The organism is Aerococcus viridans, from assembly GCF_001543285.1.
Taxonomy (GTDB): domain Bacteria; phylum Bacillota; class Bacilli; order Lactobacillales; family Aerococcaceae; genus Aerococcus; species Aerococcus viridans.
In genome coordinates, this window is the sequence record NZ_CP014164.1 from 980,415 (window position 1) to 1,095,757 (window position 115,343).

Annotated in this window: 111 protein-coding genes, 1 tRNA gene, 3 other RNA genes, 2 pseudogenes and 1 riboswitch (2 of these 118 cut by a window edge); of the genes and pseudogenes, 96 read left to right on the forward strand and 21 right to left on the reverse strand. The window is 38.8% G+C overall.

The features are described 5' to 3' along the window. Both AWM76_RS04710 and AWM76_RS04715 read left to right on the forward strand, forming a co-directional pair. Positions 1–576 carry the 3' portion of a cell wall hydrolase gene (locus tag AWM76_RS04710; RefSeq protein WP_060779347.1) on the forward strand. The gene continues 270 nt to the left of window position 1, outside the view, so the window shows 576 of its 846 coding nt (coding positions 271–846); its start codon lies beyond the left edge, outside the window; its stop codon occupies positions 574–576. Between the two features lie 270 nt (positions 577–846). Continuing rightward, positions 847–1,302: a transposase gene (locus tag AWM76_RS04715; protein WP_060779348.1), complete on the forward strand. Its 456-nt coding sequence runs from the start codon at positions 847–849 to the stop codon at positions 1,300–1,302. A gap of 185 nt (positions 1,303–1,487) precedes the next feature. Here the strand turns inward: AWM76_RS04715 and AWM76_RS04720 are convergent, their stop codons facing one another. Next, on the reverse strand, positions 1,488–2,807 hold the full coding sequence (locus AWM76_RS04720) for an IS1380 family transposase (protein ID WP_003140845.1): 1,320 nt from the start codon (positions 2,805–2,807) through the stop codon (positions 1,488–1,490). Positions 2,808–2,948: 141 nt separating this feature from the next. Here AWM76_RS04720 and AWM76_RS04725 point away from each other — a divergent pair, with 141 nt between their 5' ends. Both AWM76_RS04725 and istB read left to right on the forward strand, forming a co-directional pair. Beyond that, positions 2,949–3,767, forward strand: coding sequence for a Mu transposase domain-containing protein (locus AWM76_RS04725; RefSeq protein WP_082702792.1), 819 nt, complete (start codon positions 2,949–2,951; stop codon positions 3,765–3,767). Beyond that, positions 3,757–4,494: an IS21-like element helper ATPase IstB gene (istB, locus tag AWM76_RS04730; protein ID WP_003141336.1), complete on the forward strand. Its 738-nt coding sequence runs from the start codon at positions 3,757–3,759 to the stop codon at positions 4,492–4,494. The genes AWM76_RS04725 and istB overlap by 11 nt, the downstream gene beginning before the upstream one ends. A 103-nt stretch (positions 4,495–4,597) precedes the next feature. On the opposite strand, the pseudogene AWM76_RS04735 reads toward istB, so the two are convergent. Further along, positions 4,598–4,958, reverse strand: a pseudogene (locus AWM76_RS04735) (DUF1304 domain-containing protein). 202 nt (positions 4,959–5,160) lie between these two features. Then, positions 5,161–5,232 (reverse strand) — tRNA-Arg (locus tag AWM76_RS04740). Between the two features lie 294 nt (positions 5,233–5,526). On the opposite strand from AWM76_RS04740, the gene clpP reads away from it, so the two are divergent. The 9 genes from clpP to AWM76_RS04785 all read left to right on the forward strand — a co-directional run bounded on the left by clpP (position 5,527) and on the right by AWM76_RS04785 (position 17,367). Next, positions 5,527–6,123, forward strand: a complete 597-nt coding sequence (gene clpP, locus AWM76_RS04745; RefSeq protein ID WP_003140760.1) for an ATP-dependent Clp endopeptidase proteolytic subunit ClpP — start codon at positions 5,527–5,529, stop codon at positions 6,121–6,123. 314 nt (positions 6,124–6,437) lie between these two features. Beyond that, positions 6,438–7,475 (forward strand): sugar-binding transcriptional regulator, encoded by a 1,038-nt coding sequence (locus tag AWM76_RS04750; RefSeq protein ID WP_003140759.1) that lies wholly within the window; start codon positions 6,438–6,440, stop codon positions 7,473–7,475. A gap of 37 nt (positions 7,476–7,512) precedes the next feature. Next, positions 7,513–8,526: a type I glyceraldehyde-3-phosphate dehydrogenase gene (gap, locus tag AWM76_RS04755; RefSeq protein WP_039934499.1), complete on the forward strand. Its 1,014-nt coding sequence runs from the start codon at positions 7,513–7,515 to the stop codon at positions 8,524–8,526. A 101-nt stretch (positions 8,527–8,627) separates the two neighbouring features. Next, positions 8,628–9,821, forward strand: coding sequence for a phosphoglycerate kinase (locus tag AWM76_RS04760; RefSeq protein ID WP_003143083.1), 1,194 nt, complete (start codon positions 8,628–8,630; stop codon positions 9,819–9,821). Between the two features lie 49 nt (positions 9,822–9,870). Further along, on the forward strand, positions 9,871–10,623 hold the full coding sequence (tpiA, locus tag AWM76_RS04765; protein WP_003143084.1) for a triose-phosphate isomerase: 753 nt from the start codon (positions 9,871–9,873) through the stop codon (positions 10,621–10,623). 3 nt (positions 10,624–10,626) lie between these two features. Continuing rightward, positions 10,627–12,159, forward strand: coding sequence for a 2,3-bisphosphoglycerate-independent phosphoglycerate mutase (gpmI, locus tag AWM76_RS04770; RefSeq protein ID WP_003143085.1), 1,533 nt, complete (start codon positions 10,627–10,629; stop codon positions 12,157–12,159). A gap of 93 nt (positions 12,160–12,252) precedes the next feature. Next, positions 12,253–13,554: a phosphopyruvate hydratase gene (eno, locus tag AWM76_RS04775; RefSeq protein WP_003143086.1), complete on the forward strand. Its 1,302-nt coding sequence runs from the start codon at positions 12,253–12,255 to the stop codon at positions 13,552–13,554. Positions 13,555–13,840: 286 nt separating this feature from the next. Continuing rightward, positions 13,841–15,481 carry a peptide ABC transporter substrate-binding protein gene (locus AWM76_RS04780; protein ID WP_003143087.1) on the forward strand — a complete coding sequence of 547 codons (1,641 nt, stop codon included), beginning with the start codon at positions 13,841–13,843 and terminating at the stop codon, positions 15,479–15,481. Between the two features lie 197 nt (positions 15,482–15,678). Further along, positions 15,679–17,367 (forward strand): peptide ABC transporter substrate-binding protein, encoded by a 1,689-nt coding sequence (locus AWM76_RS04785; protein ID WP_039935893.1) that lies wholly within the window; start codon positions 15,679–15,681, stop codon positions 17,365–17,367. Positions 17,368–17,781: 414 nt separating this feature from the next. Here AWM76_RS04785 and AWM76_RS04790 read toward each other — a convergent pair whose 3' ends face one another. Further along, entirely contained in the window at positions 17,782–18,156 is a 375-nt protein-coding gene (locus AWM76_RS04790; protein ID WP_003143091.1) for a DUF3899 domain-containing protein, read from the reverse strand. Positions 18,157–18,217: 61 nt separating this feature from the next. On the opposite strand from AWM76_RS04790, the gene opp3b reads away from it, so the two are divergent. From opp3b to ssrA (AWM76_RS04855), 13 genes are all read left to right on the forward strand, one after another. Next, a complete protein-coding gene (gene opp3b, locus AWM76_RS04795; RefSeq protein ID WP_003143093.1) occupies positions 18,218–19,162 on the forward strand; it encodes an oligopeptide ABC transporter permease in 945 nt (314 codons plus the stop codon). A 1-nt stretch (position 19,163) separates the two neighbouring features. Next, positions 19,164–20,204 carry an oligopeptide ABC transporter permease gene (gene opp3C, locus AWM76_RS04800; RefSeq protein WP_039935894.1) on the forward strand — a complete coding sequence of 347 codons (1,041 nt, stop codon included), beginning with the start codon at positions 19,164–19,166 and terminating at the stop codon, positions 20,202–20,204. A gap of 14 nt (positions 20,205–20,218) precedes the next feature. Then, positions 20,219–21,400: an ABC transporter ATP-binding protein gene (locus AWM76_RS04805; RefSeq protein ID WP_003143095.1), complete on the forward strand. Its 1,182-nt coding sequence runs from the start codon at positions 20,219–20,221 to the stop codon at positions 21,398–21,400. Beyond that, positions 21,393–22,334, forward strand: a complete 942-nt coding sequence (locus AWM76_RS04810) for an ABC transporter ATP-binding protein (protein ID WP_106427315.1) — start codon at positions 21,393–21,395, stop codon at positions 22,332–22,334. Before AWM76_RS04805 ends, AWM76_RS04810 begins: the two co-directional genes overlap by 8 nt. Before the next feature lie 105 nt (positions 22,335–22,439). Further along, the gene (gene secG, locus AWM76_RS04815; RefSeq protein ID WP_003143098.1) at positions 22,440–22,673 is read left to right on the forward strand and encodes a preprotein translocase subunit SecG; all 234 of its coding nucleotides are present in this window, start codon (positions 22,440–22,442) and stop codon (positions 22,671–22,673) included. A gap of 158 nt (positions 22,674–22,831) precedes the next feature. Next, positions 22,832–23,590 carry an alpha/beta hydrolase gene (locus tag AWM76_RS04820; RefSeq protein WP_003143100.1) on the forward strand — a complete coding sequence of 253 codons (759 nt, stop codon included), beginning with the start codon at positions 22,832–22,834 and terminating at the stop codon, positions 23,588–23,590. A gap of 4 nt (positions 23,591–23,594) precedes the next feature. Beyond that, a complete protein-coding gene (gene rnr, locus AWM76_RS04825; protein WP_003143101.1) occupies positions 23,595–26,111 on the forward strand; it encodes a ribonuclease R in 2,517 nt (838 codons plus the stop codon). Positions 26,112–26,139: 28 nt separating this feature from the next. Further along, on the forward strand, positions 26,140–26,613 hold the full coding sequence (gene smpB / locus AWM76_RS04830; protein ID WP_003143103.1) for an SsrA-binding protein SmpB: 474 nt from the start codon (positions 26,140–26,142) through the stop codon (positions 26,611–26,613). A gap of 242 nt (positions 26,614–26,855) precedes the next feature. Beyond that, positions 26,856–28,826 (forward strand): fructose-bisphosphatase class III, encoded by a 1,971-nt coding sequence (locus tag AWM76_RS04835; protein ID WP_003143105.1) that lies wholly within the window; start codon positions 26,856–26,858, stop codon positions 28,824–28,826. 19 nt (positions 28,827–28,845) lie between these two features. Next, entirely contained in the window at positions 28,846–29,574 is a 729-nt protein-coding gene (locus tag AWM76_RS04840; protein WP_003143106.1) for a histidine phosphatase family protein, read from the forward strand. Positions 29,575–29,650: 76 nt separating this feature from the next. After that, on the forward strand, positions 29,651–30,421 hold the full coding sequence (locus AWM76_RS04845; protein WP_003143107.1) for an NRDE family protein: 771 nt from the start codon (positions 29,651–29,653) through the stop codon (positions 30,419–30,421). A gap of 84 nt (positions 30,422–30,505) precedes the next feature. Beyond that, complete coding sequence (locus AWM76_RS04850; protein ID WP_235585526.1) at positions 30,506–31,270, forward strand: RNA-guided endonuclease InsQ/TnpB family protein; 765 nt, start codon at positions 30,506–30,508, stop codon at positions 31,268–31,270. A gap of 333 nt (positions 31,271–31,603) precedes the next feature. Continuing rightward, positions 31,604–31,968, forward strand: a transfer-messenger RNA (tmRNA) gene (ssrA, locus tag AWM76_RS04855). A 410-nt stretch (positions 31,969–32,378) separates the two neighbouring features. On the opposite strand, the gene AWM76_RS04860 is transcribed toward ssrA (AWM76_RS04855), so the two are convergent. Next, complete coding sequence (locus AWM76_RS04860; RefSeq protein WP_060779349.1) at positions 32,379–33,551, reverse strand: IS256 family transposase; 1,173 nt, start codon at positions 33,549–33,551, stop codon at positions 32,379–32,381. A gap of 211 nt (positions 33,552–33,762) precedes the next feature. Here AWM76_RS04860 and pxpB point away from each other — a divergent pair, with 211 nt between their 5' ends. From pxpB to AWM76_RS04910, 10 genes are all read left to right on the forward strand, one after another. Further along, positions 33,763–34,497, forward strand: coding sequence for a 5-oxoprolinase subunit PxpB (gene pxpB / locus AWM76_RS04865; protein ID WP_003143909.1), 735 nt, complete (start codon positions 33,763–33,765; stop codon positions 34,495–34,497). Then, on the forward strand, positions 34,498–35,490 hold the full coding sequence (locus AWM76_RS04870) for a 5-oxoprolinase subunit C family protein (protein WP_003143908.1): 993 nt from the start codon (positions 34,498–34,500) through the stop codon (positions 35,488–35,490). 4 nt (positions 35,491–35,494) lie between these two features. After that, positions 35,495–35,929 carry an acetyl-CoA carboxylase biotin carboxyl carrier protein gene (locus AWM76_RS04875; protein WP_003143907.1) on the forward strand — a complete coding sequence of 145 codons (435 nt, stop codon included), beginning with the start codon at positions 35,495–35,497 and terminating at the stop codon, positions 35,927–35,929. Continuing rightward, positions 35,929–37,287 carry an acetyl-CoA carboxylase biotin carboxylase subunit gene (locus AWM76_RS04880; RefSeq protein WP_039936090.1) on the forward strand — a complete coding sequence of 453 codons (1,359 nt, stop codon included), beginning with the start codon at positions 35,929–35,931 and terminating at the stop codon, positions 37,285–37,287. The genes AWM76_RS04875 and AWM76_RS04880 overlap by 1 nt, the downstream gene beginning before the upstream one ends. Beyond that, positions 37,287–38,045, forward strand: coding sequence for a 5-oxoprolinase subunit PxpA (locus AWM76_RS04885; protein WP_003143905.1), 759 nt, complete (start codon positions 37,287–37,289; stop codon positions 38,043–38,045). The genes AWM76_RS04880 and AWM76_RS04885 overlap by 1 nt, the downstream gene beginning before the upstream one ends. Positions 38,046–38,067: 22 nt before the next feature. After that, positions 38,068–39,300: an NRAMP family divalent metal transporter gene (locus tag AWM76_RS04890; protein WP_003143904.1), complete on the forward strand. Its 1,233-nt coding sequence runs from the start codon at positions 38,068–38,070 to the stop codon at positions 39,298–39,300. 26 nt (positions 39,301–39,326) lie between these two features. After that, a complete protein-coding gene (locus AWM76_RS04895; RefSeq protein ID WP_003143903.1) occupies positions 39,327–40,097 on the forward strand; it encodes an IclR family transcriptional regulator in 771 nt (256 codons plus the stop codon). Between the two features lie 143 nt (positions 40,098–40,240). After that, positions 40,241–41,272 (forward strand): M42 family metallopeptidase, encoded by a 1,032-nt coding sequence (locus AWM76_RS04900; RefSeq protein WP_003143902.1) that lies wholly within the window; start codon positions 40,241–40,243, stop codon positions 41,270–41,272. A 172-nt stretch (positions 41,273–41,444) separates the two neighbouring features. Continuing rightward, positions 41,445–42,059: a 2-dehydropantoate 2-reductase N-terminal domain-containing protein gene (locus AWM76_RS04905; protein ID WP_003143900.1), complete on the forward strand. Its 615-nt coding sequence runs from the start codon at positions 41,445–41,447 to the stop codon at positions 42,057–42,059. 61 nt (positions 42,060–42,120) lie between these two features. Continuing rightward, positions 42,121–42,333, forward strand: coding sequence for a helix-turn-helix domain-containing protein (locus AWM76_RS04910; protein ID WP_060779350.1), 213 nt, complete (start codon positions 42,121–42,123; stop codon positions 42,331–42,333). Positions 42,334–42,433: 100 nt separating this feature from the next. On the opposite strand, the gene AWM76_RS10380 is transcribed toward AWM76_RS04910, so the two are convergent. Then, positions 42,434–43,647 (reverse strand): IS3 family transposase gene (locus tag AWM76_RS10380; RefSeq protein WP_235585498.1). Its coding sequence is split into 2 segments (ribosomal slippage): positions 42,434–43,362 and positions 43,362–43,647, totalling 1,215 coding nucleotides; the frame shifts between segments, so codons are not numbered across the junction. A gap of 357 nt (positions 43,648–44,004) precedes the next feature. Here AWM76_RS10380 and AWM76_RS11215 point away from each other — a divergent pair. From AWM76_RS11215 to AWM76_RS04950, 6 genes are all read left to right on the forward strand, one after another. Continuing rightward, positions 44,005–44,538, forward strand: coding sequence for a CPBP family intramembrane glutamic endopeptidase (locus AWM76_RS11215; protein ID WP_420869280.1), 534 nt, complete (start codon positions 44,005–44,007; stop codon positions 44,536–44,538). A gap of 194 nt (positions 44,539–44,732) precedes the next feature. After that, positions 44,733–44,957: a DUF6448 family protein gene (locus AWM76_RS11220; RefSeq protein WP_420869281.1), complete on the forward strand. Its 225-nt coding sequence runs from the start codon at positions 44,733–44,735 to the stop codon at positions 44,955–44,957. 208 nt (positions 44,958–45,165) lie between these two features. Continuing rightward, positions 45,166–45,269: riboswitch (TPP riboswitch) on the forward strand. A 42-nt stretch (positions 45,270–45,311) separates the two neighbouring features. Further along, a complete protein-coding gene (locus tag AWM76_RS04935; RefSeq protein ID WP_003143652.1) occupies positions 45,312–45,944 on the forward strand; it encodes a YkoF family thiamine/hydroxymethylpyrimidine-binding protein in 633 nt (210 codons plus the stop codon). Further along, positions 45,941–46,528, forward strand: a complete 588-nt coding sequence (locus AWM76_RS04940; protein ID WP_003143653.1) for an ECF transporter S component — start codon at positions 45,941–45,943, stop codon at positions 46,526–46,528. The genes AWM76_RS04935 and AWM76_RS04940 overlap by 4 nt, the downstream gene beginning before the upstream one ends. Then, positions 46,512–48,008 carry an ABC transporter ATP-binding protein gene (locus tag AWM76_RS04945; RefSeq protein ID WP_003143654.1) on the forward strand — a complete coding sequence of 499 codons (1,497 nt, stop codon included), beginning with the start codon at positions 46,512–46,514 and terminating at the stop codon, positions 48,006–48,008. Before AWM76_RS04940 ends, AWM76_RS04945 begins: the two co-directional genes overlap by 17 nt. Further along, positions 48,001–48,723, forward strand: coding sequence for an energy-coupling factor transporter transmembrane component T family protein (locus AWM76_RS04950; protein WP_003143655.1), 723 nt, complete (start codon positions 48,001–48,003; stop codon positions 48,721–48,723). The genes AWM76_RS04945 and AWM76_RS04950 overlap by 8 nt, the downstream gene beginning before the upstream one ends. Before the next feature lie 215 nt (positions 48,724–48,938). Here the strand turns inward: AWM76_RS04950 and AWM76_RS04955 are convergent, their stop codons facing one another. Beyond that, the gene (locus AWM76_RS04955) at positions 48,939–49,619 is read right to left on the reverse strand and encodes an IS6-like element IS1216 family transposase (RefSeq protein ID WP_001015311.1); all 681 of its coding nucleotides are present in this window, start codon (positions 49,617–49,619) and stop codon (positions 48,939–48,941) included. A 290-nt stretch (positions 49,620–49,909) separates the two neighbouring features. After that, positions 49,910–50,274: a transfer-messenger RNA gene (gene ssrA, locus AWM76_RS04960) on the reverse strand. Positions 50,275–50,446: 172 nt separating this feature from the next. On the opposite strand from ssrA (AWM76_RS04960), the gene AWM76_RS04965 reads away from it, so the two are divergent. The 3 genes from AWM76_RS04965 (at position 50,447) to AWM76_RS04975 (ending at position 52,328) form a co-directional block, all read left to right on the forward strand. Continuing rightward, complete coding sequence (locus tag AWM76_RS04965; RefSeq protein WP_003143875.1) at positions 50,447–50,665, forward strand: CsbD family protein; 219 nt, start codon at positions 50,447–50,449, stop codon at positions 50,663–50,665. A gap of 483 nt (positions 50,666–51,148) precedes the next feature. After that, positions 51,149–52,096 carry a nucleoside hydrolase gene (locus AWM76_RS04970; protein WP_003143876.1) on the forward strand — a complete coding sequence of 316 codons (948 nt, stop codon included), beginning with the start codon at positions 51,149–51,151 and terminating at the stop codon, positions 52,094–52,096. 10 nt (positions 52,097–52,106) lie between these two features. After that, the gene (locus tag AWM76_RS04975) at positions 52,107–52,328 is read left to right on the forward strand and encodes a DNA alkylation repair protein (protein ID WP_060779351.1); all 222 of its coding nucleotides are present in this window, start codon (positions 52,107–52,109) and stop codon (positions 52,326–52,328) included. Positions 52,329–52,479: 151 nt separating this feature from the next. On the opposite strand, the gene AWM76_RS10390 is transcribed toward AWM76_RS04975, so the two are convergent. Then, positions 52,480–53,924, reverse strand: a protein-coding gene (locus AWM76_RS10390) for an IS3 family transposase (protein ID WP_420869278.1) whose coding sequence is annotated in 2 segments (ribosomal slippage) — positions 52,480–53,379 and positions 53,382–53,924 — 1,443 coding nt in all. Because the reading frame shifts where the segments join, the coding sequence is not laid out codon by codon here. Positions 53,925–53,982: 58 nt separating this feature from the next. Here AWM76_RS10390 and AWM76_RS10395 point away from each other — a divergent pair. Both AWM76_RS10395 and AWM76_RS04995 read left to right on the forward strand, forming a co-directional pair. After that, positions 53,983–54,492 (forward strand): DNA alkylation repair protein, encoded by a 510-nt coding sequence (locus AWM76_RS10395; RefSeq protein WP_081453834.1) that lies wholly within the window; start codon positions 53,983–53,985, stop codon positions 54,490–54,492. Between the two features lie 97 nt (positions 54,493–54,589). Next, positions 54,590–54,934 carry a hypothetical protein gene (locus tag AWM76_RS04995; protein ID WP_003142778.1) on the forward strand — a complete coding sequence of 115 codons (345 nt, stop codon included), beginning with the start codon at positions 54,590–54,592 and terminating at the stop codon, positions 54,932–54,934. Between the two features lie 356 nt (positions 54,935–55,290). Here the strand turns inward: AWM76_RS04995 and AWM76_RS05000 are convergent, their stop codons facing one another. Then, positions 55,291–56,616 (reverse strand): ISL3 family transposase, encoded by a 1,326-nt coding sequence (locus AWM76_RS05000; RefSeq protein ID WP_060779308.1) that lies wholly within the window; start codon positions 56,614–56,616, stop codon positions 55,291–55,293. Between the two features lie 827 nt (positions 56,617–57,443). Between AWM76_RS05000 and AWM76_RS05005 the strand changes: the two genes are divergently transcribed. The 12 genes from AWM76_RS05005 to AWM76_RS05060 all read left to right on the forward strand — a co-directional run bounded on the left by AWM76_RS05005 (position 57,444) and on the right by AWM76_RS05060 (position 67,527). Further along, on the forward strand, positions 57,444–57,668 hold the full coding sequence (locus AWM76_RS05005; RefSeq protein WP_003142776.1) for an acyl carrier protein: 225 nt from the start codon (positions 57,444–57,446) through the stop codon (positions 57,666–57,668). A gap of 45 nt (positions 57,669–57,713) precedes the next feature. After that, on the forward strand, positions 57,714–58,670 hold the full coding sequence (gene fabK, locus AWM76_RS05010; protein WP_003142774.1) for an enoyl-[acyl-carrier-protein] reductase FabK: 957 nt from the start codon (positions 57,714–57,716) through the stop codon (positions 58,668–58,670). Positions 58,671–58,749: 79 nt separating this feature from the next. Further along, complete coding sequence (gene fabD, locus AWM76_RS05015) at positions 58,750–59,682, forward strand: ACP S-malonyltransferase (protein WP_003142772.1); 933 nt, start codon at positions 58,750–58,752, stop codon at positions 59,680–59,682. 3 nt (positions 59,683–59,685) lie between these two features. After that, positions 59,686–60,432, forward strand: a complete 747-nt coding sequence (gene fabG, locus AWM76_RS05020; RefSeq protein WP_003142770.1) for a 3-oxoacyl-[acyl-carrier-protein] reductase — start codon at positions 59,686–59,688, stop codon at positions 60,430–60,432. A gap of 12 nt (positions 60,433–60,444) precedes the next feature. After that, positions 60,445–61,686 carry a beta-ketoacyl-ACP synthase II gene (gene fabF / locus AWM76_RS05025; RefSeq protein WP_003142769.1) on the forward strand — a complete coding sequence of 414 codons (1,242 nt, stop codon included), beginning with the start codon at positions 60,445–60,447 and terminating at the stop codon, positions 61,684–61,686. A gap of 3 nt (positions 61,687–61,689) precedes the next feature. After that, on the forward strand, positions 61,690–62,202 hold the full coding sequence (gene accB / locus AWM76_RS05030; RefSeq protein WP_003142768.1) for an acetyl-CoA carboxylase biotin carboxyl carrier protein: 513 nt from the start codon (positions 61,690–61,692) through the stop codon (positions 62,200–62,202). A gap of 23 nt (positions 62,203–62,225) precedes the next feature. Further along, positions 62,226–62,699, forward strand: a complete 474-nt coding sequence (fabZ, locus tag AWM76_RS05035; RefSeq protein ID WP_003142766.1) for a 3-hydroxyacyl-ACP dehydratase FabZ — start codon at positions 62,226–62,228, stop codon at positions 62,697–62,699. Positions 62,700–62,751: 52 nt separating this feature from the next. Beyond that, positions 62,752–64,122 (forward strand): acetyl-CoA carboxylase biotin carboxylase subunit, encoded by a 1,371-nt coding sequence (gene accC, locus AWM76_RS05040; protein ID WP_003142764.1) that lies wholly within the window; start codon positions 62,752–62,754, stop codon positions 64,120–64,122. 27 nt (positions 64,123–64,149) lie between these two features. Continuing rightward, entirely contained in the window at positions 64,150–65,049 is a 900-nt protein-coding gene (accD, locus tag AWM76_RS05045) for an acetyl-CoA carboxylase, carboxyltransferase subunit beta (RefSeq protein WP_003142763.1), read from the forward strand. Between the two features lies 1 nt (position 65,050). Then, positions 65,051–65,881 carry a carboxyltransferase subunit alpha gene (accA, locus tag AWM76_RS05050; RefSeq protein WP_050774114.1) on the forward strand — a complete coding sequence of 277 codons (831 nt, stop codon included), beginning with the start codon at positions 65,051–65,053 and terminating at the stop codon, positions 65,879–65,881. Positions 65,882–66,064: 183 nt separating this feature from the next. Continuing rightward, the gene (locus AWM76_RS05055) at positions 66,065–67,075 is read left to right on the forward strand and encodes a hypothetical protein (protein ID WP_003142760.1); all 1,011 of its coding nucleotides are present in this window, start codon (positions 66,065–66,067) and stop codon (positions 67,073–67,075) included. A 32-nt stretch (positions 67,076–67,107) separates the two neighbouring features. Then, positions 67,108–67,527, forward strand: a complete 420-nt coding sequence (locus AWM76_RS05060) for a ribonuclease HI family protein (RefSeq protein WP_003142757.1) — start codon at positions 67,108–67,110, stop codon at positions 67,525–67,527. A gap of 125 nt (positions 67,528–67,652) precedes the next feature. On the opposite strand, the gene AWM76_RS05065 is transcribed toward AWM76_RS05060, so the two are convergent. From AWM76_RS05065 to gpsB, 3 genes are all read right to left on the reverse strand, one after another. Then, complete coding sequence (locus tag AWM76_RS05065) at positions 67,653–68,807, reverse strand: THUMP domain-containing class I SAM-dependent RNA methyltransferase (protein ID WP_003142756.1); 1,155 nt, start codon at positions 68,805–68,807, stop codon at positions 67,653–67,655. Between the two features lie 115 nt (positions 68,808–68,922). Beyond that, positions 68,923–69,284: RNase P RNA component class B (gene rnpB, locus AWM76_RS05070), an RNA gene on the reverse strand. A gap of 37 nt (positions 69,285–69,321) precedes the next feature. Then, positions 69,322–69,723 (reverse strand): cell division regulator GpsB, encoded by a 402-nt coding sequence (gpsB, locus tag AWM76_RS05075; RefSeq protein ID WP_003142755.1) that lies wholly within the window; start codon positions 69,721–69,723, stop codon positions 69,322–69,324. A 211-nt stretch (positions 69,724–69,934) separates the two neighbouring features. Between gpsB and AWM76_RS05080 the strand changes: the two genes are divergently transcribed. The 5 genes from AWM76_RS05080 to dtd all read left to right on the forward strand — a co-directional run bounded on the left by AWM76_RS05080 (position 69,935) and on the right by dtd (position 74,995). Next, positions 69,935–70,426 (forward strand): hypothetical protein, encoded by a 492-nt coding sequence (locus AWM76_RS05080; protein WP_003142753.1) that lies wholly within the window; start codon positions 69,935–69,937, stop codon positions 70,424–70,426. Next, a complete protein-coding gene (gene prmA, locus AWM76_RS05085) occupies positions 70,413–71,372 on the forward strand; it encodes a 50S ribosomal protein L11 methyltransferase (protein ID WP_003142751.1) in 960 nt (319 codons plus the stop codon). The genes AWM76_RS05080 and prmA overlap by 14 nt, the downstream gene beginning before the upstream one ends. 1 nt (position 71,373) lies before the next feature. Further along, positions 71,374–72,138 (forward strand): 16S rRNA (uracil(1498)-N(3))-methyltransferase, encoded by a 765-nt coding sequence (locus tag AWM76_RS05090; protein ID WP_003142749.1) that lies wholly within the window; start codon positions 71,374–71,376, stop codon positions 72,136–72,138. Between the two features lie 109 nt (positions 72,139–72,247). After that, positions 72,248–74,503, forward strand: a complete 2,256-nt coding sequence (locus tag AWM76_RS05095) for a RelA/SpoT family protein (protein ID WP_003142747.1) — start codon at positions 72,248–72,250, stop codon at positions 74,501–74,503. A gap of 42 nt (positions 74,504–74,545) precedes the next feature. Beyond that, positions 74,546–74,995 (forward strand): D-aminoacyl-tRNA deacylase, encoded by a 450-nt coding sequence (gene dtd / locus AWM76_RS05100; RefSeq protein ID WP_003142745.1) that lies wholly within the window; start codon positions 74,546–74,548, stop codon positions 74,993–74,995. Positions 74,996–75,096: 101 nt separating this feature from the next. Here dtd and AWM76_RS05105 read toward each other — a convergent pair whose 3' ends face one another. Next, positions 75,097–76,452: an N-acetylmuramoyl-L-alanine amidase family protein gene (locus AWM76_RS05105; RefSeq protein ID WP_003142744.1), complete on the reverse strand. Its 1,356-nt coding sequence runs from the start codon at positions 76,450–76,452 to the stop codon at positions 75,097–75,099. A gap of 416 nt (positions 76,453–76,868) precedes the next feature. On the opposite strand from AWM76_RS05105, the gene hisS reads away from it, so the two are divergent. From hisS to AWM76_RS05145, 8 genes are all read left to right on the forward strand, one after another. Next, the gene (gene hisS, locus AWM76_RS05110) at positions 76,869–78,164 is read left to right on the forward strand and encodes a histidine--tRNA ligase (RefSeq protein WP_039935729.1); all 1,296 of its coding nucleotides are present in this window, start codon (positions 76,869–76,871) and stop codon (positions 78,162–78,164) included. A 55-nt stretch (positions 78,165–78,219) separates the two neighbouring features. After that, the gene (gene aspS, locus AWM76_RS05115) at positions 78,220–79,992 is read left to right on the forward strand and encodes an aspartate--tRNA ligase (protein ID WP_167541430.1); all 1,773 of its coding nucleotides are present in this window, start codon (positions 78,220–78,222) and stop codon (positions 79,990–79,992) included. A 147-nt stretch (positions 79,993–80,139) separates the two neighbouring features. Beyond that, on the forward strand, positions 80,140–81,165 hold the full coding sequence (gene sppA / locus AWM76_RS05120; RefSeq protein ID WP_039935725.1) for a signal peptide peptidase SppA: 1,026 nt from the start codon (positions 80,140–80,142) through the stop codon (positions 81,163–81,165). A gap of 1 nt (position 81,166) precedes the next feature. After that, complete coding sequence (locus AWM76_RS05125) at positions 81,167–81,820, forward strand: RDD family protein (RefSeq protein ID WP_039935723.1); 654 nt, start codon at positions 81,167–81,169, stop codon at positions 81,818–81,820. Between the two features lie 279 nt (positions 81,821–82,099). Next, positions 82,100–82,606: a bifunctional pyr operon transcriptional regulator/uracil phosphoribosyltransferase PyrR gene (pyrR, locus tag AWM76_RS05130; protein WP_003142739.1), complete on the forward strand. Its 507-nt coding sequence runs from the start codon at positions 82,100–82,102 to the stop codon at positions 82,604–82,606. 148 nt (positions 82,607–82,754) lie between these two features. Then, positions 82,755–83,666 (forward strand): aspartate carbamoyltransferase catalytic subunit, encoded by a 912-nt coding sequence (locus AWM76_RS05135; RefSeq protein ID WP_003142738.1) that lies wholly within the window; start codon positions 82,755–82,757, stop codon positions 83,664–83,666. Next, positions 83,641–84,918 carry a dihydroorotase gene (locus tag AWM76_RS05140; protein WP_039935718.1) on the forward strand — a complete coding sequence of 426 codons (1,278 nt, stop codon included), beginning with the start codon at positions 83,641–83,643 and terminating at the stop codon, positions 84,916–84,918. Before AWM76_RS05135 ends, AWM76_RS05140 begins: the two co-directional genes overlap by 26 nt. 30 nt (positions 84,919–84,948) lie before the next feature. Further along, on the forward strand, positions 84,949–85,872 hold the full coding sequence (locus tag AWM76_RS05145) for a dihydroorotate dehydrogenase (RefSeq protein ID WP_003142736.1): 924 nt from the start codon (positions 84,949–84,951) through the stop codon (positions 85,870–85,872). A 320-nt stretch (positions 85,873–86,192) separates the two neighbouring features. Here AWM76_RS05145 and AWM76_RS05150 read toward each other — a convergent pair whose 3' ends face one another. Further along, complete coding sequence (locus AWM76_RS05150; protein WP_003142735.1) at positions 86,193–87,023, reverse strand: pyruvate, water dikinase regulatory protein; 831 nt, start codon at positions 87,021–87,023, stop codon at positions 86,193–86,195. A 169-nt stretch (positions 87,024–87,192) separates the two neighbouring features. Here AWM76_RS05150 and AWM76_RS05155 point away from each other — a divergent pair, with 169 nt between their 5' ends. The 6 genes from AWM76_RS05155 to AWM76_RS05180 all read left to right on the forward strand — a co-directional run bounded on the left by AWM76_RS05155 (position 87,193) and on the right by AWM76_RS05180 (position 91,586). Then, positions 87,193–88,170, forward strand: a complete 978-nt coding sequence (locus tag AWM76_RS05155) for a VOC family protein (RefSeq protein ID WP_003142734.1) — start codon at positions 87,193–87,195, stop codon at positions 88,168–88,170. A 40-nt stretch (positions 88,171–88,210) separates the two neighbouring features. After that, positions 88,211–88,630 carry a Fur family transcriptional regulator gene (locus AWM76_RS05160; RefSeq protein WP_003142733.1) on the forward strand — a complete coding sequence of 140 codons (420 nt, stop codon included), beginning with the start codon at positions 88,211–88,213 and terminating at the stop codon, positions 88,628–88,630. 270 nt (positions 88,631–88,900) lie between these two features. Next, the gene (gene rpsU / locus AWM76_RS05165; RefSeq protein ID WP_003142732.1) at positions 88,901–89,074 is read left to right on the forward strand and encodes a 30S ribosomal protein S21; all 174 of its coding nucleotides are present in this window, start codon (positions 88,901–88,903) and stop codon (positions 89,072–89,074) included. 30 nt (positions 89,075–89,104) lie between these two features. Continuing rightward, complete coding sequence (locus AWM76_RS05170) at positions 89,105–89,548, forward strand: GatB/YqeY domain-containing protein (RefSeq protein ID WP_003142730.1); 444 nt, start codon at positions 89,105–89,107, stop codon at positions 89,546–89,548. 464 nt (positions 89,549–90,012) lie between these two features. Next, positions 90,013–90,801, forward strand: coding sequence for an SDR family NAD(P)-dependent oxidoreductase (locus tag AWM76_RS05175; RefSeq protein ID WP_039935712.1), 789 nt, complete (start codon positions 90,013–90,015; stop codon positions 90,799–90,801). 20 nt (positions 90,802–90,821) lie between these two features. Further along, positions 90,822–91,586 (forward strand): 2-keto-4-pentenoate hydratase, encoded by a 765-nt coding sequence (locus tag AWM76_RS05180; RefSeq protein ID WP_003142727.1) that lies wholly within the window; start codon positions 90,822–90,824, stop codon positions 91,584–91,586. An 84-nt stretch (positions 91,587–91,670) separates the two neighbouring features. On the opposite strand, the gene AWM76_RS05185 is transcribed toward AWM76_RS05180, so the two are convergent. Next, on the reverse strand, positions 91,671–92,621 hold the full coding sequence (locus AWM76_RS05185) for a phosphoglycerate dehydrogenase (RefSeq protein WP_003142725.1): 951 nt from the start codon (positions 92,619–92,621) through the stop codon (positions 91,671–91,673). Between the two features lie 175 nt (positions 92,622–92,796). Here AWM76_RS05185 and AWM76_RS05190 point away from each other — a divergent pair, with 175 nt between their 5' ends. From AWM76_RS05190 to AWM76_RS05245, 12 genes are all read left to right on the forward strand, one after another. Further along, positions 92,797–93,765, forward strand: coding sequence for a PhoH family protein (locus AWM76_RS05190; protein WP_003142723.1), 969 nt, complete (start codon positions 92,797–92,799; stop codon positions 93,763–93,765). Between the two features lie 91 nt (positions 93,766–93,856). Continuing rightward, positions 93,857–94,276, forward strand: coding sequence for an rRNA maturation RNase YbeY (gene ybeY / locus AWM76_RS05195; RefSeq protein ID WP_050774115.1), 420 nt, complete (start codon positions 93,857–93,859; stop codon positions 94,274–94,276). Then, positions 94,257–94,676, forward strand: coding sequence for a diacylglycerol kinase family protein (locus AWM76_RS05200; protein WP_235585530.1), 420 nt, complete (start codon positions 94,257–94,259; stop codon positions 94,674–94,676). The genes ybeY and AWM76_RS05200 overlap by 20 nt, the downstream gene beginning before the upstream one ends. A 17-nt stretch (positions 94,677–94,693) precedes the next feature. Next, the gene (era, locus tag AWM76_RS05205) at positions 94,694–95,692 is read left to right on the forward strand and encodes a GTPase Era (RefSeq protein ID WP_003142718.1); all 999 of its coding nucleotides are present in this window, start codon (positions 94,694–94,696) and stop codon (positions 95,690–95,692) included. Positions 95,693–95,767: 75 nt separating this feature from the next. Then, positions 95,768–96,568, forward strand: coding sequence for a DNA repair protein RecO (recO, locus tag AWM76_RS05210; RefSeq protein WP_003142716.1), 801 nt, complete (start codon positions 95,768–95,770; stop codon positions 96,566–96,568). A gap of 260 nt (positions 96,569–96,828) precedes the next feature. Further along, positions 96,829–97,755 (forward strand): glycine--tRNA ligase subunit alpha, encoded by a 927-nt coding sequence (gene glyQ / locus AWM76_RS05215; protein WP_003142714.1) that lies wholly within the window; start codon positions 96,829–96,831, stop codon positions 97,753–97,755. Further along, a complete protein-coding gene (gene glyS / locus AWM76_RS05220; protein ID WP_003142712.1) occupies positions 97,755–99,833 on the forward strand; it encodes a glycine--tRNA ligase subunit beta in 2,079 nt (692 codons plus the stop codon). Before glyQ ends, glyS begins: the two co-directional genes overlap by 1 nt. Before the next feature lie 36 nt (positions 99,834–99,869). Beyond that, positions 99,870–101,195, forward strand: a complete 1,326-nt coding sequence (gene obgE / locus AWM76_RS05225; protein WP_003142711.1) for a GTPase ObgE — start codon at positions 99,870–99,872, stop codon at positions 101,193–101,195. Between the two features lie 256 nt (positions 101,196–101,451). After that, positions 101,452–102,372: a ribonuclease Z gene (gene rnz, locus AWM76_RS05230; protein WP_003142710.1), complete on the forward strand. Its 921-nt coding sequence runs from the start codon at positions 101,452–101,454 to the stop codon at positions 102,370–102,372. A 27-nt stretch (positions 102,373–102,399) separates the two neighbouring features. After that, positions 102,400–103,197, forward strand: coding sequence for an SDR family NAD(P)-dependent oxidoreductase (locus AWM76_RS05235; RefSeq protein ID WP_060779353.1), 798 nt, complete (start codon positions 102,400–102,402; stop codon positions 103,195–103,197). A 32-nt stretch (positions 103,198–103,229) separates the two neighbouring features. Then, positions 103,230–105,575, forward strand: a complete 2,346-nt coding sequence (gene recJ / locus AWM76_RS05240) for a single-stranded-DNA-specific exonuclease RecJ (RefSeq protein ID WP_039935702.1) — start codon at positions 103,230–103,232, stop codon at positions 105,573–105,575. Next, on the forward strand, positions 105,575–106,087 hold the full coding sequence (locus AWM76_RS05245) for an adenine phosphoribosyltransferase (RefSeq protein WP_003142704.1): 513 nt from the start codon (positions 105,575–105,577) through the stop codon (positions 106,085–106,087). Before recJ ends, AWM76_RS05245 begins: the two co-directional genes overlap by 1 nt. Positions 106,088–106,204: 117 nt before the next feature. On the opposite strand, the gene AWM76_RS10955 is transcribed toward AWM76_RS05245, so the two are convergent. The 3 genes and pseudogenes from AWM76_RS10955 to lexA form a co-directional block, all read right to left on the reverse strand. Continuing rightward, positions 106,205–106,381 carry a PhzF family phenazine biosynthesis protein gene (locus AWM76_RS10955; protein WP_235585531.1) on the reverse strand — a complete coding sequence of 59 codons (177 nt, stop codon included), beginning with the start codon at positions 106,379–106,381 and terminating at the stop codon, positions 106,205–106,207. A gap of 52 nt (positions 106,382–106,433) precedes the next feature. After that, positions 106,434–106,565 (reverse strand): annotated as a pseudogene (locus AWM76_RS11150) (PhzF family phenazine biosynthesis protein); the annotation flags it as partial. A gap of 169 nt (positions 106,566–106,734) precedes the next feature. Continuing rightward, positions 106,735–107,346 carry a transcriptional repressor LexA gene (gene lexA / locus AWM76_RS05250; protein WP_003142700.1) on the reverse strand — a complete coding sequence of 204 codons (612 nt, stop codon included), beginning with the start codon at positions 107,344–107,346 and terminating at the stop codon, positions 106,735–106,737. Between the two features lie 199 nt (positions 107,347–107,545). Here lexA and AWM76_RS05255 point away from each other — a divergent pair, with 199 nt between their 5' ends. Then, entirely contained in the window at positions 107,546–108,469 is a 924-nt protein-coding gene (locus tag AWM76_RS05255) for a diacylglycerol/lipid kinase family protein (protein ID WP_003142699.1), read from the forward strand. A gap of 121 nt (positions 108,470–108,590) precedes the next feature. Here AWM76_RS05255 and AWM76_RS05260 read toward each other — a convergent pair whose 3' ends face one another. Next, positions 108,591–110,255, reverse strand: coding sequence for an NFACT RNA binding domain-containing protein (locus tag AWM76_RS05260; RefSeq protein ID WP_003142696.1), 1,665 nt, complete (start codon positions 110,253–110,255; stop codon positions 108,591–108,593). A gap of 429 nt (positions 110,256–110,684) precedes the next feature. Between AWM76_RS05260 and trpX the strand changes: the two genes are divergently transcribed. The 3 genes from trpX to AWM76_RS05275 are packed head-to-tail and all read left to right on the forward strand — an operon-like array spanning position 110,685 to position 113,455. Next, positions 110,685–111,752, forward strand: a complete 1,068-nt coding sequence (trpX, locus tag AWM76_RS05265) for a tryptophan ABC transporter substrate-binding protein (RefSeq protein WP_003142694.1) — start codon at positions 110,685–110,687, stop codon at positions 111,750–111,752. Between the two features lie 12 nt (positions 111,753–111,764). Next, positions 111,765–112,655, forward strand: coding sequence for an ABC transporter permease (locus tag AWM76_RS05270; RefSeq protein WP_003142693.1), 891 nt, complete (start codon positions 111,765–111,767; stop codon positions 112,653–112,655). Beyond that, entirely contained in the window at positions 112,655–113,455 is an 801-nt protein-coding gene (locus AWM76_RS05275; protein WP_003142691.1) for an ABC transporter ATP-binding protein, read from the forward strand. The genes AWM76_RS05270 and AWM76_RS05275 overlap by 1 nt, the downstream gene beginning before the upstream one ends. Before the next feature lie 112 nt (positions 113,456–113,567). Here AWM76_RS05275 and nrdH read toward each other — a convergent pair whose 3' ends face one another. After that, positions 113,568–113,789, reverse strand: coding sequence for a glutaredoxin-like protein NrdH (gene nrdH / locus AWM76_RS05280; RefSeq protein WP_003142690.1), 222 nt, complete (start codon positions 113,787–113,789; stop codon positions 113,568–113,570). 369 nt (positions 113,790–114,158) lie between these two features. Between nrdH and AWM76_RS05285 the strand changes: the two genes are divergently transcribed. Continuing rightward, the gene (locus AWM76_RS05285) at positions 114,159–114,629 is read left to right on the forward strand and encodes a periplasmic substrate-binding domain-containing protein (protein ID WP_003142689.1); all 471 of its coding nucleotides are present in this window, start codon (positions 114,159–114,161) and stop codon (positions 114,627–114,629) included. Positions 114,630–114,793: 164 nt separating this feature from the next. Next, positions 114,794–115,343, forward strand: the beginning of a protein-coding gene (gene gdhA / locus AWM76_RS05290; RefSeq protein ID WP_003142687.1) for an NADP-specific glutamate dehydrogenase. The gene runs 794 nt beyond the window's last position; only the first 550 of its 1,344 coding nucleotides appear in the window; its start codon is at positions 114,794–114,796; its stop codon lies beyond the right edge, outside the window.

Consider the following 115,343-nt stretch of genomic DNA (forward strand, 5'->3'; position numbering starts at 1 on the left):
CCATCTAATTCTATTTCATTCACTAAAAATGCTGAAGGTGAAGTAAATGAAGTTGTAGTAGAAGATGCTAACAAGAAAAAAGACACTTACAAAGTAGCAGAAGAAACAGTTGAAAAAACAGCAACTGAAGAGGTAGCAGAAGAAACAACTGTTGAACCTGTAGCGTATGAAGCTGAAGAAGCAACAGCAACAGTAGAAGCGACTTCATATGGAACAGAAGCAGAAACGACAAATGAAGTAACATCTTCAACTTCTTCAAACTCAGCAGCAGAAGAAATCCCTTACCAAGTATTACAAGTAGTAGAAACTGAAGCTGGTCCAAGCTACTCTGAAAAAGCAGCAGTATTCTCTGTAATCCTTAACCGTGCAAACTCTGGTAACTGGGGTGGTACTACATTGTCAGCAGTAGTTAACGCATCTGGTCAATTTGAAGTTGTTTCAAATGGTATGGCAGCTAGCGCTACAGTATCAGAACAAACTTACCAAGCTGTTAACGATGTATTAACTAACGGCGTAACGACAAAAGCTGAATCATTCCGTGCCTCAGGTGACGGCGTGACAAACGTATTCTTCTAATTTAAATAAAATACAATAAACAAAAAAATCGGGAGCTTTCCCGATTTTTTTGTTTATTATTTTTTATAAGATCGATAATAGAATAGCTACCTAAATATTTGTTCACAAATGACGCAAAAAAATAGAGAGTTAAACTAATGTTCAAATAATTATTCTACCAGATGTAAAGAACAGTTATAAAATGTAGGAAAATGACAATGTAAAATTGTTGGTTTTCCTACATTTTTTATATACTCTTCTTATCCCCTATAGAATTGGAGTGGAATAGGAATGAGAAGAGATATCAGAGAAGGAGTGAAAAAACATATGATTGATGGTATAAAGCCCAATTATACTGCGTTAGCGGAACAATACGGATGTGACTATCGTACGGTTAAAGCAGCGTATGAAGAAGCGTTACAAGGTAATAAACCTAAAACAAGGAGGACATATCCGAGTAAATTAGATTCATTCAAACAAATCATAGATATTAAGTTAGAAGATCAATGTACCGCTAAAAGTATCTTCAAATTCATACAAAAGAAAGGGTTCGATGGGAGTTACAGTCTTGTTAGAGACTATTGCCGTGGAGTGAAAAAAGAACGGATACAGAAAGCAACGGTACGCGTCGAATATACGCCTGGTCTTTCAGCACAAATCGATTGGAAAGAAGAAATGCGACTGATAAGCAGTCAGGGAGAAGTCTTCCGCTTTAATATTTTCCTTTATATCCTGAATAATTCATAGCTCTAAATTTAAGCTATTTTTTTGAACAAAGTGCCTATATTTAAATTAGGCAGATACATTCTTCCAAAATAATGTGTTTTCGAACAGGATATATACGGAAGAAGGCTGTAATAAAAATTATTTGTCTATTTAAGGGCAGACTGACCCCTTGGAAAAATAGGTTAAAAATTTTTACGATAACTAGCCTAAATCCATTGCCTAGATCGCCGTAGGCGTTCAAAAACCTTATAAAATTCAGTTTGATACACATGATAACTCGACAGTTTGAGATAGACTTGTCTACCTGTTTTAACGAGTTTTCCGGCAACTTTAAGCAATGTCAATCGTATAGAATGAATCGTCATCCCCCGATTGACTTGTTCAAATCCAATGGTCTTTAAAAAATTGACGAGGTTGTAAGCCAGGACACTGATCATCATTCTGACATGATTTTCCAGGAAACGCGGACTATCTGTTTTGTCAAAATAAAAGCCTGATTTCGCTTCTTTGATGAAATTTTCCATTGTTCCACGCTTGCCGTAAAGAGAGAATATGACTTCAGGCGAGACATTATCGGATAGATTCGTCACAATGAATGCGTGGTGAAAAAGAAGCTCTCCTGCTTCACGGATTGATCGAATACAAACGCGACGGGGTTTTGACCAGGATTGTGCTTGATAAGGGAGTGAAAAATACTGTATTTCTCGGTCTTCCCATTTTTTATTATCCCCATAAAGAACAGAGTGTTCAGCTAACTGACTTAACCTCCGATTGCTCTTTAATCGGATAACGTACTGGCTTTCAGTTGCTTCACAAGATTCATACACCTCTGGTGTGGCGAAGCCGCTGTCACCCCGAACCAATATCTCGGTATGAGGTAACGTGCTCTTGTAGTGGTGTAACAGCGGGTCGATAAAGGCTTTTACCCCTTTAGACGTGTACTGATTGCCTGAACGCAGTTCAGCTTTTAGGAAATCTCCGGTCAATCCGTCAAATGCAACTAATGGGTGATAGCCGTAGGTTTGATAATGGGCATTATAATCTGTTTGTTCTTGGCGTCCAAAGGTATCCGAATGTGTGGAATCGACATCAATGATTAACTCGGTGTCATTGCGAATCAAACGCGCTTTATCAATCAGCGACTGATTTAATGCTTGGAGTTGATCCATGTTCTCCTCGGTGAAACGATCTAAAAACCGAGAGATTGACGATTGTGAGGCCAACTCTTTTTTACCGAGTACAGCTTGAAAGACTGGATCCTGTCTTAATAGATTAGCTGATGAGTCTGCCGAGTACCCAGCAATTAACTGCATAATGAGTTGTTCTAATATCGCTAAGTTATCATGTGTGAAGTAAACACGTTTGTCTTTAATATGGAGCCACTGTTTAGCTACGTGTGAAAAGTCGAAGGTATTCATCACCTCTTTAACTAAGACCAAACCCGAATCACTCGATAAGCGACCACCTGTATGTGAAATAGTCAAATTTGAATTGAATTTTACCTGGTTTTTGTGTAAGCTAGTCATGAGAAGAACTCCTTTCTTTTGGTTGGTTTCGACACCTTTACCATATCAGAATGGGGTTCTTTTTGCATCACTTAACAGGTGAAAATGAAAAAGTAAATGAAGACTGCCGTTAGGCAGTTTCAGACGGTTTGAAGTCAAAGTATGAATTATTCAGGTTATATATTGCCCTACTCAAAGAAGAAATTTATTACGCTTACCTTTGATCGTAAACAAGATACATTGTTTGAGTGCATGAATGATGCCTTTTATAACACCGGTGGTGTTCCAGAAGAAATATGGTTCGATAATATGAAAACTGTCGTCGACCGGTCACGAACTCAATTCTCTCAGGTTCATTTAAACGATCGCTTCTATTCTTTTAGTAAAGATGCAGGGTTCAGAACAATGGTCTGTCGTCCTTTTCGCCCCCAAACAAAAGGCAGCGTAGAAGCTCTCGCCAGAACAATGGACCGGTTACGGGTTTACAATCATGAATTTTATGATTCGACAGACCTCATTCGAATCGTTGACGAACTTTGTGATGAATTAAATTCGGAAGTGTCTCAAGCAACGGACGAGATTCCTGATATACTTTGGAAAATTAATGAAAAAGAGCACCTCCATAAGCTAAAAGATGACTTGTTAAATCCTTATTTTGAAGACTCTATTCGCCGTAAAGTCACAAAGGAAGCAATGGTCATTTTCCGCAAATGTAGGTACTCTGTAGACCCTCGTTATATCGGAAAAGAAGTTGACTTGGATCTTTCCGAAAACGAAGAGTACGTGCACATTTATTATAACGGAGAACAGATTCGTTCGCACCCACTTACCACAAAAAGATTGAACTATAACCAAGAAGATTTGGTTCAGATACTTAAATCAGATGTCATGAGCCACAAAGAAGAAGATGACATCCAAGAACATATTAAACGAAGTTTAAAGCAATATGATTTACTGGAGGTGCCTTCGAATGAGCAGTAACTATCAAAAGCTATTAAATAATCTAGAGGCCTTGAATTTAAAACATATGAGAGAATATGTGCCAAACTATATTGAAATTGCCAATCGAGATGAGCTTTCTGTAACAGAAGCTCTTCTAGAATTAACTAATCAAGAATTAGACTTTCAAACGAATCAGACTGTGGAACGTGTCATCCAGCGCGCACACTTTCCCAAACGGACATCACTTGAAGAATTTGATTTCAACTTTCAACCAAGCGTTAACAAAAAAGAGATTCTAGACTTGAAACATATGGCTTTTATGGAGAAAAAAGAAAACTTAGTTTTCATTGGAAACCCTGGTGTAGGGAAAACACACCTTGTCATTGCATTAGGCATTGAAGCATGTCATCAAGGCTACCGTACGCTGTTTATCAGTTGTCATGAATTACTTTTACGTCTTCGTTCTGCCTTTGAAAAAGGGACCGTCGATCGTGTTCTGAAACGATATGCCAAATATGATCTTTTGATCATTGATGAAATAGGTTATTTACCAATTCAAAAAGTTGAAGCTAACCTCTTCTTTCAACTATTAACGATGCGTTACGAAAAAAAATCAACAATGATTACGACAAATATTATCTTATCTCGATGGGGGGAGCTATTTCAGAATTCTGAAATAGCCGCCGCCATTCTTGATCGTCTGGTTCACCATGTTAAAGTCTTCAAGATTACTGGAAAATCATATCGTATGAAAGGGAAAATATAAATGGACTTCTAAATTAGACTGTCAAAAACCTACATTTTTATTCTGTCATAAACCTACAATTTTATACTGTCCTTGACAACCAGACATTACGCTGTGCATTCAATTATAGAAAGGTCGATAATAAGCCCAAAATAGATAGTCCACCTTGTGTCAATATTATTTTTTTACTACTAGTGAAGCTACCATATGTGGCCACTAAGATAATGTAGACAAATATCATACGAACAATTTCAATAGAAGCGCTACTGAAAAATAATGCATAGAATAGACCTAGACCAATGAGACCATTATATATGCCCATATTTTTTAATAAGGTATTCAATGATTTTCTTTTCAACTCATCTCTTCCTATTTTGAATATTCTACTTGTTTGGGCAGATGAAGTAGAAATAGTTTGTAGATACATGATATAAAAAAATTCTAAGGCAACTAAAAAAAGTTAATACAGTTGTTGTAACTGACATGGTTAATTCCTCCACTTAACTGACGAAGTAATCTTCTTTTTCTCAATATAAAACATTTTTATGAACTTTCAAAGGATTTATATATGCAATGTGAAGTTGCAATAACATGAGCACTTGAAAAAAAATTAAAGCATTTTCTAGGGTAAGCGTAAAAAAAGCTGTCACTCATAAATAGCAACAACTTAATAATTTTTTATCTGAATACGCCCGGAGGGAATCGAACCCCCATTATAAGAACCGGAATCTTATGTGATATCCATTACACTACGGGCGCAAAATTTTGTATATATTGCAAAAAAAACAATAACAGCATTATTATAGCCTAGTTTTTAGTCAAATTCAAGCGTTTATAGGAATCTGCTAGTGTCAATTGTTATTAAGAAGTGATGGTGTATTAGGTATTAACAGGAGAAATTGTCATATTTTTAAGACGATGAAGGCCAGCTATTGGGCAAAATAAACCTACTATGCTAAAATAATAGGGCAAGTCAAAAAAGTTATATTTGTTGACCAATTTTGACCATAAAGGTATAATAGTCATATACAAGTTTAAAAGGAGGACAATTAAATGAACTTAGTACCAACAGTTATTGAACAATCTTCTCGCGGTGAACGTGCTTACGATATCTACTCTCGTTTATTAAAAGACCGTATTATTATGCTGAGCGGGGAATTTAATGATGATTTAGCTAACTCAATTATCGCCCAATTGTTATTCTTAGATGCTCAAGACCCAGACAAGGATATCTACCTATACATCAATTCACCAGGTGGCTCTATCACTTCTGGTATGGCCATCTACGATACAATGCAATTTGTACATGCAGATGTACAAACAATTGTAATGGGTATGGCAGCATCAATGGGCTCGTTTATTGCAGCCGCAGGTACTAAAGGTAAACGTTTTGCCTTACCAAATGCTGAAATCTTAATTCACCAACCATTAGGTGGCGCTCAAGGACAAGCTACTGAAATTGAAATCGCTGCTCGCCACATCTTGAAAACAAAAGAAAAAATGAACCGTCTATACTCTGAAATGACCGGCCAACCTGTAGAAGTGATTGAACGCGATACAGACCGTGATAACTGGTTAACAGCAGAAGAAGCGTTAGAATATGGTTTATTAGATCAAATTATGACTAAAAATGATGAATTAGAAAAATAATGAATGCATTTTAAATAAAAAGAAGTAGGGTAAAACCTACTTCTTTTTATTTAAAGGGTTCTGTATAGACCGTGGAATAAACTCTTAAATAAATATTCTTTGTAAGGCGTAATACTTTTCATAGCCGTATAGGAGAAAAGTGGCTCTAAAAGCTTGCAAGCGGATAAATTTATTGGTATGATTACTCATGTAAAGAGATAAGATTCGAAGGAATCAAATTTTTTTACCGAAGGGTGGTCAAAAAAAGACACACTGGACAATAAAAGTCCAACTGTTTTTACACTCAACGTTTTTGTACTAGGAAAGTGGGGACTATGGACGAATTATTTAAAAGTATTACTGAAGTAGTGCCTGAAGTTCAGAAGATCTATTTTGAGAGAATTAGCGTATTACAGCGAATTTTCAAAGATGGTCCGATTGGTCGGAAGGGACTAGCTGAAAAGTTAGCAATTACCGAACGACCGCTACGTACAATTACAGATGTTTTGAAACAACAAGGTCTCATTGATTCTTCCCCCACGGGTATGACTATTACGCCAAAAGGGGAACGAGCAATTGCTACAGGTCAAGACTTGTGGCGTGATACAAATAAAATTCACCTGCAAGAAAAACATTTGGCTGATGTGCTCAACATAGCAGATGCTCGAATTGTTTCAGGAGATATCGACCAGGATCAACATATTTTGTTTGAAATGGGTCTACAAGTTTCAAAATACTTAGACACGAATTTACCAGCGGGGAATCATACGATTGCTGTTACTGGTGGTTCAACTATGCTAGAGGTGAGTGAACATGTTCAATTAGCACCTTCTGCTGACAGACACTTTACTGTGGTCGCAGCCAGGGGTGGGATCGGAGATGCTTCAGCAACTCAAGCCAATACAATTAGCGATATTCTAGCGCAAAAGTTACACGGTCACAATATTTCCTTATATGCTCCCGAGAATTTATCTGAGGTGGCAAATATGGCTTTAATGAATGATCCCGTGATTCAATCAACTTTAAAGCGGTTAAAAGAGGCTAACATTTTGCTTTTTAGCGTTGGTAATGCTAAAATTATGGTAAGGCGTAGGGGACTTGATTTAGAAAGTTCATCTAAGATTAAGAGTAACCACGCTGTAGGGGAAGCGTTCGGGTGTTTCTTTGATAAAGAAGGAAACATAGTGCATCGAATCCCTAGAATCGGCCTTCAAATTGAAGATTTGGCAGATATAGATTTGCCGATTCTAATTGCTGGAGGCAGTGTAAAAGCAGAAGCAATACAGGCTTTTGCGAAACTCGCACCTAAACAGTTAGTCATTATAACTGATCAAGGTGCCTCAAATATGGTTTTAAATGGGGAATCCCATTAAAATAATTTTGTATTCCATTAAGGAGGAATTTTGTAGTATGGCAATTAAATTAGCAATTAACGGTTTTGGTCGTATCGGTCGTTTAACTTTACGTCGTATCTGGGAAGAAAATGAATCAAATGTAGAAATCGTGGCAATCAACGATTTAACAGACAACGAATTCTTAGCTTACCTATTAAAATATGATACAGCTCACGGTACTTTCAACCACGATATCGAAACTACTGAAAATGGTATTTCTATCGATGGTAAAGAAATCACTGTATACTCTGAACGTGACGCAAACGATTTACCTTGGGGTGACTTAGGTGTTGATATCGTTCTAGAATGTACTGGTTTCTACGCTACAAAAGAAAAATCTCAAGCACACATCAACGCTGGTGCTAAAAAAGTTATCATCTCAGCTCCTGCTGATGCTGAAACTAAAACAATTGTTTACGGTGTAAACGAAGATATCATCGAAGCTGAAGATAAAATTATCTCTGGTGCTTCATGTACTACTAACTGTTTAGCTCCTGTAGTTAACGTGTTAGAAAAAGAATTTGGTATCAAACATGGTTTAATGTCAACAATCCATGCTTACACTTCTACACAATCATTACAAGATGCACCTAACGGTAAAAAAGGTAACTTCCGTAACGGTCGTGCAGCTGCAGAAAACGCTATTCCATCATCTACTGGTGCAGCAAAAGCTGTAGGTCGCGTTATCCCTTCAGTTAACGGTAAAGTTGACGGTACTGCTATCCGTATTCCTATCGTTACTGGTTCAATGACTGAGTTCTACTCAACATTAAATACTAAAGTTACAGTTGAAGAAGTTAACGCTGCTATGGAAAAATACGCTAACCCTTCATTCTTATACAACACTGATGAAGTCGTATCTTCTGACATCGTTGGTGTTCCAGCTGGTTCAATTTTCGACGCAACTCAAACTAAAGTTATCGAATCTGAAGATGGCCAATTAGTTAAAACTGTTGCTTGGTACGACAACGAAGCTGGTTTCGTTTCTCAATTCGTACGTTTAATCGAATTCTTTGCTGCTAAACAATAATTAATTGTTTAAAAGTAAAATCAGTTGAATTTGGGCGGGAAGCTTCGCGCTTCCTGCCCTTTTTTATTGGTTAACAACTTAAGATAAGGAGTGCTATTTTAATGGCTAAGAAAACTGTAAAAGACATCGATTTAAAAGGTAAAGTTGTTTTAGAACGTGCTGACTTTAACGTTCCAATGGACAAAGACCTTAAAATTACTGATGACAACCGTATCGTTCAAGCATTACCAACTATCGAGTATATTCTTGAGCAAGGTGGTCGTTTAGTATTATTCTCTCACCTTGGTAAAGTGAAAACTGAAGAAGACAAAGCTTCTAAATCTTTACGCCCAGTTGCAGAACGTTTATCTGAAAAATTAGGTAAAGAAGTTACTTTCGTAGCGCAAACTCGTGGTCAAGAATTAGAAGATGCTATCGCTAACCTTAAAGATGGCGAAGTATTGATGTTCGAAAATACTCGTTTCGAAGATGTAGATGGTAAGAAAGAAAGCAAGAACGATCCTGAATTAGGTAAATACTGGGCTTCATTAGGCGACGTATTTGTTAATGACGCATTCGGTACTGCTCACCGTGAGCATGCTTCTAATGTTGGTATCTCAAAAAATATCGAAGCAGTTGCTGGTTTCTTAATGGAAAAAGAAATCCAATTCTTAGGTGACGCTGTTAACGAACCAAAACGTCCATTCGTTGCGATCTTAGGTGGTGCAAAAGTATCTGACAAGATTTCAGTTATCGAATCATTACTAAATAAGGCTGACAAAGTCTTAATCGGTGGTGGTATGGCATATACCTTCATGAAAGCTCAAGGTTACGAAGTTGGTGGCTCTTTACTTGAAGAAGACAAAATTCCATTGGCTAAAGACTTAATGGAACGCGCTGGCGACCGTTTAGTATTACCGGTAGACTTTGTTGTAGCTGACGCGTTTGACAACGACGCTAACACTGATGTTGTTGATGTCGACGGTATCCCAGCTGACTGGCAATCACTTGATGTAGGTCCTAAGACTGTTGAGTACTACGCAGAACAAGTTGCAGACGCAAAAACTGTTGTTTGGAATGGCCCAATGGGTGTATTCGAAATGCCAAGTTTCGCAAAAGGTACTAACGGTGTTGGTGAAGCAATCGCTAACTTAACTGATGCAACAACTATCATCGGTGGTGGTGATTCAGCTGCAGCTGCATACCAATTAGGTTTAGCTGATAAATTCACACACATTTCTACTGGTGGTGGGGCATCATTAGAATTCTTAGAAGGTAAAGAATTACCTGGTATCGCTGCAATCGCGAACAAATAATTTTCGTAAATAAATTGAGTAAAACTTTTCGTAAAGGAGTTTTTAATATATGCGTAAGACATTAATCGCTGGTAACTGGAAAATGAATAAAACAGCTGCTGAAGCTCATGAATTCGTTGCTGCACTTAAAGAAGGTTTCCCACAAACGGATGCTGAATCTTTAATCGCACCACCAGCAATCTACATTGAAAAATTAATCGAAGAAGTAGCAGGTACTGACATCCAAATCGGTGCACAAAATGTACATTTTGAAGATGAAGGTGCTTTCACAGGTGAAATTTCTCCGCTTGCTTTGGAAGCATTAGGCGTACCTTACGTTATCATCGGTCACTCAGAACGTCGTGAATTATTCGGCGAAACGGATGAAGATGTACGTAAAAAAGCAGCAAGTATCTTTAGTCACAACATGACACCAATCATTTGCTGTGGGGAAACTTTAGAAACTCGTGAAGCTGGCCAAGAAAAAGAGTGGGTTAGTGGACAAATCCGTGCTGCTCTTGAAGGTTTAACTGCTGATCAAGTTGCACAAGCCGTAATCGCTTATGAACCAATCTGGGCAATCGGTACTGGTAAAACTGCTTCTGCTGATGATGCACAAGACATGTCAGCGCACATCCGCGATTTATTATTTGAAATTGCTGGTAAAGAAGCAGCAGACCAAACACGTATTTTATACGGTGGTTCTGTAAAACCAGCTAACATAGCCGAATTGCTTGAAAAAGAGGACGTTGACGGTGCGCTCGTAGGAGGAGCTAGTCTTGATGTTACTTCTTACATCGCATTATTAAATGGAGGTAAATAACACATGTCTAAATCACCCGTAGCTATTATTATCTTAGATGGATTCGGTTGGAGAGAAGAATCATATGGTAATGCTGTAGCACAAGCAAACAAACCAAACTTTGACCGTTACTGGAATGAATTTCCACATGCTACAATGAAAGCTTCTGGGTTAGACGTTGGGTTACCTGATGGACAAATGGGTAACTCTGAAGTTGGCCATACAAATATTGGTGCTGGCCGTATTGTATACCAAAGCCTAACTCGAATCGATAAAGCTATTGAAGATGGTGAATTTGCTGAGAACGAAGCATTAAATGGTGCTTATACTCATGTAACTAACAACCATTCAGCTCTACACATCTTCGGATTATTATCTGATGGTGGGGTACACAGCCACTTACGTCATATCGAAGCATTGATTAAAGATGCTAAAGCTAAAGGTGTTGAAAAATTATACCTACATGCTTTCTTAGATGGACGTGACGTTGATCCACATGCAGCGCCAGGTTATATTGAATCACTTGAAAAAGTAATGGCCGAAGAAAACTTAGGTCAAATCGCTTCAATTTCTGGACGTTACTATGCAATGGACCGTGATAATCGTTGGGAACGTGTACAAAAAGCTTATGATGTTATCTTTAACGGTAAAGGTGAAACTGGCGAAGATGCAATTGAAGTTATAAATGCGAACTACGCTAAAGACGTTACTGATGAATTCGTTGAGCCAACGGTTATTGTTGATGCTGACGGCAAGCCAGTAGGCCAAGTAGCCGATAATGATGCTATTATTTTCGCTAACTTCCGTCCTGACCGTGCTATCCAACTTTCAGACGCTGTAACAGCAACTGAATGGGATAACTTCGATCGTGGAAATGTACCAACGAACGTGAAATTTGTATCAATGACCAAATACAAAGATACAATCCCAGCTGACATCGCTTTTAAACCAATCGCATTGAAAAATGTTCTTGGCCAAGTGTTATCAGATAACGGCTTAAACCAATTACGTATCGCTGAAACTGAAAAATACCCTCACGTTACATTCTTCATGAATGGTGGGGCAAATGACGAATTCGAAGGCGAAAAACGTATTCTGATTAACTCACCTAAAGTAGCGACTTACGACTTGAAACCTGAAATGTCTGCTTACGAAGTGACAGATGCATTAGTTGAGGAGATTGAAAATGACCGTCAAGATGCGATTATCCTAAACTTCGCTAACCCAGATATGGTAGGTCACTCTGGTATGTTAGAGCCTACTATCAAAGCAATTGAAGCTGTTGATGAATGCTTAGGTCGTGTTGTGGATGCCCTATTAGCTAAAGACGGTAAAGCCATCATCTTTGCTGACCACGGAAACGCGGATACAGAATTAAATGAAGATGGTTCACCAAATACAGCGCATACGACAGTACCAGTGCCGTTAATTGTCACTGAAAAAGGTATTGAATTACGCACTGATGGTCGTTTAGCCGATGTTGCGCCAACAATGTTAGATCTATTGAATGTTGACCAACCAGCTGAAATGACTGGTGAAACTTTAATTAAGCACTAAACAATGAATATCTGTACCTACCAATTGGTGGGTATGGTATAATATGAACGTAACAAATTTAAAAATTAATTTTGAATTTAAAGGAGAGAAATTATGTCTGCAATTACTGATATTTATGCACGCGAAGTCTTGGACTCACGTGGTAACCCAACTGTAGAAGCTGAAGTTTACACTGAAGCTGGAGGTTTTGGTCGAGGAATCGTTCCTTCTGGAGCTTCAACTGGTGAACACGAAGCCGTTGAATTACGTGACGGAGACAAAGATCGTTACTTAGGTAAAGGTGTTCAAAACGCTGTAAACAACGTGAACAACGCTATCGCTGATGCAATTATCGGACTTGACGTAACTGATCAAATCGGTATCGACGCTGCTATGATCGAATTAGATGGTACAGCAAATAAAGGTAACTTAGGTGCTAACGCTATTTTGGCTGTTTCAATCGCTGCTGCCCGTGCTGCTGCTGATGAATTAAACATCCCATTATACAACTACTTAGGTGGTTTCAACGCTAAAGTATTACCAACACCAATGATGAACATTGTAAACGGTGGTTCTCACTCAGATGCACCAATCGCTTTCCAAGAATTCATGATTATTCCAGCTGGTGCTTCTTCATTTAAAGAAGCTTTACGTTGGGGTGCTGAAACTTTCCACGCATTGAAAAAAATCTTATCTGACCGTGGTTTAGAAACTGCTGTTGGTGATGAAGGTGGATTCGCTCCTCGTTTTGATGGTACAGAAGATGCTGTTGAAACTATTATCCAAGCAATCGAAGCTGCTGGTTACAAACCAGGTGAAGACATGTTCTTAGGTTTCGACTGTGCTTCTTCAGAATTCTACGAAGACGGCGTTTACAACTACGCTAAATTCGAAGGTGAAGGCGGAGCTAAACGTAACGCTGAAGAACAAGTAGCATTCTTAGAAGAATTAGTTGCTAAATACCCAATCATTACTATCGAAGATGGTATGGATGAAAATGACTGGGACGGTTGGGCATTATTAACTGAAAAATTAGGTGAAAAAGTACAATTAGTTGGTGACGACTTATTCGTAACAAACACTGAAATTTTAGAACGCGGTATCACTAACCACGTTGGTAACTCAATCTTAATTAAAGTTAACCAAATCGGTACTTTAACTGAAACTTTCAACGCTATTGAAATGGCTAAACGTGCTAACTACACAGCTGTAGTATCTCACCGTTCAGGTGAAACAGAAGATTCAACAATCTCTGATATCGCTGTTGCAACTAACGCTGGTCAAATCAAAACCGGTTCATTATCACGTACTGACCGTATGGCGAAATACAACCAATTATTACGTATCGAAGATGAATTAGGCGATTTAGCTGAGTACCAAGGTCTAAACGCTTTCTACAACTTAGAAAACAAATAATTTCTCTTAAATTAGGGCAATATACTGCACCAATTTAAGTCGCAATGACACTTTTCGAATATTCAGACAGTTAACATCCTAGCGCAGGTACTTCGGTATCTGTGCTTTTTTGTCTTCGTCAACTTCAACTTAAGTGAAAACTGCGCATGTAATGTTGCATAAAATTTTAGAAATTCGGGCATGATTGTTTTTCTGATAAATATTATAGCTTGATACCATTGACATAATAAAATAATGAGATAAAATGATATTTATATTAAAAATATATTAGAAGTGGGGGATTTTTATGAAGATAAAGAAAAGTTTTTTGGTTACGCTAGCAACTGCGGCTTTATTAGGTGCTTGTGGTAGTAATGGGGGGAATACTGAAGCTGCAAATGGGGAAGCAAGTGCGGTAGTTAATTATGTGGCACCAACTGAAATTGCTACAATGGACTCAGTATTAGTAACAGATATGAATAGTGCTAACTATATTGGACATGTTCAAGAAGGTTTATATTGGGAAAATGATGTAAATGAAATCCAACCAGCCTTGGCTGAATCATTGCCAGAGGTTTCTGAAGATGGATTAACTTATACAATCAAAATGCGCGAAGACGCAACTTGGTCAAATGGTGATCAAATAACAGCTCACGATTTTGTATATGCAATTCAACGTTTAGCTAATCCAGATACGGCGGCACCATACTCATACTTACTAGCAGGATTTGAAAATGCTGAAGGTGTTTTGAATGGTGATCAAGCGGTTGAAGAATTAGGTGTTGAAGCTTTAGACGATTACACTATTGAAATTCGTTTAGAAACACCAATTCCATATATTGAAAACTTATTAGCTTTCACGCCACTATATCCACAAAACCAAGCTTTCGTTGAAGAAGCAGGGGATGCATACGGTACTGATTCAGAAAGTCTTGTTTTCTCTGGTCCATTTACTATGACTGACTGGGATGGTACAGGTTTAACTTGGTCGTTAGTGAAAAATGAAGACTACTATAATGCTGAAAATATTGCCATTGATGAAGTAGATGTTCAAGTTATCAAAGAAGTTTCGACAAACGTCAACTTATTTGAAGCAGGTGACGTTGATAACTCACTATTAACAGGAGAATTAGCTAAGCAATATCTAAATCATGAAAACGCTGTACAACAAGAGAAAGCAAGAAACTACTGGGTAGCCTTCAACTATAATAACGAAGTATTCCAAAATAAAAATCTTCGGGAAGCGATCGACTATGCAATCAACAACGAAGAGTTGGCAACTAATGTTATTGGTGATGGATCAAACCCTGTATCTACATTTGTACCTGAAAACTTTATCTTTAACCCAGAAACAGAAGAAGACTTTGTCTCTGAAGTTGCAATTGAAGATAAATACGATCCAGAAGAAGCAGCTAGACTTTGGGCATTAGCACAAGATGAATTGGGTGTTGAAACATTAACACTGAACTTATTAGGTGATGATGACGAGAAAAGTAAAACAACAGCTGAGTATATCCAAGGACAAATTGCAAATAACTTACCAGGTGTCACTTTAACATTGCAAAATGTACCTAAGAAAAACCGTCTAAGCCAAGAAGATGCGCGTGATTATGATTTAGTTATTACAGGTTGGGCAGCTGACTTTGCAGATGGTATCAACTTCTTTGAATTATTTGAAACCGATGGCCCATACAACCGTGGGGACTACTCAAACGAATCTTATGATGCAGAAATTACTGCTGCTAAAGGTGAAAATGCCAATGATCCAGTAGCACGTTGGGAAAACTTTGTTGCTGCCCAAGAGGTATTAACAGAAGATGCGGCATGGATCCCGTTATATCAAGAAGTAGAAACACAATTAAGAAATCCTAAATTAGAAGGTATCACTTTCAGATCGGTAGGCAACGAATTTGACTTACGTACTGCCACTTTAATTAGTGCAGAATAAAATACAATAATTGAACAAGTGACAAGACAACCGTAGATAAAATTTCAACGGTTGTCTTTGTTTATGAGGGGATTATGAATATTTCATGAAAATAATGAGAAAAAAAGATTGACAACGTATTCAAAATCTAGTAAATTGTTTCCATGTTGTAATAAATATCTAATTAAGCAATTTGCTTAAATATGGAGGATGTTCTTATGGAAAGAAAAAGTTTATTAAAATCACTTGCAGTGATAGGTTTATCAGGTCTAGTTTTAGCGGCCTGTGGTAATAGTAGTGACAATTCAGGCTCAAATGGTTCAGGCTCAAATGGTTCAGGCAATGGCGAACAAGTATTGAACTGGACGACATCTTCTGAATTACCAACAATGGATACGACAATGGTTACAGATACAGTTTCATTTGATATCATGAACAACGTTAATGAAGGTTTATACCGTCAAAACGCTGAAGGTAAATATGAAGCTGGTGTATTAGACGGCGAACCGGAAATTTCTGAAGACGGTTCTGTATACACATACAAAATTAAAGAAGATGCTACATGGTCAAATGGGGACCCTGTAACAGCTAATGACTTTGTATATGCATGGCAACGTTTAGTTGATCCTGATACAGCAGCGCCATACTCATACTTAGCGGACGGTATCATCCAAAATGCAACTGAAATCATCGCTGGCGAAATGGAACCTTCAGAGTTAGGTGCTGTTGCTGTAGATGAAAAAACATTAGAAGTAACATATGCGAAACCCGTGCCATATTTGGAAGGTTTACTATCAATGGCACCATTCTACCCGCTTAACCAAGCTTACGTGGAAGAACAAGGTGATAGCTATGCAACAAACTCAGATACAGTTTTATATAATGGACCATTTGCCTTATCTGGTTGGGATGGTACAAACTTGAACTGGTCATTAGTGAAAAATGATAGCTATTGGGATGCAGATAATGTTCAGTTAGATACAGTTAACTACCAAGTACTTAAAGAAACTTCAACTGCATTAAATCTATTTGATTCTGGTGAGATTGACTATACTACAGTATCTGGTGAATATGTAGCGGCTCGTGAAGGTGATCCAAACATGGATAATGCGCCTGAATCGGTAGTATTCTTTATCAAGATGAACCAAGAACGTAACGGTGAAGAAACACCATTAGCGAATACAAATATTCGTCGTGGTATCGCACAAGCGATTGATAAACAATCATTTGCAGACCAAGTGTTACAAAATGGCTCGCTACCTGCTGACTACTTAGTACCAGAAGGATTAGCAAGCAATCCGTCAACAGACGTTGACTTCCGTGAAGATTCAACTGAAGGTACAGGATTTGTTGACTATGATGTAGAAGCTGCTCAAGAAGCTTTCAATGCTGGTTTAGAGGAGTTAGGTACTGACTCAATTACACTTGAATTATTAGTAGATGATACAGAAAATGCGAAACGTTCAGCTGAATATATCCAAGGACAATTACAAACAAACTTACCAGGTTTACAAGTTCAAATTGTATCAGTTCCATTCAAGAACCGTATAGCAGCTAATAACAGTCAAGATTACGATTTACAAGTCTCAGGTTGGGGCGCTGACTATGCTGACCCAATTAACTTCTTAGAATTGTTCGTAACTGATGGAAATAATAACAATTCTGGCTACTCAAACGAAGAGTACGATGCGTTAATTCAAGCTGCATCAGATGAAACTGAAGACTTAGATAAACGTTGGAGCGATTTAGTCGCAGCTGAGTCTTTAATTTTAGAAGAAGCTGGTATCGCACCATTGTACCAACGTTACGGTGCTTACTTAGAGCAACCAACAGTTGAGGACGTTGTTCACCACCAAGTTGGTGCATCAACTTCATTCAAATGGGCTTCAAAAACAGCAGCAGAATAATTTCAGCTGACATTTGAAACTTATTGAAACAACCCGCTAAGCCTTGGCGGGTTGTTTTTATTATGATATGTGAGGAATGTTGACGCTAAATGATAATTGTGTTAGAATTTGTATTGTTTTTGGTGAATGTTTCTAAGAGATTGACTAGATTATAAATAATTCTAGACATGCCACCAAATTGATTTATTTGCGTTTTATGGCGGGCTAGGATTATGAACCCCGGTAGTACTAATTGGGTAATAAAAAGGCCTTAGCCGCAGATTAAGACCAAATTGAAGGTGGGTTGATAGGGATTTGCTTACTAGAAGTTAGGTAAGAAAAATAACATGATTAGGAATATAATGTTTCATGGTAATGATAACTAGTATAACATATCATAAAAGGGGCGGATAATTTGGTCCACCCCGGGTAATTCTATATAATGTAATAGGCGATTAGGAAGATTAAACTTATTGCTAATAAGCTGCCACCGATTTTTAGGAAGCCGATGTACCAGTTGCCAATTGATTGGGACAAATTTTGTACATTTCTTTCTGAGTCATCATCATTTTTTGAATTATTTTGTGAGAAAACACTTGGTTTCCACTTACGCCAACTGTACTGAAACAGGTCAAAAGTCCCGTCTTTAAAGATTAATCCGAATAAACCGAGGATTAAAAAGGGCGCTGATAAGTAAAAGTAGCTGTTGCTCAAGTAAAATAAAGTGATACCTTCTTGCAAAAAAATTGATATAATGAACGGTATCGTGGCAAAAAGCAAAAGGATGCTTTTCCAACGTTTATAAATCATTGATAGATCAAATCCTTTCAGATATGTCAATAATTTAACACAATATAGGAGGTGAAGCAATTTGAAATCGTATTACAAATATCTACTTCGAAGAGTATTTTATATGTTCTTAACAATATTTCTAATTGCAACAATTACATTTTTCTTAATGAAACTGCTTCCAGGTACACCTTTCCAAAATGAGGACCGGTTATCTGCGGAACAAATAATTATTATGAACGAACGTTATGGTTTGAATGATCCAGTGATCGTCCAATACGCACGTTACATGTTAGGTATTTTTACAGGTGATTTAGGTGTATCTTTCCAATTCTCAAATACACCAGTTACTGACTTATTAAGTAGCCGTATTGGACCGTCATTACAATTGGGTGGTCAAGCAATCTTGTTCGGTACATCATTTGGTATCATACTAGGTGTTATTTCAGCTATGTACAAGAATACTTGGATTGACTCTACTGCTACATTCGTGGCTATCTTGGGTCGTTCAATTCCTAACTTCGTTTTCGCGGTATTACTACAACTAGTATTTGCCGTACAATTAGGTTGGTTCCCAATCGCTTTATGGAACGGTTCATTTGCAGCAACAGTCTTACCGACATTAGCATTGGCCATTTCGCCATTAGCCGATTCGAGTCGTTTCATCCGTACCGAAATGGTCGACGTATTGAATTCAGACTATATTGAATTAGCGCGTGCGAAAGGTTTAAGCAAAACAGCCGTAGCTTTCAAACATGGTGTACGTAATGCCTTAATTCCATTATTAACATTGTTAGGGCCATTAACTGTTGCCTTGATGACAGGTTCAATGGTAGTAGAAAACATTTACGCAATTCCTGGTATTGGTGAGCAATTCGTTAAATCAATCCAAACAAATGACTATCCAACAATCATGGGTATCACAATTCTTTACTCATTCATGTTAGTGTCAATGTTATTAATTGTAGATGTGTTATACGGTATCGTAGACCCACGTATTCGTGTAAGTAATGAAGGAGGGGAATAAGATGGCTGAAAACAATCAATCATATAAATCAATTGCAGCTGACAAATTCCGCCCAGCTACGCAACATGACCACGTCGCTGAACGTGAGCAAATTGCTGGAGAATCATTGAACTTCCTTCAAGATTCTTGGCGTCGTTTAAAGAAAAATAAAGTAGCGATTGTATCCCTAGTGGTATTGATCATTATCGTCATTCTTGCTATCTTGGCGCCAGTGATTGCACCTGCAGATCCAAATGCGCAAAACGTAGCCTTTGCCAACCTACCACCAAAGATTCCTGGATTGGAAAACTTTGCTTGGTTTGATGGTAAATCAGAAGTAGCCGGAACAGCTATTGACCAATACGCTACCAATAATGTACCAGAGGGCGTTTACTACTACTTAGGTACTGACGCTTTAGGACGTGACTTATTATCACGTGTCTTATACGGTACACGTGTATCGCTATTTATCGGTATGATGGCTGCCTTATTCAACTTAGTAATCGGTGTACCTTACGGTATTATTTCGGGTTGGAATGGTGGTCGTATTGACAACATCATGATGCGTTTCTTAGAAATCCTATCAGGTGTACCGAACTTGGTTATCGTAATCCTAATGTTATTAGTATTACAACCAGGTATCATGTCAATCATCATTGCATTAGCAATTACAGAGTGGATTTCTATGGCTCGTGTAATTCGTGCGCAAACAATGAAAATTAAAAACCAAGAGTACATCTTGGCTGCCCGCTCTTTAGGTGAATCTGCATGGAAAATTTCCTTCCGTCACATCTTACCTAACCTGTCAGGTATCATTATTATCCAAACAGTATTCTCAATTCCGTCTGCGATTTTCTTCGAAGCGTTCTTGAGTTTCATCGGTTTAGGTATTCCAGCACCAAATGCTTCTCTAGGTACATTAATCAATGATGGGTACAAGACATTTAGATTCTTGCCTCATTTAATGTGGTACCCAGCGGGTGTAATCTGTATCGTCATGATTGCATTCAACATGTTAGCAAATGGTTTGCGAGATGCTCTAGATCCAAAAACGAATGATTAAGGAGTTGAGCAGAATTGAGTAATAAAACAGAAAACATTTTAGAAGTAAAAGACTTAGAAATTAATTTCAAAACGTATTCTGGTGATGTTCAAGCCATTCGTAAAGTGAACTTTGACTTGAAACATGGGGAAACGTTAGCAATCGTAGGTGAGTCTGGTTCAGGTAAATCTGTAACCGTTCGTACCGTAATGCGTTTATTAGCTAATAACGCTGATGTTAAAGGTGGTCAAATCCTTTTTAACGGCGAAGACTTATTGAAGAAATCTGAAAAAGAGATGCAAGGTATTCGTGGTAAAGATATCGCCATGATCTTCCAAGATCCGATGACTTCATTAAACCCTACAATGAAAATTGGTAAGCAAATTGCTGAACCGATTATCTTACACCAAAATAAATCTAAAAAAGAAGCCTATGCAAGAGCGGAAGAATTACTAGAATTAGTAGGTATTCCAAAAGCACACGAACGTATGGACCATTATCCACACCAATTCTCAGGTGGACAACGTCAACGTATCGTTATTGCGATTGCCTTGGCATGTAACCCGCGTGTCTTAATTGCGGATGAGCCAACAACGGCTTTAGACGTAACCATACAAGCACAAATTCTTGAATTAATGAAAGAATTACAAGATAAAATTGATACATCAATCATTTTCATCACACATGACTTGGGTGTTGTTGCAAACGTTGCTGACCGTGTGGCCGTTATGTACGCTGGTAAAATCGTTGAATACGGTGATGTGGACGAAATCTTCTTCAACCCACAACATCCTTATACATGGGGGCTAATCGGTTCAATGCCAACATTAGATACTGCAGGTAAATTGGTTTCAATCCCTGGTACACCACCAGACTTATTGGATCCGCCAAAAGGTGACGCCTTTGCCTTACGTTCTGAATACGCGATGGAAATTGATTACTTGGAACAACCACCGTTGTTCCAAGTATCGCCAACACATGCCGCTGCAACTTGGCTATTACACCCAGATGCACCAGCAGTAGAAGCGCCAGCTGAAATTCAACGTCGTCACAAAATCTACGAAAGCCTATCTAAAGGTATCGTGCAAGAAGGCTACAACGATGGTGCACCTCGAGCTGAGTTAGATGAGCATACTGAAGTGGTTACATCAGCTGATACTGAAGGTGTAATCGCTACAGGTGGAGTAGATATGGAAGGAGATGACGCAATTGGCTAATGAGCAGGAACCAATTTTAAAAGTTAGAAATTTAAAACAATACTTCAATGAAGGCTCAAAAGGTGAAGTACGCGCCATTGACGATATCTCTTTTGACATTTTCAAAGGTGAAACATTTGGTTTAGTTGGTGAGTCTGGTTCTGGTAAAACAACTACCGGACGTGCTGTTATGCGTTTATACCAACCAACTTCAGGTGAAATCATTTTTGAGGAGAAAGATATTGCTTCATTAAAAAACCGTCGTGATATGTTAGACTTCCGTAAAGACATACAAATGATTTTCCAAGATCCGTACGCATCTTTAAATCCTCGTATGAAGGTTGAAGATATTATTGCTGAAGGTCTAGAAATTCACGGTTTGGTGAAGACAAAAGCTGAACGTAAAGAGAAAGTCGCTGATTTATTAGAGCAAGTTGGGTTAAACCCACAACATGCTACCCGTTACCCACATGAGTTCTCAGGTGGACAACGTCAACGTATCGGGATTGCACGTGCACTTGCAGTGGCACCAAAAATGATTGTAGCGGATGAGCCGATTTCAGCCCTTGACGTATCGATTCAAGCCCAAGTAGTTAACTTACTTGAAGAATTACAAAAGGACTTTGGCTTAACATTCCTATTCATCGCCCATGACCTTTCAATGGTGAAATACATTTCTGACCGTATTGCCGTAATGTATATGGGTAAAATAGTAGAACTTGCTGATGCTGACGAATTGTATTACCACGGTCTACACCCTTATACGAAGAGTCTTTTATCTGCAATTCCTTTACCAGATCCAATTTACGAACGCAACCGCCAACGTATTACTTACAACCATGAACCTTTCAAAGGTGACGAATCAATGGTTGAAATCGCACCAAACCACTTTGTATACTGTTCACCAAATGAAGTTGAATTATATAAAGAAATGCGTGCAAACCAAGACGAATAATCAAATAGAAAAGGTGACTTCGGTCGCCTTTTTTATTTGCCCACAATTGTATGTTAACCATACTTATGGTAGAATAACTAGGACATTAAAACGGAGGGGTATCTTTTGTATAATATATTATTAACCATTCTAATTATTATCGCCTTTTTACTAATTCTAGTAGTTGTTGCACAACCTTCTAAAGGAAACAGTGCAAGTAACTTAACTGGTGGTGGCGATGCAATGTTTGGTAAAAAGAAAAAAGCACGCGGATTTGAAGCTGTTTTAAATCGATTTACAATCATCTTAGGTGTAGCCTTTATGGTGATTGCCTTACTATTAGCAAACTTATCTTCATAACATTTGGGCGGTTCTGCTAGGGGACCGCTATTTTTATGCCTTACGTTTGCTGATGACAATGCAATTAATTGATTTAAAAGTGAATAAAACTTACAATGGAATAGCGAAGTCATTATGTATAAATTATGATAATATAGTAAGATTGAGAGTGGATATGCATGCAAGCAAAATTACCAGAACCATTTTTCTTTGAGGGTGATGAAAGGGCAGTAATCCTTTTCCACGCCTTTACAGGTACTTCGAACGACGTGCGGATGTTAGGACGTCGGTTAAATCGCGAAGGTTACACTGTTTATGCACCTCATTTAACTGGACATGGCACTATGGACGTCTTCGATTTAATTAAGGATGGCAATCCAGTTGCATGGTTACAAGACGGTCAAGATGCCTACGATTTTATGCTTGAAAAAGGCTATAAGCAGATGGCAGTTTTTGGCTTGTCATTAGGTGGGACAGTGGCTATTTCCGTGATTTTAAATAATCCGGCAATTGGTGGGGGCGTATTTAATACACCTGTTGTCACAGATCAAGCTATTACTGATTCCAATGTACCAACATCATTTATGACCTATGCCCGAAAAGTCCAAAAATACGCTGGTAAGACCGAAGCAGAAATTAACCAGTCGGACGACAAAGTAGCCCAACAATTACATACAACCCTTACCGGTGTACATGCCATTAACCGTGATTTAAGCGCACGACTAGATGAATTGAAAGTGCCAATCTACATTGCAGCTTCTGGTCAAGATGAATTAGTTGACCCAACCGCTGGAGAGCAGTTTGCAGATGCCATTACCACTGCACCCGTTTATTTAAATACTTTTAATTCAGCAAGGCATGTAATCACAGTCGGTAAATACCACCACGAATTTGAAGACACAGTAATAGAATATTTAAACAACCTAAATTGGGAGTGAAATAGTGAGTAGAAAAATTAATTATATGAAAAAAGAAATCCTTGCCGAGTTGGCGAGTTCAGAAGAAAATTACACAGCACAAACTTTAAGCCAAGCCTTGTCTTATGACCAAGCAGATGATTTTGCCGATTTGGTGAAAACTCTCGCTAAATTAGAGCAAGCTGGTGACATTGCCATTACAAGCAACGGTACCTTAAGTATCAAACAAGACAAAGCCACATATACAGGGGTATTTACTCAGAATGCACGTGGATTTGGTTTCGTCAAAACTGATGAACTTGAAAAAGACATTTTCATCGGTAAAGGCAAAACCAATGGTGCCTTGCAAAGTGATGAAGTGCGGGTGAAAATCACTAGAGAAGCTCTTCCTGTCAATGACAAGTCAGCTGAAGGTGAAATTGCTGAAGTATTAGTCCGTCATACAACACGCCTTACAGGTGAGTTTACGCCCTTTAATGATAATGATAAAGCGTCAACAGGTTTTATCGGTAGCGTGAAACCGCAAAACCATGGTTTAGACAATTTAACCGCCTTAGTAAGACCAGATGGCTTACACCCAGTAGAGGGTGAAATTGTTGTTGTCGAAATAGTGGATTATCCAGATGACCAACACCCATTTGCAGTTGCAGGTAACGTCATACAACAAATCGGTCATAAAGATGAGCCGGGTGTAGATATCCTTGCCATTTTAAACATGTTTGAAATTCCGCATGAATTCCCTAATGAAGTTTTAGATCATGCCAATGAAGTGCCTGAAACCATCTCAAATGATGACTTAAAAGGACGTAAGGACCACCGTGACCTGTTGACTATTACAATTGATGGGGCAGATGCAAAAGACTTGGATGATGCCATCTCATTAAGTAAATTGCCAAATGGAAACTATCAATTAGGCGTCCATATTGCTGACGTGTCTTATTATGTGACAGAAGATTCAGCAATGGATAAAGAAGCCTATGAACGTGGGACGTCAGTTTATCTAACAGATCGCGTAGTCCCAATGTTACCGCAACGTTTATCTAATGGTATATGTTCATTACATCCAAATGTGGACCGTTTAACAATGACAGCTATCATGGAAATTGACCACAACGGCGGTATTGTTGATTATGATATTCATCCGTCAATTATCCACTCAGATTACCGAATGACTTATTCAGATGTAAATGCCATTATCACAGATAATGATTCAGAATTACGGGAAAAATACAGTGAAATCACTGACATGTTAGAAAATATGGCAACCTTACATGAGATTTTATACAATAAACGTGTTAGTCGTGGTGCCATTGACTTTGACTCTAGTGAAGCTAAAATTATAGTTGATGGTGAAGGTCATCCTACTGCGATTGAAGTACGTGAACGTGGCGTTGGGGAGCGGATGATTGAATCATTCATGTTATCAGCCAACGAGACTGTAGCTGGCCACTTTACAAGAAAAGTATTGCCATTTATCTACCGTGTCCATGAGCAACCGGATGAAGACAGAATGCAGCGTTTCTTAGAATTTGTGACGGCCTTTGGTATTGTGCCACAAGGGACAAAATCTTCTATCCGTCCAAAAGATATTCAAAATGTCTTGCGCGAGGTTGAAGGGGAGACTTTCCAACCGGTTGTATCCATGATGTTACTGCGTTCGATGAAACAAGCAAAATATGATATTGAACCAATCGGCCATTATGGTTTGGCGGCTGAAGATTACACCCACTTCACATCACCAATCCGTCGTTACCCAGACTTGATTGTTCACCGTTTAATTCACTTCTATGAAAGTCATGCACGTCCAAATGCAGACAAACAAGAGAAAATGAAGATGAAATTATCTGACATCGCAGAACATTCTTCTAAGATGGAACGTCGTAGTGTGGATGCTGAACGTGAAACAGATAGTTTGAAGAAAACAGAATTTATGTTGGATAAAATTGGCATGGAATTTGAAGGAATCATTTCGTCGGTTACTGGTTTTGGTTTATTCGTTGAATTACCAAATACAGTTGAAGGTTTAGTCCATATTTCTATGCTAAAAGACGATTACTACAACTTTGTAGATAGCCAGTTAGTGTTGATTGGGGAGAATACTGGAAAAACTTACCGTATTGGGGACAGAGTGACTGTTAAAGTGATGGATGTTAACACAGATACACGTGACATCGATTTTGTCATTGTGAAGAGCGAAGATAACGGTGAATCAACTAGTTTACAGCGTCAAGATAACCGTAAAGGTGGACGTGGCAATAATAAAGGCCGTAAAGGCAACAATAGAAGCCGTAGACGCCAACAAGATAAAGAATCAAATGGTGGCAACCGCCGAAATGACCAATCTGGTGCTAGCAAGTCTCATAAGGAGAATAAGAACAAGCACACAGGTAAACCTGGTCAGAAGGGTAAGAAGTCCGGTAGCAAGCCACAGAACGGCAAAGCTGGCGGTCAAGGACAAAATAATAAGCAAAATAGCAATAGTAAGAGTAAAAAATCAAATCAGAAACGGCGCTTTGTCATTCGTCAAAGTAAACGCAAATAAAAGATTTGAACAGTTAGAAGGTGACTAAATGGCAAAAGGTAAGAAAGTGCAGAAAAATGACGATAACGTCGTTGCACGTAATCGAAAAGCCAATCATGATTTTACGATTTTAGATACAATCGAGTGTGGCGTAGTCCTAACGGGGACTGAAATTAAATCTGTCCGCCAATCACGCTTGAATTTAAAAGATGGGTTCGCAAGAATCGAACGCGGAGAAGTCTGGATGTACAATGTCCATATTTCCGAATTTGAGCAGGGGAACATGTTTAACCATGACCCACTACGCCCACGTAAACTTTTATTGAAGAAGGCTGAAATTAGTAAGTTACTAAAAGAGACACAAAGGGAAGGTCATACCCTAGTACCACTAAAAGTTTATATTAAACGCGGTTACGCAAAAGTGCTATTAGGCGTAGCTGAGGGTAAGAAAAAATATGATAAGCGTCGTGCTTTAAAAGAGAAAGATATGAAACGAGAAGCGCAACGAGCATTGAAAATTTAATCAGGAAGCATACCTATGTGAAAAACTGCAAAGTTTATGGGTATGCTTTTTTGCTATTTTGTCATTAGTTAATGATAGCAAGTTAATAGATTATTTAATATAATTAAAAAAGCAAATTAATAAGGACTTAAATAGCCAATTTTTTGAAAAAATCTCATGAATTTGTTAGAAATAGTAATATTGCAATTTTTATCTTCTGCGAGACATGGTATGATGGTTGAAAGAAAGTGAGTGAAGTAGTGATGGACTACAATGAACGTTATTTATTATTATTATCTGAGCAATTTCCAGATATTGCCTCAGTAACAACAGAAATCATTAATCTAGAAGCGATTATGGAATTACCTAAAGCCACAGAGCATTTTATTAGTGACCTCCACGGCGAGTATGATGCTGTTTCGCATGTGTTACGTAATGGGTCGGGGAATATTAAAGAAAAGATTCGAGAGGTATTCCAAAACCGGTTATCGACGAATGAAATGAACCAGTTGGCAACCCTTGTCTACTATCCAGAAGAGAAGCTAGACCGAGTGTTAGCGGATATTACAGATGTAGAGGAAGAGCATGAATTCTATACGTTAACAATTTCTAGAATGGTGGAGTTGGGACAATTTGTTGTGTCTAAATACACCCGTTCAAAAGTGCGCAAGGCTATGCCAAAAGACATGTCTTACATTCTTGAGGAGTTGTTATTTAAGGATTCTGTCTTGACCAACAAGGGGTCTTACTACTGGAATATCATTCAAAATGTAATCGAATTAGGGGCAGCAAACCGTCTAATTGAAGCCTTGTCTGAATTGATGCAGGAACTTGTTGTCGATCATTTACACGTTTTAGGGGACATCTATGACCGTGGGCCGTCACCTGATAAAATCATTGACTTGTTGGCTGCGCAGAAATCCATCGATATCCAATGGGGGAACCATGACGCCATTTGGATGGGGGCTGCTTCAGGGTCACGCGTCTTGATTGCCAATGTATTAAGGATTTGTGCCCGTTATGACAACTTAGAAATCATCGAGGATGGCTACGGTATTTCACTGAGACCCTTGGTGGCATTCGCGGAGGCGACATACCCGGATGACTCTATCGCAGAATTCATGCCTAAGATTGACGAATCAGTAGACCATTTTCCAGAAGAAGTGAAACAAATTGCCAAGATGCAGCAGGCAATCACGATTATTCAATTTAAATTAGAAGCGCAAGTCATTAAACGCCACCCTGAATTCCAAACCGACAACCGCCTATTCCTTGATAAATTAGACTTGGAAAAAGGGACTGTACTCGTTGGAGAGAAGGAATATGACTTGAAGAATACGACGTTCCCTACGGTAGACCCTGCAGATCCGTTCAAACTAACTGAAGATGAAGAATATGTGATGGGGAAATTGCAAGCTGGTTTCTTAAACTCTGACCGTCTGCAAAAGCATATTGCCTACCTATATAGTAAGGGGTCATTGTATAAAGTCTACAATGAGAACCTGTTATATCACGGTTGTATTCCGATGAATGAAGATATGTCATTTAAGGCGGTTGAAATTCACGGCCGTTCATATGCAGGACGGGCATTGTTGGATCAATTTGAGAAGGCTATGCGTCAAGCTTTTGCGGCTCAAGGACCAAATGAAGACGAAAACCCTGATTTGGATTACATGTGGTATATCTGGCAAGGGGAAGGGTCGTCCTTATTTGGAAAGACCAAGATGACGACGTTTGAGCGTTACTATATTGAGGATGCTGAAACACATCATGAGCCAAAAAATATTTACTATACTTTACGTAATGACAAAGAGTGTGCTGAATTGATTTTAAGCGAGTTTGGTATTCGCCCAGATCGAGGGCATATTGTAAACGGTCATACACCGGTTAAAGAGCGTAAGGGTGAAGACCCAGTTAAAGCAGACGGTAAACTCTTAGTGATTGACGGCGGTTTTTCAAAAGCTTATCAACCAACCACAGGCCTAGCAGGTTATACCTTACTATATAATTCGTTTGGTATGTTATTAGTGAGCCACCAGCCATTCTCTAGTATTGAGGATGCAGTGGAACATGAAACAGATATCGTATCTACACGTCGAATTATCGATAAAGAGCTAGAACGATTACAAGTGCGCCAAACCGATGTAGGGGTTAAACTGGAAGACCAAGTCGCCCAGTTAAAAAAATTACTTCATGCCTATAGAAATGGTACAATAAGACCAAGAGTAGTGTAATTTGAGGAGGAATTTATTCATGTCAAAAGGTGTGACGATTTACTTCATGCGTCATGGAGAAACGTATCTAAATTATTATGGACGTATGCAAGGGTGGGCTGATGCGCCACTAACGCCACGCGGAGAAGAGGATGTACGTAGCAGTGGTCGTGGATTGGCCGACGTAGAATTTTCAGCAGTATATACGAGTGATTTACAACGTACGGTAAAAACAGCAGAACTTATTCTAGACGAAAATAAGGCAACTGCTAAAGATATTGAAATTGAGAAACGTCCAGAGTTTAGAGAAGTCTTCTTTGGTTCTTTTGAAGGATTAGACGCAAGAGGTTTATGGGACAAAGTAACAGAGATTGCTACTGGTAAAGATGGTTCCTATACTGGCGCAACTTCAGATGAAAGTGTGCGCTTAGAATTGAACGCCTTCAAAGAAATGGATCCATACCATGATGCGGAAAACTTTATGGAATTTTGGATGCGCGTGGAATTAGGTTTGATCGATGTGATCACTAAACACAGAGAAACTGATCAAACGATTCTAATTGTGAGTCACGGGATGACTATCCGTAATATGATCCACGAATTAATCCCACAATTTGAAATTGATTCAATGCTAGATAATGCGAGTGTGTCCGTGGTTAAATATCAAGATGGTTTATATCATTTAGAAGCTTTTAATCAAACAGACCACTTTGCCCGTAAAGAAATCAATGATCAAGAAACAGATTTGGATCATTCAGATATCTCATAAACAATAAAAAGCATGACAGAATAGGCGAGTGCGTCTACTTTGTCATGCTTTTCTTTTAAGGATTGAGAGGTTACCTATGTGTTTAATTACTTTTTCTATTCAAACGGATACTGAATACCCTTTCGTTCTGACCGCAAACCGCGATGAGGCTTATTCAAGAGCGAGTTTACCTATTCATGAATGGGAAGAACCTGCTAACATTATTGGCGGCCGTGACTTGAAACAAGGCGGGACTTGGTTGGCCTTTTCTAAGGCGGGTAAATTTGCTGCGCTAACTAATTATCCCTTTGCAGACCGCCAAGTAGCTGACCCGATTAGCCGGGGGTTCCTGATTATGGATTACCTGGATTCGGAAATTAGTGCTAGTGACTATGTATCTAATTTACGTTACCATAGAGAACAGTTTGAAGGGTATCATCTACTAGTTGGTCGAATTCATCCTAAAATAGAACTCAAAATGTACAATAATGTAGATGATAGCTTGACTAATTATGCAGCAGGTATTCATTCAATATCTAACACCTACGATGATTTGTCAGCCTACCGGAAAAGTCAGTCGGTGAAAGATTTAACGCATTTAATGCAAGGTGAAATTGATTTAAATAAAATGCTAAAAAACTTTCAAAATACCGAGTCGAATCCCCGTTTAACAGATTTTCCTAGCTTTTTGACTCTAGATCAGGCCAAAAAGGCATCAGGCATTTTTATCGAAGGCCAAGGAGACTTTGGGACAGTTTCTACAACCGCTATCGCCTTGGATAAATCAGGAAAATTGTCCATGAAGGAGGTTCGTTATACGAGAGAACTTGGCCAAGAAGAGACAGAAATAATATACAATTTTGCTTAAATAAAACAATATGGAGACATGATTACTATTTTGCCAAAATTCCTCAATAAAATATAATTAAAGAATCATATATGGGGAAATGATATGGAGTCGATAGTTATGAACATGGGCGTTTGTGTTGGAGTAGCAATCGGAGCTGCGTTGGGTATAGCCATAGGTCAAATAGGGCGTTGGGTATCTGTGGGAATTGCTGCTGGACTTGTGGTCTGGTCAAGCGCTGACGTTATGCGGAGAGAAAAGCAAAAGACGATAAGATCAAAAACAGATTTAGGTGTAAGTGATTTAGCTATTACATCTGATGGTCAAAAATATCAAAGTCAGCGACTACATTTGTCTTATAAGAAGCAATTACATTATTGGGAAAAGCGAATGGCCCGTAGACGTTTACAAGCCAAAAAGAACGGTGTGAATTTAGTGGATGCGAAAAACTACCAGCAAGCCAAACGCCAAGTGGCCCGTATTCATCAACGTATCAAAAATATCCGCAAGGATTACATGCATAAAATCACAACCGATATGGTTAAAAGTTATGACGTTATCGTTCTAGAGGATTTAAAGACGACTAATATGATGAAAAATCATCAATTAGCCCGTTCAATCGCTGGCCAATCCTGGCGGATGTTTAGAACAATCCTAGAGGCAAAGTGCGAAATGTACGATAAGACATTTGTAGCTATTAATCCGCACAAGACATCCCAGAAATGTTCTAATTGCGGGAATGATAGCGTTAAAAAAGTGTTAAATATACGTCATTGGACTTGTATGAAGTGTAATATGCATCACGATAGAGATATCAACGCAGCTAAAAATATATTAAATATTGGCCTGGAACAGGCCTTAGTTAAATAGCTTAGACCGCTGTTTTGCTTTGAAATAAGTGGAACAAGTCATGAGTGTTCCTAGAAACACGCCATTTTAATGGCGTTGTAGTTCATCGCCAGTAACTTTACCGACTGCTTCATTTACTGAACCCTTAATTTTATCGAAAGTACCGTTATTTTCATTTGACATGATATCATCCTATTTCTTTAAATTATATAAATGTTATAACATATAAGTGTTTACGCTCAAATGAGAGCACTTATTAATTATAAAATACTCAAAAGCATCTAACCAGATTATAGTGACTCATATTTTTTGACATTCTTGTATAATTCGTGATATTATAAAGAGTACATTCACGGGGGTGTTATTGGATTCGACAGGCATAGCCCGGTGTATGACTACTGCTCGGAGGTTACGGCTTCGCAACAACGTTACCAGTTTAAATATAACTGACAAACAAGAAACAAACACTTTAGCTTTCGCTGCCTAATAACAGCTAGCTAAGATTCGCCCGGCGTCACCTATGCGTTGGTTCCGAGTCCTATTATAGTAGGTTACGTTCTAAGCTTCCGTCTGGAGCAAGGAAAAGAGATTAATCAGACTAGCAATCTAAGTGGTTTGTTTATTCACCATTAGTGCGCAAATTCGAGAATAAACTATAGTGGTAAAAGTTATACAACCGGAGTGTTTGGACAGGGGTTCAAATCCCCTCACCTCCACTATAGCTTTACTAAGCATTGCTAAGAGCTTTCAAACGCCGGTTTGAAGGCTCTTTTGCTTTTTACACTTTGCCAGCAAATGCTATAAACCATTACCAACCATTACCATTTCCATTACTACTTCAAAAATGGTAATGGTTTTTAGTTCTGGATTTTTAACGGCAGCTTTTACTATCTTCGTAGTATTTTCAATAAGAAAGATGTTATCGTAATCTACTACTATTAGTTTATTGTCATCAATAGAAACAACCTCTATATATTGAAGTAGAAAGGCATAGACTTCAACTTCTGTTTGTGAATATAAAAAAAGTCAAAGGGATATCCCTGATATATCGTTAATTGAGTTTTCAGATTGATGAATGAATCAAGTCCATAATCCTGTGTAAAATACTATACAATGTTTTACCGGTCTCTCATTGATCAAACTTAATATATTTTCTTGTAGAACTGAGCCATTCGTCATGAAGGTCCATAAGGACAGCTCCAATTAATCGATTGGCAGACGTTCGGTTGGGAAAAATCCGAATAATCTTTTCTCTTCTGCGGACTTCCTGGTTCAGTCGTTCAAGAAGGTTGGTGCTTTTTAGCCGATTGTGACCATTTCCGATAACCGTGTATTGAAAGGCATCTTCGAAGCCATTATCCAATGTTTCGCAAGCTTTTGTATATTTAGACTGGTCGATATATTCACCGATTAAGGCATTCTTAGCTGTTCGAGCGAGTTCAATATCCGTAAACTTAAAGATTGCTTTTACTGCTTCTCTAAACGGTTTTGAATTCTTTTTTGGAATGGAACTGAAGATGTTTCTTAAAAAATGGACCTGGCATCTCTGCCAACTTGCGTTGGTAAATGACTTACGAATTGCAGACACTAGGCCTTTATGGGCATCAGAAATGATGAGTTCTGTCCCCTGTAGACCGCGTTCTTTTAAGTATTCAAAGAAGATGGACCATGTGTCATCACTTTCTTCATTTTGGATCATGAAGCCAATGATTTCACGATCACTACCTTCTGTTATCCCAATCGCAATATGGCAGCTTTTAGAAAGCACTCGATGGTCCTCACGGACTTTTATGTAGAGAACATCCGTCATCAGATAAGGATAACTCGTACCTGAGAGTGAACGGTTCTGCCATTCGTTGACCATCGGGTCTAACTGCTCAGTCAGGCTAGAAACAAAAGATTTCGATACCGATTTTCCACATAGCTCTTCAACAATCTTTGAAACTTTACGTGTCGAAACGCCTGAAACATACATCTCAAGCATTGAAGCGAGCAGTGCCTTTTCATTTCGCTGATAACGCTCAAACACCGTCGGTGAAAATTCACCATCACGTGTTCTAGGCACTTTTAACTCGAGTGTGCCCACACGAGTCGTAAAGTCTCGCTCATAATAGCCATTTCTTTGACTCTGACGACTTTCTGAACGTTCATAATCATCGGCTTGAATATATTCTGTTCGTTGATTTTCCATCAATTGGTTGAAAACAGTGGTCAAAATATTTTTAGAAACTTCATCTTTTACCGAATGTTCAATAATACTTTGAACCTCTTCGTTGTTCAGTGTAAAATGTACTTGGGTCATGTAACGTCCTCCTAGGTATGTTTTTGTGGTTAAAAACATTGTACCGTAAAAGGGCTGTTACATGGCCTTTTATCTTTTACACAATTATATGGACTTTATCAATAGGTGTTTTTTTAATCTGTTTCTAATTTTCCGATTGACATCCAAGTATATATAATTGTATATTTACATTATAGTTATTTAGATTACAATGTAGTTATCAAGAAAGGTAGTGGACTATTTGGAAATTAAACAATACACAGAAGACTCGTTAACATTACTATTTGGTGATGTGATAAGTCCCGATATTAATAAAAAAATAGTCAATTTAAGAAAATATATCGACAGCTTAAAAATTAATGGAATAACAGAAATGATTATTTCATATACAAGATTGGTGATTTATTTTGATCCTTTAACATTAAATCAAAACATACTGATCGAAATCATTGAGCAGATTAATTTAGAAATAATCGATAATGAAGAATTCCCATATCGAGTTGTTGAAATCCCCGTTTGTTACGGTGGAGATTTTGGGCCGGATCTTTGGCGTTTTGAAGAAAAAGATCTAACAGTTGATGATGTGATTAAAAGACACACTGATAATGAATACTTAGTTTATATGTTAGGTTTTATGCCAGGGTTTGTTTATTTGGGTGGCTTAGATCCAGAAATTGCGATGGATCGATTAGAAACACCACGTACGCATATTGCGGCAGGCTCTGTCGGAATTGCTGGACAACAAACGGGTGTTTACCCATATGATTCACCAGGTGGATGGAATCTAATTGGTCGTACACCGATTCAGCTTTATGATACACGTCGGGGTGAGGATACGATTTTATATAATGCTGGGGATCGTATTAAGTTTTATAGCATTTCAAATGAAGAATTTAATGAAATACAAAAACAAGTTGAAACAGGTACATATCAAGTTTCAGTCATATTGAAAGGTGTGAATGATTAAATGGCATTTTACATACAAGAAGCAGGTATTTTATCCACCTTTCAAGATTTGGGCCGTTATGGTCATCAGTCGACAGGTATTTCACCAGCAGGCGTTTTAGATTACAAAAGTGCAATACTAGCAAACCAGTTAGTTGGCAATAACATTAATGAAGCGGTTATCGAAATGAATTTTACAGGAATTTCTTTTGATGTGATGAAGGATACGGTTATAAGTGTTGTCGGTGCTGAAATGCGTATCGATATAAATGGGCGACAATATACTGGTGGAAAAGCCATAAAACTCGCTAAAGGAGATCAGGTAAAATTTGGAAAAACTTTAAATGGTATCCGTTCATATTTAGCAGTTGCTGGAGGATTTCATCTAAAAAAAGAATTAGGTAGTTATTCGACTCACTTACGTACAGCAATGGGGGGTCATCAAGGTAGACCGCTTCAAAAGGGTGATTTGATAGCTTATAACGGAAAGAGTAATCATACATTTCCTTACTATTCAAATGAAAAAGTAGGAGATACCAGAACGATACGAATTATTACAGGTCCTAATTATGATGACTTAACGATAGAAGCTAAAGAATCATTAACTAAAACCCCTTATAAGATAACGCGGAGTAGTGATCGAATGGGTATCCGTTTAGAAGGAATAGCTTTAAAAACAACTGATGGCGTTCATGACATCCTCTCAGAACCAACCCAGCTTGGGAATATCCAAGTACCTAAAAATGGTCAACCGATTATTTTATTGAATGATCGACAGACCACAGGTGGATACAAGCGGATGGCTACCGTCGCAAAAATAGACTTACCTAAATTAGTACAAATACCACCAGAAGAAGAAATCTATTTTGAGTTAATCGAATTAGATGATGCAGTTTCACTATACAAAGATGAAATGAATAAATTATTGAACAATGACTATTTAAAGATTGATTCAGAACATAGTGATTACCGAAGAATTACTGCTGAAAAAGTTAAGACAATTTTAATGAGGTGAAAATATGAAAATGGATAATATAAAAGAATTAATCCAATTGATGAAAGATAATCATCTAAAAAGCTTAAAAGTAAAAGATGGGGATTTAGAAATTGAATTAGAAGCTCATTCTAATTATTCAAATAAAGTGGTTGAATCGAGCAGTTCTCCAGAAACAAACTTAGAGAAAAGTGTGCCCAAAGATTCAAAACTAATTGAAATTCGTTCAACACAAATTGGAACTTTCTATACTCAGCCGGATGAAGATAGTACAGATACATTTGTTAAAGTAGGCGATAAAGTAACAAGCGGGGATCAAATTGGACTAATCGAAATTATGAAGTTATTTAATGAGGTTCGTGTAGACCATTCAGGAGTGATAGAGGAGATTTTAGTCACAAATGGTGAGCTGGTTGAGTACGATCAAGTATTGATGCTGCTTAGAACAGAGGAGGAGTAATTGTGCCAAAAGTTCTTGTCGCCAACCGAGGTGAAATTGCTGTCCGAATTATTAGAACGCTAAAAGAGAAAAATATGAAAAGTGTGGCCATTTATAGTGTAGACGATAAAGACAGTTTACATGTTGCTTTAGCGGATGAAGCTTACTGTATTGGTCCAGCAAGTAGTTCGGAAAGTTATTTAAATATCGAACGGATTTTGTCCGCAGCTAAAATAAGCCAAGCAGATGCCATTCATCCGGGTTATGGTTTCTTAGCTGAAAATGAAACGTTTGTTCAACGATGTGAAGAAGAAGGCTTTAAATTTATTGGACCAAGCGGCAAATTAATTGGACTTATGGGGAATAAAGCAAAAGCTCGTGATACTGTTGGGAAAAATGGTTTACCGATTATACCAGGTAGCGAAGGCCCAATTAGAGATGCAAATGAAGGGTTAATCATTGCCAAAGAAATCGGTTATCCAGTGGTGGTAAAAGCTGTTTCTGGAGGTGGCGGTAAAGGAATGCGCTTAATTGAATCTGAAAAAGAATTTAAGCGATTATTTCATGAAGCTCGAAAAGAGGCAATGAGTTCATTCAATGATAGTCGTGTTTATCTTGAGCGTTTTATTACTGATGCTCGCCATATTGAAGTACAGATTTTGGGAGATGGAAAAGGACAAGCCGTTCATTTATTTGAAAGGGATTGTTCCATTCAAAATCATAATCAGAAAATTATAGAAGAAGCACCTGCAGTTATATTAGACGATTCTACAAGGACTTATATCACAGAATTAACGGCTAAAGTAATGGCAAATTTACATTATGAGAGTGCTGGTACAGTTGAATATTTATATGTTGAAAAGGAAAAAGCTTTTTATTTCATGGAAATGAATACACGAATCCAAGTAGAACATACTATTTCTGAGATGATTACTGGCATTGATATTGTGGAACAACAATTAGAAGTAGCCTTTAACGGACGCTTAACGGTTAATCAATCCGACATCCATATGAATGGTGTAGCAATCGAAGTTCGAATAAATGCTGAAAATCCTAGAAATAACTTTATGCCTTCACCAGGTAAAGTAGAATTACTGCACTTAAGTCAAGGGCATCATGTGCGAATAGATACACATTTATATCATGGATTTACAATATCACCACATTACGATGCGATGATTGCGAAAATAATCACCTATGGCCATAATCGATCAGCCGCTATTTCAAAAATGAGACGTGTTCTTAGCGAAACAGTCATAGGACCAGTAGAAACAAATTTAGATTTTCAAGCATATATTATGGATCATCCTAAATATCAGGCGAATGATCTCAATATTCACTTTTTAAAAAATAATCACATTATTGAAGGAGGAGACTAATGTATAAAGTTGATTTAAATGCTGATTTAGGCGAAAGCTATGGGAATTATACTATTGGAGATGATTCAGCAATTATTCCATTAATTTCTTCTGCTAATGTAGCTTGTGGTTTTCATGCTGGCGATCCGTTAGTTATGATGGATACACTTTTAAAAATAAAAGAAAGTGGCTCAACAGGTCTAGGAGCACATCCCAGTTATCCAGATCGACAAGGGTTTGGACGTCGTTACATGGATATGTCGAAAGATGAAGTTCGAGCATTTCTATTATACCAATTAGCTGCAATAGACGGATTAGCAAAGACTGTTGGTTTAACGTTAAATCATGTTAAACCACATGGCGCACTTTACAACCAAACATTTAAAGATATTGAACTAGCTGAAACCATCGCCCAAACAGTGAAAGAATTTAATCCTAACTTAAAATTAGTAGGATTAGCGAATAACCACTTAGTCAAAGCAGGAGAAGCAATTGGTTTAAATATTGTACACGAAGTTTTTGCTGACAGAGCTTATGAATCTGACGGTACATTAGTTGATCGCCGTAAAGAAGGTGCCATGATAACCGATACTAAACATGCAGTTGAACGTGTTATTCGTATGGTAAAAGAAGGAAAGGTAACCAGTATTGACGGTAAAGATATTTCCATCCAAGCAGATAGTATCTGTGTACATGGAGATGGAGAAAAAGCCCTTATTTTTGTTCGTGAAATTATAAAAGGATTAAAGGAAGATAATATTATGATTAACACATTTTAAAACTTGATTTGGAGGAACAAAAATGAATAATGACAAAACACTTTTAGAAACTGAAGCTGATAATAGAAAATTGAAAAGTAATCTATTAACAAGTATCTTTTTAATGATTACATCCGCAATTGGACCTGGATACTTAACTCAAACGGCAAATTTTACAGAGCAACTAGGTGCTAATTTTGCTTTTGCTATTATGTTAGCTATTGTAATTGCATTTGCAGCTCAAGTTAACGTATGGCGTGTATTATCTGTAACTGGAATGTATGCACAAGATTTATCGAATAAAGTTTTACCTGGATTAGGATATGTTGTTAGTTTCTTTATTGTATTAGGTGGATTAGCATTTAATATTGGTAACGTAGGTGGATCAGGTTTAGGTTTAAATGCTATTTTCGGTATAGACTACACAATTGGTGCTGTTATAACAGGAATTATTGCTATACTTATTTTTATCTCAAAAAACGGACAATCTTTAGTTGATCAATTTATTAAAATCCTTGGTGTAGTAATGCTAATATTAGCGCTATATGTAGCGGTTGTTACAAAACCACCAGTAGGAGAAGCATTGCAAAGTATGATTAGACCTCAAAATATTGAAAGTCTGATTTTACCTATAATTACATTAGTTGGAGGTACAGTTGGTGGGTATATTTCATTCTCTGGTGGTCATAAATTAATTGATGCAGGAATTACGGGTGTTAAAAATGCAAAAATTGCTTCGAATTCTGCAACATTTGCTATTTTAGGTTCTGGTGTAATGCGTTTGTTACTATTCTTTGTGTTTTTAGGTGTTGTTTCATCAGGCGTTGGATTAGATCCTAGTAACCCAGCAGCGTCAGGATTTGAAATTGCCTTAGGTCGTCCAGGTGAAATTATTTTTGGGATCATTCTTTTTTCTGCAGGAATTTCTTCAGTAATTGGTGCGGCTTATACAAGTGCATCATTCTTGAAAACATTTCATCCGTTATTAGAAAAATATAATAACTTAGTTATTATAGGTTTTATAGTGTTTTCAACAATAGTATATGCCTTTATTGGACAACCCGTTATGTTATTAATTTTAGCCGGATCATTAAATGGCTTAATTTTACCTCTCACTTTAGGTACAATACTAATAGGAGCTAACCGAAAAAATATCGTAGGGGATGATTACAAACATCCTATATGGTTAACTGTGTTAGGTGTTATTGCAGCTGTTGCTACATTATACTTAGGAATTCAGTCATTAAGTGGTATAACAGCTCTGTGGCAAGGTTAATTTAGCAAGAGTAAAGAGGGATAAAAGTGTCTGGAAGTTATAAAATTATACAATCATTAGCAAGAGCATTTTTAATTATTGATTGTTTTACAGAAGAAGTAAAAGAATTGACATTAAATGAAATTAGTGAAAAAGTTGATTTAAATATTAATACGACACGTGGATTGGTTCAAACTATGCTGCACTATAATTATTTATCTTACGACTTACAAGATAAACATTATCGATTAGGGTCAAACTTTTTAGAAAAAGTTGAGATAGCACAGTATGATTATACGGAAAAAATTATTGAAATGATTCGTGGTGATTTACAGCGTATAGCAGATCAGTATTTTGTTTCTACTCGATTTCATAGTGTTGAAAATTTGAGTATTACCACTTTAATTGAACGTAAACCTAGTCGTTCGCGTTATATGCTCAGCATTCATAACCAAACAGATTTTCCACTAACGGCGTCCGCTTCTGGAAAGTTAATTCTAGCGCATTTATCCGAAACCCATTTAAATCAAGTTTTAAGTAAGGTACGATGGGAAAAATATGGACAAGGTACAATTACAGATCCCAATATTTTAAAAAAACAACTAAAGGATGTTACAAAAAATAATGTTTCAATTGAACGAGATGAGCTTGGAGATGGCTATGCTAGTATTGCTGTTCCAATTTTTAGGGACGAACAGTTGGTTTATACAATCTCCGTTGTTTCAACAACTCAGTTAATTAATGATTCATATGATGCATTAATTCAGGAGTTAAGAGACATTCAAGAAACCATTCATAAACTAGCTGAATTTCAATGATAACATTTATTTCATATCAGTTGTAACGCCAAACTAAAACATTCCTTTAATAGGAGTGTTTTTTTGAGTTCTCTTTTTGAAATCAGCGTAAAATATGCTATCTTTTATCAAGAAGGTATATTACAAAGAAAGATGTGAAGTCGATGTTTCAAAAAGAACAAACACTGAATTTTTTAGAAGAATTACTAATTATTAATAGCCCAACTGGCTATACAAAAGATGCAATTGATTTTTTAAGAGAATCAATTGAAGAGCTAGGATTCAAAACTACAACTACACCAAAAGGAAACTTAATGGTAAAAGTTGAAGGACAAGATTCAACTATCACACGTGGATTAAGTGCTCACGTAGATACACTAGGATTAATGGTTCGTTCGATTAATGCTGATGGGACACTTGCCTTAACAAAGTTAGGTGGACCATTAACTCCAACTCTTGATGGTGAATATTGTGAAATCATTACTCGAGATGGTCAATTATATACTGGAACTATTCTATCTAAATCACCATCTATTCATGTTTTTAAAGATGCGGCAACTAAAGATCGTGACATTGATAGTTTAATGGTTAAGATTGACGAACGTGTCGAAAGTAAAGAAGATGTTCAAAAACTTGGAATTCAAAATGGTGATATTATTGCATACGAACCAAAAGTTATGATTACAGAATCTGGTTTTATTAAATCACGCTTCTTAGATGATAAAGCGTCAGTATCGGTCTTGGTATCTATTTTAACTTGGATAAAAGAAAACAATGTGACACCAACGACTAACTTAACGTTCATTTTTAGTACATATGAAGAAGTAGGACATGGTGCAGCTTGGATTCCAGAAAACATTACAGAGCTTCTAGCTGTTGACATGGGATGTATCGGTGATGATTTAGATTGTGATGAATATGACGTTTCAATCTGTGTGAAAGATTCATCTGGACCTTATGATTATGATTTAACGACTAAATTAGCTAACTATGCTAAACAAAAAGAGCTAAATTATGCTTTAGATATTTATCCAATGTATGGTAGTGATGCTTCTGCAGCTTTAGGTGGGGGAGCAAATATTCGTGCTGCTTTAATTGGACCAGGTGTATCAAGTAGTCACGGTATGGAAAGAACACACGTGGATGCACTAGAAAATACATTTAAATTAATTCAAGGATATGTTTCATCGTTTTAATAGTCTACAAACCTGTTGTTTGTTTCGATAAGAATAATGGGTTTGTATCTTTTTAATATCATTGATTAATCATTTCGTTTTAATATGATACTCGTTTAACGTAGACTAACTGTAGCCAACTATTCGATTGAAAGATTGTTTGATAGAACAACTAACTCATGGGGGGATACAAATGAATATAACCGTTTTAGGAGCAGGAAATACTGGACTAGCAATGGCAGCTCATGCTGTTGAACAAGGTAACCAAGTTACTTTATGGAATCGATTTGAAGAAGAAATTATTGATTTACTTCAAACAAATACGATCCACACAACTGGAGAAGTAGAGGGATCTTTTCAACTAGATTTAGTTACAACAGATATGAAAGATGCTCTGAGAGATCCAGAACTCATCTTGATAACCACACCATCTTTTGTTCACCGTTATTTTGCTGAAGAATTGGCAAAATACCTAACCAATGACTCGCTCATTTTATTGTGTCCTGGAAGAACCTATGGCGCATTAGAATTTGTAGAAGTATTCAAGACATTTAATCGTGAAACAAAACCCACTGTAGCTGAAACTCAAACAGCTATTTATACCTGTCGCAAAACAAGTGACGATTCCGTAGAAATCTTATCCATAAAATCAAATGTACTTTTTTCTGCACTGGATCATTCCATTAACCAATCGATTTATAACCAATTACCATCATATATAAAAGCGCAACTCGCTCCTGCAGATACAATAATTGAAACTTCAATTGGAAGTGTCGGCATGATTATGCATTGTTGTGTTTTGCAATAGAGAAGTACATAGTTGGAGGTGCGGACATAATCTTGGACAACTATAAGTCAGGAGAATGTCCATGTACTCTTACGAAGAAAGAATGAAAGCTGTAAAACTTTACATCAAATACGAACACTCTTTGGCGTCAGTCATTCATGAATTAGGCTATCCTTCTTCAAAAGCTTTATACAAATGGTTTAAGGAATATGAAGAGAATGGTGATCTTTCTAAGACTTCAAAAAGAAAACGTTGGAATGTCAACACATTATTGAACAGAAAATATAAAGTGTAAAAGATAATTAAGTTCACGTTCTTTTTGCCTCTCTCAACCGAATGGCGGAAGCCTTTCGTTCAATCGATCGGCTAATTAATGTAACAGTCTGTGTCCACGACTACAAGGGCAAGACCACCCTTTCCGTCCTGGCCTCATACTGTTTTGACTCAGTGGCCGACCGATAGACGAATGACTTATCTCTTCCATTTTCAGACTGTTCTTCTTCCCAAGTTTTACGATAGTCTATGGGAGATTCGTAGTTTAGTGCGCCATGCGGACGGAAATTATTCCACCAATGGACGTAGTCCATAAGTTGGACCTGCAGTTCATAGAGTGTATCGAATCGATTGTCGTAGACAAATTCAAACTTAAACGATTTATATGTCGATTCCGCTACGGCATTGTCATACGGATTTCCTTTTCTACTTAACGAGCGTTCAATGTCAAAGGTATCCAATAATTCATCGATCGTATGGTTATCAAATTCTTTTCCTCGATCGGTATGAAAAGTGTTCACCATATGTAGATCGCCCTTAACTGTCGCCAGGGCCTGCATGACTAAGTCAGCGGTCTTATGCGGTCCAGCGGAATAACCAATGATTTCACGATTAAATAAATCAAGGATAAAACATACATAAAACCACTTAGTAGCTACTTTGACGTAAGTCAAATCCGTGACGATCACTTTCATCGGCTCTTCTTGTGAGAACTCACGGTTCAGGATGTTTTCGATTCTAGCTTGATTAACACCGGTTCTCTGGGGTTTGTAAGACGGCCGGTTATATTTTGAGACGAGATGGAATTTTTTCATTATACGACCGATACGACGGCGAGAGACAGTAAAACCTCTCTTTTCAAGTACAGGTTTCAATTTCCGCGTGCCGAACGCATTATTACTTCTTGCGAATTCTTCAATGATTGCTTGTTCGAGTTCTGATTCACTTTCTTTCTTTTTGGCTTCATAATAATAAGATCCTCTGTTAATTTTGAGGGCACGGCACATCGCTGATATAGAATACTTATGTTTGTTTGCTTTGATTACTTCGACCTTCGCCCGAATATCAGCGCCGCTTGCTTTAAAATATCATTTTCCATTTCCAATTGAGCATTTCGCTTCTTTAAAGCTCTCAGTTCTTTTTGTTCAGGGGTCAGATTGTCCTGAGCTTTGAAAGAACCCGAGTCAGTATTCTCGCGGACCCAGCGGTCGAAAGTGGAAGGGGTTAGTTCATATTCTGAAATGATTTCATTTCTTGGTTTTCCTGCTTTGTGTAGGTCTACGATTTGATGTTTAAATTCATCTGAGTAACTGCGTCTCTTTCTGCGCGTTGACATGATAGATTCCTCCAGTGTGTTTCTTTTAGTATACACACCTTATCTTTTCTGTCCAACTCAGTGTAACCTATCCAAATTAAAGGAGAGATTTGAAAAGGGCGGCAAGATGTTTGAGCAGAAAAAGGAAGGTTAGGTAGTCAGCCCTTGCGTCTTTGAATGGGTTAGATTTTAAAAATGGGTGGTAGGGTGCTGGATAATTTTTGAATAGGTTGGTCTTGAGTAAGGGGAGATAGAAAGTAAAACAAGGGGAAGGGTTAGGGGGTAGCGAGTGAATGTTTTTTTGCTGACATTGCATGGAACAGACGAGGCCTATAGTCAGATCTTCCAGCCGCTCTTGAAGTGGCAGCTTCCACTCAAGTGGTATGTTGCCAGCCTCTTTCTTGTGCTTTTGCTGGCATTTCCCTCTATCCGTCAAGACGGGGGCCTAGCCCAAGCATTGAGCTCTCGACCAATAGGAGGAGCTGGCTGCTTTCCTTTGCCACCTACGTCGTTGCGGCTATCCCGGTGGAGGAAGTAGCCAGGCGGGGGTTCGCGCTCCTGCACCTGCAGAAGCGCTATAGCGCCTTTGTCGCGAGCATGATCATCGGTGTCCTCTGGGCAGTCTGGCATGCTCCGCTCCTGTTTAATTTGGACAATGTCATGTCCACGTATCCGCTGCTGCCTTGGTTTGTCGACGCGATGATGGACTCAGTTATTTATGTTTGGCTCTACAATTCCATAAAGGGGAGCGTCTTTCTCTTGGTTCTTTACCATGCCTTGTCTAATACTTTGGGAGGTTTCGCGGGCTGGTCCACTGCTACTGCGAGCATCGTAATCGCCGCCCTCCTGCTCCTTATCTACAAACCGGCCACCATCTCGGCGAATAGCCGAAAGTATAGCCTTTCGGATTAGAAAAACTACTATAAAAGCAATAACTTGATATTCTTCAATTTTTTTCCTCCTTCTTTTCTTATGATAGAACCATCAATTGATGATTAAAAAAAGAAAGAGGAATTGAATATGAGAAAGAACATAATGATGACAACAGGAGCCGTCTTGGCAGCCACAGGGGCACTGTTCCTAAATCCCCTGACGGCCAGCGCCCACTGCGAAACGATGGACGGACCAGTGATTGGCGATGCGCAAAAGCGCTCGCGGAGGAAAACTCTAGCTACATCGCGAAATGGGTATTGCCTGAACGGGAAGAAGACATTGAGGGTATCTTTGCTCAGGTGATGGAAGTGAGAGATGATAGCCCTGAGGCTCAGAAATTAGCCGATCAGTATCTCTTCGAGAATCTGGTCCGTATCCATTCAGAAATTTTTATCTAGCAGCCACCGAGGGTTCCAACTGGCCGAAGGCAAGCTGGAAGAAATGTTGCATGCCATGGCTATTGGCTAAAGAATGTTCTGCAGTCAGGAAGTCCATTTACACAGAATTATTGACACTCCCCTCGTTTTTCAATTCTAAAATAATAAAAAATGTTTAGTTTGCTATCGATTTTCTTTTCTAGTATACTGAATTAACAAAATTAAATAGTTATTTAATCCGGAGAGCCTTTTAAAGGAGGCTGAGAGTGCTAGAAGCAGATTCGTGAACCTGATCAACTTTATTGTTGCGTAGGAAGATTGTAATTTTTACTATACTCTTTTTCTGGATTATTAACTGGAAAAGGAGTTTTTATTTTGTCAAAAAAAGAATATGTCTCGTATGGTAGTTGTGCAGTAGGCGTTCCTGGTTCAAAAGAAGGAATTGCCGGAATTAGATTCAACTTAGCACCAATGTCTGATGACTTTGTGGATATTATCCTATCTTCACTTGAAAATGTAGATACTTCAATGGTGTGGAGTGAAACTGATCCCACTTCAACGGTTTATCGTGGTAGAGAATCGGCTGTATTTGACAGCGTTCGAGCAGTATTTTCTCAAGCATATCATGATGATGTACATATGAGTATTCATATGACTATCTCGAAAGGTTGCCCAGGAGATCACGATGCAGACTACACGCTTGATTATGATGATAAGCGTATAAATAACCGCAACAGCCGCGAAATATCATTCCCCGTTGTTGGTAAGTTTTCGCTGTATCCAATGGGCTCTGATAACTATATGTCACTTATTGAAGAGGTTGTTAACAATGGGATTGACCGAGGTGTTTTTGCTGGAAGTGGACATTACACGACTTACTTACAAGGTGATGTACATGATGTCTTTGATTATTTAGAATATGTTGCAGAAAGGGCTGGCAAAGATGTTAGTCATTATATCATAGAAGCTTCTTTACTCTGTAACTTACCGGAAGGTGAATCATTATGAATAAAGAACCACTGAAATTAAGAGACTTTATTTTTATCGGATTAATCTCTGTCGCATTTGGAATTGTTTATTTAATTGCATTATATTTAGGAGCTGCTTTAACAACTGCCCTTACTCCAGTAGGTATTGGTATTTTAGGATATGAACCTTTTTATGGTATTTGGTTTATGGCACCTGTTGTTGCTCTTTATGTTCTTAGACGGCCAAGCGTTGGTATTATTACTGAAATATTTGCCGCTGTCATAGAAGTTGTTTTAGGAAATGTTTTTGGTCCAATTGTTATAGTAAGTGCCTTTATCCAAGGTTTAGGTGTTGAATTGCCTTATATGTTTACGAAGTATCGTCGCTATAACATGAGAAATTCAATGGTAGGTGCCGTTTTGGCTACAATTTTCAGTTTTATCTGGACTGCATTCAGAAACGATTATGCTTCACTTGAAATTTCTATTGTTATAGCTATCTTTGTTATTCGTTTAATAAGTTCACTTATTTTTACTGGATTTATTGCACATAAACTTTGTATTGCTTTAGACAACACTGGACTATTGAAATCTTATGGTGTCAGTCATGAAAAAGATAAATAATCACGGACTTGTTGTTGAACAATTAGAATTCTATCTAGAAAATAGCGTACAATTTTCAAATATGAGTTTTTCAATCAATCCTGGAGAAATTGTGCTCCTAGCGGGTGCAAGTGGATCAGGAAAAAGCACACTAGCAGGTGTTCTAACAGGATACTATCCTGAAAATGGCGGGACATTAAATTCCGGCACAATTTCTGTTTCGGGACAAGACATCTTATCTATGGACAATCAGGAATCTATGGAGTATATATCTGCATCATTTCAGAATGCCCGACTAGCATTTGCTATGGAAAATCTCTATCAAGAATTAATTTTTTGCTTAGAGAACAAAGGTTTTGATCCTTCATTAATGGATGAAATGGTTAAAGAACACGCAAAGAAAACAGGAGTTACCGAATTGCTTGAACGTTCTTTTGATGCCATGTCTGGCGGAGAATTACAGCGAGCAAACTTTTCATGTTTGGAAATCATTGATCCACTCGTCTATATATTAGATGAACCATTTTCTAACTTGGATGATCAAAAAGCAAACGAACTTCAAGAAACAATTTTAGAACTAAAAAAACAAAATAAAATCATTCTAGTCATCGATCACCGTCTTGATAGGTGGCAATTCGTTGACCGAATGATGGTATTAAGTCGAGTGGGGCAACTTCTAGACACAAATATCTCACTTGATCCACTTTCTACTAACGATCAATCCCTACTTGAACAAGAAGGGTTATTATTAGAACTAGAAAGACCTCTGCAACGAGCAGAAGTATCAAATAACTTGGAGCCTATTTTTCAAATCGAAAATATTACGATTAAACTAGGAGAATATAAAACAAAGTGGCTGAAAAAAATGTGGCATCCTTACCGCATTTTATTAAAAAACTGCAACATGAAGATTTACCCAGGAGAATTAATTGCATTACAAGGAAAAAGTGGATCCGGTAAATCAACTATTTTTCAGACGATTCTGGGGGAATATCCTTTTGACGGGACTATGCATATGAAAGATTTAAAGTTTGATTCTAAGAATAGGAAAGATTGGCTTTCTCAAATTGGAGTTGTTTTTCAAGATCCTTCTCTTCAATTTTTAACAACTTCATGTTTTGAAGAATTGAAGATTGGAGTGCAAGCTGTTTATCCTGAAAAGAATGAAGAAGAAACTACAAAATTAATCACTAATCTCTTGAAGCGACATAACTTAGAAGATCAAGCTTCTACTTCACCATGGCTTTTAAGTCAGGGTCAACAACGTCGATTAGCAGTACTTTGTATGTTAATTAAAGGACAGAGACTGCTACTAGTTGATGAACCAACCTACGGTCAAGATAAACAAAATGCACTCGAAATTATGAATAATTTAAATGAACTCAGGCAAAATGGAACATCCATCATCTTCACCAGTCACGATCAGGAATTAGTAAAGCACTATGCTGATCGTGGTTATTTACTAGAAAACCAAGAGTTAATTGAGGTGTCCTATGATTGATCGCATTAACCCATTTATAAAACTAGTAACTGTTTTAGTCACCAGTTTACTCTTAATGTTCTCACCAGACTGGCGCCTCAATACTTTTATAATTGTGATTGTTCTCTTACTTCTATTTACTAGTAAAAGAGTTAAATTGAGGAAAGCATTAAAAATCATTCTTCCAGCTCTTATCTTATCATGTGCTTTCTTCATTACTGGATGGCAGTTTAGTCATACTGGCGGTACTGACATTAGTCTATCTGCGCAATCAACACGTTTTGTTATGGAAGATGCTACATTTTTAAATGGGCTACAATTAGGGACACGTATCTTTTCTTTCGCAGTACTCGGTTTATTAACAGCATTGACTATCTATCCAAATGAGTTAATTGCTAGTATGGTTCAGCAAGGAAAGTTATCGAATAGTCTATCTTATGGTGTTTTGGCATCTGTTTATCTAATCCCTTCAATGAGGAAAAATTATTCACAAGCAAAACTAACTTATCAAGTTAGACAAATTAAATTGGGGAAATTTGATTATAGACCCATGATCGGACTCCTCATTCGGTCTATACGTTGGGCTGATGCATTGGCAATGGCAATGCATGCAAAAGGTTTTTCTGAAGAACGGACCCATTACATTCAAACTAAAGTGAAGTGGTATGATGTTGTTTTTCTCATTACGCTTCCCCTCATGACGTTAATCGGATTGGTATATCTCAGACTCCTCTAATTTAATTAAAAAATATTTTTACATTAGAAACGTATTTCGGTTGTACAATATTTGACGTTAGGGAATAAAAATGGTTCTATGTCAAACATACTAAGATTAGTAGTGTAATATACACGACGGTGGATTTACACTACTATTTTTTTATCGACGAATTTACAATTGGTTCTGTTGCAAAGTTTTAAATAAAGAATAAAATCCCTTACGGTATCTATGATTTAAGCTGGGATTCCCAATAATACCTTGATTTCAGTACAGACCGAAAACCCGAAGAGAGTGCCTTCTTTTCGGGTTTTCTTATATAATCCTCGAATGGCCTCCATGCCTTTAATCGTGGTAGAGGCAGTGCGTAAACTTCGATAGAATTTATTGCGTCTCTTTACTGGACGATGGTCTTGTTCAATCAAATTATTCAGGTATTTAATGGTACGATGTTCTGTCCCTTGATAAAAGCCGTATTCTTTTAGTTTCTTAAAGGCACTTGTAATAGAGGGGGCTTTATCTGTGACTACAACCTTCGGTTCATCAAACTGCTTCACTAACCGCTTAAGAAAAGCATAGGCTGCTTGTGTGTCCCGTTTTTTACGTAACCAAATATCCAAGGTTAAACCATCTGCATCGATGGCTCGATACAAATAATGCCATTTTCCTTTAATTTTGATGTACGTTTCATCCATTTTCCATGAATAAAAGGATTTTTTATTTTTCTTTTTCCAAATTTGATAGAGTAGTTTGCCATATTCTTGCACCCAACGATAAATCGTCGTATGAGAAACGTTAATGCCACGATCATATAAGATTTCTTGAACTTCACGATAGCTAAGGTTATAACGAAGATAGTAGCCCACGGCTACAATAATCACATCCTGCTGAAATTGCTTTCCTTTAAAATGATTCATCGTCATTCCTCCTGCTATCTTTTTCTATTATGCTACCTTATTTGATAGTAGATTTAAAACCTTGCAACAGAACCAAAATGAATAATGGAAAAGAGTATATAAAAAACCAGGCAATCTAATGATTACCTGGCAGATATTACTCATCAGTCCTATTTGACGAAGAGCCTATTAATAAATACTAAATAACGTATTCGCGATATTTGAAATTATTTACCAACACTATTTGTAAAAGAACCATTTTCCTAAGCGCTTTTTTTATACCTCAGCAGTATATTACCGCTCGAATAAAATTATGGAGGTGAGGGGATTTGAACCCCTGTCCAGACACTCCGATTATATAACTTTTACCACTATAGTTTATTCTCGAATTTGCGCACTAATGGTGAATAAACAAACCAATTAGATTGCTAGTCTGATTAATCTCTTTTCCTTGCTCCAGACGGAAGCTTAGAACGTAACCTACTATAATAGGACTCGGAACCAGCGCATAGGTGACGCCGGGCGAATCTTAGCTAGCTGTTATTAGGCAGCGAAAGCTAAAGTGTTTGTTTCTTGTTTGTCAGTTATATTTAAACTGGTAACGTTGTTGCGAAGACGTAACCTCCGAGCAGTAGTCATACATCGGGCCATGCCTGTCGAATCCAATAACACCCCCGTGAATGTTCCCCTAATAATATCACGATTTATACAAGAATGTCAAAAAATACGTGCTAGTTCAACCTGATTAGTGGTTTTTTGAATATTTTATTATTAATAAGTGCTTTGATTTGAGTGTAAACACTTATATGTTATAATGTTTATATATTTTAGAGAAAGAGGATGATATCATGTCAAACGAAAACAATGGTACTTTCGATAAAATTAAAGGGTCAGTGAATGAAGCAGTCGGTAAAGTTACTGGCGATACAGAGCAAGAAGGTAAAGGTAAAGCGCAACAAGCTCGCGGTGAAGTAGAAGAAAAAGTCAATGATGCGAAAAAATCTTTTGATGATGCCAAAGTTGATGTTAATGGTCGCATAGACGGTTTTACTAACAACGATAAATAGTAGATGAATAATAAATTTGAAAGATGTGGCTGAAAAGTTACATCTTTTTTCTATACTCATCTTTTCACCATTAAGCAAAATATATTACTAGAAAAATTGAGAATGGATACAAGTTGTAAATTACGGTTCGATACTAACTATATAGTAATCATTACATACAAGATAAATTGATTTCCTGGCGCTATACTTCTTCACAGTAGGATGGTAGTATACGGTATTATAAGAGGTTCTATTAGGTTTTTAGAATAAGTAATTGTCATTATACAGCATACACTTTAAAGAAAAAGTTAAGGAGCGAATGATGTCTAATCTGTGCGCTTATTTATATTAAATTTTCTTTGCTAGTGAATAAAAAATGGCCTATATATTTGAAATCGCTAAATTTGAAGCACCTATTTTGTATTGTTAAAATATGTTTTCTACCCTTCACCTGATAGGCTATAATTTGAGATAGAGAAGTGAAATATATTAGGAGGTTTACGGATGAGAAGAGTAATTATTGATTCAGATACTGCTGGGGACGATACAACGGCCATATTGATGGCTTTGAAGTATTTTAAGGTTGAAGGTGTGACAATTGTTGCTGGAAATGTAGCTTTTGACCAAGAGGTTGAGAATGCCTTGACCACTATTGAAACCTATAATCCTGGTTACAAGGTCCCTGTTTATAAGGGTTACCAAAGTCCAATGATTGCCCTACCTAACGCGAAACACGATACGGTTGAAGAAATTCAAGGTGGCAATGGTATGGGAGATGCTGTTTTTCCAAAACCTCAGCAAGAACCGGAAAATGACCATGCCGTAGACTTTATTATTGATACAATTAAAGCAAATCCTGGGGAAATTGAAATACTAGCTTTAGCGCCATTAACCAATATCGCGGTGGCTATTAAGAAGGCACCAGAGATTGCAGCGGATATCAAGCATATTTGGATTATGGGTGGGGTAAATAACCGCTTAGGGAATATGAATGTCTCGGCTGAATATAACTTCTATGTGGACCCTGAGGCGGCTAGAATCGTTTTAAATGCGTCAACAGCAAAAACCATGGTTACTTGGGATGCATCTTTAGACTTTGGCGTTATGTACGAGGAAGATATCGAAGAAATTCAAGCCTTGAACACTAAGGGGTCGAAATTCTTCTTAGATATCAATTCGTTTGTCCGCGAATTTGAATTGGCAAAACGAGGAATCGACGGGATTACTTGCACAGACTCATTATTGGTTGCAGTTGCTGCGGTACCAGAATTGATGCTTCAAGCGACTGAATATTACGTGGATGTTGAAACACAAGGTCAATTTGCCCGTGGCTACAACATTGTTGACTGGGAAGAAGAATTCAAGCGTGAACCGAATTGCCGAGTTGCAGAGCGGATTTCTAGCCAAGGATTTAAAGACCAATTGGTGAGCTTGTTAGCGGAAATTCAATAGGGAGAATTCGATGGTGAATTGGCAGTACTTAATTGAAGAAATGTATGATCATGCAAGCGATGATGCTGAACCGATGGCCAAGTACCAACGTAACCAGTTTCCATTTCTTGGTATCAAAAGCCAAATGCGCCGGGATATTTTTAAACCCTACCTAAAGGAAGCGAAAGCAGAAGCAAAGTTGCGCTTCATGGAAAATCCTAATCAAGCAATTATAGTGGACCCAAAAAGTTAGACTAAATTTTATGAGAGTTGACCGATTGGTCAGCTCTTTTTAATACATGCAATTTGGCTTAATTCCTGTTGTCGACAATACTTCTCATAAATTTCAATCTGTCAAGAGTAGTAGCGGAGCGACTCTTGATAGATTGAAACTTTATGTGAAACTATGAAAAGACAATGGAATTAGTATATTGGCTGCGATACTGGACGGGGCTTAGCCATCCTAGTTTCTCTTTAATTCGTTCTTTATTATAATAGTTAATATAGTTGGTAATTGATTCAGCCAATTCTTCAAAACTATGATAAGTTTGACCATAATACATTTCTTGTTTGAGTATACTAAAGAAATTTTCCATTGGTGAATTGTCATAACAATTCCCTTTTCTAGACATACTTTGGAAGATATCATTATCTTTTAAAGTTTTTGAATACCGTTTCATTTGATAAGCCCAGCCTTGGTCTGAATGAAAAGTTCTTCTGAATATGCAATCATTTGTACGTTCTATAGCTACCTTCAAAGCTTCCATCATACTTTCACCGTTAGGCCGTTTTGTTATTTGAAAACTGATGATTTCGCTATTGAATAAATCCATATAAGGATCTAAATAAAGTCTGCCTGTCTGAGTATTGCCTAACTGGTCCGTATAATAGTATTTGAATTCAGTTGTATCAGTCGTAATTTTTTGATGTGGAACTGATGTGTTAAAACGTCGTTTTAAACGATTTGATGCTACTTTCCCTACAGTTCCCTTATAAGACTTATACTTTCTGCTTTTGTGTGAGAAGGCAGTTACAAGAATGCCTAATTCACGCATTAAGCGTAATACTTTCTTCCGATTTATATGATAACCTAATTTTTTTAACTCGGGAGTCAGTCTTTTATACCCATAATCCTTATTTTTCTCTCTTAGTTCTAGTAAAGCATCTTTGTAAACTTTATCCTTGTCTGGTCGTTTAGATTGCTTCCTAATATAGTGATAAGTTGCCTTTGGAAAGCCAGTTACTCTCAAAATATCAACTAATTTGAATTTATTAATAGTATGGAGATTGTAGATTGCTTGAGCTATTTGTTTCTTTGTTGCTGTTTCTCTGCTTCCTGCAATCTCCCTAATTCCTTTAAAAATTCATTCTCGATTCTCAAATCACGATTTTCATTTTCAAGTTGTCTCAGACGCTCAACGTCTACATCTTCTCTAGTTATATTCTTTGGATCCTGAAATACTTTCTTATCAGCTTTCTTCCGTTTACCCATTTTCGGTGGCCTACCTCTCTGTTCTGATAAGCCATCGACACCTTTCTTGAGGATAGTAGTGCGCCAATTACAAATTAGACTAGGGTTATTCATCCCTAATGAATTGGCTACTTCTCGATAACTCATCTCTGTTGTTTCATATAATTTTACAGCACTAAGCTTAAAATCAACAGAGTAATGAGTTTGATTCTTACTACGTTTCAGTCCTTCGATTCCAAATTGTTGATAGCTATTAACCCATCTTCTTACAATAGAATCTTGTATATTATATTTCTTTGCTACCGCTAGGTAGCCACCATAGTTCCCCAGATAATGTTTTACAATTTCCAATTTAAATTCTAGTGAATATTTTGCCATAAAAATAAACCCCCAAAAGTTAGATTTTTGGTCTAACTTTTGGGGGCCTCTACAAATCATTGACTGGGCTTTTGTTGACGAATTTTGGTTATTTTCCGAAAGAGAATTTCAATATATAGTTTGTGATTATTTGAAAGAAATGAAGAAATATCTGCAGGTGGATGATTTACCTAGATTAAAAACATTGATTGTACAAAAATCGTGGTGGGATTCGGTGGATGCCTTGGTTAAAACAATCGGTTATTTAGTCCATAAAAATCCTGGTTTGAAGTCGGAAATGGTGGCGTGGAGCTTATCTGACAATATCTGGTTAAAGCGAACTTCAATGATCCATCAACTGGGGATGAAGGGGCAAACAGATACTATTTTATTGGCTGAAACTTGTGAAAATTGCTTGCATACAGATGAATTTTTTATTAATAAGGGAATGGGTTGGATCTTGCGTGATTATGCGAAAACCAACCAAACTTGGGTGGAAAATTTCTTAAAAAACCATGAGAGTGACTTATCTAACTTAACCTGGCGCGAGGCCACAAAATACTTTTACTTAGAAAAAAACCAGATATAATGCCGTTTTTCAACGGGTAAGCCTTTAAATTATTATTAAAATACAAAATATGGTACAATGGTGATTAGAAGGCGCATGGTTAACTAGGAGGCTATATATGAGTATTAAAGTCACAGATGAAATGCAAGAACTAGTTGGAACTGAATTACGTCGTGGTACAAGTAAGTCGAGAATTGCATCATTACTGGATTTACCCTACGATGAGGCAGTAGAAGTTATTAATACTGTAAAAGAGTCTGTACGACCAGATATAGGAGATGAAATACGCTTCACCTTCCGTGAACGCAACATGGTAGGGAGAATTGAAAAATTATTAACAAACTCAGCAGTTGTTAAAATTTATTGGGATTATTCTGATGAAGAGATGCGAGAAATTTGCGAATCAAAAACAATTGTCAATTTTAAAGACATCGATGAGTATGTTAAAGTGCCTTCTAGCTAATATATACACGTATGAATAGTAAGAAAGAGAGCCGGGATGAAAATCTCGGCTTTTTCTTTTGGCTCTTCGACATTTAATGTGGATAGCTTAATTTAAGCAAGAAACTTAAATTCATTTTATATGGATTTGAGTTTCTTTTTTATTTTATTTTAAATGAGATTTGATAAAAGAAGAACTATCTTTTTTGTCCTTTGAACTGCTGTGTACGTTCCTTAAGAGCCGTGACACCGGCGAGAGCCAAGGTCTCTCTGCCTTGATATCGAGCCAAGGTCTCGATATCATGCTTTTTCACGGCTAAGGACGTACACTTGCAGTTTTTTTCTTTGAACATAGCGAGCGGGATGTATCATGTTTATTTAATTAAGGGAAGCGGGCTTGCCCGGTTTTAAAATGAAACTAATCATCACCCTATTTCTGAAATTGAAAAAATTTCGATATCCATAGGATACACGTTTTATGACTTTGATACGATTATTTTTTCCTTCTAGACTAGCGTTTGATCTAGTCTTGTAATGGAAGGTGTTTGCGATAAACGCTATATTCTTCAATAATGTGTTCAGTGAGGTTTGCATATATTTACTGATATTTTGGTGACGTTCTGCAGTAATAGTCTCATGAAACATTTCGATATTATTTTCTTTAGAAGCCTCTAGTAAAGCTTGATATACCCAGTAATTTTCCGTTAAATCCTCATCTAAAGAAAGTAGATGATCAAGAATATCCATATCACAAACCATTTTCCCTTTAAATAAACGTTGTTTTCTATAATTTATAAAATCAACTTCGTTGAAATCCTTTAGGATAAGCTTCCAAAAACTTTTCAGCTTGCGATACTCTTTTTTATCTTCACCATTATTTCTATTTATATTGAAAGTATTCATTACTTGAACTCTCGTTTTGTTTAAAGAACGTGAAATCAATTGAATGATATGAAAACGATCAATAATTACTTTGGCGTTTGGAAACATTTCTCTAACCAAAGTCATATAAGGCGCATTCATATCAACAACAATGGTTTCAACAGCAGAGCGCTCTTTTAAACTAAATTGGCGGAAGTATTCTCTTAATTTGTATAGTTGTCGAGTGGGCAGTATACCAAGAACTTCATGAGTCTCCTCATTACTAAAAATAAAACTCATTTGATTGTCAGCTTGTTTTGTAGATTTGATCTCATCGAAGCACATGTGTTTCGCTAGTTTTGTGCGATTGCGACGAAAATAGTCATCCATAAAGCGATTAATAATTCGTCTACTAGTATTATCTGAGATACAGTGCCTACGAGCGAGATCCTTGTTTGAAATCGTATCTGCAGCCTCAACTAAAACAGATTGCTTCACTTGTTTAGCGATATGACAATTACGTGCAACCTCACTGGTATGAGCAATGAAGCGCTCATCGCATTCATGACACCAGAAGCGTTGCTTCTTAAGCTCTAGATAGGTTGGTGTATTGGATTGGCGTAACCACGTGATCCTGGACGTCATAAACCCATCTTTAACGATAGAATGGTCATTTACACAACCACATTTAGGGCAAGCCTTGGGCTTGTAGGTTAACGTGCCAGTAAAAACTTTTACATTTATTCCTTTAATATTACGCTCTTGAATCCAATTTTCTTCGTTAAATGTGATGTTAGTATCCTTAATGTTTAGTAAAAGTCTGATATTATCGTTCTGAGACATATGAATTTCCTTTCTAATTTTGGTTTAGACGCTTAAATTTTAGCATAGGAAATATTCATATGTCTTTTTGTGTTTTTATACAAAATAGGTTTGAATGATTTCTCATCCACACCAAAAGTCGGAGACCCTTTCTTTTTGACAACTGACCCTCACTAAAGTTATAAGTTTAAGTTGTTGTGATCATCATTACGGTGCAGCCGGTGATGTATTTTGTCTTTGAGGCACTAGCTAGTTTGTTTGTCATCTAAATAAGGCCAGTTGATTGCCTTGTAAGCAACCAGTAATATACTAAAGAATATTGAAATAACAGCAGAAATTATAAAGGCTCTAAGATAAACTTTTTCTTGTCTTAGGCCTTTTTTACGTATTTAGCACTTTATTAGAAAACTTTTTTAGTCTATTAATTGTCAATACCTTCTTTTTTTCCTGTCGTTTAAAGATGGCAATATTTTTAAAAGCTGATGATAAGAAGGACATCCTGTTTATTGTCAGGTTCAAGTATCCATTCTAATTCCATCAAATCACTAGATCAAATAGTCTGAATACAATTTTTGTTTTACAAAAAAACAAGTTTTTACGCACCTGCTATAAACTTAAAGGCATTAACGCTCATTTTATAGCGCTTACAAATAATTTGTTTTTTAAAAATGATAAAACTAGTTTTGGTAACTAGTTGACAAAGTTATATGCATAATCTAATATCTTGTTATTGACTTTATTACATGTCAAACAAAATTAATCTTTATCGTATTTATAAATCGATATCCTTTTTATAGGGATAGGCGACCTAATATATGATTACGCAAATTATGGAGGAATATAAAATAATGACAACTTTTGAAAAAATCCAAGAATTAATCACTGAACAATTAGACTTAGAGGCTGGCGAAGTGAAAGCAACTACAAATATTCGTGAAGATATTGACGCTGACTCTTTAGACTTATTCCAAATCATTAATGACATCGAAGACGAATTCGATATCGAAATTGAAGATGAAGAAAAAATTAACACTGTTCAAGATTTAGTTGACTACGTAGAAGCAAACAAATAATTTCTGCCTACAAACTAGTCGATTAAGAGAGGAAGTAATCCTTTAGTGAAAACAGATTTTTGGGAACGCATAGGTGTTGAATACCCAATTATCCAAGGTGCTATGGCTTGGGTTGCCGATGCGGATTTAGCATCAGCAGTTTCCAATGCTGGGGGACTTGGTGTAATTGGTACTGGACATGACCGTGTAGACGTAGTACAAGCCAAAGTTGAAAAGATGCAACAATTAACAGATAAACCATTCGCTGTAAATGTCATGTTGTTAAATGAACATGTCGAGGAAGTGGTGGATTACATCTGTCAATCTGGTGTGAAGTCAATTACAACTGGTGCTGGATCCCCAGGTAAATATATGGATAGATTCAACGCAGCTGGTATTTCAGTCATTCCAGTGGTCGCTTCTGTCGGACTTGCAAAACGGATGGAACGTGAAGGCGTGCATGCGGTGATTGTTGAGGGGATGGAATCAGGTGGTCACGTGGGGCGACAAACTACCATGGCTTTATTACCACAAGTAACAAAAGCTTTGGATATCCCAGTCATTGCGGCTGGTGGGATTGGTGACGGCAGGGGAATGGCAGCTGCACTTATGTTAGGTGCGGTTGGTATTCAAGTAGGGACACGTTTTGTTGTTGCAGATGAATCAAATGCTCATGATAACTTTAAAAAGCGTATCATTAAGGCAAAAGATATCGACACTGTATTAACTGGCGAATCTACTGGACATCCAGTCCGTGTATTACGGAACAAATTGACCAAAGAATATCTTAAAGTAGAAAAAGAAGAAGCAAGTAAGGCTAATCCTGATTGGGACAGACTTGAAGCGCTTGGATCAGGTGCTTTACGTCGAGCTGTTGTTGAAGGGGATTTAGACACGGGTTCATTTATGGCCGGCCAAATTGCCGGATTAGTGGATAAACGTGAATCAGTTTCAGAAATTATTCAATCATATATGACGGAATGTAAACAAACAATTGCTGCTCGAGCAAGTGAATGGCTTTAAAGCTGAGAATTAAATTGACATATGTGAGCAGTGGGATGGTTTGTGCATTTCACTGCTTTTCTATTAAGAGGAGACGAACATGGCAATAGCTTTTTTATACGCTGGTCAAGGCGCACAGTATACAGGGATGGGGCAAGACTTACTCAACCATCATCCTGAGATTGCATCTTACTTTGACAAAGCCTCAGAAGTTTTAGGCTATTCAATGGAAGACCTATGCTTTCAAGAGGATACACAATTAAATCAAACAGAATACACACAACCCGCTATTTTAACCGTATCAACAGCCTTTACATCCCTTTTAAACGAGGCAGGCATTACAGCCGACTATCTAGCTGGACTGAGCTTAGGCGAGTACACTGCCCTTGTTGAAGCGGGCGTATTGTCCTTTGAAGATGCGGTTGATTTGGTGAGCCATCGTGGCCGTTTCATGCAAGCAGCTGCGCCTGCAGGTGCCGGCAAAATGGTCGCCGTGATGAAAGCTGAACGTGCGTTGATAGAGGATATCTGCCAGCAAGTGCGCGAAGCTTCTGGTCAATACGTTGCACCAGCTAACTATAATACACCAAAACAAATCGTAATCGGTGGTGACGCTTCGGCAGTAGATACTGCAGTCGCTAAGTTAACTCAAGCAGGCGTGAAGAAAATGGTGGAATTAAATGTTTCTGGTCCTTTCCATACGGCCTTATTATCACAAGCAAGTGACCAATTAGCTGATTATTTAGACAAATTTGATTTTAAGCCACAAAGAGTACCGGTTATTTCAAATACAACAGCTACAGCGCACCAGGATGGACAAGTAAAAGACTTGTTAATCCAACAAGTGATGAAGCCAGTTAAATGGTCAGATTCAATTGAATACTTAATTCAACAAGGGGTAGATACGGTCATTGAAATTGGCCCTGGTAAAACCTTGTCTTCATTTATGAAACAAATCAATAAAGAGATTAAGATTTACCGAGTTGAAGACGAAGACACCCTGCAGGCAACTATCGCAGGATTGAAAGGATAAGCTATGACTGAGAATACACAAGAATTAAAGAAAACAGCCCTTGTCACAGGCGGTAGCCGTGGTATTGGTGCAAGCATCGCTCATAAGTTTGCAGACCAAGGATACAATATTGTCATTGTTTCCCGCTCTGGTTCTACTGAAAGCCATATCCAGGCTTTAGAAAGCAAAAATGTTGTTGTGAAGGATTTCAAGGGTGACGTAACGGATACCAATTTTGCCAAAGAAATCATGACTTTCATCAAAGCAAATTTCCAAACCATCGATGTATTAGTGAATAATGCTGGTATTACCCGCGACACGCTACTAATGCGTATGAAAGAAGCAGATTTCGATGCAGTGATCGATATTAACTTAAAAGGGACTTTCAATTTCATTCAAGCAGCTAGCAAACTAATGATGAAGCAACGTCAAGGTGCCATCATCAATATCGCATCAGTGATTGGTCAAATGGGTAACGTTGGTCAAGCTAACTATGCCGCTTCTAAAGCCGGGATTCTTGGTTTAACGAAGGCTGCAGCACGTGAATTAAGTATGCGTGGTGTCACAGTTAATGCCGTTGCACCAGGTTACGTTGAAACAGAAATGACAGATGAAATTCCAGAAAAAGCCAAAAGGGCTATGCTGGAAAATATTCCTTTACAGAAACTTGGACAACCATCGGACATCGCTGAAGCCGTGTACTTCTTAGCTAACCAAAGCTATATCACAGGCACAACGCTTGATGTCAACGGTGGCTTGTATATGAATTAGGAGGCAATAAATATGACAAACAGAGTAGTCGTAACAGGTATGGGTGCTATTACACCTATCGGAAATGACGCAAAAACATTTTGGACCAATTTAAAAGCCGGAGAGCATGGTTTTGGACCAATCACAAAATTTGATGCCAAAGACTTAAACGCGAAATTAGTGGCTGAAGTAAAAGACTTCAATCCAAAAGATTTCATGGACCGTAAAGAAGCGAAACGTATGGATTTATACAGTCAATACGCTGTAGCTGCAGCCGTCGAGGCTGTTGCGGACGCAAATCTAGACATTGAAAATGCTGACGTTGACCGTATCGGGGTTTACTTAGGTACTGGTATCGGTGGTATTCAAGAAATCGAAAAAGGTGTGTTAAAAATGCAAGATAAAGGAATCAAACGAGTGAATCCTTTATTCGTACCTGTTTCTATTTCAAACATGGGTGCTGCCAGTATCTCTATGCACTTTGGCTTAAAAGGGCCAGCTTTAACTATGGTTACAGCTTGTGCTTCTGCTAACAATGCCATTGGTGAAGCTTTCCGTTATATTAAACATGGTTATGCAGATGTCATGATTGCTGGTGGTGCTGAAGGTGCGATTAACGAAATCGGTTTAGGAGGTTTCGACAACCTAACAGCGACAAGTGATTCAACTGATCCAGACCGCGCCTCAATCCCCTTCGATAAGGACCGAAATGGTTTTGTGATGGGTGAGGGTGCTGGAATCTTGGTATTAGAGTCCTTAGAATCAGCGCAAGCTCGTGGCGCAAACATCTATGCTGAAATCGGTGGTTACGGTTCTACTTCAGATGCTTACCACTTAACTGCGCCATCTGAAGATGGTTCTGGTGCAGCGAAAGCGATGTTAAACGCTTTAGAAGAAGGTAACATCGCTAAAGAAGAAGTTTCTTACATAAATGCTCACGGTACAAGTACCCCAGCAAATGATTCTTCTGAAACAGTTGCGATTAAACGAGCATTTGGTGAAGAATTGACTTATAAAATTCCAGTTTCTTCTACAAAATCATCAGTTGGTCACTTATTAGGTGCTGCTGGTGCTGTTGAAGCCATTGCAAGTATCATGGCTATCCAAGATTCATTTATTCCAGCTACATTAGGCTACAAGAATCCAGATCCATTATGTGATTTAGATATCGTACCGAATGTTGGACGCGAACAAGAAGTAAACGTTGTTGTCAGCAACACTTTAGGTTTTGGTGGACACAACACAGTTATTGCCTTTAAAAAGGTTGGTGAATAAGGCTTGAAACACGAAGAAATTAAAGATTTAATCAGCCAGATTGATTCGTCTACGATTCAAGAGTTTTCATTCCAAACACAAGCAGATTCTTTATATATTTCAAAAATTAAAGAACGCCAAACACAAACTGAACACACTGCAAGCACAAGCGCGAATCAACAAGCTACCACAAACGCAGAAGCTACACCTCCTGCAGTAGCCCAAGAGACGAAGAGTAAAGAAACTATAGCGCCTGCCACAGAAGCAGCAGCAACACCTAGTGCACCTACTATGTCAGCTGGCAAAACGATTGACAGTCCTTTAGTTGGTATTGTTTATCTAGCTAAGAACCCTGATCAACCTGCCTTCAAGAAAGTAGGCGACCGCGTTGAAACTGGTGAAACTGTTTGCATCGTTGAAGCGATGAAAGTGATGAACGAAATTCCAGCTGATATTTCTGGAACGGTCGTGAACGTCTTAGTTGAAGACGGCCAAGTTGTTGAATTCGGCCAACCATTATTTGAAGTTAGCGAATAATTATACTTAAGGAGTATTAAAAAATGACTGAATATGCAGAACGTAAAGAACCTGTTCTAACAGCTATGCAGGTACAAGAAATCATCCCTAACCGTTTTCCAATCTCATTTGTGGACCGAGTGGATGAAATTATCCCAGGTGAAAAAGTTGTTGCCCGTAAAAACGTGACGATCAACGAAGAATTCTTTGTTGGTCACTTCCCAGGAAACCCTGTAATGCCTGGTGTTTTACAAGTAGAAACAATGGCACAAGTGGGCTCAATTCCATTATTATCTCAACCAGACTTTAAAAATAAAATCGCTTATTTAGCTGGATTAAACAACGTGAAATTCCGTAAAAACGTTGTACCTGGTGACGTACTTGAAATCACAGTTGAAATTGTGAAATTGAAGAAACGTATGGGTATCGGTAAAGGAACTATCCGTAATGAATACGGCGAGGTTTGTTCAGAAGCAGAAATGACCTTTATCATTTCTAACGTAGATAAAGTCGACTAGTTTGCTGGTCCAACCTGAAATAGGGCGAACGGCATAGAATAAGAGGTATTTGATGATTAATAAAGTATTAATAGCGAATAGGGGCGAAATTGCCGTCCGCATTATTCGTACATGTATTGAATTGGGAATCGAAACAGTGGCTGTGTATTCAACCGCTGATAAGGATGCCCTACATGTGAAATTGGCTGACGAAGCAGTCTGCATCGGAGGGCCAAAATCAGTCGATTCTTATTTGAATATGCAAGCCATTCTTTCGGCAGCTGTGGTCACGAACGTGCAAGCTATCCACCCGGGTTTTGGTTTCCTAGCAGAAAACAGCAAATTTGCCAAATTATGCGCAGAAATGAATATTGAGTTTATAGGGCCAAGCCCAGAAGTGATTGACTTGATGGGGGACAAGCAAAATGCTAGAGATACCATGAATGCAGCCAAAGTACAGACCGTTCCTGGTTCTGATGGTATCTTGGAAAGTCCTGGAGCTGGAATTGAGATTGCCAAAAAAGTTGGCTATCCAGTCTTATTGAAAGCAACTTCTGGTGGTGGTGGTAAAGGGATGCGGATGGTACATGAAGAAAGCCATTTCGCAGATGCATACTATGAAGCATCACGTGAAGCAAAAAATGCTTTTGGTGATGACCGTTTATACATGGAGAAAGTTATTTTCCCAGCCCACCATATCGAGGTTCAAATCTTAGGGGATAAATTCGGCAACGTCATCCATTTAGGTGAACGTGAGTGTTCAATGCAACGGAACCATCAAAAGGTGATTGAAGAGACGCCAAGTCCCTTTATTACTGAAAAGACGCGGACACAAGTGACTCAAGCAGCGGTTCGAGCGGCTGAGCAGTTAAATTATGAATCTGCTGGTACCATTGAGTTTTTAGTGGATGCAGATCAAAATTATTATTTCATGGAAATGAATACGCGTATTCAAGTTGAACATCCAATTACGGAAATGGTTACGGGTGTTGATATTGTAGCTCAACAGCTACGGATTGCTTCTGGCTTACCTTTAGCCTATGAACAAAAAGACATTACCTTTACTGGTCATGCCTTGGAGTGCCGGATCAATGCAGAAATGCCAGAGAAAAACTTTATGCCATCTTCAGGTACGTTTGACTTTGCGCATTTTCCAGCGGGTGGTTTAGGTATTCGTGTGGATTCTGGTATTTATGCTGGCTACAAGTTGCCACCTTACTATGATTCTATGGTAGCGAAACTGATTACGCATGGTGATAATCGTCCAAAAGCCATCAACCGTATGCTACGTGCGGTTTCAGAAATGACTATTAAGGGTGTGGCGATAAACCAACAATTCCAATACGACCTACTATTTGATGAGGCCTTTGTAAAAGGTAACTATACCAATGATTACCTGGAAGCTAAATTCTTACCTGAATGGGCGAAGAGTCATCAAGCATAAATTAGCACGAAAGAAAGTAGATGAATTATGGCATTAAAACGCAGAAAAGCATATATTCCTATGCCAGAGGAAGATCAAGCAAAATTGAGCTTTCCTACAGATCCAAATAACCAAGCCTTCGTGCCAGATGGCATGTGGCAAAAGTGTCCGCAATGTCACCAAACGATTCTAACCGACGACTTGGGTGCTGAAAAAATCTGTCCGCATTGCCAATACCACTTTAGAATTTCATCTAGTGAGCGGTTAGCAAACGTGGTGGACAAAGGGACTTTTGTTGAAATGTCCCAACTAAAGGATAACCGCAATGAAGATCCTCTTTCTTTTCCAAAGTATCTGGAAAAGAAAGAAAAAGCGCGCGCTACAACTGGTTTAGACGAAGCTGTCGTAACTGGGGTGGGTGAAATCTTCGGCTACCGAACTGCTATTGGTGTGATGGACTCATTTTTCATGATGGGGTCTATGGGGACTGGTTTAGGTGAAAAAATTAAAAACTTGTTCAACTATGCAACTGAACACCAGTTACCAGTCGTCCTATTTACCGCTTCTGGTGGTGCCCGGATGCAAGAAGGCACACTGTCTTTAATGCAAATGGCTAAGATTTCCATTGCTGTTCAAAATCATTCTAAAGCTGGTTTATTATATATTCCCGTCTTAACTGACCCAACGACTGGTGGTGTAACGGCATCATTTGCTATGGAAGGGGATATTACCATTGCTGAACCAGGGGCCTTAATCGGTTTCGCTGGTAAACGGGTAATTGAACAGACGATTAGACAACAATTGCCTGAAGGTTTCCAAACGGCAGAACACCAACTGCAACACGGTTTTATCGATATGATTGTTGAACGTTGGCGCCAAAAAATCGTAATTGCTGAGCTATTACAAATGCACGGTGTCGCTAAAGGAGGTGCTCGATTTGAGCGTTAGTATGAAACAATTATTAAAAACCGTTGAGCAACCTAATGCGAAAATTACGCAAAAAATCCCTGCAGAAGTGGTAACAGCTTCACGTGATATCAACCGATTAACCACGTCTGAATTGGCTAAGAAAATCTGTGACGTCTTTTATGAGATGCATGGTGACCGTCGTTATGGTGACGACGGCGCGATTGTTGGTGGTGTCGGACAAATTAATGGCCGCGCAGTTACAATTGTTGGAACTGAAAAAGGCCACTCGGTACAAGAAAATATCAAGCGTAACTTTGGGTCGCCTCATGCTGAGGGTTACCGTAAAGCCATTCGTTTGTTTGAACAAGCTGAAAAGTTCAACCGTCCAGTGATTACCATTGTTAATACCTCCGGCGCCTTCTGTGACGTTGAAGCAGAAGACCGGGGGATTGGACAAGCAATAGCTGTATCCATGCAAACAATGGCTGGCTTAACTGTACCAACTATCACGATTTTAATGGGTGAAGGTGGGTCTGGTGGCGCGTTAGCACTTGCTGTTTCAAATAAGGTGTGGATGATGGAGAATGCCATGTATTCAGTCTTATCGCCAGAAGGGTTTGCAACAATTTTATGGAAAGACCCGAGTCGTGTACCAGAAGCTGCTGAATATATGAAATTCACGGCGCCTGACTTGCTAGATTTTAAGGTTATTGATCAAATTATCCCAGAGCATTACGGGAAAAAGGTCTTAGACCACGATGTTCAGGCCCAATTGATTAAAGAAATGGTCTTGAAAGAAATTGACCAGCAATTGGCCATATCAAAAGCAGATTTAATTGCTGCCAAAGAGGCACGCTTTAATCAATTCTAGTCAACTGACAGTTTGAATAAATAACCACTTTTAAAGGAAGGTGTGTCCTATGGTCGCATCTTCTTTTTTCGAATTATTGGATAAAAATATTCATGGATATGATATTGTGATAATATAAGCATAGAAGGAAGGGCGTTTACAGCCTGCATTTCTACCAGAAAATAAGATTTAAGAGGATGTATAATGAGAAACCAAGACAATGATTTTGAACGATCATTTAAATTAGATATTGAAGAAGCGATTCAGCGTATGAAAGCGGGCGAAATGAGTGAATCGCTGAAATTATTGCTGATTGCCCGTAAGAAAAGAAAGAGTGTCGTTGATTTTAGAAATTATATCATCGGCGTTTTATATGAAGAAGAATTAGAAAATGATTTAGTGGATATTTTCTCATTATTGATTGAATTTTATGGGGAAGGTGTAATGGCTAATCCTGATTTAATCGATGTCGAGGCAGAAATTGACTGGAAGTCTTTCTACCAATTTGTGCAAAAAGCCATTCAGGGACAAGTCAAATTGAACCTCCCTCAACACGGTCAAATGACACCCATTATGCAAATTATTATTGTGCCAGAAACGATGGAAAAGTTGGCCCAATTTGAGGCGACTTCAGATGATGATGCTAGTAATGTGGAGGTTTTACAAGGTCTACAAAAGTTATTCGACCAGTTAGTGGCCAGGGATAAACCCTTGACTATCCTTGAGAAGGCGCAGGTCAACCATCTGCTGGAATTGAGCGACAAGGTATCCATCGATAAATTGTTAAGTCTCTTAAATCGGGACCGGGATTTTGTCTTCCAATCGGATATTTTGCTTTATATTTTCCACCATCCACACGAGGACCAGGAAATTACCTTAACCAATATTTACGATGAGGCGACGACCATTTTACTCAGTGACTTATTTGAGATTGAAACCAATAGTCACTTCTTAGACTTGGTTTCCTATGTGGAGGAAGTGTATATCCACGAACCCTATCGCGTAGCCTATTTGATGGAGAATATTTATGATATATACACCGTCATGTACCCATTTGTCGATGATTTAAACCAAATTGACCCAGAAGATATGGTAGAAGCCATTGGCCAATTAATGGAAAGTGGCGATCCACTGGCAATTGACAATCAAGTCGTACAAGATATTTACCAATATTGGTTTTATGAGTATATGCAGAACTTTGCGAGTTTTGAATAAGAAGATGTAATGGATGATTAAAGGGTGATTGGATGTTAAAAATAGCCATAGACGGATCAGTGGACGGGCAATTTGGGCCGGCAGGCGTTGGTATGGTCATTATCCATGACGGGCAACAACGACAAGAGAAATACCCTTTAAGTGGGGAAATGGACAACCATGAGGCCGAATTCCATGCCTTGCTACTATTGTTAGAAAAATTACAAGCTGAAGGACTAGAAAGTGAGTGGATCCTGTGTCAAACAGACTCTAAAATCGTCTTTGATGCCGTTAATAAGAGATTCCATAAACGCGACCCCTATAAAAGTTTGTTAAAGGCCATTTTAAATCAACTAGACCATTTTCCCATGTTTAATCTAAAGTGGGTGCCGGACCAAGCCAATAGAGGGGCAGATAACTTAGCCCGCCAAGCCATGCACCAGGCCAAGAAACTAAGCAACCAGCAGGACTAATTAAGGGATAAATGCAGACTGTCAATCGCATAAACTGGATTTAAATTCGAATAAAAGACACAAAAAAACCAGGTAGCAGGCGAATAAAGCCGTTTACCTGGTTTTTTATTACGATCGTAAATAACTTATTCTGCCTCTACTTTTTTAGGACGTGGTTTGCGCGCGCCCCAGTATTGGAATAGGTCAGTACGGATAGCCCCATTGTATAATTTACGTTTCTTAGTCGCTTTCTCACCGTAGTATTCTTCAAAGGCTAAGTCAGAGGTCAGGATGTATTTGCTCCAAGTTTTCATTGGCCGGTAAAGATCACCCATTTGTCTGTATAACTTATGCACGTACTCTTCGTCATTCAAACGCTCACCGTATGGTGGGTTGGCTACGATAACGCCGTATTCTTTATTCGTTGTAAAGTCAGATAATTGCATTTGTTTGAATTCAATTTGATCCCCGACACCAGCTGCTTCTGCATTGGCTTTTGCGATTTCAATCATCCGGTGGTCAATATCTGATCCCATGATATCTAATTGAATGTCATGACGGATAGCCGCTTTAGCCTCTTCACGGGCTTTTGAATATTCACGGTTATTGAAGATATCCCATTCCTCAGAAATGAAGGCACGGTTAATCCCTGGGGCAATATTTTTCCCGATTAATGCCGCTTCAATGGTTAGGGTACCTGAACCACATGTTGGATCGTAAAATGGCTTGTCAGGGAACCAGTTAGTTAATTTAACTAGGGCTGCAGCCATGTTTTCTTTAAGTGGTGCGCCACCTTTTTCAGTACGGTAACCACGTTTGAATAGGGAAGAGCCAGACGTATCAATAGTAATCAAGGCTTCGTCCTTGTGGATGCTCACTTCAATAGGGTATTTAGCGCCTGTTTCAGGTAACATACCACGGCGGTGGTAGTGGTCGCTCAGACGGTTAACAATCGCTTTTTTCACGATTTTTTGCACGTTAGGAACAGAATGCAATTTTGAATTGACTGATTTACCTGATACTGGGAACTCTGCGTCCATTGGTAGAATATCTTCCCAAGGGATAGCCTTAGTCGATTCAAATAATTGGTCGAAGGTGATAGCTTTGAAATCGCCCATGACGATTTTGATACGGTCCGCAGTCCGTAAGTTAATATTTGTTCGAGCTACGTCATCAAGACTGCCTTCAAAGCGGGCACGGCCATTTTCTACTTGAACCTCGTAACCCATGTCACGTAATTCTTTGCCGACTAAGGCTTCAATCCCTGCGGCAGCTGTTGCGATAAGTGGATATGTTGTCATATTGTACTCCTTTTGGGTGGTAAAGCTTCGTCTTATATTTAAGTCTATTTTACCATGATTTCATCTTAATAAAAAAAGGTTGGAAAAGAATCCAACCTTTTGCCTGTTTGTAAATTTCGATAAGCCATGTTCTGTTCCCCGATATTACAGGTTTAATACCGGTTCGGTAATCATCTGTCTACTAAATAATTAGTCTCTTATTCCGTTTGTTTCCAGTCAAAGAGCGCCCCTACCAATGTTTGGGTTGCTCGCTCGAGGGGTTTACCGCGTTCCATTCAACTACTTTCATAGTTGACTCGTCTCTGTGGCACTTTCAAACTTACTAGCACATAGTCCAAAGACCTTAGTGGGTTCTGTTGCCGTCAAATTAATGCTTTAGCTTATTTTTTCGCTAAACACGAACACTACAAGCGTTTCAGCTTGTGCGAGCATGGACTTTCCTCAGGTATAAGTATATACCCGCGATTACCTGAAATTTACAACTCCTAATGATAACACGAAAGTGATCAAATGACTAGTTATTTTCAAAAATAATAGTATGATCTTTCGTATCGCCTTTGTTCTCTTCACTAGCATCTACTGTATTTTCGGCTTTGGCGTTTTGGCCACCGAATACAGCTTTTTCTAACTTAGACAAGCGACGTAGAATGTCATAGTTGGTTGTCCCTTTTGATTGAGGTACTGTTGTAGATTTTGAGCGTTGGTTAGCGGCTTGGCGGCCACTTTCACTTAGACCGGTTGAGTGTTTTGCACGCTCTAACTCATTTTTAAGTGAGGCAATTTCTTTTTCATATGACTCATAGTCACGAATGATTAAGTCTAAGAATTCGTCTACTTCCTCTGTGTTGAATCCACGAAGAGCAGGTTTAAATTCTTTCTGTAAAATATCTTTTGTCGTCAAATTACGATCGGCCATTTAAATAACACCTCATCATTTATATTTCTAACTTCTATTATAGCACAGCTTTCATTATTTGTAATAAATGTAATATAATAATAGTTTAAGATTCTATCAAATTCAACAACAATCAATAGCTTAATTGAATCCGTTAGAACATTGGCGCGGTAGTTATTTTCGTGTGGGTATATTATAATAATTAAAAAAGACGAAAGTGAGGAATCAACAGATGCACACCGTATACACTTTTCTTGAAGAAACGTTAGAGAATAGCCACATTGATATTCCTTGGCGCTTATCCTATGTATCAGTAGCTAAACAGGTGGTATTACAAACTTATCTGCCAGTGGTTGCCAGTGATGAAATCACTTTTTTAGACAAAAATAACCAACCTTTAGAAGGTATCGATTACTTAGAATTGAAGTTTATTTTTACAGCTGACCACCGTGCTAATCAAACAGAGAACGGGATTTTTATTATTCAACCAAAAGACACTGAACAGTTTCAAAAAGGGCACTTAGATATTCTAGCCCAAGAAATTAGCCATCTTTTATATGAAGCCCGCTTGCAAATTAATGAATTAGTTAAAGGGGAAAGAATGGCGGTTGATTTGAAATGGCCAGCAGAAGAAGTCGACCAAATGATCACAACAAGAAGAGCCATTAAGCGCTATGATGACAGCTTATTGTATTTAGGAGATGATACGAATGACTTGGTATGAGGTAACAATTGAAACAGATAATAAAAGTGAAAATCTATTAACTGAAATTTTGTGGGGCTTAGACTCTGCTGGGGTGTCCATCAAAGACGAGCAAGACTATATTGACTGGTCAGATGACGGCTTTGGTTCAGTGAAGAATGACCAGCCGGCACCAGGAACCTATGAAGTTAACCCGGTAGTTTTAGGTTACTTTTCAGACGATAAAAATATCGAAGACATCATCTCTGAAATCAAAACCTACCAAGCAAACTACAATAAGGAATTAGCAGCGGACCAACAAATTGTTATCCATGACATCCGCTATAGTCCCTTAGAAGATAAGGACTGGGAAACAGCTTGGCAGGCCTACTATGAACCAATCCATGTATCGCGCTTTATGGATATTGTGCCAATTTGGGAGAAAGACGACCAAGTAGCTGATCCGAAGAAAACCACTTTATTCCTAGATCCAGGTATGGCCTTTGGGACCGGTTCACATGAAACCACTAAGCTGGCATTACGTTTACTGGAAATCGCTATGGCTGGCGGGGAAGATGTCATTGATGTGGGGACTGGGTCTGGTGTCTTAGCCATCGCTGCGAAGAAATTAGGCGCTAATGACGTCGCTGCTTATGATTATGACGGGTCCATTTTAGATATTACCCGCAATAATTTCGCTTTAAATGATGTAGAAGACGCTATTTCCGTTGCACAAAACAACATCTTGAATGATATCGATACTCAAGTGGATATCATCACAGCCAATATCCTATTTGAAATCCTAGAACCCCTGATCCCGCAAGCATACACCAACCTAAAAGCAGGCGGGCAATTGGTGCTATCAGGTATTTTCCATGACAAGAAAGACGACATGTTGGCCTTACTTGCTGCCAATGATTTTACCGTCGAAATCGTTATGAACATGGGTGAATGGTACGGTATTTTAGCCCATAAAGGACAAGATTAAGATGCAAAGATATTTTATCGAAGAGGAAACCGTTCAATTAAATGACCAAATAGAGATGGATAAAGAGGCTTACCATCATATGCTCAACGTTATGCGGATGCAGATTGGGGACCAGGTAATGCTAGTCACCCAAACTGAACAGGTATTTATCGGCGAACTTATATCTGATCAAGGGAAAAAGGCAGTCCTTCGCTTAGTTGAATTGCGGGAAGAAATTAAAGAAATCCCTGTCGATACCACACTATTTGTCGGCCTACCTAAAGGCGACAAGCTAGATCTAATCGTACAAAAGGCCACCGAATTAGGGGCCCGTCATATTGTGCCAGTTGCCATGCGGTATTCCGTCACTAAATGGGACCAAAAGAAAGCGGGCAAAAAAATTGACCGTTTGAAAAAGATTGCCAAGGAAGCTGCTGAGCAATCTCATAGAACTTTTGTCCCAACCATCGAAGATTTGCATAGTGTTAGCATGGTAAAAAATAGACTAGGTGAATTTGACCAAGTTTGCGTGGCTTATGAAGAGGTGGCCAAGTCGGGTGAAGCGGCCCTTTTGGCAAAGACTTATGCCTCGCTAAAAGCCAAGGACCGTATTGCCTTCATTACCGGACCTGAAGGGGGCATTCATTCAGATGAAATTGCCGACTTCACTGACGGCTTAGATCATGTGCACTTGTGCGGGTTAGGGCCACGGATTTTACGGACAGAAACAGCACCCTTATATTTATTATCAAGTCTGTCATTTGCAACAGAATTATTAGGTGACTAAGAAGGGTTTGATAGGGTTTCTAGTCCATTTATATGGTAAAATAGGAGAAATATACAATCTAAATATGATGCCAACCATATAAGTTATACCAAGGAAAGTAGGTGGTAACATGCCGAATAAAAAGAACTATACAAAAGCAGAAGTTTTAGCCTTATGTGCTAGCTACATGTCTGAAGCGAAGGTGGACTATGTCCAGAAGGCAGCAGACTTTGCTGAACGTGCACATATTGAGCAAATCAGAAAATCAGGCGAACCGTACTTTGTACATCCAGTTCAAGTAGCAGGTATTTTAGCCGAATTGAAAATGGACCCGGATACAGTCATTACTGGGTTCTTGCATGATGTTGTGGAAGATACCGGTATCTCATTAGACGATATCGCCTACTTCTTCTCACCAACAATTGCCACCCTAGTAGATGGCGTCACCAAATTAGGGAAATTTAAATATAAGTCACATGAAGAGCAATTAGCTGAGAACCACCGTAAAATGTTGCTAGCCATGGCCAACGATTTACGGGTCATCATGGTGAAATTAGCCGACCGTTTGCATAATATGCGGACCCTAAAATGGCATAAGCCAGAGAAGCAAGTGATTATTTCTACAGAAACATTAGAAATTTACGCTCCCCTAGCTGACCGTTTAGGTATGAACCAGATTAAATGGGAACTAGAAGATACAGCGCTTCGCTATATAGATCCAGAATCGTATTATTCAATTGTTCAGTTGGTAGATTCAAAACGCGACGAGCGGGCTGAATTTATTCAAACGACTATTGATGAATTAGAGTCACAAGTAAAGGGAGCTATTACTGGTAAATTTGAAATTTACGGCCGGCCTAAACACATCTATTCTATTTACCGGAAGATGAAAGACCAAGGCAAGGAGTTCGACCAGATTTTTGATCTACAAGCTATTCGGGTTTTAGTGGAATCTGTTCGTGACTGTTATGCGGTACTTGGGATTGTTCATACCAACTGGAAGCCCTTACCAGGCCGGTTTAAAGACTACATTGCCATGCCAAAAGCTAACATGTACCAGTCTATCCATACAACCGTAGTTGGTAAACAGCCAAGTCCGGTAGAAGTGCAAATTAGAACCTACGAAATGCACGAGGTTGCTGAGTACGGGGTTGCTGCGCATTGGGCTTACAAAATGGGTAACCATGAAAAGGTGGAGGCTTCACCTTTAGACGCCCAGCTAGATTGGTTTAACCAAATTGCGGAGTTGCAGGACGAATCTAAAGATGCCACCGATTTCATGGAAAGCGTGAAAGAGGACATTTTCCAAGATAATGTCTATGTATTCACCCCAACTGGCGACGTGACTGAATTACCAGCGGGTTCCTACCCATTAGACTTCGCCTACTCTATCCATTCAGAAGTCGGGAATAAGACGATTGGAGCTAAGGTTAACGGCAAGATTGAACCTTTGAATTACCAATTGAAAAATGGTGACATCGTGGAAATTCTAACGTCACCGAATTCGGCAGGACCATCGCGTGACTGGGTAAACTTGGTGAAAACTTCGCGGGCCCGCAACCGTATCAAGCGATTCTTTAAATTGCAGGACCGTGACCAAGCGGTAGAACAAGGTCGACATGCGCTTGAAGAAACCCTTGATAATCTAGGTTTCAAATTAAAAGATGTCTACAAAAAAGAAGATATCAGTAAAACATTAGACCGGTTCAACTTCTCGACTGAAGAAGACTTGTTTGCGGCGATTGGCTTTGGCGAATTATCATCAACTGCAGTCGCTAACCGTTTAACTGAGCGGGAACGCCGGTTACGTGCAGCTGAGAAGAACAGAGAATCCGTTGAAGAGACCCTGAAAGAATCAGGCGAACAGAAGAAACTCAGCAAGACTCAAAAGCAATCTAGTCATGTGCGCCGTAAAGCGTCTAAATCTAGTTCTGGTGTCATTGTTGAAGGTTTGGATTCACTCCTAGTCCGACTAGCCCATTGTTGCAATCCTGTACCAGGAGACGATATTGTGGGGTATATCACTAAAGGGAGAGGAGTTTCCGTCCACCGCAGAGACTGTAAGAATGTGCAGGTCCCTGAGGATGAACAAGACCGCTTGATTTCAGTTGAGTGGGAAGATGCCAGCAAGAATGTGGATAACCAATATGAAGTGGAAATTGTGGTTGAAGGTGAAGACCGGTCTGGCTTCTTGAATGAGGTGTTACAGATCATCACGCCGATTGCTGGATCAGTTACCAATATTAACGGTAACGTCAACCATGACGATAATTCTGTCAAAGTGAGACTTCGTTTTGTCATTCAAAACGTCAATCAACTGGATAAGATTATCGACCGGGTGAAGAATATTCCGGATGTTTATACGGTTGCCCGTGCTAAGGAATAAAGTAAGAATTGATCGTAATGAGAAATTTATTGGAGGGTTTGAATGCGAATTATCGTGCAAAGAGTTAGTCAAGCTAACGTTGCCATTGATGAAAAAGTTGTTGGTGAAATTAGTAAAGGGTTTGTACTTTTAGTCGGCGTTCATGATGATGACACGGCGGAAACTGTGGCATATATGGCTAGAAAGATTGCAAATATGCGGATTTTCGCTGACGAGGATGATAAGTTGAACCTGAACATCGACCAGGTGTCTGGTGCAATATTATCTATTTCGCAATTTACCCTTTATGCTAGAACTAAAAAAGGCAACCGACCATCATTTATCGATGCTGCCAAACCAAACCACGGCGATAAAATGTATCAATTATTAAATGAAACATTACGTAATGAATATGGGTTAAAGGTTGCAGAGGGTGAATTTGGTGCCGATATGCAGGTATCACTCATCAATGACGGTCCAGTGACCATCATATTAGACTCGGATGAAGGTTAGCATGAAGATTAAGATAGATCAAACATAAAAAAATACCGATTGCTAGAGAATTTCCGGCAATCGGTATTTTTCTTGTTTTGGCAGTAGTGACAAAAAATCAATTATTGATAGTAAATCACTAAAGCGTTGTAAATGGCGTCGGCAACTTGGTTCCAGTATTCTTCTTGACTGAATACGGCCACGTCACTTGGTGTTGACATGTATCCAAGTTCTAGTAGGACACCTTCGCCAGCTAATTCTCGGATAACTTGGAAGTCACCGAATTTAACACCGTTAGATTCTAATGGTAATTGTTCCATTAATTGGGCTTGAATCTCATGGGCTACTGGGATGGAATCGTCGCCGTAGTAGTAAGCTGTTGTGCCGGATGCACCTGTTGATTCAATTGCATCATAGTGGAAGGAAATCAATAGGTCAGCGTCTGCTTGGTTGGCTGTATATGGAATATCAGCTAAAGCAACATCTGAATCATCATCTCGGGTTAAAATCACATTTACGCCTGCTGCTTCAAGTTTTTCCTTAACGGTTAGGGCAGTTTGTAAGGTGACTTCTTTTTCATATAGACCGTCTGTTACAGCACCTGGGTCGATACCACCGTGACCTGGGTCTAATACAATGGTCCGGCCGGCTAATGTACTGGTTGCTTCCACTGCTTTTGCTTTATCCGCCATGGCAGTTGAATCACTTTCTGATAACCAGTTAACGATATACCCCTCAGTACCATCGACTGAGCGAACATGGTAGTATTCATTTTCTTGACCAAGGTAGGCAAATTGTTCGTTTAGGGCACCTTTGGCTAAGATTTCAGAGTCTTTATTGGCTTCGCTACGAATATTTACCCCATCAGCAGTTGCCTTGACAGTAAAGTTGTAATCAGATAGAAATTCATCGAAAGTTGATTGTTCTTCTTCTGTAATTTCAGTATTTTCCTCGTAGGCAATTGTTCCTGGTGTCACATCGATTTCTGTTTGTTTCACCCAACCAATTTCACCAGAAAGTTGAATTTGGGCCCAACCATCCGCTTGGTGTAAGATTTGGTATTTTGAATTCTTTTCGGCAGATGTTAAGACCGTCGCGTCCTCTGAGTTTTCTTCGTAGATTTGAATATCATCTATTAAGGTTGTGGCAATGAAATCAGAGGAATCGATATCTTGGTTATCAGCTAACCAAGTTGGTATCCAACCCACTTCATTGTTATCAAGTAGGACATAGTACCAATTATTTTCTTGTCTGAGTATTCGATAAGGATTACTGCCGTCAAGTTGGTCTTTAATATCATAAGTTATCCCAGGTCCTTCACGAAGGTTGACAACATTGGTAGATAGTTCTTTATAGGATGCTTTGTTGTATTGATATAATTGTAATGAGGAGAAACCAACGATTCCTGTTACAAAAATAAGATAGAGTAGATAGACTACTTTATTTTGTTGGAAGTGGTTCTCAGAATGATTTGTCAATTCGCGTACACCTCAGTAATTCACCAGAAATTCCGGTAGAAAAATTTTATATTTTTGCTAAAATTTGGTATTATTATAACTCAGTTTACCTTTCTTGTGATAACTGAACAACTAGAAAATATACTATCTTGACACTTTTTTTGTTTTGATATAAGATAGGGAACGAATAATCCAATGAAAGAGCAAGAATAATTGTCGACATTTCTAGAGAGAGCTAACGGGTGAGAATGCTCAATGTCATTTATTTGCAAACACTCTGGAGGAGAATAGTGCAAAGCTATTCCGTCACGCACGTTACGCGGCAAGCAACAGCCATAGCTGTTGAAATTAAGGTGGTACCACGAAGTTAACTCGTCCTTATATTCCTATTGTTGGAATGTAAGGCGAGTTTTTTATTTTTATTTTAAAGGAGGGGTATTGTGATTCAACGACCAAAAGGGACTGCAGACATCTTACCTGAAGATATGAATTTATGGCATTTTATAGAGGAAACTGCCAGAAGAATTCTAAACCAATATCGTTATTTTGAGATTCGTACACCCATGTTTGAAAGTTATGAATTATTTTCCCGTAGTGTAGGAGAAACAACAGATGTAGTGTCTAAAGAAATGTATGATTTTTATGACAAGGGTAACCGTCATATTGCCTTGAAACCTGAGGGAACAGCACCAATTGTCCGGGCGTATGTGGAAAATAAATTATACGCACCTGAACAGGTGAAACCTTATAAAGTCTACTATATGGGACCAATGTTCCGTTATGAAAGACCGCAAAGCGGCCGTTTACGCCAATTCCATCAAATCGGTGTTGAAGTATTTGGTGAAGCAAATGCTGCCAAAGATGTAGAAACGATTGCTTTAGCTATGGACCTATTCAAATCGCTAAATATCCAACATATCAAGCTAGTGATCAATTCATTAGGGGATACAAGTTCGCGTCTTGCATACCGCCAAGCCCTAATTGACTACCTAACACCATTTACGGAGGAATTATCTGAAGAGTCAAAAACACGTCTACATAAAAATCCGTTACGTGTATTGGATTCAAAAGATAAAAAAGATATCGAAATCGTGGCCAATGCGCCATCAATCTTGGATTACCTTTCTGAAGAATCAACTAAACGCTTTAATGAAGTGCAATCATTATTAACAGCCTTAGGTATTGAATTTGAAATCGATCCAAATATGGTACGTGGTTTAGACTACTACCAAGACACAATCTTCGAAATTATGTCTGAAGATAAAGTCTTTGGTGCCCAAACAACAATTTGTGGTGGGGGTAATTATGACGGCCTAGTCCAAGAGATTTCAGATGGTAAAGAATCTGCTCCAGGATTTGGTTTCGGTTTAGGAATCGAGCGTTTAATCTTATTGATGAAGGCGCAAGAAGTTCAAGTACCAGACATGCATGAGCTTGACGTTTATGTGGTGAATATCGGAGACGGTACGGATGAAGCAGCGATGAAAGTTTTACAATATGTTCGTCACGCTGGTTTTTCAGCTGACCGAAACTTCTTTGGTGCCAAACCTAAAAAACAATTTAGAGACGCCAATAAACTAGGTGCAGACTTGGTTGTTACTATTGGGGAATCTGAATTGGAAAATAACCAAATCACGGTTAAACATATGACCTCTGGTAAAGAAGCTGCCTACCCGCTAGAAAAATTTGCGGATGATTTTGCAAGCATTTACCAAGAATTAAACCAAAAATAGTGATGTTTAAATAGAGATACGAAACAAAAGAGATTTAAAATAAAAGGAGCTGCATATAATGCAACGTAGTGTGTATTGTGGAAATGTGTCTAACGAATTCGTTGGACAAACTGTTACATTAAAAGGATGGGTACAAAAACGTCGTGACCTAGGTGGGGTAATCTTTGTTGATTTACGCGACCGCGAGGGTATCGTTCAAGCTGTATTCAACGTTGAAAACTTAGGGGACCAATTCGCTGAGGCTGAACGTTTACGTTCTGAGTACGTGATTGAGGTAACTGGTGAAGTTGTGTTACGTGGTGAAGGATTAGCGAACCCGAAAATTAAAACTGGGGACATTGAAGTAATGGTTTCTGATTTAACAATCTTAAACATTTCAAAAACACCACCATTCCCAGTTGAAGATGACATTGATGTAAACGACGAAATTCGTATGAAATACCGTTACGTAGATTTACGTCGTCCAAAAATGGCGAATAACATGAAATTACGTCATCAAGTAGTATCTACAATTCATCGTTACTTAGACGATCAAGAATTTATCGAAGTAGAAACACCTTACTTAACAAAATCTACACCAGAGGGTGCGCGTGACTACTTAGTACCATCTCGTGTACATCCAGGTGAATTCTATGCATTACCGCAATCTCCACAATTATTTAAACAATTGTTGATGTCTGCCGGTATGGACCGTTACTACCAAGTTGTTCGTTGTTTCCGTGATGAAGATTTACGTGGAGACCGTCAACCAGAATTTACGCAAATCGATTTAGAAACAACTTTCTTAACACAAGAAGAAATTCGTGATTTAGTAGAAGGTATGTTGAAAACAGTTGTGAAACGTACTAAAAACATTGATATCACTGAAAACTTCCCAATCATTACTTATGACGATGCAATGGCACGTTATGGAAACGACAAACCAGATACGCGTTTCGGTTTAGAATTGGTGGAAATTTCTGATATCGTTGATCAATACGAATTCAAAGTATTCAACCAAGCAATTGAAAAAGGTGGCATCGTTAAAGCCATCAATATTAAAGGTGCTGGTGACAACTATTCTCGTAAAGACTTAGATAACTTAACACCATTTGCATCTACATACGGGGCTAAAGGTGTAGCTTGGATCAAAGTGACTGACGAAGGTTTATCAGGTCCTATTGGTAAATTCTTTAAAGACAATCCTGCACCATTGATGGACCGTTTACAAGCTGAAACTGGTGATGTCTTAGTATTCGTTGCAGACAAAGAATCTGTAGTTAACCAATCATTATCTGAAATCCGCTTGAAATTCGGTCGCGAATTAGACTTAATGGACAAAAACCAATTCAACTTCCTATGGGTAACAAACTGGCCATTGCTTGAGTACGATGAAGATACAAAACGATTCAATGCAATGCACCACCCATTCACTATGCCTAACGAGGAAGACGTGGATAAATTAGCTGAAAACCCAGAAGACGTATACGCACAAGCTTACGATATCGTTTTAAATGGTTACGAAATCGGGGGTGGATCATTACGTATCTACCAAAAAGACATGCAAATGCAAATGTTCAAAGCTTTAGGCTTTACAGAAGAATCTGCAATTTCTCAATTTGGCTTTTTATTAAATGCTTTAGACTATGGTTTCCCACCACACGGCGGATTAGCTTTAGGTCTAGACCGTTTAGTAATGTTATTAGCTGGTGAAGAAAACATCCGTGAAGTGATTGCCTTCCCTAAAAATGGTCGTGCATTTGACCCACTAACAGAAGCCCCAAGCCAAGTATCAGAACAACAATTAGAAGAATTATCATTATCAATCACTACAATTGATTTTGATTAAGTTAAAAAAATGGCCTCAGGGCCATTTTTTTATATTCACAGGAAACTTGAATTGTCATATCTAATAATCTTGAAGTGTATATATATGTCATATGGTAGAATATACTTAGACATATATTTACTTTTTATTTGGAGGAGGATTAAGTTAATGAGTAAAAAATCATGGATATTAGCAATTGTTGCTGTTATTATCCTCGCACTGGGTGCATTTGGTAGCCAATTGACTAGCCAAACCAATATCAATAATTTGCTTGCTGGAGGATCAAATGCCTTTTCAAACGCGCAAAATATTATTGAAACAGGTGACACAAACCGTCAGGTGGCGGTGTTAGAAATCGATGGAACGATTGCAGATAACTCTGGGTCAGGTGCTTTTTCTGAAGGAATGGATTACCAGGGTATCCTAGATGCTATTGAAGGAATTAAAGAAAATGACAACATTCAAGCGCTATTATTAACCGTCAATTCACCAGGTGGTGGGGTATACGAAAGTACAGAATTATATAACGCCTTACTTGACTTAAAAGAAAGCCGTGAAATCCCAATTTATGTTTCTATGGGACAAATGGCTGCTTCAGGTGGTTATATGATTTCAATGGTTGGTGACCAAATCTATACGGATAGTGAAACAACTACTGGTTCAATTGGTGTCATCATGCAAGTGCCGAACTTCTCAGGCTTTATGGAAGAGCATGGTTTAGCTATGGACACCTATAAATCAGGGGCATTGAAAGATATGGGTTCATCATTTAGAGGTGCTTCTGATGAAGAAAAAAACGTATTAAATTCTTTCATTCAAGAGAAATACAACCGTTTTGTTGAGATTGTAGCGAATGGCCGCGGTATGTCAACTGATGACGTGAAAAAATTAGCTGATGGCCGTATTTATTCAGGAAGTCAAGCCGTTGAAAATGGCTTAGCTGACCAAATTGGGTACGAAGAAGATGCTTTAGCAGCCTTAAGAGCTGATAACAACCTGGAAACAGCTACCGTTGTAGACTACTCACCTACATCTGCTACTTCATGGCTGACTGATTTTATGTCATTATTAGCTGAGAAAAACTTATTTACTGGTCAATCAGAAACCAATACAGCGGATGAAATGACGCAAATTTTAGAGGTTTTAGAAGATACCTCAACACCTCAATTCTATTACATGTACGGAGGTGAATAAGATGTTTAAACGCCGTAAAAAAGCTAAGGATAATCAAGACAGTGTTGAATTGCCGAAGCTAAATGAACGTCTTTATGAAGGGTCAGTAGAAACAGATTTTAAAGAAAAACGTCGTGAACGCAAAATTAAATCTTTGCAAGCTTCACCGCAAGAAATCTTTTCAAATTATCGCCGTAACCTAGAAGCAGATATTGCTTCAGGCTATGCTCGTAATCTATATGGCGGTTTCTGGATTCGTTTGGTTGCCTTCTTAATTGATTTACTGATGGTATACGCCTTACGTTTACTAGTCACGGGTGTCTTAAATGCAGTAACACAAGGCGCTTATAGCACCTTACCTGCTGCAGTAACTTTCCTAGTCGATCAATTCGTCTTAATTGCCTACTTTACCTTGTCCACATTCTGGACCAATGGCCAAACGATTGGTAAAGGGTTACTAGGGCTTCAAGTTGTAACCAACAAGCAATACAAATTATCCTTTATGACATGTTTACTTCGTGAAGGTTTAGGGAAAGTGATTTTAACGACAATTCCGTTTTTAGGTTTGATGGTTGTCTTTTCAAACAAGCGTCAAAATTTCATGGATTACTTTACAGATACAAATGTCATTTCATTAGGACAATTTGCTATGTTGTTTGAAGAAAATGCGATTTAATAATTTACAAAAGGTGTAGCTAAAACGCTACACCTTTTGTGGTACTTTGGATAATGAAAACAGCACCATTTATTGCACCAATTGAATAACTCTTGATTTTTTTGTTAGGTGCGTTATAATAATGAGAAATATATGAAAACCTTTAACTTGCGTCCAGAGAGACGAAGAAGGCATGACACGTCTAGTTTTTAACCGAATGGGGAAAGACTACTTCTTTTTGCGCACGCAAGTAGGGAAGTAGTCTTTTTTCTTACTTAAGCAAATAATGGAGGTCATACCATGGTAAAAGTGATTATGAATGAAAAAGAAATTGGCCGCGCTTTAACACGTTTGTCTCATGAAATTATCGAACGTTACAAGGGTATTGATAATTTGGTGCTTGTTGGGATTGAAACGAGAGGTGTTCCTTTAGCTGAACGTCTAGCTGCTAAAATTGAAGAAATTGAAGGAGTTGTTCCTGTCGAAAAAATCAATATCGATGGTTATCGTGATGACGCAGAAGAAGCTATTCAAGTGGCAAAAAAAGGGACAGATTTAACGGGTAAAAAGGTCATCTTGGTAGATGATGTTTTATATACTGGCCGGACAACACGTGCTGCTTTAGATGCTTGTGTTGACCTAGGTCGTCCAGCTGAGATTGCCTTAGCAGTTTTAGTTGATCGTGGACATAGAGAATTTCCAATACGTGCAGATTTTGTCGGGAAAAATATTCCAACTGCTCGCGAAGAAGATGTGGTTGTGGCTTTAAATGAAGTAGATGATAAAGACGAGGTTTTAATTAAATAGGCGTAGTGTATTACTTTAAGTGGGTCCGAGAGGCTACAAGTGATTTTTCTATGTGAACTGGTTTTTGTGGAACCAGTGTATTCACCTAGCGAAGTGCTTGTAGACATGGATCTACAAGCACTTTTTTCCGATGAAAGTAGGTATATGAATGCGACATTTCTTATCTGTAGAACAATTTACCAATGAAGAATTTATGATGTTAGTGAGGCGAGCATCTGACTTTAAACATGGACGAGACAGTTTTAAGAGCGACCGAACGATCGTGAACATGTTCTTTGAAAATTCAACGCGAACTAAAATGAGTTTTGAGATGGCTGAACACAAAATTGGCATGCATCAGATGAATTTTGACGTAACAACGTCATCCGTTAATAAAGGGGAGTCTTTATACGACTCAGTCTTGACCATGCAAGCAATCGGTGCCGACATTGTGGTTATCCGCCATCCTGACGCTAATTATCCTGACCAACTGGTTAACCTTGATGTGCAGGTGGTTAACGCGGGTTCAGGAGCAGGTCAACATCCATCCCAATCTTTACTTGATATTATGACTATTTACGAAGAATTCGGTGACTTTAGAGACTTAGATATCGCTATTATTGGTGATATCATGTACTCAAGGGTAGCCGTTTCCAATATGATGATGCTAAATCAACTAGGGGCGAATGTAATTTTTGCTGGGCCAGACCAGTACTTTGATAAGCGTTATGAAAAATTTGGTGAGTGGATGTCAGTTGACGACGCTGTAAAAACGGCAGATGTCGTGATGATGCTAAGGGTTCAATTGGAACGGCATCCAAACGGGGACAAGCCTTTTGAAAAGGCCGACTATCATGAACAATTCGGTTTAACGCGTGAACGATTCCAAACCATGAAAGACCATGCCATTATCATGCACCCGGCGCCAGTTAACCGGGATGTTGAGATTGCGGATGAATTGATCGAATGCGAGAAGAGTCGGATTGTGTCACAGATGTCAAATGGGGTTTATGCACGTATTGCAATTTTGGAATGGGTATTGAAAGGAAGATATGATGAGCTTAATAATCACAAATGGTAAACAGGTTACAAAAGATAACCAACTAGTAGATATTCATTTAAAAATTGACGGCCAAAAGATTGTCGCAGTTAGCGCGCAATTAGATTTCGACGTTGCGGATACGGACCAAGTGATTGATGTGGCTGGGAAATTAGTCACACCAGGATTGACAGATGTGCACGTCCACTTCCGCCAACCCGGTTTTGAAGATAAAGAAACCATTTTAACTGGTAGTCAAGCAGCAGCACGCGGTGGTTTTGCCAGAGTGGCAGCCATGCCTAACTTGAATCCAGCACCTGATACACCAGAAAAATTAACAGCGATTCAATCATTGATTGACCAAGATGCAGTTGTTGAGGTCTTACAATATGCACCAATTACAGGTAACCTAAAATCAGATGACTTAGTTGACATGGAGCATATGCCAGAAGCCTTTGCCTTTACCAATGACGGGTTTGGGGTTCAAACAGCCGGCACTATGTACTTGGCTATGAAAGAAGCGGCCCGAGTAGGTAAGCCAATCGTTGCTCATACGGAAGACGAAAGTCTATTGTTCGGTGGCGTGATGCATGAAGGGATTAAAAACAAGGAGTTAGGGTTACCTGGTATCTTGAATGCAACTGAATCAAGCCAAATCGCTCGTGATATCCATTTAGCAGAAGAAACTGGCGTTCATTACCACGTTTGTCATGTGTCAACAAAAGCATCTGTTGCTGCCATTCGCGACGGTAAAGCGCGCGGTGTACATGTGACAGCCGAAGTGGCGCCTCATCACTTAATCTTAAATGAATTAGATATTCCTTCAGATGACGCAACTTACAAGATGAACCCACCTTTACGCGGTGAAGAAGACCAAGCAGCCTTATTAGAAGGGTTATTGGACGGGACTTTAGACATGGTCGCAACTGACCACGCACCCCATACTTCAGCAGAGAAGGCCAACGGTTTTATGCATTCACCATTTGGGATTGTGGGTATTGAAACGGCCTTCGCAGTGATGTACACAAATTTTGTAAAAACTGGCATAATGTCGCTAGCATTTTTATTAGAAAAAATGGCAACTGCGCCGACTGAAGTTTTCGGCTTAACACCTGCAAAGCTTGCAGTTGACAGCCCAGCCAATATTGCAGTTTTTGATCTAGATCAAGCATATACAATTGATCCTGCTGACTACTTGTCAAAATCACAAGTTACGCCATTCAACGGTGAAGAAGTGTACGGTATGTGTGCCTTGACCGTTTTCCAAGGGGAAGTTGTTTACGAGCAAAAATAATCCAAGTAAAGCTTATTGAAGGAGGCTATTATGTCACGTTTAAGTGTAAAATTACCAGGTTTAGAATTGAAGAACCCTATTATGCCGGCATCAGGCTGTTTCGGCTACGGTGAAGGGTTCGCGGACAAATATGACTTAAGTATCTTAGGGGCTTTAGTGGACAAATCGACAACTGTTGAAGTGCGAAAAGGGAATCCAGATCCACGCTACTTCCACTCTGGCCAACGTATTTTAAATTCAGTTGGCTTAAAAAACCCAGGTGTTGAAGGCGTCTTAGCGGAAAAGTTACCCTATTTGGCTCAATTTGATGTGCCTATTATCCAAAGTGTAGCAGGTTCAACTGTAGAAGACTATGTAGAAGCTACAAGAGCTTTATCGCAGCCTGAAAATGTTAAAGCAATCGAATTAAATATCTCTTGCCCAAACGTTAAGTTAGGTGGTCTACAATTCGGGACTGATCCAGAAGTAGCTGCTGATTTAACAAAACAAGTCAAAGCAGCAACAGACTTACCTGTATATGTAAAATTAACGCCAAACGTAACGGACATTACGGCAATTGCTAAAGCGGTAGAAGCTGCCGGTGCAGATGCCATTGTCATGATCAATACGATTACAGGTCAAACATTTGACTTAGAAACAAGACAACCTGTTTTAGGTGGGATTACCGGTGGTTTATCAGGCTCTTCAGTGAAATATGTAGCTCTTCGAATGGTTCGTCAAGTAGCCCAAGTGGTGGATATTCCAATTATTGGAGTAGGTGGGATTGAAAGTATCGACGATGTTTTAGAAATGATCATCGCGGGCGCAACAGCCGTCCAAGTTGGATCAGCTAACTACGCCAACCCAATGATTTGTAAGGAAATCATCGAAGGCTTGCCAGCACGCATGGATGAATTGAACATTGAATCCATTGAAAAATTAGTCGCGGAAATGAAAATGATGATCAAACAATAAATAGATTGAAAAACAGCGCTCATGACAATCATGACGCTGTTTTTTTATTTTATAGTGTTATTTTAAGCTGAGCGATTTCGCTCTCACCCTGGGTAGTCGCGTTCGAGCCTCCAGAAAGGAATGCATTTCAGTTTAAGTTGTAGCTCACTTCGCCATCTACTGCCTTAAACTTCCAATGATCCTGTCTGAACGTCGGCTCTCTCACCCTGGGTAGTCGGGTTTGAGCCTCAAGACAGGACTGCATTTCAGTTTAAGTTGTAGCTGACTTCGCCCATCTACTGCCTTAAACTTCCAATGTTCCTGTCTGAACGTCGGCTCTCTCACCCTGAGGTTTTGGTTGAGTTGAAGAACATGATGATCAACGTGGCTGTTTCTTCAATTGACCGATCAGCCACGTTGATGACTGGACAATTCAACTCTTCGTAAAGTTTGTTGGCGTAGGCCAATTCTTTTTCAATGCGGGCATCATCTGTATACAGACTGGCATTTTCAATCCCATATGACCGCATACGTTCGCGACGAAACTTATTTAAAACATTGACGTCATTGGTCAAACCAATAATTTTTGACCGCTCAATTTCATAAATAATATCTGGGATTCTAGATTCTGGGACCAACGGCAGGTTGGCCACCTTATAACCCATATTCGCAAGATACATACTTAATGGCGTTTTAGACGTTCTAGAAATTCCTAATAAAACGATATCTGCGTCGATAAAGCGTTTGGGTTGTTGGCCGTCATCGTTGTTGACTGCAAACTCTAAGGCCTCAATTCGTTTGTAGTATTCATCGTCAAGTTGGTGGCGAATACCCGGTTTTCCGGACGGTTTCACATTTGTTTGACTCACAATCTGATCCATTAATTTGTCAAGGACATTCAAGTAGAAAATCCCCGCCATTTCACAATAATCTTCCGCAATTTTATTAAGGTCTTTATTGATGAAAGAAGCAACGATGGATGCTTTTTCAATTTTTGCCTGTTTTAAAATAGGTAGCAGCATGTCGTCGTGTTGGATGAAAGGGTAATTAGTGATATCAAATTCAACGGATGGAAATTGAACGGACACGCTTTGGAAAATATCATTCACTAGCGATCCAACTGCATCCGAAATCAGGAAATATTTTGGCTTTTGTGGTGTGTCTTGGCTCATCTTTTTGCCTCCAATAATCTATATATTAAGTTTATTCTATCATATATAATGTGTCAGAAGAATCGAAGATAAAAACAATTTGAATTCGAAACAAAAACATGGTATATTAATAATACGAATTCGAAATATAAAAACTTAAAAGATATTTTATTAAAAGGGAGCGGCAATCATGATAACAGATTTATTAGGTATTCACCACGTAACAGCTATTACTTCAAGCGCGGAAAAGAACTATCAATTTTATGCAGGCATTTTGGGCATGCGTTTAGTTAAGAAAACAGTTAACCAAGATGACATTCACACCTACCATACTTTTTTCTCAGACGATGAAGGGAACGCGGGGACAGATTTAACATTCTTTGACTTCCCGGGCGTGCCAAGCGGTTACTATGGAACAAACGCCATTTCTCGTATCGGCTTACGTGTACCAAATGATGCAGCCCTAGCTTACTACGAAGAACGGTTGAAATCATTTGATGTGAAGACGGAAGAAATTAAAGAAGTTTACGGTAAGAAAGTTTTACGCTTTGAAGACTTTGACGGTCAACGCCTACAAATCTTCTCAGATGAAAACAACGAGGGTGTTGCGCCTGGAAAGCCTTGGAAAAATGGCCCAGTTCCAGAAGACAAAGCGATTTACGGATTAGGACCAATCGAAATTTCAGTATCTTACTATGAAGAATTTGGAAAAATTCTCGAACAAATCTATGGCATGAAACAATTGTCAGACGATGGTCAAGAAGCCCTATATGAAGTAGGCGAGGGTGGTAACGGTGGTCAAGTTATCTTACGAAAAGACTTAGTAACCCCACCAGGATTACAAGGATATGGTGAAGTACATCATGTGTCATTTCGTGTCGCTGACCACGATGCCATCCAACATTGGGTCGACAAGTATCAACAAATCGGTCTACCAAGTTCAGGTTTAGTCGATCGTTTCTTCTTTGAAGCTTTATACGCACGTATCGGTGACATCTTGATCGAGATCTCGACTGATGGTCCAGGTTTCATGGGTGACGAACCATATGAAACTTTAGGTGAGTCATTATCATTACCGCCATTCTTGGAAGAAAACCGTGCGCATATTGAGTCGCAAATCCGTCATTTTGATACAACACAGCCCAATGATTATGGCTTCAAATCGTAATCAATCCGTGTTAGAATAAGTAGGAACTGGAGTGATAACTATGAATTTTGTAGATGAGTCCATGCAAGTCCTACACGAAGCTGGTTTTAAATACACCAAGAAACGTGCTGACATGTTAAACGTCTTTGATGAAGAAGGGGCCTATTTCCTGAGCGCCAAAGAAGTGCAGCAACGATTAGAAAACTTATATCCGGGTATCTCATTTGATACCATTTACCGTAACTTAAAATTATTCGAAGACCACCACTTCCTTGAAACCTCTGAAGTCAACGGGGAGATGGTTTTTAGAAAACACTGTGATCCACACTTAGGACACCATCATCATTTTATCTGCACAAATTGTGGCAAGACGATTCCAATCAATTCTTGCCACATGACATTCTTTGCTGACCAATTACCAGGTTGTGAAATCGCCAGCCATACCATTGAATTGCAAGGACTATGTAGTGAATGTCAGTAAGGTAAAAATTTTTTGAAAAGGGGCTAGATACGCATTTCTAGCTCTTTTTTCGTAGTTAAAATCGCAACTAATTGGACTAGCATTTGCCTGTTAATGACCGGGGGGATCTTCCATTATTCTTAGCTAAGACAAGCTCACTTTTGAACAACGGAACTTTCAACAAATTTACCTTGGGAGAATTGACTTTATAAATATAATGGCGTATAATTTACTAGAACGTTTTTTCAAGTATGAAAGAACGATTTGTAGTAACGAGGGGAGGGAAATGTCATGTCAAAAACTGTAGTTCGTAAAAACGAATCACTTGACGACGCTCTTCGTCGCTTCAAACGTTCAGTTTCAAAATCTGGCACAATACAAGAAGCACGTAAACGTGAATTCTACGAAAAACCTTCAGTAAAACGTAAGAAAAAATCTGAAGCGGCTCGTAAACGTAAATTCTAATCGTTTACCTTGCGATAAAGGAGGCGGATCATGGCGTTATTAGACCAACTAAATACCGATATGAAGGTAGCCATGAAAGCTAAAGATAAATTTAAGTTATCTGTTATCCGTATGTTAAAAGCAGCAGTTCAAAATGCTGAAATTAACAAGGGAAGTGCATTGTCTGAAGATGAAGAAATTGAACTTTTGGCTCGCGAGTTGAAGCAACGAAAAGAGTCGGAAGTAGAATTCCGTCAAGCAGACCATGTAGAACTAGCAGATAACGCAGTTGCTGAAATCGCGATTATCGAAGAATACTTGCCTGCACAATTATCAGAAGCTGAATTAGACGAGGGTGTCAAACAAGTCATTGATGAAGTTGGCGCTACATCTATGAAGGATTTTGGTAAAGTCATGCAAACTGCTGTGGCCAAATTTAAAGGTCAAGCGGATGGTAATGCAATCCAAACAGTAGCAAAAAAATATTTAGGTTAATAATCTAGATCTGAGAGGGAAGTCTTCGGACTTCCCTTTTTTATTGGCTAAAATTCTTTCCTCTCGCAACTTAAATGAGAGAATAATTAAAAACAAATTAAAAATACCTTGCAATTACATCTTATTTTTGATAAATTGTAGTTAGCAATTTGAAAGGAGTGACAACAATGCGCCAATTTAGAATATCTTCCAAATATATCATGCATGCTGGCGTATTTGTTGCGTCTCCATTTAATCTAAAACAAGATTTATTATTATTATTATTAGCTAAGTAGGATTCTTCTCTAGGAGAGTCCTTTTCCACGTGAAGCGGGCTCTAGCTAATGGAACGGCGGCCTGTCGAGGGTCGTCGTTTTTTTATTAGGTGATGGCTACTGAAGTAGTTAAGGATAATACAAGTCTGGAAGTTGAGTGGAGCCTTATTTCAAATCAATAAGATCTTAAAAGATGAAGGAGCGATTTTGATGGATTTAGGACTAAAAGGTAAAGTGGCAGTTATTACCGGTGCAAGTAGAGGTATCGGATTTGAAACAGCGAAAACACTTGCTGAGGAGGGGGCAAAAGTTGTGATTACAGCCCGCCACGAAGACCGATTGATTGAGGCACAAACAGCTATTAAAGAAGCGACAGGGGTTGAAGTGGATTACGCAGTAGCTGATGTCACAGATTTACCGGCTGTCCAAAAAGCGATTGCAGATACAGCAACCAAATACGGGACTATCGATATCTTAGTGAACAATGCGGGTGGCCACAGAGCGGGCTCATTTGAAGAAGTGGATAATGATGCATGGCGATTTGACTTGGAAATCAAAATTATTGGTGTGGCGAATTTTACCCGTGAAGTATTGCCTTATATGCGTAAGCAGGCTTCAGGTTCAATTATTAGCGTGGTTTCTAATTCTGGTAAAACGCCAGGTCCTAAGTCTGTACCGACATCTCCGGCGCGATCAGCTGGTTTAGCGGTGATCAAAGAATTGAGTAAGGAATATGGTGAATACAATATTCGTGCAAATGCGGTATGTATTGGTTATATCCGCAGTGAACAGGTTGAGAAGATGTGGCAAAATGACCCAGAACATCCAACCTGGGAAGAGTTTTCAAAACAAAAAGCCAAAGATACGCATACGCCAATGGGCCGTGTTGGTGAAACGACAGAAGCTGCTAAAGTGATTAGCTTCCTTGCTTCAGATGCCGCCTCATATGTGAGTGGTTCAGCTGTCAATATTGACGGTGGCGCTTCAGACGCCATGTAATTCTAAGGAGAAAAAAGCTTATGATGGATCAAGAAATTATTCACGCAAGTAAGACCCTATACCAAGCAGACAATGAAAAAGTGCCGGTACAATACGGGAAATTTGGTATCGTCAATGAAGAAGACGGCTACCGAGTGCAACAAGCTGTGTTAGATTTAAGAAAAGCGGCTGGTGAAAAGATTGCAGGTTATAAAATCTCCTTGTCAGCAAAAATTCAGCAGTCATTTTTTAGGACCACAACGCCTTTATACGGCGTCATGACAGACAAAGGTGTTTGGGGTTCGGATATGGACCTGAGCAAATTTATGGGTCCTTTGTTAGAATTTGAAATCATATTCAAGGCTGAAGAAACCATTTCGCCTGACGATTCAGTGGAAACTATTATGTCTAAATGTAAGGTGGCGACAGGCTATGAAATTCCTGATTGCCGGTATGACAATTGGTACGGGAACATTTCAAAATTTGAATTGATTGCCGATGGGGCAGCTAATGCCGGTGTAGTAGCCGGTGAATATGTCAAACGTACCTACGAAGAAATTGATGACGTGATGGGGACAGTAACAGTAGATGGTCAACCATACACCCAAGGTTCTTCAAAAGAGGTGATGGGCCACCCAGCTTATTCAGTACAATGGTTGGCACAAAAACTAGCTGAAACAGGCCAAGCTATTGAACCAGGCATGTTTGTGGCTTCAGGCGCCGTTAATATGCCGAAAGTCATTCAACCAGGCGTTTATGTAGGCCAATTTGAAGGTCTACCTCCAGTTACGCTAAACGCTAAATAAAGACAAAATAGAATCAAAAAAGCATTTGCTATTCCGAGATTTAGGAAAGCAAATGCTTTTATTGTCTATTTGAATCATATTTTCTTAGTAGCCTTTTTCTTTAGAAACGACATTGACTGATAAATCGCCATCTTTCGTGTAAGCTGTTAAGTTAGCTTGGAATATCTTGTAAGTTTCAATTGCAAAGTGTTCTACTTGACCAGTCATATGTGGCGTCACATCAATCTTGTCATGGGCCCAGAAAGGATGGTCTGCTGGCAAGGGTTCTTCTCTAAAGACATCAAGGGATGCATAGTCAATGTCACCTTTATCAATAGCTTCAATTAAGTCTTGGTCTACAATGGCTGAGCCACGACCTACATTAATAAATAAAGGTTTCTTTTCTTGGCGACTGAAATAAGCTGCGTCAAAGACGTTTTTTGTGGCAGCTGTTTCAGGAAGAACATTGACGATAATGTTGGCGTCAGTGACTTTTTCAAAACCGTCCGCTGTTTTAACTGTTTGATCAAAATAGTCTACATCGCGTCCTGATGTATTCACGCCGACTGTTTCTAAACCGAATGCTTGGCCAATACGGGCGATTTCTTTCCCTACATTACCGGCACCAAACACGACCATTTTCTTTCCAGGCAAAGACATATGTTGAGCATATTCCCAATGTTGTTTTTCTTCACGCGCCTTATAAATATGTAAACTCCGGTAGTAGTTCAAGATGTATCCAAAAACGGTCTCTGCAATCGGTATCGCATGAATCCCACTCATGTTGGTGATTTGAATCTTTTCATCAGTGACAATTTCTTTAGGCAATTGATTGATGCCAGCGAATTGGACTTGAATCCAGCGAAGGCTATCATAACCATTCGCTGCATATTTTTCAGCTAAATCCGCATTCCAACCATATTGGATTTCAATATTGGGGAAGTCTGCGTCGGTCAATTGATCCGCCATTTTCACCTGGTAATTGCTTGCTAAGTCTTTGATATCATCGATTTGCCAATCCTTTACAAGGTTTGCAATGGCTAATATTTTTTGCATAGTGTGCGCCTCCCTAAAGTATTTTCTCTATTGTATCATTCATTATTTAACTTGCGGAAGCAAATGCCCTTTTCCGGAAATAGGGCTATGCATTTGAAAATACCTGACCTGTTATTCGTATTTGTGTCAGATTTTTGCTATAATTTATTTAATACGAAAAGGGGGAAGTTTTCATTTGACAGAATCTGCAATCAGTAAAAGTGTAGCCTTGATGAATCCAGCATTAGCCGTACAACTATTTGGTACTGAGGACCGTAATCTTTCTTTGATTGAACAAGCTTTTGAGGTGCAAATATTTGCCAGAGATGAGCAAATTGAAGTGACCGGACAAGAAGCGGATGTTGCCCAAGTGATTGATTTACTGACTGAATTACAAGTTATTCTACAATCAGGTATCACAATTGGTGAACGTGATGTGGTTACTGCGATTAAAATGGCAAACAGTGGGACTTTGAACCACTTTGTAAGTCTATATGAAGAGGAAATTGGCCGGACCTTTGAAGGGAAAGCTATTCGAACAAAAACTGTAGGTCAACGTCAATATTTACACGCTGTCAATAAACATGCCATTACTTTTGGGATTGGACCAGCTGGTACCGGGAAAACTTTCTTAGCAGTGATGATGGCCGTCCAGGCTTTAAAACAAGGACGGGTAAAGCGGATTGTCCTAACGCGTCCAGCAGTTGAAGCAGGGGAAAGCTTAGGTTTCCTACCTGGTGACTTAAAAGAGAAGGTTGATCCTTACTTACGGCCAATTTATGATGCCCTATATACTATTTATGGCCGGGAGCATACTGAACGCTTACTGGAACGTGGCGTGATTGAAGTGGCACCACTTGCTTATATGCGAGGTCGGACTTTGGAAGACGCTTTTGTCATTCTTGATGAAGCACAAAATACAACGGTTGCCCAAATGAAGATGTTCTTAACTCGTCTTGGTTTCGGGTCTAAGATGATTGTTAATGGAGACAAGACGCAAATTGATTTACCTAGAGGCGCTAAATCTGGGTTAATCGACGCGGAAAGACACTTGCAGGGGATTAAAGATATCGACTTTGTGCACTTTACAGCGACTGATGTTGTTCGTCACCCAGTGGTTTCAGCAATCATCAATGCCTACGCCAATGAAGATAAGGGAAATTAATGATAGATATGGCAAATAGAAAAAAGGTGAAAAAGTGTTAGATTTAATTTTTGAAGATAAGACGAATGAGCTATCTAATAAAGATGAAGAGATGTTGCATGAGTTGTTGGATTTTGCAGCAGGTTATTTGAAACTTACTGGAGAAATTGACTTATCTTTAACCATCGTGAATGATGCAGAAATTCATGAAATCAATAAAACTTACCGCAACATTGACCGTCCAACTGACGTGATTTCTTTTGCGATTGAAGATTTAGGTGAGGATGAATTAGCAGTTATGGGCTTACCAGAGGATATGCCACGTGAATTGGGCGATCTTTTCATCTCAATTGATAAAGCACGTGAACAAGCAGCTGATTATGGCCATTCTTTTGAACGTGAACTAGGCTTTTTAGCTGTCCATGGATTCTTGCATTTGAATGGTTATGACCATATGAATGAAGTAGATGAAAAGGAAATGTTTGGCCTACAGAAAGAGATTTTAGATGCTTATGGACTCAAAAGAGCGTAAACAAGTACCAAAACCACCAAAAGTAGATAAGAACCATAATTTTTTTGAATCAATGGGTTATGCCTTAAGCGGGATAAAATTTGCCTTTGGCCATGAACGAAACATTCGTTACCAGATTCTGGGCTTGATTTTAGTCATGTCGGCCGCTTGGTTTTTTGCTTTGTCCATTGAGAAGTGGTTAATTTTAATTTTAACCTGTGCTATTGTGATCTGTATGGAAATTACCAATACCATTGCTGAGTGGATTATTGATTTAGTGACTGACAACCAATACCATCCCATTGCAAAAAATGTGAAGGATGTAGCGGCTGGTGGCGTACTGATTTCATCTACAATGGCTGTAATTATTGGCTTGTTAATTTTTGTACCTGAGATTTTATTTTTTTTCAAATTAATATAAAAATAAGGAGACTATTTTTGAATATAGAAGATTTTAATATAAATGATTTTGACAATATTGAGGATTTAGAAAAATTATTAGAGGACGACGGCGACCAAGCTGGCGATGACTTTGATGGATATAAGTCAGGATTTGTGGCAATCGTTGGCCGTCCTAATGTTGGGAAATCAACCTTTTTAAACCGCGTTGTGGGGCAAAAAGTAGCCATCATGTCTGACAAGGCACAAACAACACGTAACAAAATCCAAGCGGTTTATACAACGGATGAAGCGCAAATTGTTTTCATTGATACACCAGGTATTCATAAACCCCATAATGAGTTGGGCGAATTTATGAATAAGTCAGCTTATCAATCACTAGAAGAAGTAGATGCCATCTTAATGTTGGTGAATGCGGAAGAACCGATTGGCCCTGGTGATAAATTCGTCTTTGAAAAGATTAAAAACTACAAGACCCGTAAGTTCTTGGGCGTTAATAAAATCGATAAAGTGTCACCAGAGGCGCTAGCTGAATTTATGCAAACTATCCCAAGCCCAGAATCTTTTGACGGGATTATCCCACTATCTGCTTTAAACGGGAATAATGTGGAAACATTAATCGACACTTTGGTTGATCTATTACCGACTGGTCCGCAATACTACCCATCTGAATTTATCACTGACCATCCAGAATACTTCGTAGTTTCTGAGTTAATCCGTGAGCAAATTCTACTAAATACCTATGAAGAAATTCCACATTCAGTTGCTGTTCAAGTAGACTCCATGCAAAAAGATGAACTGGATCGCGTGCATGTGTATGCGACCATTATCGTTGACCAAAAGAGTCAAAAAGGAATCATCATTGGTAAGGGCGGTAAGATGATCAAGAAAATTGGTGTTGAAGCGCGTAAGGAAATTGAAAACTTACTAGGTTCAAAAATTTATTTAGAACTTTGGGTGAAAATTATCAAGAACTGGCGTAACAACAAGGCCAACTTAGGTGACCTTGGCTACAATCATAAAAACTATAAGGGTTAATGACAAGCAAAAGTCAGTTCTAGCTATCATAAAAATCGAAACACATTGACATGAGTATTGAAAGGGGACAAGACCATGCGAAAGGACCAATACGCGCGTTTCGATGGGATTGTCCTTTTTACGCGTAAATACAAAGAAAAAGACCTACTGATTAAAATATTCACCAAGGAATTTGGTAAGCGGATGTTTTTCATTAAGAATATTCAACGGCAGAATAATGGTTTAAGGGAAATTGCCTTTCCTTACATGCGGGCCTCGTTTGTGGGAACCATCAACGATAAAGGTTTCTCCTTCTTAAATGATACGGACGATGTTCTATTTCCTAAGACAACCATCTCAGACATCCAGGCCAATGCCTACGCAGCCTACATGACAGGTTTGACTGATGCCGCCTTTGAAGATTTTATCAAAGAAGACAAGGTTTTTGACTTGCTCTGGCACGGTCTAGGCAAAATAGAAGCCGGTGTCGATCCGTCAGTCGTGGCCAATATATTTGAAATTCAATTGCTGCCGAAATTTGGGGTGGCCCCCAACTTTAGGTCATGTGCTATTTGTGGCCGTGATCAAGGCCGTTTTGACTATTCCATGCAATATGCTGGCGTTTTATGCGAACAACATTTTCACATGGATGATAGGCGTCTCCATTGGTCACCACGGGCAAGTCATTTTATTCGACTGTTTAGTCAAATACCATATGACAAACTAGGTCAAGTGGACTTACAGGCGACAACAAAAACTGAAATTCGGCAAGCCTTGGATGATCTTTACGAAGAGTATGTAGGGATCCACTTAAAAAGCAAGCATTTTATCAGTCAGATGGAAACTTTCGTCAATCCGCTTGACGACAAAAGAGAAAAAAAGTATGATAATAGCTGAATAAAAGAAGTGCAGTGAAAATACTAAGTAAGAAGATGTAGATTCCAAAGCGAAGCCGGATAGTGGGAGCGGCTGGATTGAAACCTTGTGAAGGCATATTGGAGCACTTAACAATAAAGCGCTAATGGATCTTATCCGTTAGAAGTAGGGTGGAACCGCGAGATAATCGTCCCTATGTGTTTGTTTTTTCAAATACATAGGGGCTTTTTAGTGTCTTCTGATGTATTTGACCACTGTCACAATAGATAAAAAATGAGGAAGTGAACATCTTGGCAAAAAATCATAAAACATTTCAAGATATAATTTTAACGTTACAAAACTACTGGGCTGAACAAGGTTGTTTAGTTTTAAACGCTTATGACACAGAAAAAGGTGCTGGTACCATGTCACCTTATACTTTCTTGCGTGCAATTGGTCCTGAACCATGGAACGCTTGTTACGTAGAACCTTCTCGTCGTCCAGCAGATGGTCGTTACGGTGAAAACCCTAACCGTCTATACCAACATCACCAATTCCAAGTCGTGATGAAACCAAACCCAGATAATATTCAAGAATTATACATTGAAAGCTTGAAACAATTAGGGATTGACCCATTAAAACATGACATTCGTTTTGTAGAAGACAACTGGGAAAACCCATCACTTGGTTGTGCTGGTTTAGGTTGGGAAGTTTGGTTAGATGGGATGGAAGTCACCCAATTTACTTATTTCCAACAAGTTGGTGGTTTAGAGTGTAAGCCTGTTACCTCTGAATTAACATATGGTTTGGAACGTTTAGCTTCTTACATCCAAGAAGTAGATTCAGTTTACGATATTGAATGGGTTGAAGGCGTTAAATATGGTGAAATTTTTGGTCAAGCAGAATACGAGCATTCAGTTTACTCATTTGAGGAATCGGATGTAGATATGTTATTCTCTGCCTTCAATAAATATGAAGCTGAAGCCTTGAAACAAATCGACAATGAATTAGTCCACCCAGCTTATGACTACATTTTGAAATGTTCACATGCATTTAACTTACTAGACGCGCGTGGTGTGATTTCTGTTACTGACCGTGCCGCTTACCTTGCTCGTATCCGTAACATGGCCCGCCGTGTAGCTAAAATGTTTGTGAAGAAACGTGCTGACTTGGGTTACCCATTGTTAGACCGAGAAACAGCAGAAGCGTTATTGAAGGAGGAAAAATAATGAGCCAACATACATTTTTATTTGAAATTGGTTTGGAAGAAGTACCTGCTCAATACGTACGTAATGCCGTGAACCAATTAAAATCACTAGTAGAAAACTTTTTATCAGACAACCGTTTAACTTTTGACAATGTCGAAACATTTGCGACACCGCGTCGTTTGACTGTACGTGTTAATGGCTTAGCCGACAAGCAAACAGACTTTTCTGAAGTAGCTAAGGGACCCGCTAAACGTATTGCTCAAGATGAAGAGGGTAATTGGACCAAAGCTGCCCAAGGTTTCGCACGCGGTAAAGGTGCTTCTGTTGAGGATATTTACTTTGAAGAAGTTAAAGGTGAAGAGTATGTCTTCATTAATATTTCGCAACCAGGTAGCCAAGCGGCTGACATTTTACAAGATGTAGTTTCAGTTATCGACCAAATGTCATTCCCTGTTTCAATGCACTGGGCTTCGTATGACGTTAAATACATCCGTCCAATCCACTGGATGGTTGCCCTATTAGATGACCAAGTCTTACCGTTAACTTTCTTGAACCTAACAGCTTCAAATATCTCACGTGGACACCGTTACCTAGGTTCTCAAGAAGTTGTGATTGTGGATGCCAATGCTTATGAAGCAGCCTTAGCTGATGAATTTGTTATTGTAAAACAAGACGAACGAAAAGCATTAATCGAACAACAAATCGAGCAATTAGCGAGTGAAAACAAATATCAAATCGATATCGATGCTGACTTACTTGAAGAAGTTACCCAAATTGTTGAATACCCAACTGCCTTTATCGGCAACTTCGACGACAAATACTTAGCGTTACCGGATGAAGTATTGATCACTTCAATGAAGAACCACCAACGTTACTTCTATGTTAAAGACCAAGCAGGCAAATTGTTGCCATTGTTCTTAGCTGTTCGTAACGGTAACGCTGAACACTTAGATAATGTCCGTAAGGGTAATCAAAAAGTCCTGACTGCACGTTTGGAAGATGGTTTCTTCTTCGTCAATGAAGATAAAACCAAAACAATTCAAGACTTCCAAGACCGTTTAGCTAAGGTAACTTTCCATGCTGAAATTGGTTCCTTACAGGAAAAAATGGCCCGTACTGGTCAAATCGCCAAATATCTAGCCGAAAAATGGTCTGGTCAGTTAGCTGACGTCCAAACCGGAGACATCACTCGTACTGGTGAAATCTACAAGTTCGATTTAATGACCGGTATTGTGGATGAATTCTCAGAATTACAAGGGATTATGGGTGAAAAATATGCCTTAGCCTTTGGTGAAGCACCTGCAGTTGCTACTGCTATTCGCGAACATTACATGCCAATTTCTGCTGAAGGTGAATTACCTGCTAGTCAATTGGGTAAATTGTTTGCTGTGTCAGATAAACTAGATTCAGTGATTTCATTCTTTAATATTGACCGCATTCCTTCTGGTTCAAACGATCCATTTGCATTACGTCGACAAACATCAGGAATTGTGCGGATTCTAATCGAAAATGAGTTAACTTTTGATTGGAAAACTGATATCATTAGTATCTTGCAGACTGTTTATGGTATTGAAGACCAAGAGCGCCTAGTTGAATTGCAAACAGCTTTAAGTCAATTTGTAAATGACCGCTTGAAAGCTATCTTAAATGACCAAGAAATTCGTTATGATATTGCGGATGCTGTTTTGCAAAGCCATTCAGCGGATGTCTTAAGAAAATTAGCGGCAAGTAAAGTCTTACAAGCAGCTAGTGAAAAAGCGTCATTTAAAGAAACGCTTGAAGCATGGAACCGTATTTTGAACTTGGGTGCGAAAGCACGTGAATTAAATGTCCAAGATGTTACAATAGAAGAAAGTCGTTTTGAATCAGATTCAGAAGTTGCATTATTTAATGCTGCTAAAGGGTTAGAGATGACAAATGACATGCAGAACAACTATAATCAACTTGAGGCATTAACACCAGTTATTACTGAATTCTTTGATAACAACATGGTATTTGCTGAAGACCAAACGGTACAAAACAACCGTTTAGCCATCTTAAGCATGATTGCGCAAGCAATTTTAACGCTTGCTGATACAAACCGTATTAACACGAAATAAAAGCAAAATAAAAGAAATTGAAAGGAGGGGTAACACATGTCAACATTTTTTGATTATGCCAAGATCTGGGTAAAAGCAGGTAAGGGTGGCGACGGTATGGTTGCCTTTTTACGAGAAAAATATCGTCCAGATGGAGGTCCAGCTGGAGGAGATGGCGGTCGCGGAGGCGACATCATCTTCAAAGTTGACGAAGGGTTAAGAACCTTGATGGATTTCCGTTACAACCGTCACTTTAAGGCAAAACCAGGTGAAAATGGTATGCCAAAAGGTATGTACGGTCGTGGTGCAGAGGATATGTATGTCGCTGTACCCCCTGGAACTGTTGTCAAAAACTTTGACACTGGTCAAATTATTGGTGATTTAGTGGAGAACGGTGAAGAGCTCGTCGTTGCACATGGTGGTCGTGGTGGCCGTGGGAACATGAAATTTGCGACCCACAACAACCCGGCACCAGAAATCGCTGAAAATGGTGAACCAGGTGACGAAATTACCCTACAACTAGAATTGAAATTGATTGCTGATGCTGGATTAGTTGGTTTCCCATCAGTTGGTAAGTCAACCTTATTATCGGTTGTCACAGCGGCAACACCTAAAATTGGTGATTACCACTTTACGACCATTACACCAAATTTAGGTGTGGTAAATACTCGTTCGCATGAATCTTTTGTATTAGCCGATTTACCAGGGTTAATCGAAGGGGCTGCTGAAGGTATTGGTTTAGGGTTCCAATTCTTACGCCACGTTGAGCGTACTAAGGTGATTTTACATGTAATTGATATGGGTGGTTCTGAAAACCGCGACCCATTTGACGACTATGTAGCTATCAACAAAGAATTAGATAATTATGATGACAATTTGATGTCTAGACCAACGATTATCGTTGCCAATAAAATGGATATTCCTGAAGCTGAACTATATATTGAAGAATTTAAGGAAAAACTTGCAAGCTATTTTGCAGAAAACTATCCAGATTTAGAATTGCCAGAAATTTTCCCAATTTCAGCTTATACTAGAGAAGGTTTAGATCCTTTAATGGACCATACGGCTGAATTGATCCGTTTAGAAGAAGCGCGCATTGCTGAAGAAGGTAAACAAGCGTCTACTGAAACAGTGGTTTATGAAATTCCTGAAGACGAAGAACCACCATTCTATGTGGGCCGTGAGTCAGATGGGACCTTCTACTTATACGGTGACAAAATTGAGAAAACATTCAAGATGGCGAACTTGGAATATGATGAGTCGGCATTACGATTTGCTCGTCAGTTGAAGAATATGGGTGTTGATAAAGCCTTGGCTGCACGTGGTGCGAAGCAAGGGGATATTATCCGTATCTTAGATTACGAGTTCGAATTCCAAGAATAGTAGGTGTGACAAAAGTCGTTTAGGATCGACGCACTTCCCAAAAGTTGAACAATTACTGTAAAGTAATTGGCGCATTTTTGGAAGTGTCGGAAAATTCTGACTTTTGCAACCTGATATCATGAGTATTGTTGGTGGGCATGCGACGCTTTAGTCTCAGACCCACTGAAAGACGAGCGCACATTGAACAGGGAGACTTGGATTTAATGTGCGCTCTTGATTTTTTACGAATATATAAAATAGAAATGAGCGAAAAAAAGTGGAGATAACTTTTTTGGGAACAGGTGCTGGCGTTCCAAGTAGAAGTCGTAACGTGACAAGTATCATGTTAAAACTATTAGACGAAAGTAATGAAATGTGGATGTTTGATTGCGGAGAAGCAACCCAACATCAAATTATGAAAACCACATTGAAACCGCGTAAAGTCACTAAAATTTTTATCACGCATTTACACGGAGACCATATCTTTGGTTTGCCAGGCTTTTTATCGTCAAGAAGTCATCAAGGCGGTGAGTCTCCGGTGACCATTTATGGACCTAAAGGCATTAAAGCCTATATTGATAACTTTCTTCAAGTTACCCGTACGACCTTAGGCTATGATCTAATCATTCAGGAGTTAGCCGATGAAGGTATGGTCTTTCAAAATGACCAATACCAGGTACTCTATAAGACTTTAGACCACGCTGTTCAGTCTTATGGATTTAGAGTCATTGAGGCTGATCAAGTAGGGGAACTGTTGATTGATAAGGCGAGAGAAGCTGGCGTACCAAATGGGCCTTTACTAGGTCAACTAAAACAAGGCAAGACCATTACCTTAGAAGATGGTACCCAGTTAGATGGTCGTGACTTTATTGGACCTGACAAAAAGGGCCACATTGTCACCATTCTAGGTGATACCCGTTATAACAAAAATGCAGTAGCACTTGCAAAAGATGCGGACTTTTTAGTACATGAAGCGACCTTTGCTGCTGGCGAGGAACGGATGGCACGTAATTACTACCATTCAACCGCTAAACAAGCTGGTCAAGTGGCTAAGGAAGCCAATGTCAAACAATTATTACTAACCCATATCTCAGCTAGATATGTAGGAAAAGCCTCACAGCAACTAGAGGCAGATGCTAGGAAAGTGTTTGCCAACAGCCAAATTGTAAAAGATTTTGATTCAATCAGTCTCGGATAAGTAGCCACATTTATAGGAGTGATGAAAATGTCTCAAACATACACAGTCATAACAGGTGCATCTTCAGGAATCGGTCAAGCTTTTGCTTATAAGATGGCCAGCGAAGGTAGAAATATCATCATCAACGGTCGAAATAAAAAACGGTTGAATGAAACAAAGAAACAGGCCAAGGAATTAGGTGCAGGACAAGTTTTAGCTTATACAGCCGACTTAGTGACTAGTGACGAAGCCGAGAAATTCGCCCAATATTGCTTTGACAAAGGACAAATCGAAAATTTTGTCCATTGTTTAGGGTTCGGTGATTTTTCAGCAATTAGTGACCAAGCTTATTCGCAAATCGCTAAGCTGACCCATACTAATTTATTATTAACCATGTTCCTTTCAAAACGCTTTGCAGCTGGGATGTTAGACCAAGATACGGAAGCCAATAATATCACCTTAATTGCGTCAGTTGCTGGCTTAATTCAAACGCCTAAATCAGCTGTATACGCAGCTAGTAAAGCAGGCGTACATGCCTTTGCCAACGGCTTAAGACAAGATTTGTGGTCAACCAAGATTAAGGTGACTTGTATCTTGCCTGGTCCAGTTGACACTGCCTTCTTTGATATCGCGGATAAAGATGGGTCATACTTTGAAAATGTCCAATCTTTTGCCACCACACCAGAGATTGTTGCTGACAAGATGGCAACCGCGATTGAACGTGGCCAGTTTGAGGTAATCGTGCCATTTTACTATGACATTATGAACCGTCTAATGAGATTGGCGCCAAGCTTAGCCTATCGTTTGATTCATATGACCTATGAAAAAGGCCAATTTAGAGACTAATTTTCTACGAAACTTAGAAATGAGGACAAATTTTGTTGCAATCAGTTTATGAATGGATAGAACCTGAATACTTAAGCAATGCAGATGATACAGCTGCAACCTTTATCCAGCAGCTAGCTGAAGACCTATCCTTACCAAAGATGGTCGTACAGGTCATTTATGATAAGGGCTACCAAACAGCTGAAGCGATTCAAGCTTTTATCGCTAAAGAGCCCGTATTTTATGATCCATTCTTATTAAAAGATATGGAAAAGGCCGTTTCAAGACTACATCAAGCGGTTGAAGACTATGAAGAGATTTTAATCTACGGGGATTATGATGCAGATGGAATCACTTCTACGACGATTTTGTATGAAACGCTAGAAATGCTTGGGGCCAATGTATCCTTCTACTTACCTAACCGGTTTGATGATGGGTATGGGCCAAACAAGGATGTCTATGCTTATTACATCAAGAAAGGGACCCAACTAATCCTGACTTGTGACAATGGGGTAGCAGGACACGAAGCCGTAGCTTACGCCAAAGACCAAGGTGTTGACGTGATCATCACGGACCACCATGAAATCGGGGACAGCTTGCCGGATGCCTATGCCATCGTTCATCCAAGACATCCAGAGGGTCAATATCCTTTTGGTGATTTAGCAGGTGCAGGTGTCGCATTGAAATTGGCCACAGCCTTACTTGGTGAAACGCCAAGTGATTTACTGGATGTTGCTGCTATTGGAACCGTTGCTGACTTGGTGTCACTAACTGACGAAAACCGGGTCATTGTGGCGTCTGGATTAGACCAAATGAAGCATACCGAGCGGTTAGGCTTACAGATGTTCTTTGAAAAAGAGAGCATTCAGCCAGACCAAATCGATGAGCAAACGATTGGTTTTATTCTCGGACCAAGATTAAATGCCTTAGGTCGTTTGGGCGATCCAAACCCTGGTGTGCAGTTCTTAACCTCTTTTGATGACCAAGAAGTTGGCGAACTTGTTGAGTTACTAGACTCAGAAAATAACGCCCGTAAAGCCATCGTTGATAAGATGGTGACAGAAGCGGAAGCCATAGTTGACGGTGAAGGTCAATTACCGCAAATGATTATCTTGGGCCAAGAGGGTTGGCATGAAGGGGTGCTAGGAATAGTAGCCAGTCGTTTGGTTGAAAAATATCACCGACCAACCATTCTACTAAGCAAGAAACCTGAAAATGGCAGCTATAAAGGGTCTGGCCGTTCAATAGAAGGGATTGACCTTTTCCAAGTATTACAAGCCGGTAAAGACTATGCGGACAAATTTGGTGGTCATGAAATGGCCGCTGGGATGACCGTAGCTATTGACCAGTTTGAAGCTTGGAAGTCGGCTTTACTTGACCGAGTGGCAGAATTTGAAGCGGTATATACTCAGCAAACACCGCTGAAAATTGATGGGATCATTGGGATTACAGACATCACCCTTGAAAATATCAAAGCCCTTGACCCAATTAAACCCTTTGGTACCGATAACCGACAACCCTTGTTTTTAATAAAGGACGTCCAATTATCACAAATCCAATTGATTGGGAAGGACAAGAATACTTTGAAACTGACAGTAGCAGATGCAGATGTCAAAACAAGTATGATTGCTTTTAAATCTGGCGCCTTAGCCAAACAATTAGTAGCGAACGAGCCAATCGATGTGGTAGTCACCTTGTCCATCAACGCATGGAACGGGAACCAATCACCGCAAGCTCAAATCAAGGATATTCGCCAGTCTAGTAAAAGTATTTTTGACTTGCGAAATATGCGCGAGCGCAATCAAATCATGTCGATTGAAAATGCCACTTATATCTTTGAAAATGCGCCGTTTTTCAAGGCTTATAAAGACGAAATTCCTTTTACAAGTGAGGCCATCATGACCAGTGAGATTGGTCAAATACTTGAAAAAGGATCGGCACGTGCTAGTAAGGAAAGCTTGGTCATTTTCGATATTCCAAAGGACTTATCAGCTGTTAAAGACTTGGTAAACCAAGCGGCAATTGATAATATTTATGTTTATGCTTATTCTGCAGTTAATGCATACATGGTTGGAAAACCAACCCGGCAAGAGTTCGGCCAATTATATAAATACTTACAAGGCCACGGAACAGTTCCACTCGCGGGTAAGGAACAGGCGCTGGCGGACTTCTTCAAGATTTCTAAGGTGAAACTTGATTTAATGGTGAAAGTCCTAGAAGAAGCGGAATTGGTTAAATGGCATAATACGGATTTAGTGACTTTACCGGTAAATGAGAAGGTAGACTTATTGGCAACTCAAACCATGGCCGATTGGGAGACCCAAATCAATAATGAACGACTTTTACGGTATAATGATGTTAAAATGATTAAAGATTATTTCTATTCAGGAGGAAAATAATGGATTTTAAACAATATATTGCAGACGTACAGGACTTCCCAGAGAAAGATATCTTATTTAGAGATATCACACCTTTGATGGGGAATGGCCCAGCCTTCCACGAAGCAATTAATGAAATCGTGGAATTTGCACGTGAGAAAGATGTAGATGTGGTTGTCGGACCAGAAGCCCGCGGATTTATTGTTGGTTGTCCAGTTGCTTATGCATTAAATATTGGCTTCGTTCCTGCACGTAAAAAAGGTAAATTACCTCGTGAAATTGAATCAATCGATTACGGTTTGGAGTACGGTCAATCAACCCTACAAATCCATAAAGATGCGATTAAACCGGGCGATAAAGTTCTAATTGCAGATGACTTATTAGCAACTGGCGGTACTATCGAAGCTTGTGTGTCATTAATTGAAAAATTAGGTGGCGAAGTTGTTGGTGCAGCCTTCTTAGTAGAATTAGATGAATTCAAAGCCAGAGAAAAAATCGCTGGTACTGACGTATTCTCATTGATGCACTACTAGTATGAAGTAGTAAAATAACAGAAAACATGACCAAATCCCTATAAGGCGAAATTTGGTCATGTTTTTTTGCATAAATAATAGCATTTTGGTCGAGCAATCATTATTAGGCGGTAATATTCAATTCAGGTACAGCTCATAAGACGGGAAGGCCATGACATATTGGTCACCATCACAAGTTACTGTTAATTGACCACTAAGTGGATCAAAGGAAACTTGGTTTAAACTTGAATCGATATAGTTCATGATGACGAAAGCTGTCGCAAGTGTCGCATGTCCACAAAGGGACAATTTCACCGCCGGGGGTAAACCAACGTAAAAGGTAGTTGCCAGCTTCTTTAATCGCGAAGGGTATTTCTGGCAGGTTATTTTCCTTTGTGATGTTAATCATCAAGTCTTCTGGTAACCACTTATCTAAGATACAGACAGCAGTAGAATTATCTTCAAATGATTGTTCTGCAAATGCATCGACGATATATATGCTTCATATACTTTGCTCCTTCAATTAGGAATATCTCTTCCAATTATTGTAGTGTATATTTCAATAATGTAAATAGGTGATTGTCGTATAGGCATCGACCTGGTTAATTTGAAGGCACAAAAAAGCCATGATGGTCATCGGATAATGGATGCCACCATGGTATAAGGATTTAATAAGTATGTTCTCTAAATAAACTGATTACGCGTCCTAAAATTTGCACGTCTGGTAAAATAATAGGCTCTAAGCTATGGTTTTCTGGTTGTAAGCGAATATACCCATCCTCTTTAAAGAATCGTTTACAGGTAGCTTCACCTTCGTCTGTCATGGCGATTACAATATCACCATTTTTGGCAGATGATTCTTGACGAACGATAACGAAGTCGCCATCTAAGATACCTGCTTCAATCATTGAATCACCACGTATTTTCAACATAAATAGGGAATCTGATTGGTTCTTCAAAGTAGGTGGAATAGGGAAATAATCTTCAATTTCTTCAACGGCAGTAATTGGTTGACCGGCAGTTACCGTACCAATCATTGGAATACCTTGACTAGATACACCTAGCAACTCCAAGCCTTTGTCTGTGATTTCCATAGCACGCGGTTTAGTCGCGTTCCGAAGTAGATAACCTTGCTTTTCTAATTGAGAAAGGTGGCCATGGACTGTAGAAGTTGAAGATAGGTTCACGGCTTCACAGATTTCCCTTACTGTTGGGGGGAACCCTTGACTTTGAATGTTTGAATAGATACATTTTAGAATTTGCAGATGACGTTCTTTCATTAGCTGTACTCCTTTTTTGTGGGTTATGAGTTCTAACTATTCACGTTTTATTTATAATCAGTATAGCACATACGTTCGGTCAATACAAACGTACATTCGATGAATGTGAAAATACTGACCAATATTCGTCTGATAGCCTAGTGTTTGGTATAATAGAGGGCACAATCATACACGTAATAAGATAAATGAGGTGTCAAACATGGGAAATAAGGGTTTCTTATTTATTTTTAACCAAGCTGCTGGGAAAAAGAAGAAGGCCGATATAAATGCATTGGTATTAGACCGGGCTTCAAAAGCAGGATTGAATAAAGACGATATCTTTTTAGTGTATTCGACATCAAAGGCGTCTAGCCAATTTTTGATTGACCGTTTTTCAGAAAAATATCGAGATGGGATAGCTGTTGCCTGTGGTGGGGATGGAACTGTCCATTCAATCGTGAATTTGATGATAGATACTGCGCTTACTTTTGCTATCTTGCCCTTAGGTACTGGGAATGACTTATATACTGGCTTATATGGCAACCGTTCGGTTAAAGACCAGATTGACCATATTTTTAAGGGTAAAACGAGCAAAACGGATGCTATTTATATTCCTGAATTAGACTTGTATACTATGAATATTTTGAGTGTTGGCGTTGATGCGAATGTTGTTTTTCAAGCCAATGACTTTAAAGAAAAGCATAAATTCTTGCAAAAATTCGCCTACATGGCTTCGGTTCCAAAGGCCTTACAAGCAGGTACGGCATTCGATATTCGCATAACAGCCAGAAAAGATGGGGCAGAGTTGAAGCTGATGGAGGGACCATATATTCTGGCCGCATTATGCAATGGGGTTATGTATGGTGGAGGTTTCAAGATCAACCCTGATGGTCAAGTGAATGACGGCCTTCTAGAATTGGTTTATGTAAAAACTATGCCTATGCATAAAATATGGACTGTCCTATACAAGTTTTTCGCTGGAAACCATGAAGATTTGGAAGAGCTACGTAATGTATTATGTGATGAAGTGGTTTATGCCAGTAAGGATGGCAGCCCGATGGTTCTGAACTGTGATGGGGAAATTTATCAATTACCAAAATTTACCTGTCAGGTGAAGAAACACGCTTATAAACGGATTATTTAGAAAATATATGTAGAAAAAAGACCGACTAGTTTGATGACTACCCTTGCGAGCGAGCTAGGGGGTGAGCAATCTGCCAATCGGTCTTTTTGCATATTCAGTGATGAGTTTTTAATATCGACACTTAAACGATTTTTGTTGGTGTGACAAAGATCGTTTTTTGTTCAAAGTAATTCACGAATCCAGGTTTACTTCCGTTTGGTTTTTTTACGTGTTTTACTTGTGTGTAATCAACGGGCACATTATTGGATTGGCTATATTTTGAAAAGGCTGCGGCTAATTCAGCTGCTTGGATGATTTCAGCTTCACTAGGATTATTTGTTTCTAAAATAACGTGTGAACCTGGAATATCCTTAGTATGGAACCAATAGTGGTTTTTATTGGCCTGACGCATGGTTAATTGGTCGTTTTGTTTGTTGTTTCTTCCAACTAAAATCCGGTTACCCTCCGCAGTTTCATATTCACGCGGTTTAGCTGAGGCATTATTTGACCGTTTTTTCTTATCTTGTTTTTGTTTTTTAAGATAACCCTGGTCAATTAATTCATCCCGTATATCCGCCAATTCATTTGGTTCGGCGAAGTTCAATTGGGTTTGGATGGATTCTAAATACTGGATCTCAGCTTCAGCAACGACTTTTTGTTTTTCGATATGATCAATAGCATTCCGTAGTTTATTGTACTTATGGTAGTATTTCTGCGCATTTTGTGACGGTGTCAAGGCAGGGTCTAAACTAATGGTAATTGGTTGATCATTGTCGTAGTAGTTGGCTAAAGTTACTTCAGTTTGGCCTTTTTCTATTTGATAGAGGAAGGTTGTCAATAATTCACCTTTTAACTGGAAAATGTCGGCCTTGGATGATTTCTCCATATCCTGGTTTAAATTGGCCAACCGTTTATGTTGGTGAGCCAGATTCTTCTCAACGACTTGAATAATGGCGTTACCCACTTGACGGACATAGTCATGCTTACTTTTCTCTGCATAATAAGCCGTTAATAGTGCGCTCAAATCGTCATAATGACTTTCTTCCCCTGAAATTGTCGTGTAAGGGAAGGCTAAGAAATGTTGCTTATCCTCTTGAACTACTAAGGTTGGATTTGGATTTTCAAAGCCTGCACAGAAGTCTTGAATCACTTGAAAAGGTTTGCGTTGATCTTTTTCAATTAAACTTGCTAATTCAATTGCTGAGTCACGGCCTAATCCCATAAGTTGACTCTGTAAGAATTTAGCTGTCATTAAGGACTTGTCAGATTCAAAGTTTTCGCCAACCTTAAAGGGGTTAACCTGGTTTTGATTTGGCGGCAGTTGGTAAGTCGCCCCAGGTAAAATCGTTCTAAAGGTATTTTGATACATGGGTACATGTTTGATGGCATCAATAATTTTTTTATCCTTATCTAATAAGAAGATATTTGAATGACGGCCCATAATTTCAACGATTAATTGTTGTTGGCTGGCGTCACCTAATTCATCTCGTCTAGTTAAATTGAAGAGGATAATTCGGTCATTATCGTACTGTTCAATGCTATCAATAATGTTCCCTTCAACGTACTTACGCAATACCATAGTAAAGTTTGGTGGGGTTTCCGGGTTATTATAAGCTTGTTCTGTAACTTGGATACGCCCAAAACTTGGATGGGCTGAAATCAATAATTTGTGGTTTTTGCGATTCGCGCGGATTGTTAAGACCAATTCCATCTCGTATGGCTGTTGGATTTTATGAATGCGTCCGCCCGCAAATGTTGTGTTTAATTCTTTAATTAATGCATGGGTAAACATACCGTCAAAAGACATGTAAGCACCACCTTCCTAACATTTCATTATAAGGGTTATTGGCAATTTTGGCAAAAAATGCGATTTTGGCTGACAAGATTTTCCTAGGCAAAATTCGTTATTTCCCAGAAATTATGCTTGTCATTTTTCTCATGATTTGTTAATATTTGTTTAACGAGATTTCAAAGACGAAGGGAGCCACTCAAATGTTAACTACTGTGCAAACAATGAAATACTGGCAAAGCCACATGAATTAGTTGTATCTGCACGAGTGCGCATAGATACAACTTCAGTTTTCTGGACTGTATTTATGTGGAGAAAAATTTGAGCCTTTCAAAATAACCCCCCACATAGACATGATAGTAATGATTTACCAATCAACTATGTGGGACCTAGCGTCCTACAGTTTAGAGTAGGACGTTTTTTATTGTCAAAATTAGGAGGAAAGACATGAAGAAAATTTCAAGTATGGGTGCGGTATTAGTGATTGCCCTTTTTGCATTATATCTTGTAATGCCAACCCTTATTGCAAAACGAGAGGGACTAGAGGCCGCCAGTCAAGAGGTAGATGAATCTCAATTAGTGGAAACAGAAGAAGACATCACCATTGGTTTATTACAATTTATCCAACATCCTTCATTAGACCAAATTAGAGACGGTTTCTATGATGGCATGGCTGAACGTGGCTATGTAGATGGTGAAAACATCACAATTGATTACCAAAATGGCCAAGGAAACCAATCTGATTTAGCCATGATTGCGAATGCTTTTCTTGCTGAAAATGCAGATATTTTAGTCGGCATCGCAACCCCAGCTGCGCAAGCTTTAGCCAATGCCGCTAACGGCGATCGTCCGGTGATCTTATCTGCGGTATCAGACCCAGCTAACAACGGTTTTATCGCCTCTGATGAACAACCAGGGGCTAACGTCACAGGGGTTACAGATATGGCACCAGTTGCAGAACAATTTGATTTAATGGAAGAAATTTTACCACATATAGAAGATGTCGGCATTATTTACAATTCTTCAGAATCGAATGTAACGAAAACGGTTAGTGAAGCCAAGGCTGAAGCAGAATCAAGAGGGTTGAACGTAGTAGAATCTACCATTACTTCAACAAATGATCTAGCGTCAGTCGCTGAACAATTAGCTGGCCAAGTGGATGTTATCTGGGTACCAAATGACAATACAATTGCTAGTGCTATGGATACCTTAATTCAAGTAACAGATGCAAACGGCATTCCAGTTATTCCAGTAGTGGACGCTATGGTTGCTGACGGTGGGTTAGCGACAGTTGGTATCAACCAATATCAATTCGGTTTAGATACAGCGACAGTAGTAGCCGATGTCATCGAGGGCGCAGATACGGCAACTTATCCAATTATCTATAATGACAAAACAGATACCTACATCAATACAGCTAAAGCTGAAGAATTGGGCATTCAACTACCACAAGAATTGATTGATGCTGCCATTGATGTTAACAGTGACGAATACGCTGAATTGGTTGGAGAATAAGGAGGAGACCATATGGACATGATAATTAGTGCTTTTTCTCAAGGGACAATCTGGGCTGTAATGGGTCTCGGCATTTATATCACTTTTAGAATTTTAAATGCACCGGATATGACAACTGAAGGGTCGTTTGTACTGGGTGGTGCCATTGGTGCCCAAATGCTTTACTTTAATATAGATCCTTTCACATCATTGTTGATTTCATTTTTAGCAGGTATGGCTGCAGGAGCAGTTACAGGTTTTTTAGTAACCCGCTTGAAAATTAATCCGTTATTAGCAGGTATAATTACCATGACAGGGATTTACTCAATCAACTTGAAAATCATGGGTAAGGCCAACATGTCTTTATCAACGGTGACGACTTTAAAAACTGCGATTGCTGGTTTATCCTTGCCACGTAATGTAGATACCATTGTGATTGGTTTGATCATTGTAGCAGCAATTATATTCCTGTTAACTTATTTCTTTAAAACCGAAATGGGGCAAGCTTTGATTGCAACAGGTGATAATATGCAAATGGCTAAATCACTAGGGATTGAAACGTCAGAGATGACTATGCTTGGTTACATGCTAGCCAATGGATTGATCGCTGTGTCAGGTTATATTGTTTCTACTGATAATGGCTATGCTGATATTCAAATGGGTATTGGTACTGTAGTGATTGGTTTAGCTTCCATTATTATTGGGGAAGTCCTATTCCGTAATGTGAAATTAGGGGTTCGTTTTATTACAATCCTAGTGGGCTCAATTATTTACCGCTTACTATTAACGATTGTCTTAATGATGAACTTTGAAGCGAATGATTTCCGTCTATTCTCAGCAATTATCGTTGCTTTATGTCTGGCTATTCCAACCATTCAAAATAAAGTAGCCGACTACCGTGAATACAGAAAGGTGGCTAAATAATGACGACCTTATTAGAAATTAACCAAGCGAGAAAAGTATTTAACAAACGAACACCGGATGCCTTCGCAGCCTTAGATGACTTATCATTAACAGTGGAAAAGGGCGATTTCATTACCATTGTCGGGGGTAACGGGGCAGGAAAATCAACCCTATTAAACGCCATTGCTGGCACCTTCCTGTTAGACTCAGGTGCCATCACTTTAAACGATAAAGATATTAGTCGTCTTGCTGAAGAGGACCGGGCTAAATTTGTTTCCCGCGTATTCCAAAATCCGTCAATGGGGACAGCACCACGTATGACCGTTGAAGAAAACTTATCATTAGCTTTAAAAAGAGGTCAAAAACGAGGTTTAGGGTTAGCTATTAAAGATGACAATCGGAAACAATTCCAAGAGACATTAAGCCAACTGCATTTAGGCTTAGAAAATCGATTGGATGCTGAAATAGGCTTATTATCCGGAGGGCAAAGACAAGCGATTGCCTTATTGATGGCAACTATCACTAAACCAGAAATTTTATTATTAGATGAACATACAGCAGCCTTAGACGCAAAGACATCTAAACGCATTTTAGAAATTTCATCTGACCAAGTAAAAGACCATAACCTAACAGCCTTAATGATTACTCATAATCTCCAAGATGCCTTGTTATATGGTAACCGGATGATCCTTTTACACCACGGTAAAATCATTAAAGACTTTAGTAAAGAAGAAAAAGATCAGTTGACAGCAGGTGATTTATACCAAATCATGGCCGACTTGGCTGAATCAGACTATCAAGATCAAGAAAATTCTATTTAAACAAAAAAGCGCCACAGTCCAAATCCTAAATCATGTTGATGAGGGAAAGGGCGTGACGCTTTTTATATAAAAACGACTGAAGGTCAAACTTCAGTCGTTTCATTTGATTTGATTAAACTAATTTTGCTAAACGGTCTGGTTGGAAACCGTAGAAAGCTTCTTCGTTTTCGGCAACGATTACAGGCACAGCTTGGAAGCCCATGCCTTTAACTTTAGCTAATGCTTCTTCTGATTCTGTAACATCGATTGTTTGGAATTCGATTTCTTTTTCAGTTAAATATTTTTTTGTGAAATTGCATTGCATGCAATTTGGTTTTGTGTATACAGTTACCATGATTATCCCCCTATATATGCCACATGTAGTTGTGATTTATTTTATGAACACAATATATAGGGTTTATAGTCCTGAGTCAAGTTGTTTAGCTTAAATTCTTTTTTTCATCAATAGGACTTGAGCTAAAAGGTTGATGTATGGGAATTTCCAAATCTTTAAAAAATTCATGAGGATTTATAAGTGCAAATTTAGTACTTCGTTGTATAAAAATATCGAAACAACCAAGTTCCAATTTTACCAAAAATAAAAGTGCTTGTCACTTGTAACTTGAAATCAGAGGGGGAAATTATAGATTACGATATAGAAACTGTTCAAGAAAATTGAGAAAATGGTTTAACGCAGGTTGCCTTAGATTCTTTATCGTTGGAGATGGTTGCGGCCGATGACGAGGAGAGTCAAATTTTTGCGGAGTATATTCAATCACAATTAACAGAGAACCTGCCAAGTATCGAAGTTACCGTAAAGACTATGCCGTTATCTGCTCGATTTGCAGCTTTATCTGATGGGGACTATGACTTAGGTGCCACTTTCTGGCAAGCTGATTTCGGGGACCCAATAAACTATTTAGGACGGTTTGATTCTTCTATTACCCGCGGAAATTATCAATATGATGAATTGGATGAATTGGTGGCTAAAAGTCTGGCGCAAGCACTTGACCCAAGTGGTAGATGGGAAACGCTGATAAATCTTGAAAAAGCTGACTTAGATGATTATGCTGTTCAGATTCCAGTGTATCAGTCCTATCAAGCAATTTTAGAAAATCCACAAGTATCTGATATCAACCGACCAGGTCAATCTTATATCAACTATAGATGGGCCGATATTCAGACAGCAGAGTAGGGTAATGACAGATAATCTAAGGTAAAAGACAGTACTTTCAAAATTCCGTGTAAAAATGTTTATCATTTTATCACAAAAAAACTTTTATTCTTTGGTGATTTTGTATATAATAAGTACTGTTCTCATTATATTGTAATAATTAAGAACAGAAAGTAGGAATTAACATGAATGCACAAGAATATATTAAGGTCACTCAAGAAAAATGGCACAAGCAATACGAAGCTGAACCAGAATTCATCCAAGTTTTAGACGAATTCTTAGATTCTGTTGCGCCAGTAATTGAAGAGCATCCTGAATATGTAGAAAAAAACATTCTACAAATTCTAGCGATTCCAGAAAGAATCATTTCTTTCCGTGTTCCTTGGACTGATGATAAAGGAAATGCTCAAGTAAATACTGGTTACCGAGTACAATTTAACTCAGCGCTAGGACCTTATAAAGGTGGGCTTCGTTTCCATCCTACAGTAAACCAAAGTATCCTTAAATTCTTAGGTTTTGAACAAATCTTTAAGAATTCACTTACCGGCCAACCAATCGGTGGTGGTAAAGGTGGGGCTGACTTTAATCCAAAAGGTAAGTCAGATAACGAGATTATGCGATTCTGCCAAAGCTTTATGACGGAATTACAAAAATATATCGGTCCAGATAAAGATGTACCAGCCGGTGATATCGGTGTTGGTGGACGTGAGATTGGCTTTTTATTCGGCCAATACA

Excerpts from the sequence above, each read along its gene's own strand:
- AWM76_RS04715 (WP_060779348.1), top strand. The coding sequence starts at position 847 with ATGAGAAGAGATATCAGAGAAGGAGTGAAAAAACATATGATTGATGGT.
- AWM76_RS04720 (WP_003140845.1), bottom strand. The coding sequence starts at position 2,807 with ATGACTAGCTTACACAAAAACCAGGTAAAATTCAATTCAAATTTGACT.
- AWM76_RS04725 (WP_082702792.1), top strand. The coding sequence starts at position 2,949 with ATGAATTATTCAGGTTATATATTGCCCTACTCAAAGAAGAAATTTATT.
- istB (WP_003141336.1), top strand. The coding sequence starts at position 3,757 with ATGAGCAGTAACTATCAAAAGCTATTAAATAATCTAGAGGCCTTGAAT.
- clpP (WP_003140760.1), top strand. The coding sequence starts at position 5,527 with ATGAACTTAGTACCAACAGTTATTGAACAATCTTCTCGCGGTGAACGT.
- AWM76_RS04750 (WP_003140759.1), top strand. The coding sequence starts at position 6,438 with ATGGACGAATTATTTAAAAGTATTACTGAAGTAGTGCCTGAAGTTCAG.
- gap (WP_039934499.1), top strand. The coding sequence starts at position 7,513 with ATGGCAATTAAATTAGCAATTAACGGTTTTGGTCGTATCGGTCGTTTA.
- AWM76_RS04760 (WP_003143083.1), top strand. The coding sequence starts at position 8,628 with ATGGCTAAGAAAACTGTAAAAGACATCGATTTAAAAGGTAAAGTTGTT.
- tpiA (WP_003143084.1), top strand. The coding sequence starts at position 9,871 with ATGCGTAAGACATTAATCGCTGGTAACTGGAAAATGAATAAAACAGCT.
- gpmI (WP_003143085.1), top strand. The coding sequence starts at position 10,627 with ATGTCTAAATCACCCGTAGCTATTATTATCTTAGATGGATTCGGTTGG.
- eno (WP_003143086.1), top strand. The coding sequence starts at position 12,253 with ATGTCTGCAATTACTGATATTTATGCACGCGAAGTCTTGGACTCACGT.
- AWM76_RS04780 (WP_003143087.1), top strand. The coding sequence starts at position 13,841 with ATGAAGATAAAGAAAAGTTTTTTGGTTACGCTAGCAACTGCGGCTTTA.
- AWM76_RS04785 (WP_039935893.1), top strand. The coding sequence starts at position 15,679 with ATGGAAAGAAAAAGTTTATTAAAATCACTTGCAGTGATAGGTTTATCA.
- AWM76_RS04790 (WP_003143091.1), bottom strand. The coding sequence starts at position 18,156 with ATGATTTATAAACGTTGGAAAAGCATCCTTTTGCTTTTTGCCACGATA.
- opp3C (WP_039935894.1), top strand. The coding sequence starts at position 19,164 with ATGGCTGAAAACAATCAATCATATAAATCAATTGCAGCTGACAAATTC.
- AWM76_RS04820 (WP_003143100.1), top strand. The coding sequence starts at position 22,832 with ATGCAAGCAAAATTACCAGAACCATTTTTCTTTGAGGGTGATGAAAGG.
- smpB (WP_003143103.1), top strand. The coding sequence starts at position 26,140 with ATGGCAAAAGGTAAGAAAGTGCAGAAAAATGACGATAACGTCGTTGCA.
- AWM76_RS04835 (WP_003143105.1), top strand. The coding sequence starts at position 26,856 with ATGGACTACAATGAACGTTATTTATTATTATTATCTGAGCAATTTCCA.
- AWM76_RS04840 (WP_003143106.1), top strand. The coding sequence starts at position 28,846 with ATGTCAAAAGGTGTGACGATTTACTTCATGCGTCATGGAGAAACGTAT.
- AWM76_RS04845 (WP_003143107.1), top strand. The coding sequence starts at position 29,651 with ATGTGTTTAATTACTTTTTCTATTCAAACGGATACTGAATACCCTTTC.
- AWM76_RS04850 (WP_235585526.1), top strand. The coding sequence starts at position 30,506 with ATGGAGTCGATAGTTATGAACATGGGCGTTTGTGTTGGAGTAGCAATC.
- AWM76_RS04860 (WP_060779349.1), bottom strand. The coding sequence starts at position 33,551 with ATGACCCAAGTACATTTTACACTGAACAACGAAGAGGTTCAAAGTATT.
- AWM76_RS04870 (WP_003143908.1), top strand. The coding sequence starts at position 34,498 with ATGGCATTTTACATACAAGAAGCAGGTATTTTATCCACCTTTCAAGAT.
- AWM76_RS04875 (WP_003143907.1), top strand. The coding sequence starts at position 35,495 with ATGAAAATGGATAATATAAAAGAATTAATCCAATTGATGAAAGATAAT.
- AWM76_RS04885 (WP_003143905.1), top strand. The coding sequence starts at position 37,287 with ATGTATAAAGTTGATTTAAATGCTGATTTAGGCGAAAGCTATGGGAAT.
- AWM76_RS04890 (WP_003143904.1), top strand. The coding sequence starts at position 38,068 with ATGAATAATGACAAAACACTTTTAGAAACTGAAGCTGATAATAGAAAA.
- AWM76_RS04900 (WP_003143902.1), top strand. The coding sequence starts at position 40,241 with ATGTTTCAAAAAGAACAAACACTGAATTTTTTAGAAGAATTACTAATT.
- AWM76_RS04905 (WP_003143900.1), top strand. The coding sequence starts at position 41,445 with ATGAATATAACCGTTTTAGGAGCAGGAAATACTGGACTAGCAATGGCA.
- AWM76_RS04910 (WP_060779350.1), top strand. The coding sequence starts at position 42,121 with ATGTACTCTTACGAAGAAAGAATGAAAGCTGTAAAACTTTACATCAAA.
- AWM76_RS04940 (WP_003143653.1), top strand. The coding sequence starts at position 45,941 with ATGAATAAAGAACCACTGAAATTAAGAGACTTTATTTTTATCGGATTA.
- AWM76_RS04945 (WP_003143654.1), top strand. The coding sequence starts at position 46,512 with ATGAAAAAGATAAATAATCACGGACTTGTTGTTGAACAATTAGAATTC.
- AWM76_RS04950 (WP_003143655.1), top strand. The coding sequence starts at position 48,001 with ATGATTGATCGCATTAACCCATTTATAAAACTAGTAACTGTTTTAGTC.
- AWM76_RS04955 (WP_001015311.1), bottom strand. The coding sequence starts at position 49,619 with ATGAATCATTTTAAAGGAAAGCAATTTCAGCAGGATGTGATTATTGTA.
- AWM76_RS04965 (WP_003143875.1), top strand. The coding sequence starts at position 50,447 with ATGTCAAACGAAAACAATGGTACTTTCGATAAAATTAAAGGGTCAGTG.
- AWM76_RS04970 (WP_003143876.1), top strand. The coding sequence starts at position 51,149 with ATGAGAAGAGTAATTATTGATTCAGATACTGCTGGGGACGATACAACG.
- AWM76_RS04975 (WP_060779351.1), top strand. The coding sequence starts at position 52,107 with ATGGTGAATTGGCAGTACTTAATTGAAGAAATGTATGATCATGCAAGC.
- AWM76_RS04995 (WP_003142778.1), top strand. The coding sequence starts at position 54,590 with ATGAGTATTAAAGTCACAGATGAAATGCAAGAACTAGTTGGAACTGAA.
- AWM76_RS05000 (WP_060779308.1), bottom strand. The coding sequence starts at position 56,616 with ATGTCTCAGAACGATAATATCAGACTTTTACTAAACATTAAGGATACT.
- AWM76_RS05005 (WP_003142776.1), top strand. The coding sequence starts at position 57,444 with ATGACAACTTTTGAAAAAATCCAAGAATTAATCACTGAACAATTAGAC.
- fabD (WP_003142772.1), top strand. The coding sequence starts at position 58,750 with ATGGCAATAGCTTTTTTATACGCTGGTCAAGGCGCACAGTATACAGGG.
- fabG (WP_003142770.1), top strand. The coding sequence starts at position 59,686 with ATGACTGAGAATACACAAGAATTAAAGAAAACAGCCCTTGTCACAGGC.
- fabF (WP_003142769.1), top strand. The coding sequence starts at position 60,445 with ATGACAAACAGAGTAGTCGTAACAGGTATGGGTGCTATTACACCTATC.
- fabZ (WP_003142766.1), top strand. The coding sequence starts at position 62,226 with ATGACTGAATATGCAGAACGTAAAGAACCTGTTCTAACAGCTATGCAG.
- accC (WP_003142764.1), top strand. The coding sequence starts at position 62,752 with ATGATTAATAAAGTATTAATAGCGAATAGGGGCGAAATTGCCGTCCGC.
- accD (WP_003142763.1), top strand. The coding sequence starts at position 64,150 with ATGGCATTAAAACGCAGAAAAGCATATATTCCTATGCCAGAGGAAGAT.
- accA (WP_050774114.1), top strand. The coding sequence starts at position 65,051 with ATGAAACAATTATTAAAAACCGTTGAGCAACCTAATGCGAAAATTACG.
- AWM76_RS05055 (WP_003142760.1), top strand. The coding sequence starts at position 66,065 with ATGAGAAACCAAGACAATGATTTTGAACGATCATTTAAATTAGATATT.
- AWM76_RS05060 (WP_003142757.1), top strand. The coding sequence starts at position 67,108 with ATGTTAAAAATAGCCATAGACGGATCAGTGGACGGGCAATTTGGGCCG.
- AWM76_RS05065 (WP_003142756.1), bottom strand. The coding sequence starts at position 68,807 with ATGACAACATATCCACTTATCGCAACAGCTGCCGCAGGGATTGAAGCC.
- gpsB (WP_003142755.1), bottom strand. The coding sequence starts at position 69,723 with ATGGCCGATCGTAATTTGACGACAAAAGATATTTTACAGAAAGAATTT.
- AWM76_RS05080 (WP_003142753.1), top strand. The coding sequence starts at position 69,935 with ATGCACACCGTATACACTTTTCTTGAAGAAACGTTAGAGAATAGCCAC.
- prmA (WP_003142751.1), top strand. The coding sequence starts at position 70,413 with ATGACTTGGTATGAGGTAACAATTGAAACAGATAATAAAAGTGAAAAT.
- AWM76_RS05090 (WP_003142749.1), top strand. The coding sequence starts at position 71,374 with ATGCAAAGATATTTTATCGAAGAGGAAACCGTTCAATTAAATGACCAA.
- AWM76_RS05095 (WP_003142747.1), top strand. The coding sequence starts at position 72,248 with ATGCCGAATAAAAAGAACTATACAAAAGCAGAAGTTTTAGCCTTATGT.
- dtd (WP_003142745.1), top strand. The coding sequence starts at position 74,546 with ATGCGAATTATCGTGCAAAGAGTTAGTCAAGCTAACGTTGCCATTGAT.
- sppA (WP_039935725.1), top strand. The coding sequence starts at position 80,140 with ATGAGTAAAAAATCATGGATATTAGCAATTGTTGCTGTTATTATCCTC.
- AWM76_RS05125 (WP_039935723.1), top strand. The coding sequence starts at position 81,167 with ATGTTTAAACGCCGTAAAAAAGCTAAGGATAATCAAGACAGTGTTGAA.
- pyrR (WP_003142739.1), top strand. The coding sequence starts at position 82,100 with ATGGTAAAAGTGATTATGAATGAAAAAGAAATTGGCCGCGCTTTAACA.
- AWM76_RS05135 (WP_003142738.1), top strand. The coding sequence starts at position 82,755 with ATGCGACATTTCTTATCTGTAGAACAATTTACCAATGAAGAATTTATG.
- AWM76_RS05140 (WP_039935718.1), top strand. The coding sequence starts at position 83,641 with ATGAGCTTAATAATCACAAATGGTAAACAGGTTACAAAAGATAACCAA.
- AWM76_RS05145 (WP_003142736.1), top strand. The coding sequence starts at position 84,949 with ATGTCACGTTTAAGTGTAAAATTACCAGGTTTAGAATTGAAGAACCCT.
- AWM76_RS05150 (WP_003142735.1), bottom strand. The coding sequence starts at position 87,023 with ATGAGCCAAGACACACCACAAAAGCCAAAATATTTCCTGATTTCGGAT.
- AWM76_RS05155 (WP_003142734.1), top strand. The coding sequence starts at position 87,193 with ATGATAACAGATTTATTAGGTATTCACCACGTAACAGCTATTACTTCA.
- AWM76_RS05160 (WP_003142733.1), top strand. The coding sequence starts at position 88,211 with ATGAATTTTGTAGATGAGTCCATGCAAGTCCTACACGAAGCTGGTTTT.
- rpsU (WP_003142732.1), top strand. The coding sequence starts at position 88,901 with ATGTCAAAAACTGTAGTTCGTAAAAACGAATCACTTGACGACGCTCTT.
- AWM76_RS05170 (WP_003142730.1), top strand. The coding sequence starts at position 89,105 with ATGGCGTTATTAGACCAACTAAATACCGATATGAAGGTAGCCATGAAA.
- AWM76_RS05175 (WP_039935712.1), top strand. The coding sequence starts at position 90,013 with ATGGATTTAGGACTAAAAGGTAAAGTGGCAGTTATTACCGGTGCAAGT.
- AWM76_RS05180 (WP_003142727.1), top strand. The coding sequence starts at position 90,822 with ATGATGGATCAAGAAATTATTCACGCAAGTAAGACCCTATACCAAGCA.
- AWM76_RS05185 (WP_003142725.1), bottom strand. The coding sequence starts at position 92,621 with ATGCAAAAAATATTAGCCATTGCAAACCTTGTAAAGGATTGGCAAATC.
- ybeY (WP_050774115.1), top strand. The coding sequence starts at position 93,857 with ATGTTGCATGAGTTGTTGGATTTTGCAGCAGGTTATTTGAAACTTACT.
- AWM76_RS05200 (WP_235585530.1), top strand. The coding sequence starts at position 94,257 with ATGGACTCAAAAGAGCGTAAACAAGTACCAAAACCACCAAAAGTAGAT.
- recO (WP_003142716.1), top strand. The coding sequence starts at position 95,768 with ATGCGAAAGGACCAATACGCGCGTTTCGATGGGATTGTCCTTTTTACG.
- glyS (WP_003142712.1), top strand. The coding sequence starts at position 97,755 with ATGAGCCAACATACATTTTTATTTGAAATTGGTTTGGAAGAAGTACCT.
- obgE (WP_003142711.1), top strand. The coding sequence starts at position 99,870 with ATGTCAACATTTTTTGATTATGCCAAGATCTGGGTAAAAGCAGGTAAG.
- AWM76_RS05235 (WP_060779353.1), top strand. The coding sequence starts at position 102,400 with ATGTCTCAAACATACACAGTCATAACAGGTGCATCTTCAGGAATCGGT.
- AWM76_RS05245 (WP_003142704.1), top strand. The coding sequence starts at position 105,575 with ATGGATTTTAAACAATATATTGCAGACGTACAGGACTTCCCAGAGAAA.
- lexA (WP_003142700.1), bottom strand. The coding sequence starts at position 107,346 with ATGAAAGAACGTCATCTGCAAATTCTAAAATGTATCTATTCAAACATT.
- AWM76_RS05255 (WP_003142699.1), top strand. The coding sequence starts at position 107,546 with ATGGGAAATAAGGGTTTCTTATTTATTTTTAACCAAGCTGCTGGGAAA.
- AWM76_RS05260 (WP_003142696.1), bottom strand. The coding sequence starts at position 110,255 with ATGTCTTTTGACGGTATGTTTACCCATGCATTAATTAAAGAATTAAAC.
- trpX (WP_003142694.1), top strand. The coding sequence starts at position 110,685 with ATGAAGAAAATTTCAAGTATGGGTGCGGTATTAGTGATTGCCCTTTTT.
- AWM76_RS05270 (WP_003142693.1), top strand. The coding sequence starts at position 111,765 with ATGGACATGATAATTAGTGCTTTTTCTCAAGGGACAATCTGGGCTGTA.
- AWM76_RS05275 (WP_003142691.1), top strand. The coding sequence starts at position 112,655 with ATGACGACCTTATTAGAAATTAACCAAGCGAGAAAAGTATTTAACAAA.
- nrdH (WP_003142690.1), bottom strand. The coding sequence starts at position 113,789 with ATGGTAACTGTATACACAAAACCAAATTGCATGCAATGCAATTTCACA.
- AWM76_RS05285 (WP_003142689.1), top strand. The coding sequence starts at position 114,159 with ATGGTTGCGGCCGATGACGAGGAGAGTCAAATTTTTGCGGAGTATATT.